The 113769-nt window shown below is 63.1% G+C and carries 95 protein-coding genes and 14 pseudogenes (1 of these 109 running past the window's edge); 38 read left to right on the forward strand and 71 right to left on the reverse strand.

The features are described from left to right. Positions 1-116 (reverse strand): annotated as a pseudogene (locus ACOCG7_RS22305) (SDR family oxidoreductase); its annotated part reaches 70 nt to the left of the window's first position; the annotation flags it as partial. A gap of 198 nt (positions 117-314) precedes the next feature. Here ACOCG7_RS22305 and ACOCG7_RS22310 point away from each other — a divergent pair. Beyond that, entirely contained in the window at positions 315-1505 is a 1191-nt protein-coding gene (locus ACOCG7_RS22310; protein WP_083083564.1) for a porin, read from the forward strand. Between the two features lie 200 nt (positions 1506-1705). Next, positions 1706-2169, forward strand: a pseudogene (locus tag ACOCG7_RS22315) (ABC transporter substrate-binding protein); the annotation flags it as partial. A 100-nt stretch (positions 2170-2269) separates the two neighbouring features. Here the strand turns inward: ACOCG7_RS22315 and ACOCG7_RS22320 are convergent. From ACOCG7_RS22320 to ACOCG7_RS22355, 8 genes are read right to left on the reverse strand one after another with little or no spacing between them, the layout of a single operon-like run. Continuing rightward, a complete protein-coding gene (locus ACOCG7_RS22320; protein WP_421380011.1) occupies positions 2270-3811 on the reverse strand; it encodes a class I adenylate-forming enzyme family protein in 1542 nt (513 codons plus the stop codon). Further along, positions 3808-4575: a VOC family protein gene (locus ACOCG7_RS22325; RefSeq protein ID WP_421380014.1), complete on the reverse strand. Its 768-nt coding sequence runs from the start codon at positions 4573-4575 to the stop codon at positions 3808-3810. The genes ACOCG7_RS22320 and ACOCG7_RS22325 overlap by 4 nt, the downstream gene beginning before the upstream one ends. Next, entirely contained in the window at positions 4572-5024 is a 453-nt protein-coding gene (locus ACOCG7_RS22330) for a PaaI family thioesterase (protein ID WP_083083561.1), read from the reverse strand. Before ACOCG7_RS22330 ends, ACOCG7_RS22325 begins: the two co-directional genes overlap by 4 nt. 9 nt (positions 5025-5033) lie before the next feature. Then, positions 5034-6038, reverse strand: coding sequence for a zinc-binding dehydrogenase (locus ACOCG7_RS22335; protein ID WP_193615262.1), 1005 nt, complete (start codon positions 6036-6038; stop codon positions 5034-5036). Positions 6039-6084: 46 nt separating this feature from the next. Continuing rightward, positions 6085-7089: an ABC transporter substrate-binding protein gene (locus ACOCG7_RS22340; protein ID WP_083083559.1), complete on the reverse strand. Its 1005-nt coding sequence runs from the start codon at positions 7087-7089 to the stop codon at positions 6085-6087. Between the two features lie 25 nt (positions 7090-7114). After that, on the reverse strand, positions 7115-7957 hold the full coding sequence (locus ACOCG7_RS22345; RefSeq protein WP_421380018.1) for an ABC transporter permease: 843 nt from the start codon (positions 7955-7957) through the stop codon (positions 7115-7117). Next, positions 7954-8697 carry an ABC transporter ATP-binding protein gene (locus ACOCG7_RS22350; RefSeq protein WP_347143064.1) on the reverse strand — a complete coding sequence of 248 codons (744 nt, stop codon included), beginning with the start codon at positions 8695-8697 and terminating at the stop codon, positions 7954-7956. Before ACOCG7_RS22350 ends, ACOCG7_RS22345 begins: the two co-directional genes overlap by 4 nt. Beyond that, positions 8694-9437 (reverse strand): GntR family transcriptional regulator, encoded by a 744-nt coding sequence (locus tag ACOCG7_RS22355; protein WP_347143065.1) that lies wholly within the window; start codon positions 9435-9437, stop codon positions 8694-8696. Before ACOCG7_RS22355 ends, ACOCG7_RS22350 begins: the two co-directional genes overlap by 4 nt. Positions 9438-9666: 229 nt before the next feature. Here ACOCG7_RS22355 and ACOCG7_RS22360 point away from each other — a divergent pair, with 229 nt between their 5' ends. From ACOCG7_RS22360 to ACOCG7_RS22380, 5 genes and pseudogenes are all read left to right on the forward strand, one after another. Continuing rightward, entirely contained in the window at positions 9667-10437 is a 771-nt protein-coding gene (locus ACOCG7_RS22360; protein ID WP_421380531.1) for an ABC transporter ATP-binding protein, read from the forward strand. Beyond that, the gene (locus ACOCG7_RS22365) at positions 10434-11219 is read left to right on the forward strand and encodes an ABC transporter permease (RefSeq protein ID WP_083083557.1); all 786 of its coding nucleotides are present in this window, start codon (positions 10434-10436) and stop codon (positions 11217-11219) included. The genes ACOCG7_RS22360 and ACOCG7_RS22365 overlap by 4 nt, the downstream gene beginning before the upstream one ends. Beyond that, entirely contained in the window at positions 11216-12340 is a 1125-nt protein-coding gene (locus ACOCG7_RS22370) for an ABC transporter substrate-binding protein (RefSeq protein ID WP_227470700.1), read from the forward strand. Before ACOCG7_RS22365 ends, ACOCG7_RS22370 begins: the two co-directional genes overlap by 4 nt. A 25-nt stretch (positions 12341-12365) precedes the next feature. Continuing rightward, positions 12366-13679 carry an acyl-CoA thioester hydrolase/BAAT C-terminal domain-containing protein gene (locus ACOCG7_RS22375; protein ID WP_421380024.1) on the forward strand — a complete coding sequence of 438 codons (1314 nt, stop codon included), beginning with the start codon at positions 12366-12368 and terminating at the stop codon, positions 13677-13679. Between the two features lie 120 nt (positions 13680-13799). After that, positions 13800-13996, forward strand: a pseudogene (locus ACOCG7_RS22380) (DDE-type integrase/transposase/recombinase); the annotation flags it as partial. A gap of 309 nt (positions 13997-14305) precedes the next feature. Here ACOCG7_RS22380 and ACOCG7_RS22385 read toward each other — a convergent pair. Both ACOCG7_RS22385 and ACOCG7_RS22390 read right to left on the reverse strand, forming a co-directional pair. After that, entirely contained in the window at positions 14306-15361 is a 1056-nt protein-coding gene (locus ACOCG7_RS22385) for an alpha/beta fold hydrolase (RefSeq protein ID WP_083083555.1), read from the reverse strand. Positions 15362-15872: 511 nt separating this feature from the next. Continuing rightward, on the reverse strand, positions 15873-17216 hold the full coding sequence (locus tag ACOCG7_RS22390; protein WP_083083554.1) for an LLM class flavin-dependent oxidoreductase: 1344 nt from the start codon (positions 17214-17216) through the stop codon (positions 15873-15875). A 393-nt stretch (positions 17217-17609) separates the two neighbouring features. Between ACOCG7_RS22390 and ACOCG7_RS22395 the strand changes: the two genes are divergently transcribed. Then, positions 17610-18437 carry a class II glutamine amidotransferase gene (locus tag ACOCG7_RS22395; protein ID WP_083083553.1) on the forward strand — a complete coding sequence of 276 codons (828 nt, stop codon included), beginning with the start codon at positions 17610-17612 and terminating at the stop codon, positions 18435-18437. Positions 18438-18456: 19 nt separating this feature from the next. Here the strand turns inward: ACOCG7_RS22395 and ACOCG7_RS22400 are convergent, their stop codons facing one another. Beyond that, entirely contained in the window at positions 18457-20118 is a 1662-nt protein-coding gene (locus ACOCG7_RS22400; RefSeq protein ID WP_083083552.1) for an ABC transporter substrate-binding protein, read from the reverse strand. Between the two features lie 381 nt (positions 20119-20499). Between ACOCG7_RS22400 and ACOCG7_RS22405 the strand changes: the two are divergent. Beyond that, a pseudogene (locus ACOCG7_RS22405) lies at positions 20500-20801 on the forward strand (LLM class flavin-dependent oxidoreductase); the annotation flags it as partial. Here the strand turns inward: ACOCG7_RS22405 and ACOCG7_RS22410 are convergent. The 14 genes and pseudogenes from ACOCG7_RS22410 to ACOCG7_RS22475 all read right to left on the reverse strand — a co-directional run. Then, positions 20795-21250, reverse strand: a pseudogene (locus ACOCG7_RS22410) (ABC transporter substrate-binding protein); the annotation flags it as partial. The pseudogenes ACOCG7_RS22405 and ACOCG7_RS22410 sit on opposite strands and share 7 nt — an antisense overlap. Before the next feature lie 458 nt (positions 21251-21708). After that, on the reverse strand, positions 21709-23124 hold the full coding sequence (locus ACOCG7_RS22415) for a YeiH family protein (protein ID WP_083083551.1): 1416 nt from the start codon (positions 23122-23124) through the stop codon (positions 21709-21711). Positions 23125-23353: 229 nt separating this feature from the next. Continuing rightward, on the reverse strand, positions 23354-23818 hold the full coding sequence (locus ACOCG7_RS22420; protein ID WP_083083550.1) for a RidA family protein: 465 nt from the start codon (positions 23816-23818) through the stop codon (positions 23354-23356). A 142-nt stretch (positions 23819-23960) separates the two neighbouring features. Continuing rightward, positions 23961-24284, reverse strand: coding sequence for a 4Fe-4S dicluster domain-containing protein (locus ACOCG7_RS22425; protein WP_083083549.1), 324 nt, complete (start codon positions 24282-24284; stop codon positions 23961-23963). Next, positions 24281-25897, reverse strand: coding sequence for an FAD-binding protein (locus ACOCG7_RS22430; RefSeq protein ID WP_347143070.1), 1617 nt, complete (start codon positions 25895-25897; stop codon positions 24281-24283). The genes ACOCG7_RS22425 and ACOCG7_RS22430 overlap by 4 nt, the downstream gene beginning before the upstream one ends. Continuing rightward, positions 25894-26691, reverse strand: a complete 798-nt coding sequence (locus ACOCG7_RS22435) for an ABC transporter permease (RefSeq protein WP_421380033.1) — start codon at positions 26689-26691, stop codon at positions 25894-25896. Before ACOCG7_RS22435 ends, ACOCG7_RS22430 begins: the two co-directional genes overlap by 4 nt. A 21-nt stretch (positions 26692-26712) precedes the next feature. Beyond that, complete coding sequence (locus ACOCG7_RS22440) at positions 26713-27513, reverse strand: ABC transporter ATP-binding protein (RefSeq protein ID WP_083083546.1); 801 nt, start codon at positions 27511-27513, stop codon at positions 26713-26715. A gap of 19 nt (positions 27514-27532) precedes the next feature. After that, positions 27533-28546, reverse strand: coding sequence for an ABC transporter substrate-binding protein (locus ACOCG7_RS22445; RefSeq protein ID WP_227470698.1), 1014 nt, complete (start codon positions 28544-28546; stop codon positions 27533-27535). Positions 28547-28560: 14 nt separating this feature from the next. Beyond that, a complete protein-coding gene (locus tag ACOCG7_RS22450) occupies positions 28561-29502 on the reverse strand; it encodes a TauD/TfdA dioxygenase family protein (RefSeq protein ID WP_421380038.1) in 942 nt (313 codons plus the stop codon). 577 nt (positions 29503-30079) lie between these two features. Continuing rightward, entirely contained in the window at positions 30080-31117 is a 1038-nt protein-coding gene (locus tag ACOCG7_RS22455) for an ABC transporter substrate-binding protein (RefSeq protein WP_227470695.1), read from the reverse strand. Positions 31118-31154: 37 nt separating this feature from the next. After that, on the reverse strand, positions 31155-31910 hold the full coding sequence (locus tag ACOCG7_RS22460) for an ABC transporter ATP-binding protein (protein WP_083083542.1): 756 nt from the start codon (positions 31908-31910) through the stop codon (positions 31155-31157). Beyond that, entirely contained in the window at positions 31903-32730 is an 828-nt protein-coding gene (locus ACOCG7_RS22465; RefSeq protein ID WP_421380043.1) for an ABC transporter permease, read from the reverse strand. Before ACOCG7_RS22465 ends, ACOCG7_RS22460 begins: the two co-directional genes overlap by 8 nt. 64 nt (positions 32731-32794) lie before the next feature. Then, positions 32795-34159: an LLM class flavin-dependent oxidoreductase gene (locus tag ACOCG7_RS22470; RefSeq protein WP_421380046.1), complete on the reverse strand. Its 1365-nt coding sequence runs from the start codon at positions 34157-34159 to the stop codon at positions 32795-32797. Beyond that, positions 34156-35310, reverse strand: coding sequence for an LLM class flavin-dependent oxidoreductase (locus ACOCG7_RS22475; protein ID WP_083083539.1), 1155 nt, complete (start codon positions 35308-35310; stop codon positions 34156-34158). The genes ACOCG7_RS22470 and ACOCG7_RS22475 overlap by 4 nt, the downstream gene beginning before the upstream one ends. A gap of 538 nt (positions 35311-35848) precedes the next feature. On the opposite strand from ACOCG7_RS22475, the gene ACOCG7_RS22480 reads away from it, so the two are divergent. From ACOCG7_RS22480 to ACOCG7_RS22490, 3 genes are all read left to right on the forward strand, one after another. After that, on the forward strand, positions 35849-37177 hold the full coding sequence (locus ACOCG7_RS22480) for an LLM class flavin-dependent oxidoreductase (protein ID WP_421380049.1): 1329 nt from the start codon (positions 35849-35851) through the stop codon (positions 37175-37177). A 42-nt stretch (positions 37178-37219) separates the two neighbouring features. Then, positions 37220-38182, forward strand: a complete 963-nt coding sequence (locus ACOCG7_RS22485; protein ID WP_083083537.1) for an aliphatic sulfonate ABC transporter substrate-binding protein — start codon at positions 37220-37222, stop codon at positions 38180-38182. A 90-nt stretch (positions 38183-38272) separates the two neighbouring features. Continuing rightward, complete coding sequence (locus ACOCG7_RS22490) at positions 38273-38845, forward strand: helix-turn-helix domain-containing protein (RefSeq protein WP_421380053.1); 573 nt, start codon at positions 38273-38275, stop codon at positions 38843-38845. A gap of 135 nt (positions 38846-38980) precedes the next feature. Here the strand turns inward: ACOCG7_RS22490 and ACOCG7_RS22495 are convergent, their stop codons facing one another. Further along, positions 38981-40381, reverse strand: a complete 1401-nt coding sequence (locus ACOCG7_RS22495) for an ISNCY family transposase (RefSeq protein ID WP_421380534.1) — start codon at positions 40379-40381, stop codon at positions 38981-38983. Positions 40382-40714: 333 nt separating this feature from the next. Then, a complete protein-coding gene (locus tag ACOCG7_RS22500; RefSeq protein ID WP_073432975.1) occupies positions 40715-41725 on the reverse strand; it encodes an IS110 family transposase in 1011 nt (336 codons plus the stop codon). A 134-nt stretch (positions 41726-41859) separates the two neighbouring features. Here ACOCG7_RS22500 and ACOCG7_RS22505 point away from each other — a divergent pair, with 134 nt between their 5' ends. From ACOCG7_RS22505 to ACOCG7_RS22515, 3 genes are all read left to right on the forward strand, one after another. Beyond that, on the forward strand, positions 41860-42327 hold the full coding sequence (locus ACOCG7_RS22505) for an IclR family transcriptional regulator domain-containing protein (protein WP_421380056.1): 468 nt from the start codon (positions 41860-41862) through the stop codon (positions 42325-42327). A 217-nt stretch (positions 42328-42544) separates the two neighbouring features. Continuing rightward, the gene (locus ACOCG7_RS22510) at positions 42545-44224 is read left to right on the forward strand and encodes a rhodanese-like domain-containing protein (RefSeq protein WP_421380059.1); all 1680 of its coding nucleotides are present in this window, start codon (positions 42545-42547) and stop codon (positions 44222-44224) included. Next, entirely contained in the window at positions 44221-44898 is a 678-nt protein-coding gene (locus tag ACOCG7_RS22515) for a tripartite tricarboxylate transporter substrate-binding protein (protein WP_421380062.1), read from the forward strand. Before ACOCG7_RS22510 ends, ACOCG7_RS22515 begins: the two co-directional genes overlap by 4 nt. Here ACOCG7_RS22515 and ACOCG7_RS22520 read toward each other — a convergent pair. The 7 genes from ACOCG7_RS22520 to ACOCG7_RS22550 all read right to left on the reverse strand — a co-directional run bounded on the left by ACOCG7_RS22520 (position 44888) and on the right by ACOCG7_RS22550 (position 52891). Continuing rightward, positions 44888-46321: an NAD(P)-binding domain-containing protein gene (locus ACOCG7_RS22520; protein WP_083083533.1), complete on the reverse strand. Its 1434-nt coding sequence runs from the start codon at positions 46319-46321 to the stop codon at positions 44888-44890. The genes ACOCG7_RS22515 and ACOCG7_RS22520 overlap by 11 nt on opposite strands. Positions 46322-46324: 3 nt before the next feature. After that, positions 46325-47176 carry a transporter substrate-binding domain-containing protein gene (locus tag ACOCG7_RS22525; protein WP_083083532.1) on the reverse strand — a complete coding sequence of 284 codons (852 nt, stop codon included), beginning with the start codon at positions 47174-47176 and terminating at the stop codon, positions 46325-46327. Positions 47177-47188: 12 nt separating this feature from the next. Further along, positions 47189-48838 (reverse strand): rhodanese-like domain-containing protein, encoded by a 1650-nt coding sequence (locus ACOCG7_RS22530; protein WP_083083531.1) that lies wholly within the window; start codon positions 48836-48838, stop codon positions 47189-47191. A gap of 61 nt (positions 48839-48899) precedes the next feature. Further along, the gene (gene metC / locus ACOCG7_RS22535; RefSeq protein ID WP_347143076.1) at positions 48900-50090 is read right to left on the reverse strand and encodes a cystathionine beta-lyase; all 1191 of its coding nucleotides are present in this window, start codon (positions 50088-50090) and stop codon (positions 48900-48902) included. Then, positions 50090-50725, reverse strand: a complete 636-nt coding sequence (locus ACOCG7_RS22540; protein WP_421380068.1) for a cysteine dioxygenase — start codon at positions 50723-50725, stop codon at positions 50090-50092. The genes metC and ACOCG7_RS22540 overlap by 1 nt, the downstream gene beginning before the upstream one ends. Positions 50726-50768: 43 nt before the next feature. After that, positions 50769-51635, reverse strand: coding sequence for an amino acid ABC transporter ATP-binding protein (locus ACOCG7_RS22545; protein ID WP_421380070.1), 867 nt, complete (start codon positions 51633-51635; stop codon positions 50769-50771). Further along, complete coding sequence (locus ACOCG7_RS22550; protein ID WP_083083528.1) at positions 51632-52891, reverse strand: aminotransferase class I/II-fold pyridoxal phosphate-dependent enzyme; 1260 nt, start codon at positions 52889-52891, stop codon at positions 51632-51634. Before ACOCG7_RS22550 ends, ACOCG7_RS22545 begins: the two co-directional genes overlap by 4 nt. 332 nt (positions 52892-53223) lie before the next feature. Here ACOCG7_RS22550 and ACOCG7_RS22555 point away from each other — a divergent pair, with 332 nt between their 5' ends. From ACOCG7_RS22555 to ACOCG7_RS22565, 3 genes are read left to right on the forward strand one after another with little or no spacing between them, the layout of a single operon-like run. Further along, positions 53224-54075: a transporter substrate-binding domain-containing protein gene (locus tag ACOCG7_RS22555; protein WP_421380075.1), complete on the forward strand. Its 852-nt coding sequence runs from the start codon at positions 53224-53226 to the stop codon at positions 54073-54075. Continuing rightward, a complete protein-coding gene (locus ACOCG7_RS22560; protein ID WP_347143080.1) occupies positions 54072-54821 on the forward strand; it encodes an amino acid ABC transporter permease in 750 nt (249 codons plus the stop codon). The genes ACOCG7_RS22555 and ACOCG7_RS22560 overlap by 4 nt, the downstream gene beginning before the upstream one ends. Continuing rightward, a complete protein-coding gene (locus tag ACOCG7_RS22565; protein ID WP_347143081.1) occupies positions 54811-55659 on the forward strand; it encodes an amino acid ABC transporter permease in 849 nt (282 codons plus the stop codon). Before ACOCG7_RS22560 ends, ACOCG7_RS22565 begins: the two co-directional genes overlap by 11 nt. Before the next feature lie 81 nt (positions 55660-55740). On the opposite strand, the gene ACOCG7_RS22570 is transcribed toward ACOCG7_RS22565, so the two are convergent. Further along, positions 55741-56052 (reverse strand): hypothetical protein, encoded by a 312-nt coding sequence (locus tag ACOCG7_RS22570; RefSeq protein ID WP_223217537.1) that lies wholly within the window; start codon positions 56050-56052, stop codon positions 55741-55743. 357 nt (positions 56053-56409) lie between these two features. Between ACOCG7_RS22570 and ACOCG7_RS22575 the strand changes: the two genes are divergently transcribed. Then, positions 56410-57750 (forward strand): LLM class flavin-dependent oxidoreductase, encoded by a 1341-nt coding sequence (locus tag ACOCG7_RS22575; RefSeq protein ID WP_083083523.1) that lies wholly within the window; start codon positions 56410-56412, stop codon positions 57748-57750. Here ACOCG7_RS22575 and ACOCG7_RS22580 read toward each other — a convergent pair. From ACOCG7_RS22580 to ACOCG7_RS22600, 5 genes are all read right to left on the reverse strand, one after another. Beyond that, a complete protein-coding gene (locus ACOCG7_RS22580) occupies positions 57739-59838 on the reverse strand; it encodes a family 2A encapsulin nanocompartment cargo protein cysteine desulfurase (protein WP_083083522.1) in 2100 nt (699 codons plus the stop codon). The two genes, ACOCG7_RS22575 and ACOCG7_RS22580, sit on opposite strands and share 12 nt — an antisense overlap. Next, positions 59813-60745 carry a family 2A encapsulin nanocompartment shell protein gene (locus tag ACOCG7_RS22585; protein WP_083083521.1) on the reverse strand — a complete coding sequence of 311 codons (933 nt, stop codon included), beginning with the start codon at positions 60743-60745 and terminating at the stop codon, positions 59813-59815. The genes ACOCG7_RS22580 and ACOCG7_RS22585 overlap by 26 nt, the downstream gene beginning before the upstream one ends. Positions 60746-60853: 108 nt before the next feature. Further along, positions 60854-61129, reverse strand: coding sequence for a helix-turn-helix domain-containing protein (locus tag ACOCG7_RS22590; RefSeq protein WP_083083520.1), 276 nt, complete (start codon positions 61127-61129; stop codon positions 60854-60856). Continuing rightward, complete coding sequence (gene epsC, locus ACOCG7_RS22595) at positions 61129-62097, reverse strand: serine O-acetyltransferase EpsC (RefSeq protein ID WP_083083519.1); 969 nt, start codon at positions 62095-62097, stop codon at positions 61129-61131. Before epsC ends, ACOCG7_RS22590 begins: the two co-directional genes overlap by 1 nt. 41 nt (positions 62098-62138) lie before the next feature. Continuing rightward, the gene (locus ACOCG7_RS22600) at positions 62139-62606 is read right to left on the reverse strand and encodes a rhodanese-like domain-containing protein (RefSeq protein ID WP_083083518.1); all 468 of its coding nucleotides are present in this window, start codon (positions 62604-62606) and stop codon (positions 62139-62141) included. A gap of 430 nt (positions 62607-63036) precedes the next feature. On the opposite strand from ACOCG7_RS22600, the pseudogene ACOCG7_RS22605 reads away from it, so the two are divergent. Beyond that, positions 63037-63633, forward strand: a pseudogene (locus ACOCG7_RS22605) (nitroreductase family protein). Positions 63634-63702: 69 nt separating this feature from the next. Beyond that, positions 63703-64537, forward strand: a pseudogene (locus ACOCG7_RS22610) (VOC family protein). Between the two features lie 48 nt (positions 64538-64585). On the opposite strand, the gene ACOCG7_RS22615 reads toward ACOCG7_RS22610, so the two are convergent. The 4 genes from ACOCG7_RS22615 to ACOCG7_RS22630 are packed head-to-tail and all read right to left on the reverse strand — an operon-like array spanning position 64586 to position 69306. Continuing rightward, complete coding sequence (locus ACOCG7_RS22615; RefSeq protein ID WP_083083516.1) at positions 64586-65386, reverse strand: ATP-binding cassette domain-containing protein; 801 nt, start codon at positions 65384-65386, stop codon at positions 64586-64588. Next, positions 65383-66252, reverse strand: a complete 870-nt coding sequence (locus ACOCG7_RS22620; protein WP_083083515.1) for an ABC transporter ATP-binding protein — start codon at positions 66250-66252, stop codon at positions 65383-65385. Before ACOCG7_RS22620 ends, ACOCG7_RS22615 begins: the two co-directional genes overlap by 4 nt. An 11-nt stretch (positions 66253-66263) precedes the next feature. Next, positions 66264-68087, reverse strand: a complete 1824-nt coding sequence (locus ACOCG7_RS22625) for an ABC transporter permease (RefSeq protein ID WP_083083514.1) — start codon at positions 68085-68087, stop codon at positions 66264-66266. Between the two features lie 40 nt (positions 68088-68127). Continuing rightward, complete coding sequence (locus ACOCG7_RS22630) at positions 68128-69306, reverse strand: ABC transporter substrate-binding protein (protein WP_421380087.1); 1179 nt, start codon at positions 69304-69306, stop codon at positions 68128-68130. A gap of 337 nt (positions 69307-69643) precedes the next feature. Between ACOCG7_RS22630 and ACOCG7_RS22635 the strand changes: the two genes are divergently transcribed. From ACOCG7_RS22635 to ACOCG7_RS22655, 5 genes are all read left to right on the forward strand, one after another. Continuing rightward, on the forward strand, positions 69644-70681 hold the full coding sequence (locus ACOCG7_RS22635; protein ID WP_083083512.1) for a LysR family transcriptional regulator: 1038 nt from the start codon (positions 69644-69646) through the stop codon (positions 70679-70681). Next, on the forward strand, positions 70678-72219 hold the full coding sequence (locus ACOCG7_RS22640) for a SidA/IucD/PvdA family monooxygenase (RefSeq protein WP_083083511.1): 1542 nt from the start codon (positions 70678-70680) through the stop codon (positions 72217-72219). Before ACOCG7_RS22635 ends, ACOCG7_RS22640 begins: the two co-directional genes overlap by 4 nt. Positions 72220-72243: 24 nt before the next feature. Then, positions 72244-72819: a CMD domain protein gene (locus ACOCG7_RS22645; protein WP_083084253.1), complete on the forward strand. Its 576-nt coding sequence runs from the start codon at positions 72244-72246 to the stop codon at positions 72817-72819. Further along, entirely contained in the window at positions 72816-73391 is a 576-nt protein-coding gene (locus ACOCG7_RS22650; protein WP_421380092.1) for a peroxidase-related enzyme, read from the forward strand. The genes ACOCG7_RS22645 and ACOCG7_RS22650 overlap by 4 nt, the downstream gene beginning before the upstream one ends. Before the next feature lie 147 nt (positions 73392-73538). After that, positions 73539-74714, forward strand: a complete 1176-nt coding sequence (locus ACOCG7_RS22655; RefSeq protein ID WP_083083509.1) for an ABC transporter substrate-binding protein — start codon at positions 73539-73541, stop codon at positions 74712-74714. Between the two features lie 66 nt (positions 74715-74780). Here the strand turns inward: ACOCG7_RS22655 and ACOCG7_RS22660 are convergent, their stop codons facing one another. Both ACOCG7_RS22660 and ACOCG7_RS22665 read right to left on the reverse strand, forming a co-directional pair. Beyond that, a complete protein-coding gene (locus tag ACOCG7_RS22660) occupies positions 74781-76286 on the reverse strand; it encodes an ABC transporter substrate-binding protein (protein WP_227470807.1) in 1506 nt (501 codons plus the stop codon). Between the two features lie 185 nt (positions 76287-76471). Beyond that, complete coding sequence (locus tag ACOCG7_RS22665; RefSeq protein WP_083083507.1) at positions 76472-77017, reverse strand: OsmC family protein; 546 nt, start codon at positions 77015-77017, stop codon at positions 76472-76474. Positions 77018-77425: 408 nt separating this feature from the next. On the opposite strand from ACOCG7_RS22665, the gene ACOCG7_RS22670 reads away from it, so the two are divergent. From ACOCG7_RS22670 to ACOCG7_RS22700, 7 genes are all read left to right on the forward strand, one after another. Then, a complete protein-coding gene (locus ACOCG7_RS22670) occupies positions 77426-78646 on the forward strand; it encodes an LLM class flavin-dependent oxidoreductase (protein WP_083083506.1) in 1221 nt (406 codons plus the stop codon). Positions 78647-78717: 71 nt separating this feature from the next. Then, the gene (locus ACOCG7_RS22675) at positions 78718-79779 is read left to right on the forward strand and encodes an ABC transporter substrate-binding protein (protein WP_083083505.1); all 1062 of its coding nucleotides are present in this window, start codon (positions 78718-78720) and stop codon (positions 79777-79779) included. Between the two features lie 44 nt (positions 79780-79823). Next, the gene (locus ACOCG7_RS22680; protein ID WP_347143083.1) at positions 79824-81443 is read left to right on the forward strand and encodes an ABC transporter substrate-binding protein; all 1620 of its coding nucleotides are present in this window, start codon (positions 79824-79826) and stop codon (positions 81441-81443) included. 38 nt (positions 81444-81481) lie between these two features. Then, the gene (locus ACOCG7_RS22685; RefSeq protein WP_083083503.1) at positions 81482-82531 is read left to right on the forward strand and encodes an aldo/keto reductase; all 1050 of its coding nucleotides are present in this window, start codon (positions 81482-81484) and stop codon (positions 82529-82531) included. A gap of 2 nt (positions 82532-82533) precedes the next feature. Then, positions 82534-84168 (forward strand): ABC transporter substrate-binding protein, encoded by a 1635-nt coding sequence (locus ACOCG7_RS22690; RefSeq protein ID WP_421380100.1) that lies wholly within the window; start codon positions 82534-82536, stop codon positions 84166-84168. A gap of 26 nt (positions 84169-84194) precedes the next feature. Continuing rightward, on the forward strand, positions 84195-85721 hold the full coding sequence (locus ACOCG7_RS22695; protein WP_083083501.1) for an amidase: 1527 nt from the start codon (positions 84195-84197) through the stop codon (positions 85719-85721). 35 nt (positions 85722-85756) lie between these two features. Next, positions 85757-86629 (forward strand): MetQ/NlpA family ABC transporter substrate-binding protein, encoded by an 873-nt coding sequence (locus ACOCG7_RS22700; RefSeq protein ID WP_083083500.1) that lies wholly within the window; start codon positions 85757-85759, stop codon positions 86627-86629. An 84-nt stretch (positions 86630-86713) separates the two neighbouring features. On the opposite strand, the gene ACOCG7_RS22705 is transcribed toward ACOCG7_RS22700, so the two are convergent. The 5 genes from ACOCG7_RS22705 to ACOCG7_RS22725 all read right to left on the reverse strand — a co-directional run bounded on the left by ACOCG7_RS22705 (position 86714) and on the right by ACOCG7_RS22725 (position 93452). Beyond that, positions 86714-88441, reverse strand: a complete 1728-nt coding sequence (locus tag ACOCG7_RS22705) for an ABC transporter ATP-binding protein (RefSeq protein WP_083083499.1) — start codon at positions 88439-88441, stop codon at positions 86714-86716. A 73-nt stretch (positions 88442-88514) separates the two neighbouring features. Continuing rightward, the gene (locus ACOCG7_RS22710; RefSeq protein WP_083083498.1) at positions 88515-89480 is read right to left on the reverse strand and encodes an ABC transporter permease; all 966 of its coding nucleotides are present in this window, start codon (positions 89478-89480) and stop codon (positions 88515-88517) included. Between the two features lie 53 nt (positions 89481-89533). After that, positions 89534-90514, reverse strand: coding sequence for an ABC transporter permease (locus tag ACOCG7_RS22715; protein WP_083083497.1), 981 nt, complete (start codon positions 90512-90514; stop codon positions 89534-89536). 13 nt (positions 90515-90527) lie between these two features. Continuing rightward, positions 90528-92132, reverse strand: a complete 1605-nt coding sequence (locus ACOCG7_RS22720; RefSeq protein ID WP_083083496.1) for an ABC transporter substrate-binding protein — start codon at positions 92130-92132, stop codon at positions 90528-90530. 102 nt (positions 92133-92234) lie between these two features. Continuing rightward, positions 92235-93452 carry an acyl-CoA dehydrogenase family protein gene (locus ACOCG7_RS22725; protein WP_421380107.1) on the reverse strand — a complete coding sequence of 406 codons (1218 nt, stop codon included), beginning with the start codon at positions 93450-93452 and terminating at the stop codon, positions 92235-92237. Between the two features lie 290 nt (positions 93453-93742). On the opposite strand from ACOCG7_RS22725, the gene ACOCG7_RS22730 reads away from it, so the two are divergent. Both ACOCG7_RS22730 and groL read left to right on the forward strand, forming a co-directional pair. Further along, positions 93743-94033: a co-chaperone GroES gene (locus ACOCG7_RS22730; protein ID WP_007177123.1), complete on the forward strand. Its 291-nt coding sequence runs from the start codon at positions 93743-93745 to the stop codon at positions 94031-94033. Between the two features lie 18 nt (positions 94034-94051). Beyond that, complete coding sequence (groL, locus tag ACOCG7_RS22735) at positions 94052-95692, forward strand: chaperonin GroEL (RefSeq protein WP_083083494.1); 1641 nt, start codon at positions 94052-94054, stop codon at positions 95690-95692. Between the two features lie 197 nt (positions 95693-95889). On the opposite strand, the gene ACOCG7_RS22740 is transcribed toward groL, so the two are convergent. From ACOCG7_RS22740 to ACOCG7_RS22790, 11 genes and pseudogenes are all read right to left on the reverse strand, one after another. Further along, a complete protein-coding gene (locus tag ACOCG7_RS22740; protein WP_143326595.1) occupies positions 95890-97539 on the reverse strand; it encodes an ATP-binding cassette domain-containing protein in 1650 nt (549 codons plus the stop codon). Further along, on the reverse strand, positions 97443-98234 hold the full coding sequence (locus ACOCG7_RS22745; RefSeq protein WP_083083492.1) for an ABC transporter permease: 792 nt from the start codon (positions 98232-98234) through the stop codon (positions 97443-97445). The genes ACOCG7_RS22740 and ACOCG7_RS22745 overlap by 97 nt, the downstream gene beginning before the upstream one ends. Further along, entirely contained in the window at positions 98231-99238 is a 1008-nt protein-coding gene (locus ACOCG7_RS22750) for an ABC transporter permease (protein WP_421380114.1), read from the reverse strand. The genes ACOCG7_RS22745 and ACOCG7_RS22750 overlap by 4 nt, the downstream gene beginning before the upstream one ends. After that, entirely contained in the window at positions 99223-100800 is a 1578-nt protein-coding gene (locus ACOCG7_RS22755) for an ABC transporter substrate-binding protein (RefSeq protein ID WP_083083490.1), read from the reverse strand. The genes ACOCG7_RS22750 and ACOCG7_RS22755 overlap by 16 nt, the downstream gene beginning before the upstream one ends. Positions 100801-100843: 43 nt before the next feature. Beyond that, the gene (locus ACOCG7_RS22760; protein WP_083083489.1) at positions 100844-101767 is read right to left on the reverse strand and encodes a homocysteine S-methyltransferase family protein; all 924 of its coding nucleotides are present in this window, start codon (positions 101765-101767) and stop codon (positions 100844-100846) included. 183 nt (positions 101768-101950) lie between these two features. Further along, positions 101951-102130 (reverse strand): annotated as a pseudogene (locus tag ACOCG7_RS22765) (SDR family oxidoreductase); the annotation flags it as partial. Positions 102131-102188: 58 nt separating this feature from the next. Then, positions 102189-103028, reverse strand: a complete 840-nt coding sequence (locus ACOCG7_RS22770; protein WP_347143088.1) for a CmcJ/NvfI family oxidoreductase — start codon at positions 103026-103028, stop codon at positions 102189-102191. An 18-nt stretch (positions 103029-103046) separates the two neighbouring features. Beyond that, the gene (locus ACOCG7_RS22775; protein WP_083083487.1) at positions 103047-103802 is read right to left on the reverse strand and encodes an SDR family NAD(P)-dependent oxidoreductase; all 756 of its coding nucleotides are present in this window, start codon (positions 103800-103802) and stop codon (positions 103047-103049) included. 429 nt (positions 103803-104231) lie between these two features. Continuing rightward, positions 104232-104435, reverse strand: coding sequence for a cold-shock protein (locus ACOCG7_RS22780; protein ID WP_083083486.1), 204 nt, complete (start codon positions 104433-104435; stop codon positions 104232-104234). A 216-nt stretch (positions 104436-104651) separates the two neighbouring features. After that, complete coding sequence (locus tag ACOCG7_RS22785; RefSeq protein WP_421380624.1) at positions 104652-104966, reverse strand: hypothetical protein; 315 nt, start codon at positions 104964-104966, stop codon at positions 104652-104654. Then, positions 104959-105219: pseudogene (locus ACOCG7_RS22790) on the reverse strand (aminotransferase class V-fold PLP-dependent enzyme); the annotation flags it as partial. The pseudogene ACOCG7_RS22790 and the gene ACOCG7_RS22785, both read right to left, overlap by 8 nt. A gap of 316 nt (positions 105220-105535) precedes the next feature. On the opposite strand from ACOCG7_RS22790, the gene tauA reads away from it, so the two are divergent. From tauA to ACOCG7_RS22805, 3 genes and pseudogenes are all read left to right on the forward strand, one after another. Then, entirely contained in the window at positions 105536-106570 is a 1035-nt protein-coding gene (gene tauA, locus ACOCG7_RS22795; RefSeq protein ID WP_083083485.1) for a taurine ABC transporter substrate-binding protein, read from the forward strand. Then, a pseudogene (locus tag ACOCG7_RS22800) lies at positions 106567-107345 on the forward strand (taurine ABC transporter ATP-binding protein). The gene tauA and the pseudogene ACOCG7_RS22800 overlap by 4 nt, the downstream one beginning before the upstream one ends. Beyond that, positions 107342-108217, forward strand: coding sequence for an ABC transporter permease subunit (locus ACOCG7_RS22805; RefSeq protein ID WP_143326594.1), 876 nt, complete (start codon positions 107342-107344; stop codon positions 108215-108217). The pseudogene ACOCG7_RS22800 and the gene ACOCG7_RS22805 overlap by 4 nt, the downstream one beginning before the upstream one ends. A 15-nt stretch (positions 108218-108232) precedes the next feature. Here the strand turns inward: ACOCG7_RS22805 and ACOCG7_RS22810 are convergent. The 8 genes and pseudogenes from ACOCG7_RS22810 to ACOCG7_RS22845 form a co-directional block, all read right to left on the reverse strand. Further along, positions 108233-108591, reverse strand: a pseudogene (locus ACOCG7_RS22810) (alkanesulfonate monooxygenase); the annotation flags it as partial. Positions 108592-108645: 54 nt separating this feature from the next. Beyond that, entirely contained in the window at positions 108646-108906 is a 261-nt protein-coding gene (locus tag ACOCG7_RS22815) for a hypothetical protein (RefSeq protein ID WP_083083483.1), read from the reverse strand. A 53-nt stretch (positions 108907-108959) separates the two neighbouring features. After that, positions 108960-109691, reverse strand: coding sequence for an amino acid ABC transporter permease (locus tag ACOCG7_RS22820; protein WP_083083482.1), 732 nt, complete (start codon positions 109689-109691; stop codon positions 108960-108962). Beyond that, positions 109688-110419: an amino acid ABC transporter permease gene (locus ACOCG7_RS22825; RefSeq protein ID WP_347143090.1), complete on the reverse strand. Its 732-nt coding sequence runs from the start codon at positions 110417-110419 to the stop codon at positions 109688-109690. The genes ACOCG7_RS22820 and ACOCG7_RS22825 overlap by 4 nt, the downstream gene beginning before the upstream one ends. Positions 110420-110431: 12 nt before the next feature. Beyond that, entirely contained in the window at positions 110432-111253 is an 822-nt protein-coding gene (locus ACOCG7_RS22830) for an ABC transporter substrate-binding protein (RefSeq protein ID WP_347143091.1), read from the reverse strand. Between the two features lie 352 nt (positions 111254-111605). Beyond that, positions 111606-111902, reverse strand: a pseudogene (locus ACOCG7_RS22835) (alpha/beta hydrolase); the annotation flags it as partial. A 132-nt stretch (positions 111903-112034) separates the two neighbouring features. Next, positions 112035-113203 (reverse strand): annotated as a pseudogene (locus ACOCG7_RS22840) (acyl-CoA dehydrogenase). 142 nt (positions 113204-113345) lie between these two features. Further along, a pseudogene (locus tag ACOCG7_RS22845) lies at positions 113346-113611 on the reverse strand (Arm DNA-binding domain-containing protein); the annotation flags it as partial. Between the last annotated feature and the right edge of the window lie 158 nt (positions 113612-113769).

Genomic DNA, 113769 nt, shown 5'->3' on the forward strand with positions numbered 1-113769 from the left:
GCCACTGCCAGCGACTGGTGTGCTGGAACTCTCAGCGAATCCACAGCGTGATTCAGGGCATCCGCATTGACATCGGCAAGCGTCACGGACGCCCCCGCCTGCGCAAATGCCCCTGCCCGTCGCCAGCCCCAACAGTCACTCTGCTGCTATAGCACGTGTCGCAGGACAGATGATCTGCAATCCACTGCGCGGCTCCGTTGCAAATCGCAAGTGACACAAATAGCAAAGTAGAAATTATTCCTTCTGGTTAAGTGTTCTCCCTAATAGCATCGGGTTCCTTAATAACCACCTGACTTCAATAAAAAGGGAATCCAATGAAGCGTGTTGTTCTGGCCAGCGCCGCAAGTCTCGTCGCTGCATCGCCCGCATTCGTGCATGCGCAGAGTGCCGTGACGTTGTATGGACTCGTCGATGCGGGCATCACCTATACCAACAACCAGAAAGGCGCGAGCAATATCCAGCAGACGAGCGGCAAGCTGAGCGGCAGCCGCTGGGGCTTGCGTGGCGTCGAAGATCTCGGCGACGGACTGAAGACGGTCTTTACGCTCGAAAGCGGCTTTCGACCCAACGACGGCACGTCGGCACAAGGCGGCCGCCTGTTCGGCCGGCAGGCGTTCGTGGGCGTGCAGAAGACGGGCATCGGCACGGTGACGCTCGGCCGGCAATACGAGCCCGTGACGGATCTCGTCTCGCAGTATGCGGGCTCCGGCTTCTGGTCGCCGTCCACGCACATCGGCGATAACGACAATCTGAACCAGACGTTCCGCGTGAACAACGCCGTCAAGTTTCGCAGCGACACGATCGCCGGACTGACCGTCGACGGCCTCTATGCGTTCAGCAATCAGGCCAACAGCGGCAATGGAACGGGCTTCGGCAACAACCGCGCTTGGGGCGTGTCCGCGAACTACGTGAACGGAGCGTTCTCGATCGGCGGCGGCTATAACGTGCTGAATCATCCGAACGCGACATCGAACACGAGCGGCGCGATCGGCGGCACGTCGACGACATCGGGCGACGACTACAGCGGCGCGTTCTTCTATGGCCTGAACGGCGGGGTCGTGCGTCAGCAGATTGCCGCGGCGGGCACGAACTACTCGATCGGCGCGGCGACGCTCGGCTTCGCCTGGAGCCACACGCAGCTTGACTATAGCGACGGCTCGTCGCGCAAGTTCAACAACTACGACCTGAATGCGCGCTATCTGTTCACGTCCGCGCTGACGCTGATCGGCGTGTACGCGTACACCGACGGACGCGCGACCAATCTGCCCGGCACCAATGGCGCGAACCTGAAGCCGCGCTGGCATCAGTTCACGCTCGGCGTCGATTATGCGTTGTCCAAGCGCACCGAACTGTATCTGTCGGCGGCCTATCAGCTTGCGGCGGGCGATGCGTCGACGCGCGTCGGCTCGGGTTATCAAAAGATTGCCGCGATTGCCGATGCCGGCACGGCTTCATCGACGAACCGTCAGGTCGCTGTATTTTCGGGTCTGCGGGTGAAGTTCTAATAGAAAGTGCCACCCGCGACGATCTATTGATCGTGGCGGGTGATTTGCAGCTTGTCGCATGACGCCGCGAAGGCATCGTGCGGCCACTCGATATCAGGACGTTGCCACCCCCGCTCGCGTAGCGCGAAACGGGCTGACGCAACCCAAGGTTTGCGGCAGCGTGCTCCCTTCGTATTCGCCGCGGAAGGCCGCGCCTGCGCCCGTACAGGTTCACGGAATGGGCGCGGGGCGACCGCATCGTGCTCGACCGCGACGAGAAGTACTGGGCCCCCGGTCAACCGTATCTGGAGCGGATTACATGGAAGATCACGCCGGACGTCTCGGGCCGCGCCACCGCGCTCGAAACGGGCGCGGCACAATATGGCGGGCGCAACCCGCTGACGTTCGCCGATGCCGACCGCCTCGCGAAGCTGCCCAACCTCGTGGTCTCGCGTGAAGGTTATAACGGCTACACGGCGTGGCTGTGGCTTGAGCCCAATCTGCGCGACCCTCTCCTCGGCAAGCTCGAAGTACGTCAGGCTATCTCGCACGCGATCGATCGCGACGTACTGTCAAGACGGTCTGGGACGGGTATGCGGTGCCCGCGACGGGGGCCGAGTCGTCGCTCGTGAAGGCGTTCTATACGCCTGATACGCAGCAATACCCGTACGATCCCAAGCGCGCGTCGAGGTCCGCCACGAGTGTCACAACCCGCGCCGTATGACCATCGGTGTCACGAATACGTGCGGCAAAGCAATGTCAAAATGCGATTCGCCCTTGAGCCATCAGCTCGCCGTCCACTGCGCCGCCAGCTTCTTCAGCGTCGCCCGATCAACCTTGTTCGTCGGCGCAAGCGGCAAGGCATCGACAAACCACACCTGCCGCGGATGCTGATACGGCGGCGCATGTTCCAGCGCGAAAGCCTTCACATCGTCCGCGCTCAACGAACTGCCCGGTTTCAGTACGATGAACGCGGCAGGCTTGGTTCCCTTGATGGGATCGTCCACAGGCACCACGCACGCCTGCTGAATGGCGAAGTGGCGCTCGAGCATGGTTTCGACATCGCTTGGAAAGATGTTCTCGCCGCCCGAAACGAACATATCGTCCCGGCGACCGACGAACGTATAAAAGCCGTCGGCGTCGCGATAGAAGACATCGCCCGTCCGATAGAAGCCATCTGGCGAAATGGGTGACGGGAGATCCGGGCGGTTGTGATATCCGTTCATCAGACCCGGACTGCACAACTCGAGCTCACCTTCCGAAGCCTGCGCGCCGCTTTCATCGACGAGGCGCATGTCCACCAGCGGATGCGCTACTCCCACCGCGCGCGGCGGCGTTGGCAGACCATTGGGGTGCGGGCCGAACACGACCGGACCGCCCTCCGTCGTACCGTATGCGTTGATGACCTTCGCGTTTGGCAACAGTGAATGGATCTGCCCCAGCAGTGCGTCGCTGACCGGCGCTGAGCCCATACGCACATAACGCACCGACGACAGGTCGGCCTGCTCCAGCAGCTGGCGCTCCTGCAGCATCATGGCGATCATCGGCGGCACGGACGTCAGCCATGTGCAGTGCCATTCATTGATCGCGTTGATGTACTGGCGTGCATTGAACTGCGGCAGCAACACGGTTTCCACATGTGCCGCGAGTGCCAGAAACGTGAGCGCCAATGCATTCATATGAAACAGCGGCGCGGCGATCAACAGGCGCTCGCCACTCAGCGGCTGTCCTGCCAGCCGCGTCGCCACGACCCACAAGTGGCTCTGATGTGACAGCACGACGCCCTTCGGCCGGCCCGTCGAACCCGATGTATAGAGGATCAGCGCCGCCTCTCCCGCTTCAGGCACGTGCGGATCGAACGGCTTGCGTACTGGCGAATCGGCACGACGGGTATAAGCAGAAAACGTAACGATGTTCTCGGGCAGAGGCAACAGTCGCCACTGGTCGAATACCACGCATTGCAATTCGGGCGGCACATCCGCTCCGCGAGGAGGATCGCAGAACACAAGGCGCGCGCCGCTGTCGGCGATCACCTGCGCAATCAGCGCGCGCGGAAGCTTCCAGTTCACCGGCACTGCGACGAGCCCGGCACGCATGATGCCCAGCACCGTCGCGATGTATTGCGCAGAGTTGGCGGCCAGCACGGCGACACGATCGCCTGGCTGATACCTCGCACTCAGGCTATACGCGACGTCGTCGGCCATCGCATTCAGCTCGCCGAAGCTGTAGCGGGCCGCTTGCTGCCCTTCCCCGACGCTGATCAGCGCCAACGCGTCGGGGTTCCGATCGACGTCGATCAACGCGCCCAGATTGAACGGAAAGGTCATCGGATGAACTCCAGCACAGTATCGAAGGCCGGCAGCGCCACCAGCGTGCGGTCGTCTTCCTGCGCCGCCGGCAGCCCAGCCGCCGACGCCAGCATTGCTACCTCGGACCATCGTGGCGTGCGCACCGTCATCGCGGCGAAGCGCGGCGAACGCCGTGTTACGTGCGATGCGAGCGTGCCGAAATACGCGTCGAAACGCGCACGGTCCCAGAACGCGAGCCTGAATCCCTCAGACGCCTCGCCGAGACGCGCATAAGCGTCGCGGTCAGCATCGACGACGTGCAGCGCGTCGAGCGCATACGCACCGTTGCCATGCACTTTCCATTCGTCGCGGAACACGAATTCGGGCGTCAGGTGCTGACAGAAATACACGCGCCCGCCCCATGCCGGACCCGGCTTGAGCCGGACTGTAACGAAGCGCGCATCGCCCAGCCCCGTCACCGGCCGCGAGAAATGCTGCGGCGGCGTCGCGTCGAAACCCGCTGCGTGCAGCGCGTCGAACGTGCGCTGCGGATCGTTGCTGCGATACACGAGCCCGTCCGCACCGAGCGGACTCGCGGCGATTTCCTCGCGAATCGTCGCGCCGTCCAGAGGCAAGCCGATCAGTTCGAGATAGTGTCCGTCGAACATGATCGCGTGGTTGATCGAACCGAGCGTGTGGTAGCCGCGCGGCGTCAACGTGAAGCCGAGCTCCGCGAACAGCGTTTGTGCCGCATCGGTATCAAAACGCGTATTGATGACGAGGTGGTCGAGCGCGAGCGTCATGCTTTTTGCGCGGACGCGGCAGGCGTCGAGGTCGAATAGGCGCCGCGGCCGCTCGCGACGAGCTTGCCGTCCGCGTCGTACACATGCGCCTCGGCCGTCGCCACCTGCGCGCCGAAGCGGATCACCTTGCCCTTTACGCGCAGGTCGCCCGGGAACGCCGCGCGATGGTAATCGACGCGCAGGTCGATGGTCGGCACGCCCCGGCCGGTCTTCGACACAAGCGCCCAATCTGCCGCAAGGTCGACCAACGCCGCAAGAATGCCGCCGTGGGTGTAACGCTTGTCCGGATTCACGATCCATTCTTCGCGCCACGTCGCGGTCAGTTCAATCTCGCCTTCGCCGACCGACACGACTTTCAGACCCAGCCAGTCATGGAACGGCGCGCGCCTCAGGCGCGCTTCGACTTCTTCGGCAGCGGGCAACGCCGCCCTGTTTTCCGTTTCGCTCATTTCAACTCCTTAAGGATTAACAACGACCTTGCCCAGCACTTCGCGATCGCGGATCAGCCTCAGCCCTTCGGCGGCCTGTTCGAGCGGCACCGCGCGGTCAATGGCCGGCGTAAGTTCGCCGCGTTCGATCTGCCCGAGCAGCGCGCGCAGGTTGTCGTCATAGAAGCTGTTCGAACCGATCACGCGCAGCTCGAAACTCCAGATGTAGCGCAGGTCTTCCTGAGGGTCGTGGCCCGCGGTCGCGCCGCACACCAGCAGTGCACCGCCGCGCTTCAGACACTTCAACGACGGCACCCATGTATCCCCGCCGGTGAAGTTCACGACCACGTCGACGCCGCCCTCGTAATTGCGGCGCTGCGGCTTGCCATACCGCTCGATCGCCCACTTCGAGAAGTTAGTGGTCCGGTAGTTGACGACGTGGTCTGCGCCCAGCGCCTTCAGTTGCTCCGCCTTCTCGTCGCTGCCTGCGCACGCGATCACCTCCGCGCCGAGCTGCTTCGCCAGCAGCAGCGAAGCCGTACCCACGCCGCCGCTGGCGCCCAGAATGAGCACGCGGTCGCCGGTCTTGACGGTGGCGTGCGTCACCAGCATCCGGTGAGCCGTGCCGTACGCGACCGGCAGCGCGGACGCCGCATCGAATCCGACCGCGTCGGGCAGCGCGATCAGCTGGGCAGCGGACACCGCGCAGTATTCGGCCATGCCGCCGTCGAGCATCTCACCCATCAGCCCCTTCTCGCGATTGAGCGGATTCACCAGCACGCGGTCGCCGACATGCCACCCATCGACACTCTCGCCGACTTCGACGATCTCACCCGCCATGTCGAGGCCGATCACCACCGGCAGCGGCACCTTGATTCCCGGCATCCCCTTCACGGTGAACACGTCGTGATAGTTGAACGACGATGCACGCACGCGAATCACCACGCCATCTGGCGCGGCCCTCGGCACCGGCTTGTCGGTGACGACCTGCAACTGGTCGAGATCGCCATGGGCGCCGAGCACCAGTGCTTTCATCGTCGACGGAACGGAAACTGACATCAGAGAAACTCCAGAGGTTGATCTATCGGATCGATTTGGACGCGACATACGGGCCGGTGGTCAACAGCTCGGCCGGCAGCGAGCCTTGAATCACGCCGCCATCGACGAAGATCCTGTGCTCGCGCTTGAGCGTGTCCAGGTCGATCGGTTCGAACGTGACGCGGTTAATATCCGACCAACGCGCCGCATAGGCATCGGCATCGTCGGCGGGCAGGTTTGCGCTCTTTTGCAGAATCGCGGCGACTTCGCTGCGATGCGTTGCGCCCCATTGCAACGCATCGCGCATTGCGGCGATCGCTTTCGCGATGTCGTCCGGATGCTTCGACAGATAGTCCGCGCGCACGACGCTGACGCCGATGTACGGCGTCGCGTCCGACTTCGTCAGCTTCTTCCATTCCTCGCCGAAAGAGCCAAGGCGCTTAACTTTCAGCTCGCTGATCTGTGCGACCGTGACAGAGCGCAGCGCGGCGGCGTCCACCTGCTTCTGCACGAGAAATTGTGCGAGTCGCGCTTCGTTGCCGGGCACGAGAGAAAAGTCGTTGCTTTTGATGTTCTCGTTGCCTTGCAGCACCGCTGTCGCGATTGCGGCGACAGAGCTGCCGGCCGGCGACATGCCGACGCGCTTGCCGCGCAGATCGGCGAGCGAACGGATCGGCGAATCCTGCGGCGCGACGAATTCCACGTCGGCCGGCTGCGTGGCGAGCACGATGCGCAGTGGCACGCCTTCCGCGCTGGAACTGAACACCGCGGCAGCGGGCGCGGCGAACGCAAAGTCGATGGCGTTCGCGGCCAGCGCGCGGTTCGGCGCGTTGACGTCGGCGAAGCGCACAAACTGCACGTCGAGTCCGCGCTGCTGCAGGAACTTCTGGGCTTCGAGCACCGCGCCGAAGCCGAGGCTCACGCCGCTCGTCCAGTAGCCGACACGGATCGGCTCCGCACTGGCGGTATGCGCCACGCCCATCAGCGCGGCGGCCAGCGCAGCGACACGTACGGCATGCTTGCCGAATGCGAAAGTTGAAGAAATCATTCCTATGGTCCCCGTTAGCGTTCCGTCAAACTGTGTTTTTCCAGCGAAACAGACGCCGCTCCAGCGGCTTCAGCACGCCGGCTTCGATCAGCAGCATCAATACGACGAGCGTGACCGTCCATGCGAATACCTGATCGGTCTGCACCAGGTCCGCCGCCTGGCGCAGCCGGTAGCCGATGCCGTTCGACGAACCGATCGTCTCCGCCACCAGCGACACGCGCCACCCGAAGCCGAACGCGAGCCGCGCGCCTGAGAAGAAGTGCGGCAGGATGGTCGGCAGATAAATCTTGCGCATGATCTGCGGGCTGGACATGCGGAAGCTGCGCGCGAGCTCGACGTGCTGTCGCTCCACGGTCAACGCGCCGCGCCAGACGTTGGTGAGGATCAGCGGCATCGCCGTCATGAACACGACGAACACGGTGGTCGCATCGGAAATGCCGAACCAGATGATCGCGAACACGGCCCAGATCGCCGACGAGACGGTATTGACGATAGACAGCAGCGGCTCCAGGAAGCGCGCCGCGCGCGGATTCGCGCCAAGAAAAATGCCGAGCGGCGCACCAATCGCCGCGGCAAGAAGGAAGCCGGCCAGCACGCGATACAGCGTGATGCCAAGGTCGCTCGCGAAGGTGCCGGAATGCAGCAGCGTCGCGAGCGCGTGCGCAACCTTCAACGGGCCCGGCAGCACGAAGGCCGGCATACGCAGCGACGCGAGCCACCAGAGGGCCACCAGCAACGCGAGCAGCGCGATACGCTGCGCGACGAGCCACGCCCAACGGGCGGAACGCGAAGGCCGCGATACGTCGGCAACTAGCGGTGTTCCGCCGGGTCGCCAGGGCGTTCTGAACGATTCGGTCGCGCGCTTCATATCAGCATCCTCACTCGGCGGATGGTTCCAGCCACGGCTTCGTCGACCGCGCTGCGCGGCCGTGGCAAATCGACGGTGACGACCTCGCGCACCCGACCCGGCCGAGGCGCAAGCACGACGATGCGATCGGCCAGCACGACTGCCTCCTCAACGTCGTGCGTCACGAACAGCACGGTAAGCTGCCGCTCGGCCCGGATCCGCAGCAATTCGGCGTGCATCTGCTCGCGGGTCTGCGGATCGAGCTTCGAGAACGGCTCGTCCATCAGCAGAATTCGCGGCTCGCCGACCAGACTCCGAGCAAGCGCAACACGGCTACGCATGCCGCCGGACAGTTCGTGCGGATAGCGCTCAGCGAAGGCACCAAGGCCGACCATGTCGAGCGCCGCGTCGGCACGCTTGCGGCGCTCTCGTGCGGACAAGCGCGGATGTCCGGCTTCGAGACCGAACTCCGTATTGGACCGCGCGCTGCGCCACGGCAGCAACCGGTCTTCCTGGAACATATAGGCGAGAGCGGGCGGCCCCTCGCGCCGCGTCGTGCGCGCGCCGTCAAGGCGCACCTCGCCGCGGTCTGCCGCCAGCAGTCCAGCCACAATATTGAGTAGCGTGCTCTTGCCGCAGCCGGACGTGCCGAGCAACGCGACAACCTCACCATCTGCGACATCGAACTCGACGCCGTCGAGCACGGCCAAATCCCCGAAGCGTTTCCCGACCCCGCGCACGGCTACCGCGAGCGAGCTCATCGCCGCAACTCCGCGACACTGAATACCGGCAGCGACGCGCCCGCACTCGACAGGCTCGCGTACACCTTCTCCATCGTCATCGCGCGGAACGTTTCGATGTGCCGGCGCGCTATGGTTTCCGCGCGGCGGCCGTCGCTCGCCTCGAAGGCATCGATCAATGCGTTGTGGTCATGCCTGATTTCCGGCTTCGTGCCTTGCACGCCGAAGCCGAGCGCGACGAGCCGGGACATTTCATCCATCAAGTTTGCGAGCATCCGGTGCAGACGCTCGTTGCCGCTCGCCCGCGCGATCTCGAGATGAAATTCGCGATTCGCATCGAGGAACACGTCAATCTGGTCGGACAACTCACGCTCCGGATACGGGACCCGGCATTCGGCTTCCAGCCGCCGCAACAGCGCGACGTCGACGCGGCCACATGCAAGCCGGGCGGCGAGCGGTTCGAGCTGCGTGCGCAACTCGAAGACTTCTTCGACGTCGCGCAGCGTGATCGGCGCAACACGATAGCCCTGGCGCGGCATGGCGCGCACGAAACCCTCATGAACCAGCTTCACGAGCGCGACGCGACAGCTGCTTTTGCCGATCCCGTACGACTCCATCAGTTGACCTTCGGTCAGCGTCGAGCCCGGCATGAAGCGGCACGACAGCACGTCGCGGCGAATGCGCTGGTAAGCATCCTCGCCGCGTGCGCCAAGCGGCTCGCCTGGCGCGGCGGATTCAGTGGTAACGGACTCGTCGATCATGGCTTTCGGCTCGTGAGCGGCTCACAGAAGGCTGTTGAACAATCAGACGCCCATCGTAGTCGTCATACGCGCTGCGCCTAACCAATTATGTGGAACAACGATCTTAGATTTTTCGATACCGTGAGCAGCTCACGAATGTCCGATTTGTCACTTCCCTTATCGGTTTATCTTCGTAGGCGTGGCGCATTTCGTGCCTTTACAATCGGCAGCCTTGCGAAAGGGGGCTTCCATGACGCATGACGTACAGACCTTACCCGCCACGCTGCAACTGACCGACGTTTCCATGTCGTACCGCACGCGTGGCGCAGACATTCACGCGCTGCACGAGGTCAGTGTGAGCGTCGGCGCTGGCGAATTCGTATCGATCCTCGGGCCGTCTGGTTGCGGCAAGTCGACATTGCTGAAAGTTGCGGCCGGCCTGCTGCAGCCGACGAGAGGAGAGATAGCGTTTCATGACACGCGCGCGGCGCGCGCCGACGTGGGCGTCGCCTTTCAGAAGCCGCTGCTGCTTCCGTGGAAAAGCGTGCGGGAGAATGTATTGCTGCCCGTACGCGCGGCCGGCTTGCCGGTAGAGCGCTACCAGGCGCGCTGCAACCAGCTGCTCGACACCATGGGACTGGCCGCGTTCGCCGGCAACTACCCGCGCGAGCTTTCCGGCGGCATGCAGCAGCGTGTCGGACTCGCGCGGATGCTGATCGCAGATCCGTCAGTTTTGCTGATGGATGAGCCGTTCTCCGCGCTCGACGCGATGACGCGCGAAGCGCTTTCGCTTGAGCTGCAACGCATCTGGATTGCAGACCGCAAGTCGGTGCTATTCATCACGCACAGCATTGCCGAGGCGGTCTTCCTGTCGGACCGCGTGCTCGTCATGTCCGCGCGGCCGGGCCAGATCGTCGAATCGCTCGACATCGAACTGCCCCGGCCCCGCACGCTCGACACCATGACGGCGCCCGCTTTCGTCGACGCCTGCAACCACCTACGCCAGCGCTTCATCCAATGAGAACGCTCTCTTACCGTCTCGGCACTCGCTTCTGGTTGCCGCCGCTAATTACCCTCGCGATCGTAGTCGGCGGATGGCAGGCAGCCGTCGCCGCCCTGCACATTCCGCAATACATCCTGCCGTTGCCGTCCGACGTGCTCGCCGCGCTTGTCGACGGTTTCGCCGACGGCACATTGTGGCCGCACATCGGCTACACCCTGCTCGAGACCGCAGCCGGCTATGCGATCGGCTCGCTATTCGCGGTGCTATTCGGCGCCGTTCTCGCCGAGTCAGTCACGTTCGAGCGCTACGTGTATCCGCTTCTGACCGGCATTCAGGCCGTGCCGAAAGTCGCGCTTGCGCCTCTGATTCTCGTGTGGTTCGGTTTCGGCTTCGCCTCCAAGCTGGTGCTCGTGATCCTGATCTGCTTCTTTCCGTTGTTCATCAACATGCTGGTCGGCATCCGCCGCGTGGACCCGGAGCTGATCGACGCGTGCCGGGCATTCCATGCGTCGCGTGCGTTCATCTTCTTCCACGTCAAGCTGCCCTACGTGGCCGGCGATATCTTCGCTGGCCTGCAGATCGGCGTGTCGCTGGCGCTGATCGGCGCGGTGGTCGGCGAATTCGTGTCGTCGCAGCAAGGCCTTGGCTATCTCGTGCAATCGTCGGCCACCAACATGAGTATTCCGACGATGTATGCCGGTGTGGTGCTGCTCGCGGTCATCGGCATCGCCGGCTCGTTAGGAGTTCGAGCCATTCATCGACGAGTCGTGTTCTGGGAAACGTCTACAAACGAGGAATGAAATTGCAAACTCTCCATGCACGCGTTTCGCACGCCATGCGCTTCCTGCGCCGTCCGCTGTCCGCCGCTGCCGGCGTCGCGTTGACTGCCGCGTTACAGGCTTCACCCGCACACGCAGTCGATGCGGTGACAGTCGCGCTCGCGATCCCGCCGACGGTGACCGATGGTGGCATCTGGACCATCGGTAATGAACTCGGCATCTGGAAGAAAGAGAACCTCGCCGTCGAGACACTCACGTTCGAAGGCGCTGGCGCGCTGGTGCCGCAGGTGGCATCGGGTCACGCGACGATCGGCCTCCCGGTGGTCGATCCGATTCTTGCCGCGTATGCCGCTGGTCGCGGCGACCTGCCCGTGCGCTACTTCTATAACGCCACGCCCGTGTACACGATGGAATTCGCGGTGCCAGCCAGCTCGCCGATCAAGACGTTGGCCGACCTGAAGGGCAAGAAGATCGGTGTCGGCGCGCTAACGTGGGGCACGATTCCAAGCTCGCGCGCAGTCTTGAAGGAAGCGTCGCTCGCCAAAGGCGATTACGCCATCGTCCCCGTCGGCGTGCTTGGCTCCGGTTTCCATGCGCTCAACGTCGGCCAGATCGATGCGCTGAATTACAACAGCAGCTGGCACGACATGCTGGAACTGTCAGGCACGCCGCTGCGTCGGATTCAGTATCCGGCCCCGTTCGGGCAGATGGCCGGCAACGGTTTTATCGCCAACGCGCAGGCGCTGCAATCGAACCCCGATCTTTACGCGCGGTTCGGACGTGCGTACACCGAAGCGCAACTCGCGTGCTCGGCGAATGTGCAACTTTGCGTCGAGTCGTTCTGGAGAAAGCATCCCGAAACGCGCCCGAAGACCGGCGACGCAGCAGTGAACCTGAAAAACGCGGAGGAACTCGTGCGTCGCCGGCTCGCGCGCGTCACCCTGACCGCCGACGGCAAGCCGCGCACGCCGGGCGAATTCGATCTGACGATCATTCGACAGTTCGTGAAGCAGATGGCCGCCGACGGCGAATTCGCGTCCGCCAACGTGCCGGTCGACACGCTCTTTACCAATCAACTCGTGCCGCAGTTCAGCCGTTTTGACAAGGACGCGGTAGTGCGCGCTGCTCGCGCCGCGCATTGAACAGCGACAACAGGAAGACTTTGCCATGACGAATGCTCACTCCCCTTCGCTGCTCGTCGAGCCGCGCGATGCGTTGATCGACGTGCCGCGGCGCATCCGGCTCGCACATTTCGCGCAGGAGGAGACCGTGGAGATTCGCGCCTCGCTCACTCGCGCAGACGGTAGCGTGTGGCAGAGCCGCGCGCTCTTTACGGTCGACGCGAACGGCGCGCTCGATCTCAGCGAAGCGGTGCCGGCCGAAGGCAGCAGTTATCGACATGCATCGGCAAGCGGCCTGATCTGGTCGCTCGCGCTCATTAGCGGCAGCGAAGGTGTGCGTGCCGACGAAGCGATCGACGCGCGCACGATCGAACTGGAAGCGACCGGCGCGTCGGGCTCGCGTGCGAGCGCGACACTCATGCAGCAGATCGTCGGCGAAGGCGTGTCGCGCACGGAGATTCGCGAGGCAGGCCTCGCCGGAACCTTGTTCCGTCCGGCCGCTGCGGGCCCGCATCCCGTCGTGATCGTGTTGAACGGATCCGGCGGCGGCATCAACGAAGCGCGGGCCGCTGTGCTCGCAGCGCATGGATTCGCCGGGTTCGCGCTGGGTTATTTCCAGGCGCCCGGCAGACCCGACTATATCTCCGCGACCCCGCTCGAATACTTCGCCAAGGCGATCGAATGGGTGCAGAAGACGCTGGCGCCGACGCACGGCTTCGTCGCGTTGCTCGGGCAGTCGCGTGGCGCGGAACTCGCACTGCTGCTCGGCGCTACTTATGGCCGGGCGGTGTCGGCCGTGGTCGGTTACGTCCCGAGCTCGGTGGTGCACGGCGCATTGCGGGCGGGCCGCCCCGGCGAGCATCCGGATGCGCCAGCATGGACGCTCGACGGACAGCCGCTGCCCACGGTCTGGGACAACAATCGGAACGCCGACTGGTCCGTGTTCAACAGCACGGTATCGCCGGTACGCCAGGCACCGTCGTTCGTCTCCGCGCTGCAGGATCCGGATGCGGTCGAGCGCAGTCGCATTCGCGTAGAGGACATAGCGGGTCCGGTGCTGCTGCTTTCCGGCACCGACGACGGCTTTTGGCCTTCATCGGCGATGGCCGACAGCATTATTGAGCGGCTGCGGGAGGTAAAGCATCCCTATCCGGCCGCGCATTTGAAGTACGACGGCGCCGGGCATTCGATTCAGTTCCCGTTTGTACCGACCACGCGCATCGTCAAACCACACGCTGTGGCCAAGGTCGATCTCACTGCGGGGGGGACACCCGGGGCCAATGCGCATGCAAACGCGGACTCGTGGCCGAGGGTCGTGGAGTTTTTGCGAGCCGCCATATTGTTAAATGCGCCTTTGTGAGTTGTGCCGGCCATGTCCAGGACCGTAGTGGTTGATGTGCTGTCCCGTGCACCCCGGTGGGTTTTGTCGCGCCAAGGCGTCGGGCTAGAGTTCGAGCCCGACCAAAAAACGACGAATGAGATGGACAAGACGAAGAAGGTGCCTCGTGCAACGTCGCCATCGCCTATCGGAAAAGTCCTCAAGCGATTGCACTACCCATTGGCGGTGATCCTGCTGGACGAGACCCTACGTCAAGGTCAAAGGCCAATGGAAATACTTGTATCGAGCCGTCGACAAGGCGGGCAACACGGTGGATTTTCTGCTACGTGCCCATCGCGAAGGCCGCTGTTCGCCACTACTTCGGAAAGGCAATTGGACAGAACGGCGGGCCCGAGACCATTACCGTGGACACGAGTGGCGCTAATCTGGCCACGCTCACGACGCTCAACGCAGACCGGCGGACGCCAATCAAAATCCGGCAGAACAAGTATCTGAACAATGTCATCGAGCAGGACCATCGGCTTATTTCTGGGCCGCTGTTGAATTGCGAGTGGGCCAGCCGCAAGCCGAAGGCCAGTCAACAACTTGTGCGCCTCGTCGTCAATTAGCGGCAGGAAGAATGAATCCAGAACAGGCGCGATGGCGACCTATGCCTGCGCTGGCGTATCCGGCAGCTTTTCGCCTGTCGTCGACGTCTCGTCGACGGCGGCATCGCTATTGGTAAGCTCGTCTTCCGCCCCTTCGCTCATGCGTTGAATCGCATCGGCGATTTCAGCTGGGATCGCATAGTGCACCATGTGCCCCGCGCCGGGTGCAACGAGGAGCGTGCTTCCAGGGATCGCCCGATGCAGTCGGACAGAATGCGCTTTAGGGTCGACGACCTTGTCATCCGCTCCCGCGAAGATGCTGAGCGGCGTCTTGAGGCCCGAGTAATGGGCACCTAACTGTGCGGCGGCCGGGATCATGAACGCTGCATCCTCCGCCTCGGCTCTGATTTGCACTGGACGGAGCACCATTTCACGAGCCACGGATTCGAAGAAGTCATCCGGAATCGGTGCCGGGGCGAACATTGCTTGCACCGTGCGCTTGAACAGGAGGCGGCCGCTCAACGGCGAGACCGTGTACCGCAGCACGTCACCGAGGATGGGAAGTGCTGCTGGCGCAGCTAGCGCTACGTCAGCGCGGGCGGTCGGATAGTAATAACCGGAAACCAGCACGAGGCCACGCAGGTCTGCGGCGTCGCCGAGCGCCATGTTTAGTGCTACCAGGGTGCCCCAGGAATGCCCGAGTACGACCGGCTGCTGTACGCCGATCTGCCTGAGCGCCTGTTGTATGACCGTGCCTTGGGTCTGTGGGGTCCACAGCCGGTCGCGCGGCCGCCCGCTGTGTCCGTATCCCGGACGGTCAAAGGCGATCACGCGGTGTCGCTCTGATAAACGGTCGATCAACCCGCTGGCGACGAAGTCTTGCAGCAGCACGGCATTTCCATGCAGAAGCACGACTGCGGGCCCATCCCCCTTGTCAACATAATGAAGCGGCACACCGTCGACTTCCACAAAACGGCCGGCCGGCGGATTATCGCCTTCCGCTTTGCGGGCACGATGCCGCACCCACAGCGCACCGACGGCGGCGGCGGTCGCGGCGGCCGCGACGGCTCCGATTGTTTTAGGGGGTATAGGAAGATTGTTCAAAAAGCGGCCCATGACTTCTCCAGTAGTAGCCGCGGCGGAAGCGATCCGCTTCAGAAGAAGATCAGCTCGCTGCCGCAGCTTATGAGTGCTCGATGGCCTGGTCGGCTGAGGAGTGCGCCCAGGATCGCGTCCCCGACTTTTGCGCAATGCCCATGCCGCGACCGGCTTCCAGGTTGTCGCCGCATCCAAACGAGCCGAAACGCGCGGCGCCGTCGGCCATGAAGGACCTTCACTCGAAGCGTCACTGGGACGTCCACGAGACGCTGAAACCGGACAAACAGTCGTTCGTTACCATGCGCCGGCGTCGCCCGGTGTCCCGTGGCGACGCTCGACGGATGATCGAGCACTTTCCGAGCGACTTTTAAACGCCGATTGACGATCAGACTCGCTCGGCGATCCTTGACCTTGCCCCTGTTTGACGAATCCCACGCCTCGTTGAATTATGCTGGTTCCCCTTTCCGCCTTCCGTTACCGTAAACTGCCCCGATTCGGGAGCCACCTCTGTGCGGGCTGGGCCTTGTGGTTATCCAGCGGCAACGCGATGAGCGGGGTGACGCAAGCCGAGGTTCTCACGCAACGTACGCCCCTCGTATTCCTTTCTGAACAGGCCTCGCCGCCGCAATTCAGGAACGATCAGCTCGACAAAATCCGTGAGACCATCAGGCAATACCGGCGGCATCACATTGAAACCATCGGCGCCAAAATTTGCAAAGCGCTCTTCGAGTTGATCCACGATCTGTGTCGGCGTACCGACGAGTTGCCAGTGACCACGCGCGCCGGCCACACGCAGATACAATTGACGCAGCGTCAGATTCTCACGCCGAGCAAGTTCCAGCGTCAGCGCCTGACGGCTTTTGCTTGCGTTCGTCTCCGGAAGCTGAGGGATGGGACCATCGAGCGGATACGCCGAAAGATCAAATCCGCCGGTAAGCGTGGATATCAGCGCGAGACCGACCTTTGGATCGACAAGCGACTGCAATTCCTCAAACTTCTCTTTCGCTTCGCTTTCCGTGCGGCCGACAATTGGGAGCACGCCCGGCATGATCTTCAAATCGTCCGGGTGCCGTCCGTAGGCCTGCAAACGTCCTTTGACATCTGCATAGAAGTCGATCGCATCCTGTAAGGTCTGCTGCGCGGTAAAAATGACTTCCGCGGTTCTCGCGGCCAGATCGCGACCTGCCTCGGACGATCCCGCCTGCACGACGACTGGACGCCCTTGCGGCGAACGGGCAACATTGAGCGGCCCTCTCACCTGGAAGAATCGCCCTTTGTGATTCAATACGTGACGTTTGGCCGGATCGAAAAAACGCCCAGCCGTTTTGTCGCGAACGAATGCATCGTCTTCCCAACTGTCCCACAACGCGGTAGTGACTTCGGCGAACTCCGCTGCACGCTCATAACGCTCTGAGTGATCGAAATGCTTGTCGCGATTGAAGTTCTTCGCTTCATGCTCGCTTGACGACGTGACCAGATTCCAGCCCGCACGCCCCCCGCTGATGTGATCGAGCGACGCGAATTTGCGTGCGATATGAAACGGTTCATTGAAACTGGTCGAAGCCGTTGCCACCAGACCGACTCTCTCTGTCACTGCAGCGAGCGCCGACAGCAGCGTAATAGGCTCGAACTGCGCGACATAGCTGTGAGCGGTCCGACTAAGAAATTCGACGTTATCGCCACGCGTACCGGCACCGTCCGCGAGAAAGACGAGATCGAATTTTGCGGTCTCCGCTAACTTCGCGAGTTGCACATAATGGCGAAAATTGACGCCCGCATCCGCTTGCGCGTTCGGGTGGCGCCACGCGGCGATGTGATGACCCGCGGGATAGAGAAACGCGCCAAGGCGCAAATGACCGCTACGTCTGTTCATGAGATCTCGCTGACGAAAATGTGATGCCGGCTGCAGGCCAACTACTCACGCAGGGGCGCCGCCGAAGCATTTGCCATTTGTCTTTTTCACCCTCGCCTCCCGACGATAGGAATGCCCGTGTCTATATGAGAATCGAACGACGCATTACCTGCTCTTGCAGCGAACAGAATGAGTGAGCATCGTCTAACAATGGGGTAGCCATATGAGCAGAGAATCATAAAGGCAATCATTCCCGCAGCCATCGACGAAAAACTGATAACCATATGGAGCACAGACCTCTAAATAGTGCCGGATATATTCATTAAACTGCAGAACCCCGCGAATACAATTCACCAAGGTGCTCCTCGCCGGCACGCCCTCCCTACCTTCCTGCCGACCGCATTTCACAACGACATGTGTCAGCTATTCGCACTTAACGCAGCCGAACCCACCGACATCACTTTCTCTTTCACGGGCTTCACCGCGCGCGGTGGTCTGACGGACCATCACATCGACGGTTGGGGAATCGCGCTTTATGAGGGCAAAGCATGCCGCGTGCTTGCCGATGACCGTCCTGCCTGCTCATCACCGCTCGCAGCGCTGCTCAAAGCCAATCCATTGAAGTCACGCAATGTCGTCGCGCACATTCGCAAGGCGACGCAAGGTGATCCCAGTCTTGAGAATTGCCACCCGTTCGTGCGCGAATGGCGGGGGTCTCAATGGGTGTTTGCGCACAATGGAGATATGAAAGCCGTCGAGCCTTTGCAACCGGGTCTCTTTTCGCCGATTGGGACGACGGATAGTGAAGCCGTTTTCTGCCACATCATGAATGTTCTGGCAGACCGCTTTTCAGGCGTCAAGCTTCATTACGACGCGTTGTTCGACACACTGGTTCAGATCGTCGGCAAACTCACGCAGAACGGAATTTTCAATTTTCTTCTATCAAATGGCGAAGCGCAGTTTGCCTACTGCTCCACACGACTCGCGTACGTGACACGTGCCTGGCCGTTTCAGAGCGCAAAGCTCATCGACGCGGACCTGTCTATCGATTTTGCCGCTAGCGGCCAGCCGCACGATCGCAATACGGTAATCGCCACCACGCCGCTAACGGACGAAGCTTGGGTGATCTGCGAACCCGGCGATCTGTTGATGTTCTCGGATGGCAGTTTGCGCCAACAAGCGTTCGTACCCGTTCCGCAGCATGTCATCGAAGCGGCATCCTGCGCGGTGTACGCAGAATGACATGGGCTGCGCATTGCGCTCAGTCTATGGACACGCCATCGAACCGGTGGCTTCCAAGTGGGGAAAACACAAGGCCTTTCACGCGCTTCGAAGCCGGCAACGAAACGATTGAGTGCGCAATGGGTGTGTACGGCACTTCTTCTTTGAAGATTACCTGAGCCTGTTCGTACAGTTTCGAACGCTCCTGCACGTCCGAAGTGGAGCGCGCCTTAACGATCAATGCGTTGAACTCCGGATCGCACCATTTCGACAGATTGCTGCCATGCACTGCATCGCAGCCGAGCAATGTGCCGAGCCAGTTGTCCGGGTCGCCGTTGTCGCCTGACCAGCCATACAGAATCGCATCGTGTTCGCCGCCCTGCTTTGCGCGGCGATTGTATTCGCCCCACTCGTAGCTCACAATCTTCGCACGCACGCCGATGTTTGCCCAATCTTGCTGGACGAGTTGCGCCATCAGTTGCGCATTCGGATTGTAGGGACGTTGAACCGGCATTGCCCATAGCGAGAGTTCGAAGCCATTCGGAAACCCTGCTTTGGCCAGTAACGCCTTCGCTTTTTCCGGATCAAAAGGCGCGTCTTTCAACTGGTTGTTGTAAGACCACTGCGCAGGCGGCATCGGATTGTGCGCGACGGCCGCGTTGCCGGCGAATACGGCCTTGATGATCGACGGTTTGTCGATAGCCATATCCAGCGCACGCCGCACGTCAGTATTCCCAAGTGGTCCGTGCTGCGTGTTGTAGGCGACGAAGCCGACGTTAAAGCCCACACCGGACACGACCGAAAGGCCCGAATTGCGCTTCACAATCTCGAGATCGGCAGGACGCGGAAATACCGACACCTGGCATTCGCCGCTCTGAAGTTTCTGGACGCGCACCGCTGGATCCGGCGTAATGGCGAAAATCAGATGGGCCAGTTTCACATCGGCCGGACGCCAGTAGGTCGGGTTGCCGTCGTACCGGATCAGCGCGTCTTTCTGATAAGAGCGAAACACGAATGGACCAGTGCCCACTGGCAACTGGTTGATGTCCGCTTCACGATGCGCCGTATGCAGCTGCGCCGCATATTGCGCGGACAGAATAGAAGCGAAGTTCATCGCGAGATTTCGAACAAAGACGACATCAGGTAGTTTGAGCTGGAAACGCACCGTGTAAGCGTCGACCCGCTCAATACGTAAGAGATTCTTGTCGAAACCGAGATCGCTGAAGTACGGGAAGCTCGAAGGATAGGCTTTGCGAAAGGGATCCTCGGGGTCGAGCATGCGATTGAACGTGAACAGCACGTCGTCCGCATTGAAGTCACGTGTCGGTGTGAACCATGCTGTAGTCTGAAACTTGACGCCGCGCCGCAGATGAAACGTGTAGCTGCGCTGATCTGCGGAAACATCCCAACTCGTTGCAAGCGCGGGTTCGATATCCAACGTGCCGCGACGAAACTCCACGAGTTCGTTATAAACGGCATTGCTGCTCGCATCGAAATCCGTGCTTGTGGTGTGCTGACCCGGATCGAATCCTGCCGGACTGCCCTCGCTGCAGAACACCAGCGTCTTATTGCCCGCTGCAATAGCGGGCGTGGTAATCGTCGCGAAGGCGAGAAGTATGCACGCCCCTGCTAAAGACAGCGTGACGCGCAATGCGCGCAAACATGCCGGCGGGACGTTCTTATGGATTTTGCGGATTGTCATGAGGCACAGATGAAAAGCGTCGATACGGGACTGACATAAAAATGCCCCGTTACTGCACGATAACGGGGCGAATCCCTATTTGAGGAGTGTCGAGGAGACAACTCATCGTATCGTCGCAGCGACCTCGTTCCAACAGCCGATTCATCATATGCATATGACAAGGGCGTCATTAGCGGGCAAAGCGATTCTTCGCAACGCGGCGGCGTGCGATCTGGGTAGTCCCGGCCAACATGCGCGTTCCATATCTTTATCTGAATGTAGCTATTTAACCTTCGCATAACGCAGCGTTAGTCCCGACTTGCAATGCAGATAGGCCGATAGCAAGAAAATCTGCTCGAGGAATTTTTTATCCGCTGCAGCGGGTATTCACAGGGAGCTAACGTGAGCGTCGAATTCATCGGCATGAGCCAGCAACGCAAGGTGTCGGAAACGCACTTGCCTCAAGGGCCCGCTATCGATACGAATGACGTTCGTACCTTGCTCAGGCACACGAGACCGCCGGATTCGATCGGATTCTCGTTCCGCATAGCTCGACGAGTCCTGACGCAACTATCACCATTGCGTATGCCGCAAGCGTGACCTCGCGAGTGCATTTCATGCTCGCGCACCGGCCTGGATTCGTCGCGCCCACGCTCGCCGCGCGCCAGATCGCCACGCTCGATCACTTTTCGGGTGGAATGCTTCCACGTGCCGAAGAGACGAACACCGTTCGCCCTTTCAGATCGGCGACGCTTCGAATGGTGGAGCGCGGGCCGACGAGAATACCGAGTTGCGTGCCCGAGCCGACTCGCGTCGCGACGATTTTCAGCGAAGGATCGCCCACGGCCGCAGCAAGCACGGGCAAGTCGCCCGCCGGTGCGAGGTCCACCGCGCCCGCCCGTTGCGCTTCGAATAGCGGCGCAGCCCCCTGAAAGTTCGCCCAGCGATATGCATAAGGTGCGTCGTCCAGAACTTTCGCCGCTTCGACCAGCGCACGAGTACCGCCAGCCTGATCGCCTAATACCAGCGTCACGTTGCTCGTCTCCGCCGCGCTTTGCCCGCTGCGAATGGACATCGAAACAAGCGGCGCGACGGAAAGTGCACGCAATGCACGCCGCCGCGACAGGAATGACGTTGAAGCAGATCCGCTCATAGGGCCTCGCCGAAGTTAGTCAGCACAGCGTATCGGCGAAACACGAGCGTGTGAATTATTCACTTTCGATATATTTATAACGATCGAATATTTATGTTTTGCATGCGTTCCTATGTGTGTGTTTTTGCATTGGCTGCCGCGGTCATTGCGGGTTACCTCGCAATTCTGCGGCACCGGGCAAGACGGTACCCGGCACCGATGGTCTATGTGACGCGCAGGCGTCGCGAGGCGATACGAACCGGTCGAACAGGCTGCATAGCCGGCTATCGCCCAAGGTCGCGCCGTATGCCGAACTCAACGACGTGAGTCCAGGGATTTTCGCTTCGACTTCGTCGCGATCTCCTGAAAAATACGCGCAATCTTCACACGTGCTGCACCGCTGTTGCGTTCGCATATCGCCTCCCGATGTTCAACGCGCATTTCGCTTTACCCGCACTTCGCTTTAGCGGATGAACGCGTCACTGCCCGAAATTGGACCAGTACGGCGCGAAAACATGGACCGACAGCACGTAACCGATCGCCACGTTCACAACCACGCCCGCTGTGAAAGCGACCAACGGCTTCAGACCCGTGGCGGTCAGCGAAGCGAAGCGCGTCGTCAGCCCGATGCTAAGAAAGCAGAACGTGAATGCCCAGGTGCGCAGCGCAACGATCGGAGCAACGAATGCAGGGGTCACGACGCTCCGGTAATCGGCCAGTGTGTAGTGCGACGAAATCCACGTGACGAGCACCGACGCAATGACGAATCCGATCACGAACTTCGGAAAGCGCACCCAGATTTCCCTTGCGCGAGTTTCCGTGCGTAATTCTTCGCCGGCTTCACGATCCCAACGCGTAGTCGCGACGATGGCCAGCACGAATGCCCAGATACCGATCCAGATGTCACGCCCGACCACTTTCATGAGCACAAATGCCTGCAGGGAAGCTTCCGGAGCACCTGCCACTGCACCACCCGCGTGGCGCGCAAAATCGCCATATGCCTGAGCCGCGGCAATTCCCGCAGCATCGGCGAATTCGGACGTACCGATCCACGCGCCGGCAACGCCGGTGGGAAGTCCAAGCAGGCGCGACACACCCGGCAGTGCAAACACCATCACGATCGCCCATATCACGACTAGCGTGATAGCAACCGACGCCTGCTCGCGCCTGGCCCGCACCGCCCCAGCGATAGCGATGGCCGCCGACACACCGCACACGGCGCCGCCCACGCCGAGCACTGCCGCGAAGCGTTTGTCGATAGCAAGCGCGCGTGCCGCAAAGTAAATCACGAAGAATGTGACGAGCGACACGATCGTCGCCTGCCCGATCGCGACCGGGCCACCCCACGCAATCAGCGTGAGCGGCAGCGTGGCGCCGAGCAGCACGATCCCTACCTTGATATACAGTTCGACGCGAAGCGCCGGGGCGAGCCACTCCGGCACGCCAATCACGTTTGAAATGACCAGTCCGAGTGCAAGCGCGATAAGCGGCGGCTCGAGGTTATATGTGCTTGCCTGCGCCCACGCGCCTGCAGAGAAAATCAACGCCGAGAGAATGAATACGGCGACGAACCCGACCAGGAAGCGTCCGATCTGCTGACCCAGTGCGCCGATTGCGGCCGAAAACACAATTGCGAATGCGATGAACAGGGAGACATAGCCACTCGCATGTTTCGCAACGTCCACGCCAAGCTGCGCGGGCTGAGCCCATTTCGCCGGCGCGACGGTTAGCCACTTGATGCTCGTGCCCGATGCGAACAGCGCGTAAGCTACGACGATCGCAAAGAGACCGATTGCGACTGCCCACCAATCTTCGCTTCCGATCGACCTGCGCTTTTCATGCGAGCCCACGTTCGCATCCGTAGCCACGTTGCGCGCCGCTGAAGTATTGCTCATCACATTCCCCTATAGTTGCGGTTGATCGCGACCAACTGCGCGTATTTTTTGTCAGGCGACGTGCTTTTTGCGCGCAGCGATCCAGCTGACGCCAGCTTTTTCATGCAAACGTCAACAATCCAGTATGCGATCGCTATTTCTAAACGCGAAATGACGAATTGATCTTTGCATATTGCCTGCGAAAATGAACCCGTCGGAACGCGCCGAGCCAAAACATGGCGACCGGCAATCAGTCGCCCACGCCGACTACAGCGCGCAGAATCACCGGCTGCCCGCCGCGCAGCGACACGGCGCCGAACACCGAGCGCGCGTGCACGCCGGCATCGCCGAGAACCTCGACCAGCAGATCGGACGCGCCGTCGAGCACCCTGGCGTGGTCTTCGAAAGCGGCGTCTGCGTTGACGAAGCCCTGCACGTCGAGAACCTGCTTCACGCGATCGAGCGAGCCGAGTTCGTCGCGCAGCACGAGCAGCAGTTCCAGCGCCGCCTCGCGTGCGAACGCAATGCCGTCTTCGAGCGTGAGCGTGTCACCCAGCCTGCCTTTAGATGGCTTCCCGTCGATCGAAGCGCCTGCCGACTTGCCCGACACGAAAACGAGATCACCCCAGCGCGTGGCATTACGATAGTTCGCCTTCGGGTTGCTGGAAGCGCGATCGGAAGCGATCAGGCGGTTCAATCTTTCGTCGGCATTCATAGTGTTCCTGTCGATATGAAAGCGTGTAATTACGCGGATCAGCCCCCCCAGTTTATGAGGCGTCGATCAACGCGCTAAACAACGAAGCTTCATATCGATATGGCCAGCCAACGGGCGGCGCAGAAAGTTCGCCACGCGCCGCTCAATGCGCGCGGCTCAGTAGTTCATAGCTCGCATCGTCGGCCGCGCCCGATTGCTGACCGCGACGCCAGCCGATAGCTTGCCGATAACTGCCCCTGAGCGTCACCGCTGCCTCGACGCTCACGCCCGGCGTCGTCTGGGGTGCGACATATAGCGCGTCTTCCGGACAATACAATTCGCACATGAAGCAGGTCTGGCAATCGTCCTGCCGCGCAATGAGCGGCACGCCGTCTGTCGATGCCGACGCATCGAACACATTGGTCGGACATACGCGCACGCAGATGTCGCAGCCGGTGCAACGGTCCGGATCGACAATTTCGATCATGCGGCGATATCCTCATTCGCTTCATGGCGCATCGCGTGGCGCGCAACCCAGACTTCGTCCAGACCGCCGCTCAGCAGGCGATGCCGCTGTGCCGCATCGGCCTCCGGGTAATCCTGCCGACGCGCCATGCCGCGCGTCTCCGTGCGGGCGAGCGCACTGCGATACATCCACCGCGATACGGCAAGCATGGCGACGGCTTCGCGAGCGCGCACCGCCTGATTCCGATCCGATGCCGCCGCGCCTCGCACGCTATGCCAAAGGGCATCGAGGCGGCCCAGCGATGCTTCGAGCAGGTCGGCGCGACGGGTCCAGTTGCGCTGCGTCGGCAGCACTTCGTCCTGCACCGCGCGGATGAGCGCGGCGGAATCGATCGGCGCGTTGCCGCCGCCGTCGCGCAGGGTCGCGCGGGCCGCCTGGATCAGCGTTCGCGGCGTGTACAACGCGCGCGCCGCCCGGGCGTGTTCGGCTGCGCCGGCGCCGGCCCAGAAGCCGGAAGACATAGCCCATGCAGCATTGTGGCTGCCGCCGCCCGTGAAGCCGCCGCAGATTAGCTCGCGCGTGGCGGCGTCGCCAGCGGCATAGAGGCCCGGCACGGAGGTCGCGCAAGTTGCATCGGTCACGCGCAGGCCGCCCGTGCCCCGAACGGTGCCTTCGAGGCGCAACGTGACAGGGAAATGCTGAGTGAAGGGATCGATGTCCAGCCGGTCGAACGGTACGAAGAAGTTCGGCTGCGAACGGCGCATCCACGCACGGATGTCGGCATCCGTGCGATCGAGGCATGCAAACACCGGCTGCGATTCCAGCACCTTCGCGATAACCCCGCGCCCATGCGACGAACCCGCCCCGGGAATCGCCGTCCCGGTTGCATCGTAGAAAGTGGCCCAGTTATAGAACAGCGATTTCGTCACCGACGAAAATGCCGGACCCAAACCGTAGGCGTTCGAGAATTCCATGCCGGAGAATTGGGCGCCTGCTTCGGCGGCCATCAGATGGCCATCGCCCGTCAACACATTGCAGCCGAGCGCGGTGCTCAGAAACGCACAGCCGCCCGTCGCAATGACCACGCTGCCCGCCCGCGCGCTCCAGGTCTCGTCCGTCTGCCGGTGAATACCCGCCGCGCCCGCCACCACGCCGCGCTCATCGACCAGGAGTTCCAGCGCAGGACTGTGATCGAGAATGCGCACGCCCGCCTCTTTCACGCGCTTGCGCATCAGGCGCATGTATTCGGGGCCTTGCAAGGAGGTTCTGTGCGCGTTCCCCGCCTCGTCGATGGGAAACGGATAGCCCCATTCCGCGAGTCGCTCGCAGTTCACGTAAGTCTGTTCCAGCACGCGATCCATCCACGCGTGCTCGGCAAGTTCGCCGCCGAGCGTATAACGGCTCGCACGCGCGCGCTCGCGGGCGTCCTTGTCGCGCGGCACGTGCCAGACGCCCGTGCCCGACGGTGCCGTGGCGCCCGACGTGCCGCAGAAGCCCTTGTCCGCAAGCACCACACGAGCCCCCTTTGCCGCGGCGCTGATCGCAGCCCACGTGCCCGCCGGACCGCCGCCGACAACGAGCACGTCGACTTCGTAGTGACGTTGTGGACCAGTCACGCCTGCAATCTGCGTCATTCGTGTTCCTTCCATGCGGCGAGCCGCTTTTCGGCGAACAGCACGGTTTGGTTGAACGTGAGTCCGAGCAAAGCCAGCGCGATAATCCCTGCGTACATCTTCGGAATCTCGAAGGTGAACTGCGAATAGTTGACCAGATAGCCCAGACCCGCCTTCGCACCGACCATTTCCGCCGCAATCAGCACGAGAATTGAATAGGCTCCCGCGACGCGGATGCCCGTAAACACCGACGGCACAGACCCGGGCAAGACGACCTTCCCGAACAGCTGCAGCGGCCCAAGGCCCATAGACCGCGCGGAGCGGATCAGCAGTGGATCGACGTTGCGCACGCCGCTCACGGTGTTGAGCACGACAGGCCAGATGCACGAATAGACGACCATCGATACCTTGGACGTTTCGCCCATGCCGAGCACGAGCACGAACACCGGCAGCAGGGCCAGCGGCGCGGTATTGCGAAACAGTTCGAGGAGCGGATCGAGGACTTCTGCGAGCGTTCGATACCAGCCGATGAGCAAGCCCAGAGGCACGCCGAGCACGACCGCGATCGCAAAGCCGCTCAGCGCACGCGCCGCACTGGCAAAGACATGCACGCCAAGCTCCCCCGACAGCGCCATGTCGCACAGCGCGCGAAGCACGACGGAAAACGGCGGCAGGAAGGTCGCATCGACCCAGTTCAGCCGCGGCAGCGCTTCCCACAACGCCACGAACACGACGATAGCGATGCTCGACCGGACTGCGCGCACGAGGCCGCAGGCGGCGCCTGGCGGTGCGGTTGCGCCAATGACTGTACTCATGGAGGTTCCTTCCAGGGTGGATCAGGCCGCGTGCGCAACCTGCAGTTGCCCCGAGCCGCGACGTGAGCGAATGAGCTGCCAGACCTCGTGCCGAAGCCGGACGAATTCCGGCGTCGCGCGCACGTCCTCGCCGGCATCGTTCTTTGACACGTTGACCGGCAACACATGCGTGACGCGTCCGGGTGATGCCGCCATGACCAGCACGCGCTGACCGAGATAGATGGCTTCGTCGATCGAATGCGTGATGAAAACGACGGTCGTGCCGGTGCGCTTCCAGATGCGCAGCAACTCGTGCTGCAAGGTTTCGCGCGTCTGCGCATCGAGTGCGGCGAACGGCTCGTCCATCAGAAGGACGTCGGGTTCATAGGCGAGCGAACGCGCGATGGCGACGCGCTGCTTCATGCCGCCCGACAACTGATGCGGGTACCGGTCTGCGAATTCGCTCAATCCGACAAGTTCGAGAATGCGCCGCGCCCGTGCCAACCGCTCAGCTTTCGGAACACCTTTCGCCTCCAGCCCGAACGCGACATTGCCGAGCGCCGTCCGCCACGGAAACAGCGCGTATTGCTGGAACACAATCCCGCGATCCAATCCCGGCCCTTCGATCTTGCGTCCGCCGATCAGAATCTCGCCGGCATCCGGCAGCGTCAGCCCGCCGATGAGATCGAGCAGCGTGGTCTTGCCGCACCCGCTCGCACCAACGAGCGAGACGAATTCGCCCGCGGCTACGTGAAAGGAAACGCCGTCGAGCGCCGCGAACGGATTGCCCCGGTTCACGCGATAGCTCTTCGCGACATTACGCACATCGATCGATGCACTCATTACTGTGTCTCCCGATGCATCAGTGGCTGGCAACCGTCTGATCGAACGGATTGAACCGGTTGGAATACACCGCTTCCGGCTTGACCTGTCCCAGTTTGAGCACGCCGTTCTTCACATACCAGTCGATGTACGTCGTGAAATCCTCCGCTGCGATCACGCCGCCCTTGCCGCCCACGCCTGGCGACTTCCAGTAATTGACGATCGTCGTGTCCTCGTTGCGATGCCGCGCCTCCACGATCTTTTTCAGGCGTGCCACGACCTCATCTCGCGGCGTCGTACGCGTCCATTCGATCGCGCGGGCGGTGCCATCGACGAATTTGCGCACGGTGTTCGGGTTCTGCGCGATAAAGCGGTCCGTGAACAGATAGCTCGCGTAGCCGTAAGAGCCGAACTGCGCGTAGTCGGTGGTGAGCAGACGCGCGCCGCCGTCGGCAAGCAGCTTCTCCTTGATGATGTCTTCGAGAAAGATCGCGTCGAGCTGCTTCTGTTTGAGCAGTTGCGCGAGATTAACGGGCGGCGCGGGCACGAACGTCACGCGATCGATATCGGACTGGGACAAGCCCGACTTCTGCAGATATGCGGTCACGAGATATTGCTGGTAAGCACCTGGCGTATTGACGCCGATCTTCTTGCCGATGAGATCGCGCGGGCCCTTGATCGCACTGTCCTGCAAGACGAACAGACCGCCGTTGGTCTCCTTGTCCGTGCCGACATACGAAATCACCGCCTTGACCGGCGCATGCGCCGCAACGAGCTTGACGATGGAGCCGTTAAAGGCGCCGCCGAAATCGACATCGCCGGTCACGGCCGCCTGAATGTCCTGCGGCCCGCTGATCGTGTTGCCGACCCATTTCAGCTTGATCGGCGCGAGATAGCCCAATTCTTCGGCAAGCTCTGGATACAGGACCTTGCTCGCCCAACCCTGATAGCGCAGTTCGAGCTTTTCGGGCGTCTGCGCGAGAACAGCCGACGCGCTCGCGGCGAACGCGACGACCGGCAACGTTACATGAATGAAGCGCTTGATGACAGTCACGCGTTGTCCTCCAGTCAGAACACACCGTCGTGTTCGAGCGTGATCCGGTGAATGCGCCGTTTCGCCGCGCCGTAATCACGCGCCGCATAGTGCTGCACTTGCCGGTTGTCCCAGATGGCGACATCGCCCTGCTTCCATTCGAAGCGCGCCTGCACTTCCGGTGTCTTGATGAGATCGTAGAGATAGTTGAGCAGGCTCTGACTCTGCGTCTTCGATACGCCGAGAATATGGCTCGTATGCCCCTCGTTGACGAATACGAGTTTCCGCCCGTTCTCTGGGTGCGTCTTGATGACGGGGACTTCGATCGGCGGATACTTCTGTGCCGCATCACGCACTCGCGCTAGTCCGGCCTCGACGCTGTTCTCTTCCGTGCCCTCGGGAATCTCATAGCCGCTCAGAAGATCCGCGAGCGCGGCCTTCTTCGGCGAAGCGAGGAATGTATTCACCGCGGTCAGCTTCTCGAAGTAGCGGGCCAGATCGGCATCCAGCAAGTCGTAGACTGCCGCCGACGAGGCCCAGATCGTATCGCCACCGCCGCCTTCCGGAATGTCCTGCGCATGAAGGACGGTGGCCCTTGGCGGCTGATGCTGCCACGAAACATCGACATGCCAGTTGTCCGTACCGCCAGATCGTGTCTTGTCGCCGCCGTGCGCAATGACCTCGATCTCGGGAAAGCCGGAGACGGCCGGGAGATACACGTTCTTGCGGATCGGGTTGCCGAAAATCTTCGCGAGCGCCACGTGCTGCTCCGGCGTGAGCGCCTGCTCACGAAAAAAGATCACGCCGTGATCGACCAACGCCTGACGCAACGTCCGGCGATTATCCTCGCTGAGCGGCGCAGCAAGATCAACGTTCTCGATGACCGCGCCGACGAGCGGCTTGTAGCGCCGCACGCGCAGATCCTGATGGCCTTCGGTTTGCGACTGCGCGTCTCGATGATCAAGCACCGTGCTCATAAGTTTCTCCGTCGTCGTTGAGTCGTTCAATCAGACCATCGGAGTGCGGTGCTTCGCAACGAACAAATCGATGCAAGCGTATGAGCGCATCGTCAATGACGCTTTTCACGTGAGCGCTAGAATGCTTCTTGCAATGCGTTACATACGCAATGCCTCAGGATGTCCTATATTGCAACGTTGCACTTGTTGCCGACGTACGATCATCGATCGCCGGATGGATCGACCATAATAAGCTCGGCACGCATGGGCTGATAACGATCGAATAGTCCATTCGTTTGCGCGAATAATCGACGGAAGTATGGTGTGATCGTGCCGCGAAACCGGATACGGTGGGCTGCGGGCCCGACAGCAACGGAGCATCGTTGATGCGCAACGCCTACGTCGAGGTCCGCTTCAACCAAAGGCAGGCGCGCGTCGCAATTCGATCCCACTGCGAGACGACGCCGGGCTTATCGCGGCCACCCGCACCCGGCAACTGGCCCTGTCGTGGCGAACGCCATCGATACTATTCGCAAGCAGCTCTTCGCGAACGCGATCATTCTGATCGACCTGCGCCCGCGGAGACTGCAATGGGGTGTCAGTCCTTGGTCCTGATCGGCCAGATCGCCTTTTGCGCGGCGTTGAACTGCGGATCGTATTCGACATCCACTTTCACCTTCTTCCGGATCGCGTGGCCGTCGTACAGAATGTCGGCGATCTTCTGCTCCTGACCGAGCAGGCCGGCGTCGAATTTCACGAAACTGCCGCTACGGACCTGATATTCGAACGCGGCGCGGTCGTCGGAGATTTTCAGCGTGTCCTTGAGTACGCCGACTACCTCGTCCTTGTGTGCGTCATGCCAGGCCCAGTAGCCGGACAAACGCGAGAAGAAATCCTGGAAGGCGGCGACCTTGTGCGGGTCTTTCAGGTCGGCGGATGTGGTCGTCCATACGTTGAGTGCGGGAATTTGCGTATCGCGATCGGCCAACAGAATATGTCCGGCGCCTGACTTGATGGTCGGCAGAATCGGCCCGAGCGCCCCCGAATAGACCTCCACTTCACCCGCATTGAAGCCGGCCGCGGAGGTCGCGCCGTCGGCGAATTTGATCGGCTGGATATCCTTTTCGGTCACGCCGGCCTTGACGAGCGTGGCGAGGTACTGCGAATGGTTGTAGCCGCCGTAGTTATAACCGACCTTACGCCCCTTGATTTCCTGCACGCTGTTGATGTTGGCACTCGTGCGCACGGCCGTCACGACCGGCGGATATTCCTTCGAATAGAAATTCCGCCAGCCTGCCACGATACGCAGCGGCGTGGAGTCCTTCGTCCATTCCGTGCGGGAATTGGCCTGCTCGATCGTAAGGGACGTATCGCCCATATGTCCGAGATCGATCTTGCCGGCATAGAGCGCGGAGAGATTGGCGGCGGGCCCTGTCAGCAGCACCCATTCGATCTGGTAGGGCGCACCATTGATCACGCCCGACTTACGGATCAACGCCGGGAAGGCCGGGTCCTGGTAGGCAATCACAAGCCTGGTGTCCTTCAGGTCGGGCTGGCTTTGCGCCGCGGCCGTGCCGCAGAGGCTGAGCGTGGCGGACGCCAGAAGTACGGACATGCCCGCATACAGGGATTTCATCAGCGACATAAATACCTTGAATGGATGATTGAAGAAATCAGGTCAGACTGAGCGAGAACTGCTTGAGCAGGTCCCGCTTGAGCGCGTTGAATTCCGGCGACGTCACATCGCGCTCCCGGGGGAGATCCACTCGCGTTTCGTGGCAGATGCGGCCTTTGGAGAGAATGACTATCCGGTCGGCAAGTATTAGCGCTTCGTCCAGATCGTGCGTCACGATAACGAGGCCGAATGTGTACTTGGCCCACAGTTTCAGCACCAGGCTCTGCGTGCTGCGGCGAGTGAAAGCGTCGAGTGCGCTGAAGGGTTCGTCCAGCAACATGAGGTCCGGGCGGCGGTAGAGTGCCCGCGCCACTGCAACACGCTGCGCCTGGCCGCCGGACAGACTGACGGGCCAGCTTTCGAGCTTGTCTTCGAGTCCCACGTCTTGCAGCGCCTCGCGCGCGCGGTCTTTTGCGCCGGGCTTGTGCGCCTCGTCCAGCAGAACGTTTTTCCAGACCCGCAGTGCCTGAATCAACCTCGGCTCCTGGAATACGACCGACGTGTTCTCCGAAACTTCGGTTCTGCCGCCTGAAACCGCTTCGAGGCCGGCGAGCAGCCGCAGCACTGTAGTCTTGCCCGTGCCGGACGGACCGACCAGTGCAACCGCTTCTCCCTTCCTTACCGCGAAGTCGACGTTGTCGAGCACGGTGTTGTCGCCGTAGCGTTTTTTCACACTGGATAGTCTCGCCACGACCGGCGCTGAATCGTGCTCGGGCTGAAGCAGTGCTTGCGGCTGATAAGCGATTTCAGACATGGGTGCCTCTCCAGACCAGAGCCTTGCGCTCGACAAGACGCAGGAACGCGTCCACGCCGATGCCGAGCACCGCATAGACGAGTATTCCGGCGATGATGATGTCGGCCCGCTGGAATTGATTCGCGTTGTTCAGAATGAAGCCGATACCTGCGCTTGCATTGATCTGCTCCGCGGCCACCAGAGCCAGCAGCGATATCGCCGCGGAATAACGGACGCCGACGAGAATGCCCGGCAGTGCCGTAGGCAGAATGATCAGCCGTATCTGATGGCCGCGAGTCAGACGGAACGTGCGGCCGAGTTCCAGCAGTTTTGGGTCGATACCGCGAATGGCGTGATAGGTGCTGAGATACATTGGCGAAATTGCCGCGCCCACGATCAGCGCGATCTTGGACAATTCGCCGATGCCGAACCAGACGACGAAAATCGGCACGAGCGCAATGAACGGGATGGTGCGCAGCATCTGCAACACGGTGTCGAAGCCACGCTCGGCCGATTTGCTCAGACCTGCGGCCACGCCCAACAGCAGGCCCGCGCCGCCACCGAGCAAAAGACCCAATGCTGCACGGGCGAGCGAAATTTTTAGCGCATCCTGCAGGTCGCCGGACTGCAAGAGTTCGCGGTAGGCCGACAGCACGGAGACAGGCGCCGGCAACACGAATTCGCTGACTACGCCCGTCGAAGAAGCCAATTGCCATAGCGCGATCAGCAGTACCGGGATCAAGGCGCGCAAAAACGGCTCCCGCAACGTCTCGAATCGCGAAGAGGCCGCGACGGGAGACGGCGCGGGCGTCGCCGCCAGGGTGGACTCTCTGGTAGACATACGATTCCCTGAAAGAATGAAATTGACTAGGTATCCGTATTAACTGGACTCGCCGGGCCGACCGTCAGACGACAGCGCCGGAAGACGTTGCCACGATGTCCTCGGGCGCCTCGGCATCGCCATAGCGGCTTGGAGGACGCGGAAGGCCGTAGTGCTCACGCAATGTCGTCCCTTCATAATCGCGCCGGAAGATGCCCTTGCGCTGCAGCAGCGGCACCACGTGGTCGACGAAGTCCGCAAGGCCGGCGGGAAACACGTCGGCATTGAGATTGAAGCCGTCCGCGGCGCGACCGGTGAACCAACGCTCGATGTCGTCGGCAATCGTCTCGGGCGTTCCCACGACCATCCGGTGTGCGCCGGGATTGCGGTCGAGCAGTTCGCGCACCGTCAGGTTTTCACTTCGAGCGAGCCGGACCGTCGAGTGGATAAATCCTTGCGAAACATCGGACCGGTTTCCCTTGTCGATCAGGTCGTATGGCAACTGCGCGTCCAGATTCAGGTCCTCCGCGTGGACGCCCAGCGCCCCGGCGAACTTCGCGAGTTCGGCGCCGCGATCGAGTAGCGCATCCATCTCCGCCTTGCGCTGACGTGCCTCACTCAGCGTCCCGCCGACCACCGGATAAAGCCCCGGCAACACCAGCAGATGATCGGGATTGCGTCCGTGCACGGCGGCACGCGCCTTGATGTCGCGGTAGAACTGCTGCGCGCCGTCGAATGTGGTCTGGGCCGTGAATACCGCATCGGCATGGCGAGCAGCCAGTGCTACGCCGGCGTCCGAGCCGCCCGCCTGCACGAGCACCGGCCGCCCTTGCGGGCTGCGCGGCAAATTCAACGGTCCGCGGACCTGAAAGTGACGGCCGTGATGAGCGATGGCGTGCACGCGTGCCGGATCGGCGTAACGTCCGCTAGCCTGGTCGGCGACGAGCGCGCCGTCTTCCCAGCTGTCCCAGAGCTTGAGCACGACATCGACGAACTCTTCCGCACGCGCATAGCGCTCCTGTTTGTCGGGCGATCTTGCAATGCTGAAATTGGCCGCTGCGTCCGGGTCGTAGGTCGTCACGGCGTTCCATGCGACCCGGCCCGCGCTCAGATGATCGACTGACGCGAAGCGGCGTGCGAGATTGAACGGGTCGTTGAACGTCGTCGATGCCGTACCAATGAGGCCAACGTGTCGTGTCACGCCCGCGAGCGCGGTGAGCAGAACGGTGGGCTCCAGCGACTGCGCGGGCCCGTGCGCGTGGCCGCGCAAAGCGAGCGCATCGGACAGAAACACCGCATCGAGCTTGCCGCGCTCTGCGATCTGCGCGATCTTGGCGAAGAAACCGAGATCGGTGATCGACTTCGGGTTGTCGAGCGTACGCCAGCCAGCCGGATGACGGCCCGTGCCGGTGACATTGGTGTTCAGATGGAAAGTCCGCGGCGCGCTCATGGCCGTGCTCCAGGCAGTCTGAGCCCCGCTTCTTCCATTAGCGGCAGCACGGCTTCACCGAAGTAGGCGAGATCTGGTTCGAAGTCGAAGAAGGTGAGTTGCACGCCGTCGATGCCCGCAGCCTTCAGGCGCAGCAGATCGTCCACCACGCGTTCCGGCGAACCGATGATCTGGATGTTGCCGCCAAGAACGCGCTGCTCGCGCTGATGCCCCTTCCAGGCTTTCGCGTCGCTGCGGCGGCCGGTAAAACCATCGACCGCACCGAAATCCGCCTTCGAGAGGATCGCATCGTGATAGGCCTGCGCCTCCCGCTCGGTCGGCCGGCAGACGATGGTCGGATTGATCAGCGTGCGTACCTGGCGGCCGTGAGCCGCGGCCCGTTCCCGCACCTGTGCGCTATGCGCCGGCAGGACCTCCAGCGCCGCGTCGATCTGCGCGCCAGCCGAGCTCGTAATGAAGATCAGATCGGAGTGCTGCGCCGCGTAGTCGATCCCAGCGGGCGAACTCGTGGCGTTGACCAGCACCGGCCGGCCGAAGCGCGGCTTCGGTGAAACGAATGCATTGCGGGCTCGATACCACTTGCCGTCGAACGTCAGGTTGTCGTCGAGCGACCAGAGTTGCTCCATGAGATCGACGAACTCGCCGGCCATCTCATAGCGCAGGTCGTGCTCGAAGTGTCCTTCGCGGCCAAACATCTCGGCCTCGTCGACAGAATGGCCGGTGACCATGTTCAGCCCCCAACGCCCGCCTGAAATATGGTCGAGCGTTGCACCGAACTTCGCGAGATGCAGCGGATGCAGATTGCCGTACAGGATATGCAGCGTCGAAATGAGCAGGATGCGGTGCGTGATGGCCGCCAGCGATCCGATCGCGATGAACGAATCGAGCGATTCGCGCCGGTAGCGCATCGCGCCGCCGTGGCCATCCTTGCCGAGCCACTGCGCAAGCCCGAACACGAGGTCGAAGCCGAGATCCTCCGCCTTGCGGGTGAGGCGCGCGTTGTAATCGAAGCTCCAGTCGGTCGTGCGCGGCAGTGTCGACATCGACCATCCGCCGCTCTGGATCGGCAGGAACAGACCCAGCATGAGTGGCTGAGCGAGCGCCCGCGAGAGTGGACTGTCGGGGAAACTGGCAGGAGACAAGGTCGACATGAAACACCGCGTTAAGGATGAGCGTGAAGAGACATTGGGCTTCGCGCATTGACGCGAGCGTCCTCAGTGATCGGCCCGTCGTTGCTCAGCACCGCGTGGGTCCGATCAGCGGGAGTCGGCGCCGCAACGGGCGCGTTATCGTCACGCGGCCGCTGCCGCCCGTCGCCCGCGCTGCGCTCAGCCGTTCTCCGCGTACAGGCCGCTCAAAGCGCGCAACTCCGCCGACATGCGCACCCTGAGCACAGGGCACGGAATCCTTTTCCCGCCAGCCGGATCTGCAGATTTTGGAAGAAAAATTCCGTTTTATTCTATGGGGCCTGTCGTGCTCCCCCAACCAAGCAATTCGTATATGCAATTCTGCGCAGCCATGTCGACATCCCTTCTCTTTCAACAAGCGCGGAATGCCAATCGCCGCTTCCCGCAAAAGCGGATATCCATATGACAGGTCGATGGTTAATCCACAGCCGTGCCCGACCTAGAATGACCTCCGCGCTGCGCCAGAGCCTGCTGGCGTCAATCCGTCATTCTGGTGATCTTCATGTCCCGATCTATCCATCTCAATCTGTTCGTTCACGGCCGCGGCCATCATGAGGCAGGTTGGCGTCATCCCGGTGCATCACGGCACGCGCTGACCGATATCGATTACTTTGGACAACTGGCCATGCAGGCCGAGAAGGGGCTGTTCGATTCGCTCTTTCTCGCCGATTCGCTCGCGCTCGGCGACGGCGCCCAATTCGTGGCCAGCGGCGCGCTGGAACCCATCACGACGCTGGCCGCGCTCGCCCACGTCACGCAGCGTATCGGCCTGATCGCCACCGCCTCCACCACCTACACGGAGCCATTCAACCTCGCCCGCCAGTTCGCTTCGCTCGATCACATCACGCGCGGGCGGGTCGGCTGGAACATCGTGACCTCATGGGTGCGGGGCGCCGGTCCGAATTTCGGTCAAGACCAGCAGATCGAACATGCGGAGCGCTACGCGAGAGCACATGAGTTCCTCGAAGTCGTCACGGGGCTGTGGGACAGTTGGGCCGACGACGCCGTCACCGACGACGTCGCGGCAGGACGCTACCTGGATCCGTCGCGCATTCGCGCAATCAACCACAAGGGCGAGTTCTTCAAGGTCGCGGGACCGCTCAACCTGCCGCGGCCGCCGCAAGGCTGGCCGGTGCTCGTGCAGGCGGGTTCGTCGGCGGCGGGCAAGCAGTTCGCCGCCAGATACGCCGAAGCTGTGTTCACCGCGCATCTGACCAAGGCATCCGCGATCGATTTCTACGCAGACCTGAAGACCGCCGCCGTTTCGCAAGGGCGCTCCGCGGATCAGCTCGTGATCCTGCCCGGCCTCAGCGCGGCGATTGCGTCGAGCGAGGCGCAGGCCCACGCGCTTCTTGAAGAACTGAATGGCCTCACGGAGATCAGCGTGGGACTGGAGCGTCTGTCCAACCGTTTTGGCGGCCACGACTTCTCTCGTCTGGACCTGGACCTACCGCTTTCGGCGGACGACTTCCCCGACCCCGCGACGGTTCAGGCGGCACAAAGCCGCGCGGCGGTCATCACGAGCCTCGTGGCGCGCGAGCGTCCAACCCTGCGAGCATTGCTGCACCAGCTCGCCGGCGCCCGTGGACATTTCACGCTCGCGGGCACGCCGGAACGCGTGGCCGACGTGATAGCGGACTGGGTCGAAAGCCGGGCGGCAGACGGCTTCAACCTCATGCCGCCGGTCCTGCCGGCGCAGCTCGACGTGTTCGTCGACCAGGTCGTGCCGATCCTGCAGAGACGCGGTCTGTTCCGTCGCGAGTACGAAGCGGACACCTTGCGCGGTCACTATGGGCTGACGCGTCCGCAGAATCAGCACTTTCCCGCCTGAGCGATCCGGCGTCTCACGATAATTTTGCAATCGGTTTCCTCGATGACTCTTTCATGGCATTACCTGCTGTTAGTCGTGACCACGCTCTGCGCCTTCGGCGCAACTCCGGCGGCATGGTCCGCGGATGCTTATCCGAAGGAAATCCGCATCGGCGTCCAGAAAGGCGACGGGCTAGTGGCGTTGCGCTTTTCCGGTAACCTGGAGAAGGCGTTCGCCGCACATCACGTCGCGGTGAAATGGATCGAGTTCGTCTACGGCGCGCCGCTCGTCGAAGCGATCAACAGCGGCGATGTCGATGTCGGCACCGTCGGCTCCACGCCGCCCATTCTCGCGCAGTCCGGCAGTGCGCCGTCCGTGGTCTATGCCGCGTACTCGCCGCCATTGCAGAACAGTTACGGCATCATCGTTGCAAAAAATTCGCCGATCAAAACGGTCCGCGATCTGCCGGGCAAGAAGATCGCGTTCGCAAAAGGATCGCAAGGGCATCTGTTCGTGCTGAAAGCGCTGACCGACGCCGGGATCGATCCGGCTTCCACCCGCTTCGTTTATCTGGCCTACAGCGACGCGCGCGCCGCCTTCGAGCGCGGCGACGTCGACGCGTGGGCGGTGCCCGATCCGCGCTACGCCGACACGCAATTGAGCACGGGCGCACGGACCATCCTGAGGATTGGCGAGCTTTCCGTTCCCCAGTACGGCTTTTATATTTCGACGCGGACTTTCGCCAGTACCTATCCAGCGGCGCTGCGCCTGCTGTTCGATCAGTTGGACCAGCAGACGAAGTACAGCCTCGCGCATCCTGCCCAGACCGTCGATCTGCTCAGCACGAACACGGGCGTACCGCGTGCGGTTTGGGAGAAAGCCCTGCCGCGTCTCGAATGGGGTGCGACCTACCCGCTTGACGACCAGGTCATCAAGGCGCAGCAGGATGCAGCAGATCTGGCGTTCCGCAACAAGGTGATTCCGCGCGCCGTGGACGTGCGGCAAGCGGTGGTCGATATCAGGTGAGACGGGTTCATCCGGCGAGACGTCGCGTGAACGAAGTCTTCGCAGTCACGCGATTTACAATGCACGTTCGCATCACCGCGATGGCGTAGCATGCCGATGTCCCCCGCCCGCCCGGCCTCGCCTCGACCGGGAGTCGAGGCCACCTCGCCACGCCGCCCGAACCTGGCGCGCCGACTTCTTCCACGATCGATGAAAGCAATCAGAACAACCCAGGCAGCCAAACCGGCCAAGGCCCGCGGCAACGGCGCGCCACGCAGCCGTACCGCTGACAACGTCACCGAACTGCCGGTCGCCGAGCGTCCCGGCGCGGACAAATCGACCGAGAGCGGCGCGCTCACGCGCGGTCTGACGATCCTCTCGGCGGTCATTGGAGCGGCTCGCCCGCTTACGCTGATCGAGATCGGCGAGACAGTCGGCCTGTCGTCGAGCACCTGCCACCGGTTGCTGCAAACGCTGACGCAGGCCGGCTACATCTACCGCGACACGAGCAATCGCTACTACCCGACGCCGCGCGCGGTGTGCCCGCTCGCGATCGACCATCCGCTGAACCTTCTAAGGCGCGATACAGGGGACACCCTCAAAACGCTGCAGCACGAATACGGCGCATCCGCCGGCCTGATCGTTTTTGTCGAGGCCATTTCAAGATGTCGTGGCGGCGGCTAAATACAAATGTCGTGTTTTCAGGGTTAAAAGGTCGGTCTTTCATCGGTTACTGATCACCCAGTGTCGAAGGATCCGCCGTGAATGGGCAGGGCGCCGACGTCTGTTTCGACTGACCCTGCAGACCACCGGCCAGGTTTACGGGTTGCGGGTTATCTGTCTTTGCTGGGCAAGATCCACGATCACATGCTCGATGTCAGTCTGGGTGAATTCGCGTTCTTTCTTCTTGCCCGGCGAGCTGCCCTCAGCCCTGGTTGCAACCCCCAGATGCGTTCGTGAAGGCGCCTTGCCGATCCGGCTGTTATCGCGTTGAGCCTGAATCACCTGCGCGACCTGCAGCACGTGGCTCAAACGTTTATGCTCGACGATCGCGCCCTGATCGATTTCTGTCAGCCGGTCATACTGCCTGCACGACAATGCACCGCCATCTGCCCGAAGTTCGATTCGCCCATCCGGATACTCCCAGACCTCGATATACCGGTCGATCAGCTTGCGATGCGCCGGCGTATCGTCCAGCAGATACATGACGCGGTCGTACTGCACGGTCAGCGCCTTCGTCACCTTGCGCGGCTCGCGCCACGTGAGCACGAGTTCAAGGTTCTCGTCAGCCCTCGGCGGACGGTGTGCGTCAAAGTCGCTCTTCGGAGGCTTTGCGAAACGCGCGTTGTAGGCCGCCATGAAGGAGGGCACCCAGGCATTGGCCGCAGCGATCGTGCGGATGTCGCGCAAGCGCATTTCCTTCACCATCCGGTCCTGCAGCGTCAGGTGCGCGCGCTCGACACGGCCCTTGGCCGCGCTACTGTTTGCACAGATCGTGTCGATGTTCAGCTCGTACATCGCGCGACCAAACTGCGTCACGCTATTGCCGGTCCTGCTTGCGGCCGTGTTCCGGAACACGCTCGCCTTGTCGCTGTAGAACGCCACCGGCTTGCCGTGACGCTCGATGTACGCACGCGTCGCCTCGAAGTAGCTGAAGGTCGATTCCGTGGCCGTGAAAAGCACGTGCATCAGCCGGCTCGTTGCGTCGTCGACGTACACCAGCAGCGTGCACTGCGGCGCCCGGTCCTCGAACCAGGGATGCTCGCTGCCGTCGATCTGGATCAGCTCGCCCAGGCACGACCGCCGCGCGCGCGGCTGGTAGACCTTCGGCGGCCGCTGCCGGCGCGGCACCCATAGGCCCGCGTCCGTCATCAGCCTGCGGACCGTTTCCTTCGCCAGACGTGTGCCGTGGCATTCGTGCAGCTTCTCGCAGGCCAGCGTTGGGCCGAAATCGGCGTAGTACTCGCGGATAATCGCCAGGGCGCGCTGGGCCTCGTCGTCGTCCAGCCGCCGGTTACCCGGTCGGCTGCGTTTGCGTGAGACCAGGCCCGCTGCGCCTGATTCACGATACCGGATTACCAGCCGCTCGATCTGCCGCACCGTCAGGCCCAGCCGGTCGGCAGCACGTCCAGGTTTCAGACCGGTGTCCACCACAGCCTGGATCACCTTCAGTCGGTCGAGTTCGCGCATGTTCAATGTCACCAGTGTCGCTGGATGCATGGCCGGCTCCGTAATCCCGCGGGGAACCGGCAAGCATACCCAGAGCAGAACACGACATCTCTAAATGGCTAGAACGCGACATTTCTTATATGGTCGCCTCCCATTTGCAAGGTAATTGTTCGTAGCGAGAAGGGTGGTTGCGGACTTATATCCGGACTCGATTGCGGAACGTACCCGCCGGCCCCGATGGATTTCGCCGCAAAGGTCCTAATCTAAATAACGGACTCGAAGTCCGAGAAATGTCTCAGGCTTGCCTTCACGCGGTCCAACCTGTCTTGCCATCGTTCAATACACCTGTGCAACCGTGGATGGGTTAAAGGCTACGGTTCGTGCTTACTGCGCTGGTGCTGCCTGATACGTTCGACCATACGCGAGCAGCGCCCAGATTGTTCGCGCCATCTTGTTGGCGAGCGCAACGGCAACGACATTCGTTGGACGCCGGGTCAGCATCTGGCGCAAGCGCTCCGGCAAATACCTTGAACTTGAGATGACCGATCGCGCGCCGTGGATCAGTAGCGTTCGCAAGTACACGTCCCCGCGTTTGCTGATCCCGCCAAGCTTTACCTTGCCCCCAGAGCCGTTCTGTCGCGGCACGAGGCCCAAATAGGCAGCGAACTCCCGGCCGGAGCGAAAGGTCTTCGCCTGTCCAATTACCGATACTGCAGCAGTGGCCGTGAGTACTCCCACGCCGGGGATTTCGGAAATGCGTCTGCATGCATCGTTGTTGCGTCGCCACTCGAGAATGCGCTGTTCGATCCGGGCAATCTGCTCGTCGAGTCCACGTAGCCGCGAGATCTGGTCCTGCAGGCTGTCTGCCAGCATAGTGGGCAACTGCTCAGCCATCGACGCCAGCGCGACTTTGGCTGCCTCTATCGATGCACGGCGACCTGCCGGCAGTATCACGCCAAATTCGTAGAGCAATCCGCGAAGCTGGTTGACCTGCATGACACGGATCCTGACGAGTTGCTGGCGTATGCGGTGCATCGCAAGCATGGCCTGCTGGTCTTCCGTCTTGACAGCTACGAAACGCATGCCGGGACGTTGGGCCGCTTCCCAGATCGCCGCGGCATCCGCGGCATCGTTCTTGTTCGACTTCACGAACGGTCGGACGAACTGGGCTGCGATGAGCCGCACGTCGTGGCCAAGCCGCGCCAGGACACGGGCCCAGTGATGGGCGCTGCCGCAGGCCTCCATAACGACACAAGTCGCAGGCCGGTTGGCGAAGAACGGCACGAGCTGGGCGCGTTTGAGCACCTTGCTGCGAATCGCGCCGGTCACAGGCTCGACGTAGTGAATCTGGAAAACGCGCTTGGCCAGGTCGATGGCAATAGTCGTGGGTTCCATCAGCTTTCTCCTTAACGGGATATCCCAACGGAGACGATACTCGGGCTCGACATCGTCGCCGGGGTTGCTGCGGCGTCGGTTGGCCCGTTAAGGCGGGAGGCGACCATTCCATCTATAAAGCTACTACAGTTTTCATGGGCACGACGCGGCTTTATGTCGACATCGTGCTGGGCCGCGATAACGTAGCGCCCTACTACGAGACCCAGCATCTGACGCCGTTCCATTGCACGGTCTCCGGCAAACTGCTGCTCAGCGAGCTGCCGGTGGCCGAACGCGACGCGCTGCTCGGCGCGGCGCCGTACGCGTCGCGCACGCCGCAGACCATCACCGAGCGCGGCACGTTGATGCTCGATCTCGACCAGATTGCCGCGACCGGCATCTCGACCAACTTCAACGAGAACATTCTCGGCATCTCCGCAGTGGGCGCGCGACTCGCTTTGCCGGATCAGCGAGCCATCGGCGTAATCGTATTGACCGGTCCGAGCAAGTACTTCACCAAACCCCGCGTCGCCGCGATGCGCCGCGATCTGCTCGAGGCGACCGCGATTCTGTCGAACACGTCGCTTGCGGTACGGGCCGTCGCCCGCTTTCTGGATATCTGATCGCCAGACCCAAACCCGCCCCTCGCAGCTTTTTCCTCGCCACGCCGCCCGGCCGGCGTCGCCGCGCGCATTCCCTTATTTCTCGGAAGCTCACGCCGATTTCTTGGTTAGAGCGTTGCAGCCTCCCTCGCATAATCGAAAAGTAGAAAAAATTTCCCATTTTCGATGAGGAAGCGCGTGGCCCGCCAGCGCGCCCTGCAACAAGGACCCTGCAACAATGAGTGCCCAACCCGGTCGTACGGTGTCGCCCAAGGAACTCAAAGCGCTGCTCGCCGGCAACAGCGAAATCGCCCTGCTCGACGTGCGCGAAGAAGGTGTGGCCGCGCGCCGGCGCCTGTTCCACTCGTCGGTCGCGCCGGTTGGCCGCCTGGGCTACGTAGTCGCGCGTCTCGTGCCGAGAGCGGACACGCCGGTCGTGTTGATCGACGAACACGGTGAATACGCGCGGCGCGCCGCGACGTTGCTCGACGAGTTCGGCTACACCAACGTGTCGATTCTCGACGGCGGCGTCGACGGCTGGGCGCGCGCCGGCTATGAAGTGTTCAGCGGCACCAACGTCCCGGGCAAGGCCTTCGGCGAAATCATCGAAACGCGCCTGCACACGCCGAATATCGATGCGATGACGCTCAAGGCACGTCAGGACGCGGGCGACGATCTGATCGTGCTCGACAGCCGCCCATTCGGCGAATATCACATGATGAACATCCCGGGCGGGATCGAATGCGCGGGCGCGGAACTGGTCTATCGCGCGCTCGCGGCGGCGCCGTCGCCGGATACGCTGATCGTGGTGAACTGCGCAGGACGCACGCGCAGCATTCTCGGCGCACAGTCGTTGATCAACGCCGGCATTCCCAATCCGGTTGCAGCGCTCACGGGCGGCTCAATGGCGTGGCTTCTGTCCGGCCTCGCACTGGAACACGGACAGACACGCACCGCGCCGCGCCCCGATGCCGAGGCCTTAGCCGCCGCGCGCCGCCTCGCGCAAGCAGCGGCGGAAAGAGCGGGCGTGCGCGTGATCGACGCCGACGCACTGACGGCATTTGAAAAGCAAACGTCGACGCACACGCTGTACCGCTTCGACGTGCGCCACCCGCTCGAATACGAAGCGGGGCATCCGGCGAACTGGCGCTCGGCGCCGGGCGGACAGCTGGTTCAGGCCACCGACGAATACGTCGCTACGCTGCACGCGCGCGTCGTGCTTCGCGACGACGACGGCGTGCGCGCGCGCATGACGGCGTCATGGCTGATCCAGCTCGGTTATCTCGATGTCTACGTGCTCGACGACGAAGCCAGCGCGCAACTCGCCGCATCGCACCTGGAAGCCGGACCTGAACGGCGCCGCCTGCTCGGCGCCACGGGCCGCGTGCAGTGGATCGAAGCGGACCACGTCGAGCGAGGCGAGTATCAGGTGATCGATATCGACCGAAGCCTTGCGTTTCGCGAAAGTCATATCCGCGGCGCGCGTTTCATTGCCGCCAGCGCGCTCGACGATCACCTCGAACAACTCGGCGGCAGCGGCCCGATCGTCCTGACATCGGAAGACGGCACGCTTGCGGGCCTCGTTGCTGCTCGGCTTGCTGTCCGGCTTGCCGGTCGTGGACCGGACATCGCGGCGCTGCTCGGCGGCACGCGCCGCTGGCGCTCGCTCGGCCTGCCCCTCGAACAAGGCGACACCGGCAACCTCACCGGCGACGACGACGCATGGTACAGCCCGTACCATGCCGCGCCCGATCAGGTCGCCGCGCAGATGAACGCGTACCTCGCCTGGGAGTTGCAACTGGTCGAACAGGTGGAGCGTGACGGCATTGCCGCGATCGAGCCGCTGGATTTCGGCACCTCCACGGCACACCGTAGCCACGAGCGACTGGCTGTCCTTCACACCGGGGAGCCGCAATGAAACGCCTTCGCGACACCCACGCGCGCGCACTGCATTCACGCCGCGACGTACTGAAGACAGCGCTATACGCAGCCTTCGCGGCGGCCGCGCCAATCACGCGCGCGGTCGAGGCCGATTATCCGCAGAAGCCGATCCACTATGTTTCGCCATATCCGCCGGGCGGCACCAATGACCTGGTCGCGCGGATCGTCAGCAAGCATCTTGCGGGACTGCTGGGTACGTCGATCATCGTCGAGAACCGGGGCGGCGCAGGCGGCACCAACGGCACCGGCTACGCGGCGCATGCGAACGCGGACGGCTATACGGTCCTGAACGCGTCGAGCGGCAATCTGACCTCGGCGCCGCAGGTGATCGGCGCGCCCTACCATCCGCTTGCCGATTTAGTGCCCGTCGGCTTCCTCGGCAATATCCGCTTCGTGTTCGCGTCGCTCGATGCTGCTCGCGCGCGGCAGTCTGGCCTCGCTGTTCGAAAGCCCGATCAGTGCGACGGTGCTCGCGGCGTGTCTGTTACTGGTGGCCGTGCAGCTGTTTTTCCGGGTCCGCGGCGCGGTCCGCGGCAGCGCCGGCAAACCCTCCTCGGACACCACGCGGCTTGCCTCTGCACAAGAACCGCAGCCCTGACGGCGGCGATGCGGGAGCCACGCGCGCCCGCATCCTGTCGTATCACGCGTTGAACGCCTCACGCTGCCAGACACTCGACGCATAGGCGGTTTCGTCGAAATCGGCCGGAATATCCGCGGCAAGCCGCGTGGCGTGCGAATCGAGATCGGCGAGAAACAGGTCGCGGCTGATGCGCCGAACCACTGCCGGAATATCGCGCTTCATGCTCGGCACGTCGCCGACCGGCACACCGGCGCTGACGAAGCCCGCCGGGTTGTAGACGTGAATGTCTTTCAGATACGGCGCCTGTCCTGGCGATTTCTCCAGATACTCCAGTGCCGCGCCGAGATAGGGATGCGCGCCGAGGCCTTCGTCGGCATCGCCGGCAGGCGGCGTGTATTGATCGCGCCACAGCCGGATGTGCGAAGCGAAATCCGCCAGCTCCGGCCGTGCCGATGGATCGATGAAATAGCCCGTGCCCGCAATCGCGAAGTCGAACTCGAACGTTTCGCCCGCGACCTGCGCCGCAATTCGCCCTTCTGCTTCACGCGCGGACTCCCATTGCGCGCCGGTATGCAGGTGGAAATCCGGAACGCGCGTAACGCGCTGAATCGAGTCCAGCGGCGCGGTCGATCCCGAGCGCTTGAAGCGCAGCGCCTGTGCCCAGCGCAATGCGTCGGGCAGATCGAAGTAGTTGTCATAGGCGCCGGGGTAGGCGCGCGCACGCGAAACCGGCACGGCCGCCGGCGTCGCGCGGCGCACGAACAGATGCACATTGGCCGCGCCCGCTTCGAGCGCGGTCGCCGCGGCATCGAACGCGGAGGCCGCACCGCCGAGCACTGCCACCGACTTGCCGCGCAGCGCGGCGAAGTCGATCTCGTGCGACGTATGCGCGACAAGTGCTGCCGGCAATTGCGCCAGCACGTGCGGCACGAAAGCGCCGCCATTACCGGCCACGCCGTTGCACAGCAGCACCTTGCGGGCCGTTTCGACACGCGCCTCGCCATTCACTTCGAGATGCAGGCGGAAATGCGCGTCAAGTGGTTCGATTCTCACGAGCCGCGTGGCGTAACGAACCGGAATGTCGAGAAACTCCCGATACCACGCCAGATATTCCGCCCACTGCTCACGGGCAATACGATCGATCTCGCGATACGACGCCGCGCCGAAACGCGCCTCGTGCCACGCCTGGAAGCTGAGGCCCGGCAGACCGCCTTCCGGCCCGACCAGCGACTTCGGCGTGCGCAGCTTGTTCATGCGCGCGCGCGTCAGCCAGACGCCGGCCTTCGACGCGTCGTGGGCGGCATCGATCACGCTGACCCGGCCTATGCCGGCCCGCCGAAGCGCGAACGCAAACGCACAGCCGGTCTGCCCGCCGCCGACGATGAAGACGTTGTGATCGATACCCGGCCGGTCCGGGACCCAGTTTTCCGGTGCGGGGCCGAGCAGTTCAAGGGTGCGGCGCGCTTCGTCGTCAGGATGAGCGGTAAGTGTCATCGATCAGTTTTCCTTGTTCGCGGCATACTGCCGATGCAGTTCGAGCAACCGTTGCGAAGGCGGCATGTGCCACTTGTTGCCTTCGTCGATCAAAAAGCCGGTGTGGTGCCAGTCCTTGACGATTCCGTCGAAGGCGGCCACGGTGTCGGTCTGCCCCTTGCGCACCCAGATCACCGAAGGAGACGGAATCAGTTGCGTCGGCATCGGCGACTCGTAGTCCTTCCATTCGCCCGAGGTATTCGCGAGCCGTGCCTGAATGCCGGGCGTCACATGCACCGACGCGACGCAGCTGCCGCCGCGCAGCGCGAGCAGCGCTTCGGGCATGCCCTTGAACGCCTTGACCTGCGCGCCGTACTCCTCGATCAGCGGCTTCGTGTAGTTGCTGCCCTGCGACACGCATACGGGCTTGTCGCGCAGATCCTTCCAGTCGTGAATGCCCGAGCCTTTGTGGACCATCGCGGAGCCGCCGATCTCTTCGAACGGCGTCGGCACGTAACTCAGAATTTCATCGCGCTCCTTCGTGTATTGCATGCTGGCGATCAGCGCGTCCACCTTGCCCTGCTGAAGAAATTGCACGCGATTGGGCGGCGTCACTTCAACCGCCTCGAACTTTACGCCGAGGTGCCGCGCGAGACTCTCGCCCAGTTCGACGTTGTAGCCGACCGGCTTGCGCGTCACCGGATCCAGCGAGCCATAGGTGCCGTCGAGCACCACGCCGACCACCAGCGTGCCGCGCGCCTTGATGCGATCGAGCGTGGCGTCGGCATGCGCCGCGTTCGCCCACGCACCGCCAGTCAGCGCGATCGACAGAAGCGCGCAAGCGCGCCACGTACGTTTGAAAAAACCGAATGTCATAAATGGACGATGTCAGTGAGAAAGGGCCGCGTCGGACGTCTGTGCGGTCTGTGCATCAAGGCGGAAGTGGTCGAGCTCGTCCGGCGCGCACTGCGCGATCAGCCCCGTTTCCCACGCGAGATAGGCGCGCGCTGCGTCGAGGTTGCCTTCGTGACGGTCATGCACGAAGAACAGATAATCGATTCGTTCGTTGTCCGCGGGCCTATCCGGCGAGGATTCCAGCGGCAGGCCCGCGTCGACCCAGCTTGCAAGGCCGCGCGCCGCGATAGACACCGACTTGAACCCTGCCTCACGCAGATCGATTGCCGCCAGTGCGGCGAGCGCGGTCGAGTCGGCGAACAGCACGACGGGATCGGCAGGGTCGGCAGTTGAGAGCTCGTCGAGCAGCCGCGGGCGGATCGACCAGCGCGCGCCTGCCGCATGTTGTTTGCGGTACGCGCCGCTCGATCGCAGATCGATCAGATGCAGCGGATTGGCGCCGTTCAGTTCGCGCAGGCGAGGCGCGTCGATCAAAGCCGACTGCTCCGCCGGCGATGCCTGCGGGGCCGCACGCTCCGACGACGCAACGCGGCGCAAAGTCACGGCATCGCGCGAGGCCACCAGTGCGGTCTCGATGCCCAATTGCTTGAGCCAGGTCGCAATCACCGGTGCCCGGACCTGGTCGTGATCGACCAGCAGCACGCGCGCGCGGCGCACGCCGATCGTCTGATCGGTGGCCTGCAGCAATTGGCCGCCTGGCGCGTGCACGGCAGCCGGCACGCCGTCGCGCTCGTACTCCGCAGCGCTGCGCACATCGAGCAGATACGTGGTGCGATCAGGGGCATCGAGCCACGACTGTGCGGTCTCGCGATCAAGCGTCGCGAGCGCGAAGCGCTCAGCGAGTTCCGTTGCGTGGCGTTGCGCGCCGCTAACTGCACGTGCGTCGATCTCATCCGGATAGCGGCGTACGCTGCCGTGTTCCAGCTTCAGACCGGCGAGCGCCCAACCTTGTGTGCCGTTCTCCAGCGCCGCCACGGGATTCGGCACGCCGAAACTGCGCAGCAATTGCGCGCCGATGATGCTGCGCGTGCGCCCCGCGCAGTGGATCACGACGGGCGTTTGCGAATCCGCCACCAGCGCGCCGAAGCGGTACGCCAACTCACCGTTCGGGCAACTCACCGCGCCGGGGATCGTCATCTTCGTATGCTCTTCGACCGTGCGTCCATCGAGCAGAACGAGCGGCACGCCCTCGGCCTGCTGTTTCGCCAGTTCGGCGGCCGAGATACGCGGCGTGCCATACGCATGCTCGACGAGTTCGCCGAACGTTTTCGACGGCACGTTGACACCTTTGAAAAGCGTATAGCCCGCCGCCGCCCAGCCGCGCGCCCCGCCTTCGAGAATCCACACGTGCGTGTAGCCGAGTGTCCGGAGCCGGCGCGCGGCACGGCGCGCTATCGCTTCACGATCTGTGCCGCCGTCGAGCAGGACGATGCGTACGTCGCGCCGCGGCGCGAGCCGCTCGACGTCGAGTTCCAGGCGGCTGTACGGCAACGGGATCGCGAAGAACGGGTGAGCTTCGCCGAATTCGCCGGCTTCGCGCACATCGAACAGCGCGATTTCGTCCTCGTCGTTCAACCATTCGCGCACGGTCGTCGCGGGGATCAGCGGAAAAGTGTCTGCCATGAGGGTTCGTAGAAGAACGGTAATGAAAGGTATTAAGGCGCCGGTCGAGCGAAAGCGTGCTTCACTTGAGCACGCGGCGAAACGCCTGGCCGAGATCGGCGATCAGATCGGCGGGATCTTCGAGGCCGACATGCAGCCGAACGATCGCTTCGGCGCCGCGCCAGTAGCTGTGCTCGCGAATCCGCGACGGCGGCGCGACGAGCGCGAGGCTTTCAAAGCCGCCCCACGAAGCTCCGATCCCGAAGAGCCGCAACGCATCCACGAACGCGCTCGCTTGCGCCGCTTGTGCATGCCGGAACGCGAAAGAAACGAGTCCGTTGGCGCCCTTGAAATCGCGCTTCCACAACGCGTGGCCTGGATCGTCGGGTAGCGCGGGATGGAACACGCGCGCGACCACATCGCCCTCCGTTTGCAGATAACGGGCGACCTCCAGCGCATTGCGGCCATGCTGAGCGAGCCTCACCGCGAGCGAGCGAATGCCGCGCAGCGCGAGATACGCATCGTCGGCGCTCACGCTGAGGCCGAGCGCGTCGTGCGTGTCGAGCAAACGGCGTCCGAGCTCCGCGTTCGCCGTCGACACCGCGCCCTGCATCAGATCGGAATGGCCGCCGAGATACTTGGTGACCGCCTGCACCGATATGTCGGCGCCCAGCGCCAATGGCCGATACAACAGCCCCGCGCCCCACGTGTTGTCCGCCGCGAGCAGCACGCCGTGCTCATGCGCGAAAGCGGCGAGCGCCGGCAGATCGATCACTTCGTAGAGAAAAGACGACGGCGACTCCGCGTAGATGAGCCGGGTAGTCGGCTGTAACAACGCAGCGGGCAAGCCGGCGCTCGCATCGAAATAGGTGAACGACACGCCGAGCCGCGTGAGCAGCGGTTCGATGCGTTCGCGTACCGGGCCGTAAACGCTGTCCTGCACCAGCACGTGATCGCCCGGCGACAGCAACGCGATGAACACCAGCGAAACGGCGGACAGTCCCGACGGTGCAAGCAGCACGTTGCTCGCGCCTTCGAGTTCGCCAATCGCCGCTTCGAGCGCGCGATGCGTCGCCATGCCATGCCGGCCATAGGTGCTGACGGCCTCACCTGCTTCGCGGCGCTGATGCAATGCAACCCGATCCGCGTTCTGCTCGAAACGAACCGTGCTGGTGCGCACCACTGGAACGTTGACCGGCGCCGAGCCGCTTTCAAACGGCGGCGAACCCGCGTGCAGAACGCGCGTCAGCAAACCATCGTCACGCGCCGACATCAGCCGACCGCCTGGGTGCCGCGTTGCATGTGCGTCGCGTTGTAACGCACCACGAGACCCGTGTCCGTTTCAAAGCCGAGCCGCCCCGTCAAGGTTTCGAGCGGCCGGCCGTACAGATGGAAATGCAGCGTCGGCTCCGCGCCGCCAACGTGAATGCTGTGGATGTCGTCGGGCAGAAACGCGATCGGCACGCCGGGGCGCACCACCACTTCCTGGACCAGTTCCAGTCGCGCGCAATCCGGGTCGCGGCGGTCGTCCAGACGCCGGTAGAGACGGTTCAGTTCCGCGCCGTCGATGGCCGCGATCACGGCCCATGTATCGTGGTTATGCGGGATCGTCGTCTTGCCCGGCAGAAGCGAGTTCAGGTAGAGCGCGAAGCCGTCTTCACCGGGATTGAGCCTGTAGCGGGTCGACGTATCGCCGCTTCCAGGTTGCGGCGGCGGAAAGTCGGCGGCATCGAACAGCGCGCGCTGGGTCGCGAGTTCGAGCAGCCGTTCGCTCAGCGCCTTGAGCGCTTGGCGCGTCACGCCTTTTTCGCCGATGATGCGGCGGGCGTCCGCGAGCAGCGCCTGCACGGCCTCTTTGCGTTGAGTGGAGACGTCGTTGCGGGTGTCGTGAGTCGTGGCGGTTGTCATGGTCGAGAGAAATGGGACGAATGGTGCAAGGAATCGGGCGTTCTCAGGCGCGGCGCCGCGGACGGACAGCACGGTCCTCACCGCGCGCGCGTTGCAGGAAGAGCCGCGTTCTGTCGTTGGCGGGGTTGCCAAATATTGCGGCGGCGCTGCCGTGCTCGACGATCACGCCGCCTTCGGTGAAGAACACCTCGTCGCTAATGTCCTCCGCAAAGCGCATTTCATGCGTGACCAGCACGCAGGTCTGTCCTTCGTCGGCGAGTTCGCCGATCACGTTCAGCACTTCGCCTACCGTTTCCGGGTCGAGTGCCGAAGTGACTTCGTCGAACAGGATCAGATCGGGCCGCATTGCCAGCGTGCGGGCTATCGCCACGCGTTGCTGCTGGCCGCCGGACAATGCACCCGGATACGCACGGGCTTTGTCCGCGAGACGCACCTTGGCGAGCAGCGCGTGCGCGTCGCTTTCGGCTTCGGCACGCCTTCGCCCGAGCACGCGCATTGGCGCGATGGTCAGGTTATCGAGCACGCTCAGATGCGGAAACAGGTTGTACTGCTGGAACACGAAGCCGATGCGCTTGCGCAGCGCAATGCGTTGGGCGTCGGTCTTCTGCGCGCGCACGTCGATCCCGTCGACGTGAATGTCGCCGCTTTGCGGCGCGATCAGTCCGTTGATACAGCGCAGAATCGTCGACTTGCCCGAGCCGGACGGTCCAATGATCGACACGGCCTGTCCGCGTTGAACGGACAGATCGATACCTTTGAGCACCGCTGTGCTGCCGTAGGAGAGATGCACGTCGCGCAGCGCAAGTAAAGCGCCGCCGCCTTGCCGGGCGGCTTGCAGCGCGTCGCTACCGGCAACGGCCGGCGGCACCGCCGCGAGCACCGCGTGTTCTTCCAGTGCGATACGGTTCATAGCGCCTCCGTGAGTGGTGTTTCCGAACTGCGTGCGACGGCGTTGCGACGCGTGAGTGCAGCGACCGCCGCCGCGAGTCTCCGCGCGCCCTCCACGAGCGCGCCGCGCTCAGCGACGAACGACAGCCGGAAGTGATCGGGCACGCCGAACGACGTGCCGTCGACGACTGCGAGACCATGGTCGTACAGCAGGTACTCGACGAAATCCGCATCGCTGAGGATCTGGCGACCACTTGCGGTTGTCGAGCCGATCAGCGCACTGCAATCCACGAACGCGAAAAACGCCCCTTGCGGCGCGACGCAACTCAGTCCTTCGATGTTCGCCAGCGCGTCGAGCAGCAGATCGCGCCGCTCGCGATACGCCCCGACCGACTCGCGCACGAACCTCTGATCGCCTCGCAACGCGGCGGCGAGCGCGGCCTGGCCAACCGACGAAGGCGCCGACGTGGATTGAGACTGGACGATCGTCATCGCGCGGATCAATTCGACAGGACCGGCGCCGTAGCCAATACGCCAGCCTGTCATCGCAAAAGGTTTCGAGCCGCCGTTGACGATCAGCGTGCGATCCGCCAGATCGGGCGCAAGCGTCAGCCAATGTTCGCGCGAGCCGTCGTCGAAACGAATGTGCTCGTAGATTTCGTCGAGCAGAATCCACACATGCGGATGACGGCGCAGCACGGCTGCAAGCCCGCTCAATTCATCCGCGCCATACACCGCGCCCGACGGATTCGACGGCGAATTCAGGATCAGCCAGCGCGTGCGCGGCGTGATCGCCGCCTCGAGACGCGCGGGGGTCAGCTTGTAACCGTCTTCTCGCAGCCCGGCGATCTGCACCGGCGTGCCGTCGTTGATCGACACCATCGCGGGGAACGATTGCCAGAAAGGCGCGGGAACGATCACTTCGTCGCCGCTCCGAAGCGTCGCCGCGAACGCGTTGTAGATCACATGCTTGCCGCCACTGCTCGCGATGATCTGCTCCGCGGGGTACGTCAGGCCATTTTCGCGCGCAAGCTTGTCTCTGATCGCGTTGCGCAGATCCAGCGTGCCCGCCTGCGCGGTGTATTTCGTTTCTCCGGCGGCCAGCGCGGCGATGGCCGCCTGCTTGATCCACTCCGGCGTGTCGAAATCAGGCTCACCCGAGGTCAGCTCGACAACCGTGCGGCCGCTTGCGGCCAGCGCCTGCGCGCGTGCCTTGGCCGCAGCGTTGGGCGCGATGCCGATGCGCGCCGCGCGCTCGGAGAGAATCAGTTTCGTCATTCGTTCGGTGTCCTGTCGTGAATGCGAGTCGGTAATGGCAGCGTCCAGACGGGGCGCCCGGGCGCCGTTGCACCGGACCAGCAGCAGACGATTTTAGGAACACAAAAGACATTCGCGAACCAACGAATGTGCGAAACCTTATCAAGCGATCTGCTATGTGAGCGAAACAACCGCGGCAGCGCTCGTAGCCATGCTTTAGCGTCCGCGCGCTTTGCTTAGCAGATTCATTTCGTTTGTTTCGCGCCAATCTTGCTCTAGGGTATGCGACTGCAATGGCGCGTTCGCTGTAGCGTGCGTGCGCGCCCGACCCCACACCATTCATCCGATCGCTCATGACATTACTGAAAGCGGCAAGACTCAAACGCTTCTCGCGCCCGGCGCTGATCGCTGCTACTCTCGCGGCAGCCGTCGGCTCACCGGCTCACGCGGACCAGACGCTGGACAAGATCAACGCCCGGCACGAAATTGCCGTCGGCGTGCTGATCGCCGGCAGCCCGTTCGGCTCACTCGATCCGCAAACCCAGCAGCCGCGCGGCATCAACGTGGATCTCGCGAACGACATCGGCAAACGGCTTGGCGTGAAAGTCCAGTTGGTGTCGGTACAACCTTCGACCCGTGTGCAGTTCCTGCAGCAGGGCAAGGTCGACATTCTGATCGCCAACATGGAATACAACCCGCAACGCGGCGAAATTCTCGATCACGTGCCCACGCCCTACTATCGCGTTGGCGGCACGGCGATCACGCCTAACTTGAGCGGCATTACGAAATGGGAAGATCTGCGCGGCAAACCGGTGTGCATCTCGCAGGGCAGCAGCTATATCCGGCCGGTCGTCGAGAAATACGGCGCGATTCCGCGCGCCTTCCCCGGCGCGTCGCAATCGTTGCTCGCTTTACGCGGCGGCAGTTGTGTCGCGGCAGTGCATGACGCTGCACCGCTGCTTTATCCGCTACAACAGCATGATCCCGAGTGGCGCGATTACCGGACCCTTCAACCGGAGCTCGAACCCGCTCCGTCCGTGATCTGGGTGCGGCAAGGCGAAAAGGACACGGCGGCCAGACTCGATGCGATTGTCCGCGACTGGCATAAGAGCGGCTGGCTGATCGAAGAGGAAGCGAAAAACGAGCTTACGCCGGCTTCGCCCGCGCTGGCTGAATGGCATCATCAGTTGCCTGCGGAGCAATGAGCGTGGCGACATCGTTTCGTGCACTGATCGACGCCACCGCACACGCCGGGCTCGACTTCCGCTTCCTGCTCGACGCTTATGAGCGCGTGCCGTTTCTGCAGGGCATCGTGGTGAGCATCGAGATCGTCGTATCCACCATGCTCGGCAGCGCGCTCGCCGGCGTTGTTCTGCTGCTCGCCTTGCGCGGCGGCAACCGCTGGCTCGCGGGCGGCGCGCGCGCGTTCGTCGAACTCACGCGCAACACGCCGACGCTCGTGCAGTTGTACTGTGCGTTTCTCGTGCTGAACATGCTGATCACGCAATGGCTGCGCGAGAGCCATGTCGACAATCCGTTCAAGCCGTTCTTCTGGGTCGTGCTGGTGCTGTCGCTGCATAAGGGCGCGTTCCATGCGGAAGCGCTGCGGGCCGGTTTCGACGCGCTGCCGTCGCAGACGCTCGAAGGCGCCGCATCGCTCGGCTTCGACCGCGCCACGCGCTTCTGGCGCATCGAGTTTCCGCTTGCGTTGCGCACGGCGTTGCCGGCGCTCGTGAATAATTTCGTCGAACTGGTGAAGGCCTCGGCGCTCGCGTCGGCCATCGCGGTAGGCGACATCACCTATCAGTCGATCATGATCTGGACGCAGCGGGATAACGTGCTCGCGCTGATGATTCTGATCCTCCTGTTCTTTGGCGTGCTGACCTGGCTGGTCAGCCTCGCGGGCCGCTGGCTCGAACGACGTCTATGGATTCCCGGCTATGGCGCCTAAAGCAATCGTCACTTCCACGCTGCCTGAAATCATTGCGAATCGCGAAGATGCGGCTCGCGGCAACTCCCTCACACGCGGCTTGACCTCGGGTGCAGCCGCAGCGCTCGGTGTGCTGATCGTCGGCGCGTTGCTGTGGGCTGCCGCGCCCGAATCCGGCTCGCGCAGCGAAACCATCGCACGGTTCGTCGAATGGACGCCCGCTCTCGCGCACGGTTTTGCATTGAATGTGCTGATCAGTCTGGGCGCGATTGCCATCGGCTCGATCATTGGTCTTCTGATCGGTGCACTCGCGCTGTCCCACTCGTTCGTTGGGCGCACCGCGAGACTGTGGGTGCAGGCGTTTCGCAACGCGCCGTGGCTGGTGCTCATCTACTTCACCACTTACGTGTTTCCATTCGAGTTCACCGTATTCGGCACGACCCTGCCCTTCCCCGATTGGCTCAAGGTAACACTCGCGCTCGCGTTGCCGGCGAGTGCGAACATTGCGGAGGTATTTCGCGGTGCGGTGGCGTCTATTCCGACTACCCAGTGGGAAGCCGCCAGTTCTCTCGCATTCTCGCGCAGCCAGATCCTGCTACATGTCGTGCTGCCGCAATGCGTCAGGCGGATGCTGCCGCCGTGGATGAACGTCTACGCGATCATTACCATGGGTACGGCGCTGTCTTCGCTCGTCGGCATTCACGATCTGATCGACACCGCGCAGATAGCGAGCAGCACGGTGGCTCGTTCGAGTTTCACCGTGCTCACGTATGTCGCCACGCTGGTGATTTTCTTTGGCTACTGCTATCCGATTTCGCAGCTCACGCGTTGGCTTGAGAAGCGGCTCATCTCCGCGTGACGCATGAACGGCGTACCAACGGCGCGCCACACCGACGAAGCCTTCAACGCACGAAAGCGTGAAGGCGCGATTTCTGAAAACTCAGCGGCGCACGAGCATGGCGAGCGAGCGGTGCGCCTCGAGTTGCCTGTCGTAGCCCGCCAGCGCGCCGTCCACGCGGCGCGTCAAAGGCGGCGTGGCCACGGTGGTCGCGTCGGATGGAAGCCGCGACGCGGAGACCGGCGTCGCGCCTCCCAGACAGTAGCCGACATTTCGCCGGGCGTTGATGCAGGTGCGCACTTTGCCGCTTTCGATCAGCGTGGCGAGCGCGGCTTCGACCGCTTTCTCCGACACGCCGAACAGACGGGCGAACGTCACAGCCGTATAGACGCGGCTGTGCCTCATTTTCAACATCAGACTCTCGATCAAAGGATCCATACTCGATAGCGTTCGGTCACTGCGGTTATGAAATGTGCGCCGCGGGCCGAAGCCGCGCACCGCCTGAATCAAAGCATGGCAGTGTTGGCGCGAATTTGGAAAGACCGAGTTCCGATATGGTTATGAAGCGCGCCGCACGTCGCAAATCATCGTTACGGGCGAAACGCAGTCTGGCAGCGTTTGCGGCTTGCGAGTTCGCGAATCTAAGTCATTGCCGACATATCGATGCCAGAATTCGTTAGTGGTCTCGAATGCACGGTCAATCGACAATGGAAAAGTCGGCCACGCGCTCTTGCTCCTTCGTTGCTGGCCCTTCCGCATTCGACCAGACCCATGAGAAACGATCCACCGCGCCAGTTGCATCTGAACGTCAACATCCTCCACTCGGGCTTCGTGCCCTCCGCCTGGCGAACCAGCGACGCGGATCCTCGCGCTTTCATCGATATCGACCACTACGTCCGCGTCGCGCGGATCGCGGAGGCGGCGAAGTTCGATGCGGTGTTTCTGGCCGACAATGCATCGATCGCCGACCAGATCGACTTCCGGCCGATCACGGCGCTGGAGCCGACCGTGCTGCTCGCCGGCATTGCGTCGGCCACGACGCATATCGGCGTGATCGGCACGGCGTCGACGAGTTATAACGAGCCGTATAACATCGCGCGGCGCTTCGCCACGCTCGATCATCTCAGCGCGGGGCGCGCAGGCTGGAACATCGTGACGACGGCCGATCTCGGCTCGGCGCGCAACTTCGGCCGTGAGGCGGTGCCCAATCATGCCGAGCGCTACGAACGGGCCGCCGAATTTACCGAGGTCGTGAAGGCGCTGTGGGATAGCTGGGAAGACGACGCGTTTATCGGCGACAAGGCGAACGGTCGTTTCGTCGATGCGGCGAAAGTGCATCGCATCGAGCATCGCGGCAAATACTTCAATGTGGACGGCCCGCTCAATCTGCCACGCAGTGCCCAAGGGCATCCTGTGCTGATTCAGGCAGGCGGCTCGGCGGATGGGCGTGAACTCGCTGCTCGCCACGCGGAAGCGGTATTCTCCGCGTCGCAGTCGTTCGACGAGGCGGCCGCTTACGCGCGAGAACTCAAATCGCGCGCCGCGGCATATGGGCGGGGCGACGACGCGATCCGCGTGCTGCCCGGACTCACCACCATCGTCGGCGCGACCGAAGCGCAAGCGCTGCGCCGTCGCGATGAACTGGTGGACCTGATCCCGTGGACGTACAGCCTCACCCGGCTCGCGGGCATTCTGGGCGTAAGCGCCGATCGCCTGAAACTCGACGAACCTCTGCCGGACGATCTTTCACTGCCCGGTGGCGGCAACGGCAATCACACGTTCTTTCATGCCACGCTCGCGCAAGCGCGCTCGAACGGCTACACGGCGCGCCAGTTGATCCGCGCGCTGGCCGGCGGTGGCGGGCACCGGGTGATAGTCGGCACGCCGGAGCAGATCGCCGACGACATCGAACACTGGTTCAAAGGTGGCGCCGCCGATGGTTTCAACCTCATGCCCGATGTGCTGCCGGGCGGCTTGCAGGATTTCACCGACGGCGTGGTGCCGCTTCTGCAACAGCGCGGCATTTTCCGCACCGAGTATGAAGGCCGCACGTTGCGTGAGCATTTCGGATTGCGGCGGCCCGTGAGCCGCCGCCTTTCTTTAGCGTCGTGAGGACAACCGTCGTACCACAGACACCAGCGCATCCACTTCATCGCAGGTGTTGTAGAACGCGAGGGACGGCCGCACGGTCGCTTCGACCCCGAAGCGTCGCAAGATCGGCTGCGCGCAGTGATGCCCCGAGCGGACCGCGATGCCCTCTTCGTTGAGCGCCTGACCGACTTCCTCGGTCTCGTAGCCTTTCAACACGAAGGACAACACACTCGCCTTGTCGCGCGCAGTGCCGATCAGACGCACACCCGGAACCGGTTGCAACACGCTCGTCGCATACGCCAGCAGATCATGCTCATAGCGCGCGATATTCTCGATGCCGACGCGCTGAACATAGTCGATGGCCGCGCCGAGACCCACTGCATCGGCGATATTGCCCGTGCCCGCTTCGAAACGATTCGGCGGCCGCTGGAACACCGTGCGCTCGAACGTCACGTCGGCGATCATGTTGCCGCCCCCCTGCCACGGCGGCATGTCTTCGAGGATCGCGCGCTTGCCGTAGACCACGCCGATGCCGGTCGGACCGAACACCTTGTGACCCGAGAACACGAAGAAATCCGCGTCGATGGCCTGCACGTCCACCCGCATGTGCGACACAGACTGCGCACCGTCGACCAACGCCTTCGCGCCGGCCCGATGCGCGAGCTCGACGATCTCCTTGACCGGCACCACCGTTCCGAGCGCATTGGACACCTGCGTGACGGAGACGATTTTCGTGCGGTCGTTGAGCAGCTTCCGGTATTCGTCGAGCAGCACCTGGCCACTGTCGTCGACTGGAATCACGCGCAGCTTCGCACCGGTTTGCGCGGCAAGCTGCTGCCACGGCACGATGTTCGCGTGATGCTCGAGATGCGACACGATGATCTCGTCACCCTCACCCACATGCTGCACGCCCCACGTTTTCGCGATCAGATTGATCGCTTCGGTGGTGCCGCGCACGAAGATGATTTCATCCGGCGAAGCAGCGCCGATAAAACGCTGCACCTTGCTACGCGCGGCTTCGTACGCGTCTGTCGCGCGGCCGGCCAGTGCATGAGCCGCCCGATGGATATTCGAGTTCTCATGCGCGTAGAAATACGCCAGCCGGTCGATCACCGCCTGCGGCTTGTGCGTGGTCGCGGCATTGTCGAACCACACCAGTTGACGGCCGTTCACGCGTTCCTGCAGGATCGGGAAGTCGCGACGGATGGCATTCACGTCGAACGGCGGATGGGCCGACGCTCCGGCATGCGGCACACCGTGCGGCTGTGCCGCGGAGCGTGACGAATCGTGAAGATCCAGAAAATAGTGCGAGCCGGCTGTGTGATCCGCCAGCGTCGGCGCCGGTGCCGTATGCGTGGCGGCCGAACGGTCGTAGGGGAAACGTTGCTCGGCAAGCGGTTCGTCGACACCGGGCAGACCGAAAGATTGCGCATTCACCTCGCTCCAGACCGGCACGACGATGTCGGGCGATGCCTTTGTCCCGGTGTGCGGCTGGCCGGTTTCGCCCAGGAAATAAAACGGTGACGCGGATGCCGGCGGGTTCGCAGAGCGAGGCAGACCATGCGACCCCGGCAGCCCCGGCGAAGCCGCCCCGCCGGCTGACGGCCGCTGCGCGCCATGCCCCTCGGGCACGCCTAGCGCGGCTCCGCCAAAGCGCGGATCGAGTGCGGGTGCAACGGTCACCACGCTATCGGGCAAACCGTTCGAGGCCGTTGCGTGAGGCGCCAACGCCGGCGCGCGGTTGCCCAGCGAGAGCACATGCGTCGGCGACGAGGGCAGCAGGTTGCTGCCGGGCACATGCCCTTGCGGCACCGCTGCGCCGGGTATCCCCGTGCCCGTGCCGCCGGGACCGGCGAGCGGCGAACCGGCGGGCGCCGGATTGCTGATCTCGCTCGTCAGCGGCGCGGTGAAAGGTAGCGTGCCGGCGACGCCGGGCGTCGCGCCCGATTGCGGCGCATATCCCGGCAACGCCGAGAAGAACGAATTCGCAAGAGACGCCAACGTGGCAGGATCGGGAAGACCCGCAGGCAAGCCGCCGGGCGGAGCGCTCGGCACATCGTGCGGCAGGACGCTATCCATGGGCTTACTTGTAGGTATCTGGGTAGTCATGGTACTTGCCGATCTCCACGTCATCGAGAACCGCCAGCGCGTCCGGCGAATGCACGGCGAGCGAGCAATAGAGCGAGATCAGATACGACGCGATCGCGTGATTGTTGATACCCATGAAGCGAACCGACAGACCCGGACCCTGCTCGCCGGCTACGCCCGGCTGGAACAGGCCGACCACGCCTTGGCGCTTGTCGCCCACACGCAGCAGCAGAATCTTGGTCTTGCCGTCGGCAACCGGCACCTTGTCCGACGGGATCAGCGGAATGCCACGCCATGTGAGGAATTGCGAGCCGAACAGGCTGACCGTCGGCGGCGGCACACCGCGACGCGTGCATTCGCGGCCGAAGGCGGCAATCGCGAGCGGATGCGTCAGGAAGAACGCCGGCTCTTTCCAGACCTTGGTCAGCAGTTCATCGAGGTCGTCGGGCGTCGGCGCGCCGGTCAACGGGAATACGCGCTGCTCTTCGGCCACATTCGCAAGCAGGCCGTAGTCCGGGTTGTTGATCAGCTGGCTTTCCTGCAATTCCTTGATCGTCTCGATCGTGAGGCGCAGTTGTTCCTTGATCTGGTCGTGCGGGCTGCTATACAGGTCCGAGATGCGCGTATGAACATCTAGGACCGTGCTGACGGCATTCAGGAAGTACTCGCGCGGCTGCTCTTCGTAAGGCACGAACGTGCGCGGCAGGATGCTTTCATCCTCGCGCGCGGTGCAGGCAGCGACCACCGCTTCGGGATTCTTCACCTGATTCAGGCGATAGATGCCTGCCTCGACCGGCAGCCATTGCAACAGATGGGTGAGCCAACGCGGCGTGATCGTGGAAAGCTGCGGAACAGTTTTGGTGGCATTGGCTAGTTGCCGTGCTGCGTTATCGCCGAGCGCCGTCAGGCCGCCCACTGTTGCTGTCATCTGAAGCTCCGGGGTTTGATAGAAGAAAAACAGAAAAGCTTATGAGCGGAACAGATTATCGAGAGGACGCCCCGGACCTTCAACATGCTATAGACGGCAAGCCAGGATCTAGCTCGCGGATGCGGGATCGACGAACGCCGCGGGCGCGAAGCCGGGAACGTTCGTCACGTCGGAAGACGGATTGAGCAGGTGCTCGATCGGCACCTGGAATGCGCGAGCCAGCTTGTCGACGGTGACGATCGATGCGATCGCCGAGCCGCGTTCCACTTCGCCGACATATGAGCGGTTGAGTCCGGCGTATTCGGCCAGTTGCTCCTGCGACCACCCGCGGGTCTCGCGAAGCCGCCGCACGGCGGCACCGAACTCACGTACGAGTCCGCTCATTACGCGGCTCCTGTCGCGATGGGAAGCGCCTCGGCATGATCGCGCGGCGCGTGCCCGGTGTTCACTGCGGTGCCCTCGTTGCGCGACACGGCCTGCGTGACGTGCGAACCGGGCGCGACGTCCTGCGTCAGCCAGACATTGCCGCCGATCACCGAGCCGCGGCCGAGCGTGACACGCCCGAGAATGGTAGCGCCCGCGTAGATCACCACGTCGTCCTCGACAATCGGATGACGCGCATGGCCTTTTTCGAGGTGGCCTTGCGCGTCGCGTGGAAAGCGTTTTGCGCCCAACGTGACGGCCTGATAAAGGCGCACGCGTTCGCCGATCACCGCGGTTTCGCCGATCACCACGCCCGTACCGTGATCGATAAAGAATCCCGCGCCGATCTTCGCGCCCGGATGGATGTCGATGCCCGTTTGCGCATGCGCGAGTTCCGCGACGATGCGGGCTAGCAGCGGCAGGCCCAGACCATAAAGCTCGTGCGCCAGCCGGTGATGGATCATCGCCAGCACGCCCGGATAACAGAGCAGCACTTCGTCTACGCTGCCGGCCGCGGGGTCGCCGTGAAACGCCGCCAGCACGTCGCTGTCGAGCAGACTGCGGATCGCCGGCAAACGCGCCGCGAACGCGCGCACCGCAATGCCCGCCTGCTCCTCGATCGTGGCAGCGGGCGGCGGCTGATGCCGGCTGCGGTAATGCAACTCGAGGCGTGCCTGGCTCAACAGCGCGTGCAGCGCGGCATCGAGCGCGTGCCCGACATAGAAGTTTTCGCTTTCCTGACGCAGATCGGGCGGACCCAGCCGCATCGGAAACAGCACGCCCTTGAGCGTATCGATAATCTGCGCGAGTGCTTCGCGTCCCGGCAATTCGCGCCCGCCCGGTTCGAGCGAGCGCTTCTGCACTTCCCGCCATTGCTGGCGAACGGTCTGAAGCGCCTCGACAATCTCATCGACATCAAACACAGCCACAGCGGTCACTCCTTAAAGTGCAGGGTGAACGATCCGGCGCGTCAATCCTGGATCCACGGCAGTCCGTGAAAGCGCCAACCGTTGCTGGCGCCACGCCGTTGCGCGGCGTCAAGCTCGCCTTCAAACCCTTCCAGAACGTTGAAAACCTGCGTGAAGCCTGCCTTCGCGGCGGCTTCCGCAGCCAGCGCGGAACGGTTGCCGCTGCGGCACAGCAGCAGCACGACGGCGTCCTTGCCCGTCTTGGCCTCCAGTTCGCGCACGAAGCGCGGATTGCGCGTCAGACTCGTCCCGGTCGCCCAGGCGACATGGAGGCTGTCGGGTACGAACCCGACGAACTTGCGTTCCTCATTGGTACGCACATCGACCAGCACGGCCTCGCCGCTCTGCACGAGTGCCCATGCATCCTGCGGCGACACGCCACCGGCGTAAGGCAGGCCGGCTTCTTCGGCACGGGAGCGGGCGGCTTCGAGCAGCGCGTGGGTGGGTCGTTCTACGAGTTCAAGCGTCATGACGTCTCCTTCGATATCGCGCGCATCCTTACGCGCCGGTTTCAAGGCAACGGCGAAAGCAACCGCCTATAGCCATCAGGAGACACTATGAAATATCCGGGGCCGAAGCCGAACCAACAAATTGTGCTTTCTAAAGAAGCATCGGTTTAGTCGCTCCCGCTCGCGGCCACGCCCGCTTCATGCCATGCGAATGAATCTAGCGGCGGAAAAAAGTAAGCGCAAGCGAGCTTTTGTGGATTGTTTTTCGCGGAGTGAATCACACACAAATGACGTCGCGCGTCCACAGGCAAAGGAATATGTTTGCGAGAATAAATCGATTCAGTTGCGCGGCGCGGGCGGCTAAAGTGGCTCGGTATAGCGTGAGGCGCCTGACGGGCGTTCCACCTTATTCAGCCTCTCAAGTCGAATTCTCTTCATACTGGAGCAACCCATGACCACCTCGAACCTGCGCAGTGCGGAACACGCGATCGACAGGCACTTTCTGGATCGCTGGTCTCCGCGCGCCTTCCGTTCGGATCAGATCCCGGAAGCCGCCTTGCTGACGTTGCTGGAAGCGGCACGCTGGGCGCCTTCGTCCTACAACTCACAACCCTGGCGATTCGTCTACGCAAGACGCGATACGCCGCATTGGGAACAGTTCCTCGGCTTCCTCAACGAATTCAACCGCAGCTGGGCAAAACACGCTTCGGCCATTGTGATCGTGCTGTCGAAGAGCACGTTCACGCCGCCCGGCGGCGCAGCGGAAGTGCCCGCGCCCACCCATTCGTTCGATACCGGCGCCGCGTGGGGCTATCTGGCACTTCAGGCCAGCCTTTCCTGATGGCATGCGCATGGTCTCGCCGGGATTGAACGCGAGACGATTCGCCGCGAGCTTGCCGTTCCACACGTCTACTCGATCGAAGCCGGTATCGCCATTGGCCGCGCGGGCGACAAGGCGTCGTTGCCTGAGAGCCTGCAGGCGCGCGAAGCACAAAGCCAGCGCAATCCGCTCGCCTCCATTGCGGCAGAAGGACGCTTCACGTTCTGACGCGCGGACACAGCCCGCGGACAATGCGGGCGTTTGCCCGCCGCTTACCTCCTGATGAGTCAAACCGGCATGTCCCTTTCACTCGACCATATCGTGATCCGCGTACAGGATCTCGAAGCGACCATCGCTCATTTCAGCTCGCTAGGTTTTACCGTGCAGCGCGGCGGTACGCATGCCGACGGCGCCACGCACAATGCGCTGATCGGTTTCGCGGACGGCAGCTATTTCGAACTGATCGCCTTCTTGCGCGACGCGCCGGAGCATCGCTGGTGGGACGCCGGCAATCGCGTCGGCGACGGCTTTGTCGATTTCGCGCTGCTGCCGCCATCGGTTGCGGCAACGATCGATGCGGCGCACGGGCGCGGACTGAACTACGACGGTCGCCGGCGGACGCGTGCGGCCTGACGGCGAACGGCTCGAATGGCAGATCGGCAAGCCGCGCAGCGTGGACCTGCCGTTTTTGTGCGGAGATCTGACGCCGCGTCAGTTACGCGTTGCCGAAGGTGACGTGCGTCGCCACGCCAATGGTGCAGACGGTGTGGCAAATATCACGCTCGCCGTGCACGATCTGGACGCGAGTCTCGCACGCTATCGCGCGCTGCTCGGCGAATTCAATGCGCAGCGCGCGCCGCTGCCTGGCTACGGCGTCAGGTTAGCCATCCTGCCGATCGGCCCGACCACGTTGACGCTCGTGAGTCCGTCAAGTTCATCCGGGCCAGCAAGTCCGTCGAACGCGGTGGAGGAGCCCGCTGAAGGCCTGGCATCGGACATCAGGAAACACCTCGCCACACGAGGTGAAGGTGTGTTCGCCGTCGCATTGGGAACGCAAACGGGCGGGTCGCCGCGCGCATTCGCACGCGAGCTCACGCACGGGGCGATCCTCGAACTCGTGGCAGCGTCCTGATCCCAGACTGTCGCAGGGCCGGTCGTCAATTGACTGCCGACTGGGCGCTCAAGACGCGGTCTCCGCTGCAAGCGAGCCGCCAAGATAAGCGTCGCGAATCCGTTGATCGCCGAGCAGATCGCTTGCGGTGCCCGACAACACCACGCGGCCGGTCTGCAACACATAGCCGCGATGCGCGATCTGCAACGCAAGGCTCGCATTCTGCTCGACCATGAAGAACGTGATGCCCTGCTGGTTGATGGTCCGAATCAGTTCAAGCACCTTGTCGACATATAGCGGCGAGAGGCCCATGGTCGGTTCGTCCATGCAAACCAGCGACGGTCGGCTCATCAGCGCACGCGCCATGGCCAGCATCTGCTGCTCGCCGCCCGAGAGCGTGCCGGCGCGTTGCGTCAGCCGCTCCTTCACGCGTGGGAACAGTTCGAGCATGCGCTCGTAGTCCTCCGCGATGCCGGCGCGGTCGTTGCGCGTAAACGCGCCCATCAGCAGGTTTTCGCGCACCGTCATGTCGCCAAAGAGTCGCCGTGCTTCCGGCACGGAGGCGATCCCACGCCGTACGATCTGCGAGGTCGGCAGCCCGTTCAACGGTTTGCCGTCGAAGCTCACCGTGCCGGTTCGCGGTTTGTGCAGGCCGAGGATCACTTTCATCGCCGTCGACTTGCCGCTGGCGTTGCCGCCCAGAAGGCTCACGATCTCACCGCGTCCAATGCTGAGATTCAGGCCGAAGTGGACCTGGATCTGCCCGTAGAAAGTGTCGATCTGGTCGAGTTTCAGCAACGGCTCAGTCATGGCAAATTGGGCAGAGGGTAATTCGGTCGACGACACCAGGTGCAGGCCGGACGTGCTCATGCGGCGGCCGTTTCGTTGCTGCCGACCTGGGCGCCGACCTGTCGATGTCCGAGGTAGGCTTCGATCACGGCGGGATCGCTGCGCACCTCGTCCGGCAGACCCGACGCAATCTTGCGGCCGTCGTCGAGGACCAGCACGCGATCGGACAGACGCATCACGAGGTCGAGCTTGTGCTCGATCAGCAGGATGGTGAGACCGTCGCGTTTCAGTTCGAGAATCAGTTCGAGCATTTCCGCGGTCTCGGACTCGTTCATGCCGGCGGTCGGCTCGTCGAGCAGCAGAATGCGCGGCCGCAGCGCTAGTGCGCGTGCAATTTCCACTCGCCTGCGGTTTGCGTAGGACAGGCTGTGCGCGGGCTCGTCGATGCGAGGCGCGAGGCGTGTGCCGAAACGCGCGAGCAGTGTTTTGACCTGATCGCGCAGTTCGGCTTCCTCGCGGCGCACCGCCGCCGGCCCGATCAACGCGCGCAGCACTTCGGCGAACGCGCCGACGACGGGCCAGCCGCGCCGCGTCATCGCGAGGCGCGCGTGTGCACCAATCAGAACGTTGTCCAGCACGCTCAGGTTGCCGAACACGCGCCCATGCTGGAACGTACGGGCGACGCCGCGCGCCGCAAGCCGTTCAGGCGCCATGCCGGTCACGTCTTCGCCGCCAAAGCGCACCGAGCCCGAGTCCGGCGTATCGATTCCCGTCAGCAGATTGAACAGCGTGGATTTCCCCGCGCCGTTCGGCCCGATCACGCTCACACATTCGCCGCGCGCCACGGAGAGATTCACTTCGTCGACGGCGACGAGGCCGCCAAAACGGCGCGTCACGCGCCGGACATCAAACAGAATGTCCGTGGCACTGGTGGAAGAAGAAGTCATGGTCGTCTCCGTCATACCGCGCCGAACAGGCCCTGCGGCCGGAAGCGCACCAGCAGAAGCAGGATCACGCCGTAGATCAGCATCCGGTAATCGGCGGCGAAGCGAAACAGTTCAGGCAGGCTGATAAGCGCCAGCGCGCCCGCCACCGCGCCGACCACGCTGCCCAGACCGCCGAGAATCACCATGGTCAGCGCGAGGATCGACACCTGCGAGTCGAAGGTCTGATAGTTGATGTAGCTGTAAAGATGCGCCGCAATGCCGCCGCCGATGCCCGCCGCGAGTCCGCCGCACGCGAAGGCAATGGCCTTGTAGCGGTTGGGCTGAACGCCATACGCGCGCGCCGCGACATCGTCTTCACGGATCGCGCGCCAGGTGCGGCCAAGATGCGAGCGCAGCAGCCGCACTTGTAGAAGCGCAAGCAGCACGAGTACCGCGAGCGTGAACCAGTACACCGCGCGCACGCCGGTCAACTGCCAGCCGAACAGCGACAACGGCGGAATGCCGGTGATGCCGATCGGCCCGCGCGTCAGGCTGTCCCAGTTCAACACCACGAGGCCGATGATCTCGCCGATACCCAGCGTCGCAATCGACACGTAATGGCCGCGCAGCCGGAACGACGGATACACCAGCAGCGTACCGATCGCCGCGGTGATGAGCCCGGCAAGCGGAATCGTCACGGCCGGCGACCAGCTCAGATTCACCGACAGCAGCGCCGATGCATAAGCGCCGATCAACAGCAGTGCCGCGTGGCCGAGCGAAATCTGTCCGACGGTCCCCGCGACGAGTGTCAGGCTGAGCGCCAGCAGCCCGTAGATCCAGCCGTTGGTCAGCGTCTGCAGCACGTAAGCCGAAGGCGTCACGAACGGCACGACGAAAGCGAGCACCACCACCGCGACGATCACGCGGCGCGGAATGCTGACTGCCTTGCGGTTCGACAGGAACGTGCCCGTAAGCGGCTCGGGCGGCAGACGGCGGCTCGAACTGAACAGCCCGTTCGGCCGCCAGACGAGAAACGCCAGCAACAGCACGAACGCGAACAGGTCGCGATAGCTGGTGCCGAAGAGTGCCACGCCGTAGCTCTCGACCAGACCCAGCAGCAGGCTGCCGGCAATCGCGCCAGGCACGTTGCCCAGCCCGCCGATCAGCAGCGCGACGACGCCTTTCAGCGTGGCCTGAAAGCCCATCGCCGGATCGATGCTGTTGTAGTACATGCCCACGAGCAAACCGCTCAGGCCGCCGAGTCCGCAGGCAATCGCGAACACGGCCTGATTCACGGCATTCACGTTGACGCCCATCTGCTGCGCGGCGTCGCGATCCTGCGCGGTGGCGCGCACGGCCCAGCCGAGCCGCGTGAAGCGCAGAAACACGTACAGCACCGCCGCGGCGCTGATGCCGATTGCCGCGATCAGCAGGTCGAGCGAGCCGAGGGTCGCCCCGCCGAGCGAGAGCGTCCAGTCCGGCAACGAACTCGGCACCGGACGCGGATCGGGACCGAAGACGATTTGCGCCAGCTGGTCGAGCACGAAGCTGATGCCGATCGTGGCGAGCAACGGCGCGATCCGCGCCGCGCCCTGAAGCGGCCGCAAACCGATCCGCTCGATGACGATGCCAAGCACCGCGCAACCCGCGATGGTCGCGACGAGCGCGACCGGCAACGGCAAGCCGAGCCGCGTCAGGCACAGCCAGCCGATGAAACCGCCGACCATATACACCGAGCCGTGCGCGAAATTGATCAGATGCGATACGCCGAAGATCAGCGCGAGGCCGACCGCCAGCAGCGCATAGATATTGCCGACGATCAATCCGTTGATCGTGTAGTCGAACCAGGCCGTCATAGCGTGTAAGTCCAATAGCCCGTGTTTGTCCTGGGTTCGATCATTGCGCGTGCACGGGGCTCACGCCGTCCCACAACGCGAATTTGCCGTCCTTGACCATCAGATCAAGATTCTTTGCACCGGCCACGCGGCGCGTCTGCGGATCGAATTTGAACTTGCCGAAGATCACGCTCGGCACGTCGTTGATTTTCGCGAATCCGTCATGTACCGCTATGCGGTCCGCGCCGTAACGGCGGATGACTTCGCTTGCGAGAATCATCGCGTCGTAGGCGCGCGCGGCGAAGGTGTCCGGCTCCGCGCCGTATCTGGCGCGGTAGCGCTGCACGAAGCTCTGCACTTCCGGTCGCGGGTCGCCGGGGAAGAAGTTCGACTCCGTATAAACGCCATTCACCGCGGGGCCGCCCAGATCGAGAAACTTGGGGGAATACACCGAGCCCACTGCAGCGATCGGCGCATGCACGCCGGCCGCACGCGCCTGGCGAACAATCTGCGCACCGTCCGAGTAGTAGGAAATGAGTACGATCGAGTCCGGGTCCGCGCTGCGCACGCGCGTAAGCGTCGCGCGAAAATCTTTTTCGGTCGGCTGATAGGCTTCGGCCGCAACGACTTGAGCGCCGTTCGCCGTAGCGGCCTTCGCGAAGATGTCTTTACTCGTGCGTCCCCAGTCGGTATTCAGGTACAGCACGGCGATCTTTTTGAAGCCGAGCCCTTTGGTCACGTAGTGCGCGAGCATCGGCTGTTCCTCCGCCTGGCTGATCGCCGTGCTCCACATGTAATCGCCGCCTTTGGTGAAGTCCGGATGCGAGTTGGTGAAGCCGAACTGCACGAGGCCCGCGCGCTGGTAGACCGGCGACGCGGCCATCGACGCGCCGCTCGACAGATCGCCCAGCTCGAGAAGAATGCGCTTGTCGTCGACGAACTTCTGCGCAATGGCTACCGCCTGGCGCGGATCGCTGCGGCTGTCTTCGAAGTCGTAGCTAAGCGGATGGCCGTTGATGCCGCCGTTGCCGTTGATCTGTTCGAGCGCGAGATCGAAACCGCGTTTCCACTGCTCGCCGTATTGCGCATCCTGGCCGCTCAGCGGTCCCGTCACGCCGACCCAGTAAGGATCTGCCGCGTTGGCCGCCGACATCGTGCCGCCGAAGGCAATGGTCAGTGCGCCGGCCAGTTGAAGCAGCGTGCGGGCTGCACCGCGCTTGTTGTTCCACAGAATCGACATGCTTTGCTCACGCCATGAAATAGAGTGAGACGATGTAACCATGTAGCCTGAAAGCCGGCCAACGAAGATAAGTGTCAAAGCTTATTCCCGTTTAACCGCTATGCTTATGAGCCGGTTCGATTACGCGTTGCGCCGGGCTTGAGCGAGGTCACGGTTTATCCAGAAACCCCCTGTTTCATGGGCTTTTCCGCGTCTTCATGGCATGCGAGGTCAGCGTCCGGCACTCGATCGCGTGCTGGCGGACCGCAACTTTCTTCAGATACATAGCCGAATTTATTATAAGAATCGAGCATGCAACGGCCTCTAGAATGCACGCATCACATGGATGAGGCGTCGCATGGAGTTGCATCAACTCGAAGCGTTCTCAGCCGTCATGTCGACGGGCAGCATCACCGGTGCGGCGCGTTTGCTGCGCCGTTCGCAGCCCGGCGTGACGAGAACGATCCAGGATCTCGAACAGGAGATCGGCTACGCGCTGTTCGAGCGGAAAGGACCGCGCGTGTCGCCGACGAGTCGTGCATTCCTGCTCTATGACGAAGTGGAGCGCTCGCTGATCGGTCTCGACGCGATCCGTGCCAGTGCGCGCGCCATTGGCCGCAACGAGCCCCTGCCGCTGCGCATCGTCGCGACGCCCGCGCTTGCCGCGGCATTGGCGCCGCGCGCCATCGCAAAGCTGGGGCACGCTCATCCTGAAGAACACACTCGCGGCGACACGCAACTGCGCAGTGCGTCGGCCGAACAGGTGGTGCAGGCGCTGCTTTCGCGTGCCGCCGATATCGGCATCGCCACGCTACCGCTGGATCACGCTGCACTCGACGTGCACTACATCATCGAAGCGCCGTGCGTGGCCGTGCTGCATCGCGACGACCCGCTGACGCACGAAGCCGTATTGCCGATTGCGCGCCTGGCCGCACAGCCGGTCGCTACGCTTGCCAATCGCTATCGGCTGCGCAACCGCATCGATCGAGCGTTCGGTCAGGCCGGCGTTGCACTTCACGTCGCGCTGGAAACCAACGCGTCGCTGAACGCCATGATGGCGGCACAGCAAAAACTCGGGGTCGCCATTGTCGATCCAGTGACGGCGTTCGGCCTGCGCCTGGCCGATCTCGAAGTGCGTCCGCTCGACGTCTCGATTGCGTTTCTGTACGGCGTAGTCACGCTGTCGGGCCGTCCGCGCAGCGGCGCCGTGGACGCAATGATCGAGACGCTTGCCGATGTGTCGCACGCTTTGCTGCCAGGCGCGGTCCGTCACGAGGCGTCGCAGCACGGCGCACTGGTCGCCCACGATCGTGCGGATAGTACGGACCACGCAGACAGCGCCGGCGAGCACACCCGTTCTTCCTCCACTCACCGCGACCCTGGAGTTTCGGCATGACCGCATTGAACCGTCCGCCCGCGTCCGCTCCGTTGGCCGCGCTTGAAGCCCGGCTCCGCGAAGACCTCGGCTGGCTGGAACTTCCCGCGCCGTCCTGGGTGCCGCCGCGCAACGTCGACGCGCAACGCGTGCTCGACGTCGCCATTATCGGCGCGGGCATGGCGGGACTCGCGGCAAGTGCGGAGTTGAGTTTGCTGGGCGTCGACAACCAGCGGCTTTTCGATCAGGCGCCAGAAGGCCAGGAAGGTCCGTGGGTGACCTACGCGCGTATGCAGACCCTGCGCTCGCCGAAGCAACTCACCGGACCGGCGCTGCGCCTGCCGGCGCTGACGTTCCGCGCCTGGTACGAAGCCCAGTTTGGTCGCGAGCAATGGAATGCGCTCTACAAGATTCCGCGTACGCAATGGATGGACTATTTGCGCTGGTATCGCAAGGTGCTCGATTTGCCGGTGCGCAACAATACGCGCGTCGAGTTGCTGCGCCCGCGAAGCGACGGCCTGATCGAACTCGACCTCGTGCACGGGCCGGCCAACTCTCCGGCAAACTCTCCGGCAAACCACACGTCGAACCCGACCGGGCAAGCGCAACACGTGCAGCGCGAAACCGTGCTGGCCCGACATGTCGTGCTGGCAACCGGACGTGAAGGCCTTGGCGGCCCGTTCATTCCCGAAGTGGCACGCGATCTTCCGTTGCACCTGCGCGCCCATTCGTCCGATGCGATCGACTTCGACGCGTTGCGCGGCAAGCGGGTCGGCGTGGTGGGCGCAAGCGCATCGGCGTTCGACAACGCGGCGACCGCGCTCGAAGCCGGCGCGGCGCAAGTCGATCTATTCGTGCGCCGCGATGCGTTGCCTCGCATCAACAAGCTGACCGGCATCGGCAGTCCCGGACTCGTGCATGGTTTCGCCAACCTGCCTGATGAATGGAAATGGCGCTTCCTGCATTACTCCGCGTTGACGCAAGCGCCGCCGCCGCGTGACAGCGTGCTGCGCGTCGCGAAGTACCCGCACGCGAAATTGCATCTGTCCAGCCCGCTCACACGCGTGAGCCACGAGGGCCAAACGGTAATCGTCGATACGCCGAGGGGCCGCTACGCGCTCGATTATTTGATCTTCGCGACGGGTTTTCACTCAGAGATCGACACACGCGACGAGTTCGCGTTGATCGCGCCGCATGTGCGCCGCTGGCGCGACCGCTTCGAGCCCACGCCCGAATTGTGGAGCGACGACCTCGCCAGCTCGCCGGACCTCGACCGCAACTTCGCGTTGCAGGAACGGATTGCGGGTACCTGTCCGGCGCTTTCGCACATTCACAGCTTCAATCACGGCGCGAGTCTGACGCATGGCAAGGTCGCCGGCGATATCCCCGCGATCAGCGACGGCGCGCAACGTCTGGCACGCACAATCGCCGCAATGCTGTTCGACGCCGATCGGGACGCGCACTACGCCGCACTGCAAGCGTTCGACACTGCCGAACTCGCCGGAGACGAATGGGCCGACGCCGACGTCGACATTCGCGCGATCGACACCACCGCCTGACTTTTTTTGACGGACCTCTATCTCATGCCCGCATTAACGGAACCCACCTCCGCCGCCGCAACCGATGACTTCGTTGCCACACTGGCCGGACTTGCGCCCAATGGCCCTGTCGCCGCGCTGCGCGCCTTCCGCGCCGATGCGACCCGCTACACGCAAGGCAGCCACGATGCGCTGTTTTCGCACGAGCTCGCCGATCTGAAGCTGCGTGAGCGCCTCTACGCCGCCTGGTATGCCGCGCTGCTCTCGCGCTCCCAACGTACCGCACAAGCGTATCGCGAACGTTTGCTGGCTCTCGATGCGCAGGCTGGAAACGAAGCGGATGCAACGGGCTCATTGCTCGATGCTATCGCGCAACATCGCACGGCGCCCGCCGGCACCGTGGGGACGCTTATTAGCGCCGACCCGCGGCTTGCGGCGATCCTCGTGCATACCGAAGACCTCGTGCTTCACCCTGCAGATACGGGCAAGTCCGCCCTCGCCCAGTTAAAGGCGGCCGGCCTGACAACCGGTGCGATCGTCGCACTCGCGCAACTGGTCGCGTTCGTTACCTATCAGTTGCGGGTCGTTGCCGCATTGCGCGCACTGGAGGCACAGGCATGAGCGCGGATCACGGATTCACCTCGCAGACGCTCGGCTGGCGCGCATGGCTCGATACGGTCCCGCTCGCGCAGGCATCGCCCGCGCAGACCGCTGTGCTGGAGACGAGTCACCCGCAAGCGAAGACGTCCGACTATTACCTGCTGCTCGTGCACGGAGCGGAAATTCTGCGGCAGCGTTCCGGCGCGTTCAACAGCATCATGTATGCGACCGGCGGCCTGTCGCGCGCGGAGCGCGAACTGGCGAGCACCGTCGTGTCGCGCGTCAACGGCTGCGTGTACTGCGCTTCGGTGCATGCGCAGCGTTTCCAGCAACTCGCCAAACGCGACGACGTGATCCAGCAGATTTTCTCGGACCCTGAAAGTGCCGGCACGACGGAACGCGAACGCGCCATTGTCAGGTACGCGATCGATCTCACGCTGGATCCCGAAACGATCAGCCCGGCTTCGCTCGACGCGCTTCGCGGCGTCGGGCTCGACGATACGCAGATTCTCGATCTGAGCCATGCGATTGCGATCTTCGCGTGGGCAAACCGGCTGATGCTGACTTTAGGCGAGCCGGTGTTTCCAGCCTGACGCTCGCTTCGCGTTGCAGCGACGCCGCAGCGGGGCGCAGTGGGCCGCGCTACTGCGGTCACCGAATATGGATATGCCCATCGCTTCGTTGCCGCGCTATGGGATGCGGCGGAGACTCGTAATCCAAATCATTTCGGGGGAACCGCCATGTCTGCCTCGCGTCCGCTTTCGTTGTCCCGGCGCGTTTTTACGCTTGCCGGGGTCGCGCTTGCCCTCTCCTTCCACGGAGTTTCGTTCGCGGCGCCCGCAAGCGGCGAGCCGCTTTTCTTCGGCGTGAGCGGACCCTTGACCGGTCCGAACGCGCAATATGGCGCCCAATGGAAAGCTGGCTTCGACCTCGCGCTCGACGAGATCAACAGTCAGGGCGGCGTCAACGGCCGGCCGTTGCAGTACGTGTTCGAAGACAGCCAGAGCGATCCGCGCCAGGCGGTGGGCATCGCGCAGAAATTCGTCGATGACAAGCGCATTCTGATCGAACTCGGCGACTTCTCGAGCCCCGCTTCGATGGCCGCCTCGCCGATCTACCAGCGCGCCGGTCTCGTGCAATTGGGTTTCACCAACTCGCATCCTGACTTCACCAAGGGCGGCGACTTTATCTGGAGCCCTTCGGTCAGCCAGGCGGATGCCCAGCCTCTGCTCGCGGACCTCGCTGTCAAGCAGGGCTTCAGGCATGTCGCCGTGTTGTTCCAGAATACCGACTGGGGTCGCGCGAGCAAGGATGTGTTCGTGAAGGCAGCGGCCGCGCGCGGCGCAACCGTTGTGGCCGCCGAAGGTTATCAGCCCACGGACAAGGATTTTCGCGCGACGCTGTTGCGCGTGCGCGATACGAAACCCGATGCACTGGTGCTGATTTCGTACTACTCGGACGGCGCGCAAATCGTGCGTCAGGCGCGTGCGAGCGGCATCGGCCTGCCGATCGTGGCGGCCAGCTCAGTGTACTCGCCGAAGTTCATGGAGTTGGGCGGCGAGGCCGTCAATGGCGTGACCACCAATACCAGCTTTTTCCCGGGCGATCCAAACCCCGAGGTTCAGCATTTCGTGCGCAGCTTCGAGGCAAAGTACCATCATCAACCGGATGCCTTCAACGCGTTTGCGTACGACGCTACGATCATCGCTGCTTATGCGCTGCGTTCAGGCGGGCTCGATCGGCGCGGCGTGCGTGACGCGCTGCCGAAGTTGCACGACGTGCCGAGCGTGGTGTTCGGAAAGGCGACATTCGATCCGGTAACGCGTCGCGTGATCGGCGTGAAAAGCGTGAATCTCGTTGTCGAGAATGGGGAATGGGCGCTGCTCGGAAGCAAGGCGGCGGTGGCGGCAAAGTGAAGGTGGAGAGATACGGCATGCCTCGATGACGAAGCGCGAGACCGCACTCACTCTGCCGCCAGCCCATTACGGCTGAATATACAGATCAGCAAAATTCCCGCGCAGGCCTTCCCCGGTCGGCGCATAGTCCTTCACCTTCTTCGATACGACCGTAATGCTCGGGTTCGCCCCGAATTCGATCGACGGAATATCGTCGTGAACGATTTGCTGGAACTTGAAGAATAGCTGGCGGCGCTTGCCTTCGTCGGTCTCCACCGAAGCGGCTTCCAGCAAACGGTCGACTTCCGGATTCGAATAGTGCGCCGCGTTGGAGAACGGCAGTCCAATCTTGAAGTTCTTCGACCAGAACACGCGCTGCACGCCCACCGTTGGGTCGAATACATTGGAAAGCGCTTCGAGCGTGATATCGAACGCGCGATCGGTATATGCCTTCTTCACATAAGTCGCAAAGTCATAACTTTCGATCTCGCCGTCAATCCCGATCCGCGCCAGCGACTGCCGCACGAAGTCTGCAGCACGCGGGTCCTGGAACGGGTTGAACAGCAGGCGCAATTTGAAGCGCTTCCCGTCCGCACCACGCGTGAAGCCGGCAGCATCTAGTGCGGCGTTGGCTTGGGCCACGTCATACGGAAAGTAATGAATGTCGGCGTCGTGATACTTCGTGTTGGCCGCGCCGATGGCCGCAGCGGAAACCTGTCCATATCCATACCAGACTACGCGATTCAATGCATTGACATCCACCGCCTGGGAAATCGCCTTACGCACCGCCTTGTCTTTGAGAACCGGCGTATCTAGATTGAAGATCAACTGCTGATGGTTGCTGACGTACGGCCAGTTGGTCGTATCCACCGTGAAGCCGGGAAGCGTCGTGAAGCGCTTGACGTCGGATAACGGGATTGCCTGATCGCCGAGATTGGCGGCGCCTGATTCAAGCGCGGCGGCGCGGGCTGCGCCGTCCGGAAGAAAGCGCACGATGATCTTGTCGACATACGGCTTGGGCTTGTCCCAGTAGTCCGGATTGCGTTCGAGAAGAATATAGCTGCCGTGCACGAACGATTTGTAAATGAACGGCCCCGTGCCGACCGGCGCGCTGTTGTGCGGGTTGGTTGCGATATCGGTGCCTTCGTACAGGTGCTTCGGGATGATCGGCGACTCGGAACCGGAAAGCGCGGTCAGCAGAAATGGCGCAGGTTTCGACAGTTCGATGATCGCTGTGAAGGGGTCCGGCGTTTTGACATCGACCACGTTTGCGAAGGTGCTCCGTCCACGCGGGTGCACCTGCTTGAGCGTCAGAATCGAAAAAGCGACGTCGGCGGAAGTGAACGGCTTGCCGTCGTGCCACTTCACGCCACGACGCAATGTGAAGCGATATTGAAGGCCGTCCTTACTGACCGACCATGCGGTAGCCAGCAGCGGTTGAGGATTGAGGTCCTTGTCGTAGGTCAGCAATCCTTCGACCACCTTGGGTCCAATCTCCGCGTTGCCTCCGGCAGTCGTGGTTAGAGGAACGATCGACGCGGGTTCGGGCGTGACGAGCCACGTGAGTGTCCCGCCATGATTGGGCGCCGCCATAGCGGGCGCCAGATAGGCGCCAGTCAATGCGAAAGCAAACGCCGCGGCGGAAAGGGTTCGGCGTATCCCGTTTTGCAAGCTCATACGTATCCTCTTTCTTATTGGAATGACGGATAGTAAGGTGCGTCGAAAGGAACCAAAAGCAAGCAAAAGTCATTAGCTTTGCAGTGTATATCCGGCCCGTTTCAGAAGGTTGGCGCCACAGCACTCACATGCGTCAACTCACCGACGATAGTCTGCGGATTCTTGAGCAGATTGAAGATCGGGCACACGGCTTCAACCGCATCATGCAGCGCGCGAATCGCTTCGGACGACTCGGGCGAGACGATGTCGAGCGTGTAACGAATGTTGTGCGGATAGATCGGCACGTTTTCAAAGCCGGGTTGCTGTGCGAGCGGATGCTGCTCGCCGGTCACTTCGACATCGATCGAATCGATCCGCAGTTGCCGCTCCGCCGCCTGAATCAGCGTGATATGCGTGATACAGCTTCCGAGCACACCGAGTTGCAATTCGGGCGAAGCGGGGCCAAGGTTGTAGCCCGCAAAATCCGTTGGACTGTCGCTGATCACCTGAAAATCGCGGATGCGAATTTCACGCACTCCGCTTCGCCCCAACGCGCGCACGGTGGCTTTCAACCTGTTGGCCTTGATATCCGGATCTTTGCGCGCCGCCTCGCGCTTCGCAATCCAGGCTGCACGCTTTTCTACGAGATACTCGTTCAGGGTTGTCATGATTCGGGGTTAGTTGGTCTGTCTAACGGCAAAATGAAAGAGGGGAAGTAACGCTAACCGCAGCCAGCCATCCTCGCTGCGCAAGACAAGATAGCGACCCGATCCCCCGAAGCGAACCAAGCGATTCTGCTTTGCTTACACCGCTGCTTCGTTTCTTTCCGCAAAATTCTGCGTCCGCGCGTTCTCGCCGCGACTCACGATATCTCCGCTATAGCAGCACGGCCGCGCAGCATCGGCCGCCTCAATTGAAAAGCAGAATTCGTTGGTTTGCATTCCAAAACTTGCATGATCTACTTCATTCACGCGAGCGTTGGCGTCGTGCCGCGAATGTCGTCCGCCACAAATGGCGTGAGATGTGAGCTGCCCGAACGAACACGCTCTTCACGCCAAACGGCACGGACCATCACAGTGACTCAACCCATCCTCGCTGCTCAACTTAAGGCTTCGACATCGCCCGCTGAAGAACCGCGCACCGCCACGCCCTTTGTTCCCGTCCGTTCGCCTGCCACGTTCGCCGGGAGCCCGGTCACGCGCGCTCTCGAACAACCGCTGCTGCTAGGGCTGTTTCTGCCGATTCAGGCCGGCGGCTGGAGTGCATCGACGCTGCCCCGAACGACGGACTGGAACTTCGACTACAACCTGGCGCTGGTGCAAAAAGCCGAGGCGCTGGGCTTCGATCTTGTCTTCGCGCTATCGCAATGGCTGCCGAAAGGCGGTTACGGCGGCGTATTCAACGGTGAAGCGCTCGACTCGTTCATGTCGCTCGCGGCGATGACGGCACGCACCCAACGCATCATTCTGGTCGCCACCTGTCACGTGCTGTACGGCCCGTGGCATCCGCTTCACTTCGCCAAATTCAGCGCGACGCTCGATCACATTTCAAAGGGGCGATGGGGCATCAATGTGGTCACCGGCCATCGCGCGATCGAACATGAAATGTTCGGCTGGCAGCGTATCGAGCATGACCGGCGCTACGAGCTTGCTGCGGAGTTTCTCGACGCCGTGCAGCAGCTTTGGGCGCAGCCCGACAATTTCAGCTACGCGCCCGCGCGCTCCACCTGGAAGCTCGACAAGGCGTTCGTGACGCCCAAACCGCAGTACGGCCGTCCTCTGCTCGTGAATGCCACCGGTTCGGACGCGGGTATCGACTTCGCCGCGCGTTACTCGGATGTGGTGTTCATCACGAGTCCGGCCGGCTCAGAAATCGAAGGCGCGTTGGCGGCACTGCCCGCGCATACGGCGCGCGTGAAAGCCGCCGCTGCGAAACACGGCCGCAAGATCCGCACCTTGATCAATCCCATGGTGATTTGCCGCGAGACCGAGGCCGAAGCGCTTTCGTATCGCGACGCAATCGTGGCGCATGGCGACGAAGGCAGTTTCCATCGTTTCGACAGCGACGCGCACGCGTGGCGTGGCAACGCCGAGCAGCGCAATCAGGCAGCCGCACGTGCGGTGGGGGGCAACATCTCGATCGTCGGCTCGCCGCAGCAGATCGCCGATTACATCGTGCGCCTTCACGCGGCCGGTATCGACGGCGTGCAGTTGAGCTTCTTCGATTTTCAGCCGGACCTCGATTTCTTCGGCGAGCGCGTATTGCCGTTGTTGCGCGAAGCAGGGCTCAGGTTCTGATAACACGCGCTTGTTCGAAGGCGTACGCCGTATCGCGATCGCCAGCTTCTCTTCAACCATAAGGTCACTGTATGAGCCGCCTCTGGTACACGCGTTGCCCCGCCCCTACCCCGTTCGGCATTGCCGTGCAGAAAGGCTGGCTCGAAGCAGAACTCGCGGCTGACGGAATCGACGTTCAGGCGCTGCAGGACGCCGACGACGTGAACATTCGCCGCTCGCATTTCACTCATGCGCAGCCCTGGTCGTTCCGCCAGGGCGGCAATATTCCCGCGCTCTGGGCGCGCGCTCGCGGCAGCGATACGCGCCTGATCGGCCTGAGCTGGGTGGACGAGTTCCAGGCGTTGATCACGCTCGACCGGCATCTGGAAGCGAGTCCGGATGCGCTGGTCGGGCGCCGCTTCGGATTTCCGCTCAATACGCGCGCCGGTGTGGTCGACTTTCATCGGGCGACTGCATTGCGCGGTTTTTCTTCGTTGCTGAGCGTGCTGGGAGTGCAGCTCGAAGATATCGATCTGGTGGATCTGCTGCATACGCCGCTCAGTCTCGAAGACGCCAAACCCGCCGCCGATGCGCCGCTTGCCGAATGGCTCGACGCGCAGCGTTCGCACGAATTCGCCCGCGAGGCCGAAGCGCTGTTGCGCGGCGAAGCCGATGTCGTATTCGTCAAAGGCGCGACCGGGCTAGATATCGCGAACCTGCTCAATGCACGGATTCTCGTGGACATTAGCGCGCAGCCTAATCGCACGCTGCATGCGAATAACGGCACGCCGCGCCCGCTGACGGTGGACGCGCGACTGCTGCGTGAACGCCCCGATCTGGTCGAACGGGTACTGGCGCGCACGTTGGACACCGGCGCATGGGCGGAGCGTCATGCGGGCGATGTAGCGCACTACGTGGCCCGTGAAACGCGCAGCGCCGAGCACTGGGTGGAGCGCGCCTATCCCGGTGGACTGCATCGGCAGTTGACGATCGGGCTCGATCCGCAGGCGCTCGCGGCTCTCGCCGACTTCAAGCAATTTCTGTTCAAGTGGGGCTTCATTGCGTCGGATTTCGATTTCGACACGTGGGTCGACCCCGCACCTCTGCGCGCCGCACTCGCGCGCCGCTCTGAACCAGCTGCGTCCACCAGCTGATCCCGCAACACCTCTCCCTTTTTCTTCTCTTACATCACCCCACGATGGCTTATGTCACAACGCAGGCGGCGCGAGGCCGCCGCGCCGCACGTCTGTTCAAACGCGTGATCGGCCTGGCGGCCACCCTGATCGTCGCACTGACTGCTGCGCAGTCGCACGCACAAACCCGCGGCGGCACACTTACTTTCGTCGTCACACCGGAGCCGACGGCGCTGGTCGATCTCGCCACCACGGCGACCAACGTGCTGAAGGTCAGCCCTAAAGTCGTCGAAGGCCTGCTGGAATACGACTTCAAGTTTCAACCGAAGGCTTCGCTCGCCACCTCCTGGGAAGTGAGCGACGACAGCCGTAAATACGTGTTTCACTTGCGCCACGGCGTGAAATGGCACGACGGCAAACCCTTCACGTCTGCCGATGTCGCGTATTCGATCCAGACGCTCAGACAGGTGCACCCGCGCGCCAAAACGACCTTCGCCAACGTCACCGACGTCACGACGCCGGACCCTTATACGGTTGTGATTACGCTGTCGAAACCGGCGCCCTATCTGATCAAGGCGTTTTCCTCGTCGGAAACGCCAATCGTGCCGAAACATATCTACGAAGGCACGGACGTGCAGACCAATCCCGCGAACAACGCGCCGATCGGCACCGGTCCGTTTCGCTTCGTCAAATGGGTGCGCGGCAGTTATGTCGAATACGTGCGCAACGACGACTACTGGGACAAAGGCAAGCCGTGGCTCGATCGCATTGTGGTGAAGGTGATCAACGATCCGGCCGCTCGCACCGTCGCATTCGAAGATGGTTCAGTGGACCTGAGCGGCGATTCGCCGGTACCCCTGTCGGATGTCGAGCGCCTCAAGGCCAACCCGAAACTCGCTGTCGAGACTCGCGGCTATGAATTCCAGGCGGGCGTGGCACGCATCGAATTCAACCTGGACAACCCGGTGCTGAAGAATCCGAAAGTGCGGCAGGCGATCGCCTCGTCGCTCGATCGTGAGGTCATCCGCAAGGTCATCTACTACGGCTATGCGACGCCGCTCGCGAGTCCGATCATTCCGTCGAGCCCTTACTACGACCCCGCGCCCACGCCATATCCGTTCAACGTGGAGCACGCCAACGCGCTTCTCGACGAAGCCGGCTATCCGCGTAAAGCCGACGGCACGCGTTTTGCCCTCACCGTCGACCCGCTGCCGATCGGCGATTTGCCCGCGCGCACCGCCGCGTACGTGAAGTCGGCACTGGCTCGCGTAGGCATTGCCGTCACCGTGCGCAGTCAGGATCTGCCCGCTTATCTGAAGCGAATCTACACGGATCGCGATTTCGATTTTTCGATCAACGGCATGAGCAATCTGTTCGATCCGGTGGTCGGCGTGGCGCGTCTTTACACGACCAACAATTTCCGGCGCGGCGTGCCCTTCACCAACGGTTCCCATTACAGCAATCCGGAAATCGATCAACTGTTCGCACAGGTCGCCGAGGAAACCGACGAAACGAAGCGCAAGCAACTCTTCTCGCAGATTCAACGCATTCTCGAACGCGATCTGCCGGACATCAATCTGGTTTCGCCGCAATACCTGACCGTCTACTCGCGTGCGGTGCACAACCATACGATCTCGCCGGACGGCCTATCGGCCAGCTTCGCCGACGTGTGGCTACAACGCTGAAACTCTCCCGACTCACTCTCTCACGGAATCCGACTCACATGGAATACAGACAACTCGGCCGCAGCGGCATCAAGGTCTCGACGCTGACGCTCGGCACGATGATGTTCGGCGGCCCCACCGACGAAGCAAGCGCCGCGCGCATCATCGATCAGGCGCAGGAACACGGCGTGAATTCGATCGATACGGCGGACGTCTATGCCAAAGGCGAATCCGAGCGCGTGGTGGGCCGCAGTATCGCCGCGCAGCGCGAGCGCTGGGTGCTCGCGACCAAGTTCGCCAATCCGCTGCAGGACGGAGACGTCAATGCGCGGGGCGCTTCTCGCAAGCACATCGTGCGCGCCGTCGACGCCAGCCTGAAACGCGTCAATACCGACTACATCGACCTGCTCTATATCCATCGCGAAGATCACGCAACGCCGGTCGAGGAAACTGTGCGGGCGCTGAACGATCTGATTCAGGCGGGCAAGCTGCGGTACTACGGACTGTCGAATCATCGCGCGTGGAAAATCGCCGAATTCAGCCACACGGCGCAGGCACTCGGACTCGATGCGCCGGTGGCAAGCCAGCCGCTCTACAACATCGCCAACCGCCAGGCCGAGGCGGAGCAACTGACGGCCGCGTACCGCTACGGGCTTGGCGTGATTTCCTATAGCCCACTCGCACGCGGCGTCCTGACGGGCAAGTACGAACCGGGCGCGACACCAGGAGCCGATACGCGCGCGGGCCGCAGCGACCGGCGTCTTCAGCAGACCGAATGGCGCGCGGAATCGCTCGAACTGGCGCGACGCGTGCACGAGCATGCCGAAGCACGGGGGCTCTCAGCCGGGCAGTTCGCGCTCGCCTGGGTGCTCAACAGTCGCTATATCACGTCGACGATAGGCGGCCCGCGGACGGAAGCACAGTGGCTCGACTATCTGCCGGCGCTGCGCTACCGCCTCACGGCCGAAGACGAAGCGTTCGTCGATTCGCTGGTGGCGAGCGGGCATCCGTCCACGCCGGGCTTCAACGATCCGGGGCATCCCTTCTTCGGACGAATCCCGCGTCACGGCGCGGCCGAAGATGGGCAAGCGTCCAATCAGCGGGGGTGAGCATGAGCTTCGACCGTCGCCACTTCATGCAGACTTCGCTGGCATTCCTGTCCGCCGGCGCGGCGGGCAGTTGGCCGGCCCTCGCGAAAGCAGCAGCGGCTGCGAGCGCGCCGGCCGCCCAAAGCGCCACACCGACATCAGGCGGCACACTCACTTATGCCGTGCAACAGGAGCCGCCGTCGCTCGTGTCCCTGCTCGACACCAACACGGTAATCCGCAACATCAGCGCCAAGATCACCGAGGGCCTGCTGCGCTACGACGCGCAGTTCAGACCGCAGCCGTTGCTCGCGATCGCATGGAACGTCAGCCCGGACGGTCTGCGGTACACCTTCCGGCTCAGGCCGGGCGTGAAGTGGCACGACGGCGAGAGCTTCACGTCGGCGGACGTCCGCTACTCGATCCTCACGCAAAAGCGCCTCGGCCCGCGCGGACGCATCACGCTCGCCAACGTCGAGCGGGTCGAGACGCCCGATCCGCTCACGGCGATCGTGGTGCTCGGCAAGCCCACACCGTATCTGATCAAGGCGCTCTCCTCGGCGGAATTGCCGATCGTGCCGCAGCACCGCTACGGCGACGGCGATCCGCTCGCGAGTCCAAATCTCACCTCTCCGGTGGGTACAGGCCCGTTCATCTTCGACAAATGGGTGCGCGGCAGTTATGTGAGTCTGCGCAAGAATCCGAACTACTGGCGCCCGGGCGTGCCGCATCTCGACCGCGTGATCTATCGGATCGTGCCCGATCAGGCAGCCATTTCGGCTGCGCTGGAAACGGGCGAAGTGGATGCGGCGACGAATGTCGGCCTGGCGGACCTGGGCCGGCTCGCGACACTGCCGCAACTGAAAATCGACGACAGTTACGACGCGTATCTGAACAACGCAGCCTTCCTCGAATTCAACCTGGAAAATCCGGTACTCGCGAAGCCGGAGGTACGCAAGGCCATTGCTCATGCGGTGGACCGCAACTTCATCCGGGACAATGTTTTCTACAAGCGTTCGAGCCTGGTCGACTCGCCGGTGCCGGCTGTGCTGGCGAACTACTACGACGACAGCACGTTTCATTATCCGTTCGACCTGAGCGCCGCGAACCGTCTGCTCGACGAAGCGGGTTATCCGAAACAGGCCGACGGTCAACGTTTCGCGCTGAAGATCAATTACATCAGCGGAGCGGATTTCCGGCGTGCGGCCGACTATCTGCGCGCCGCGCTGTCGCGCATTGGTGTGAAAGCGACGATTCTCGACGGCGACCTGCCGACCTATTTGCGCCGTGCCTATACGGCACGCGAATTCGATCTGAACCTGAACGGGCTCGGCCGGCTATATGACCCGACCGTCGGCGTGCAGCGCATCTACTGGTCGGATGGGGTCAAGCATCCGCTCATCTGGATCAACGCGTCGCACTATCAAAACCCGCAGGTCGACGACCTGTTTCGCGCGGCGGCCATCGAAACGGATGAAGTCCGGCGCGCGGCGGCGTTCCGGCAGATCCAGCAGATCGTCGGGCGCGACCTGCCGGTGCTGCCGCTCGTCACGGTGCCCTCCGCATTGCAGGTCTATCACGCGAGAGTCCACAACCTGAACAACAGCATCGATCTCACCGCCGGCGACTTCTCCGACACGTGGATCGAGGCGAAAACCTGAGCACTTCGACACGAGGCATTCCGATCATGAGCTCACCTCAACTGGACGAACCGAAGTCCGCCATTCTCGACGCACTGACTTTCGCGAGTGCGCGCGAACAGGCGCAGGCGCTGGCCGAGGGCCGCGTGTCGGCCGTCGATCTGCTGGAACATAGCCTTGCGCGCATCGCCCGTTTCGACGGGGCCTTGAATGCCGTCGTCGCGCACGATCACGAAGCGGCGCGCGCCGCGGCCCGCGAGGCGGATGCCGCACTGGCGCAAGGCGATCGGCGCCCATTGCTCGGCGTGCCGGTTACCGTGAAAGAGTCGTTCGATGTCGCCGGACTCGTCACCAGCGTCGGCAATCCCGCCTTCGCGACCAATCGCGCCGAGGGCGATTCGCTTGCCGTCGCCGCGTTGCGTGAAGCCGGTGCGGTGATCGTCGGCAAGACCAATGTGCCGCTAGGTCTCGCGGACCTTCAAAGCTACAACGAAGTCTACGGACTGACGCGCAATCCGTGGGACCTGGAGCGCACGCCCGGCGGCTCGTCGGGAGGATCTTCGGCAGCGCTGGCGGCAGGCTACGTGGCGCTGGAACTGGGCTCGGACATCGGCGGCTCGATTCGCATTCCCGCGCATTTTGCCGGCGCCTACGGCCACAAGCCCAGTTATGGGCTGGTGCCGCTGCGCGGCGCAGGGGCGCCGCCGGGCCGCTTTTCCGCTCGCGACCTGAGCGTGGCCGGACCGCTCGCGCGCAGCGCCGGCGACCTCGAACTCGCGCTCGATCTGCTGCTCAACCGCGATCCGCTGACCTCGAAAGCGTGGCGAGTCACGTTGCCGGAAGCACGCCACACCCGGCTGGCCGATTTTCGCGTGCTGGTGATCGACACGTGGCCGGGCACCGAACGCAGTCTGTCGGAGCGCCTCGTGACCGAGCGCGTGGTCGAGCGTTTGCGCACGCAAGGCGCGCGGATCAGCCGCCCCGCCGATCTTCATGAAGGCCTGCTGCCCGATCTGGCGCGCGCGCATCCGCTGTACAGAACGCTGCTGGGTTCGTCGCTCGTCGAGCCGCCTGTCCCTGGCGAAGCGGCCCGGCAACGGCTCGCCGCGCTCGCAGCCGACGACGACAGCGCCGACGCCGCGTGGCTGCGCGCCCCCACGCTCGCGCACCGTGACTGGCTCAAAGCCGATGAAAAGCGCCATGCATTGCGCCACCAATGGGAGCGCTTTTTCGAATCGTTCGATGTCGTCGTGACGCCGGTGGCGCCGACAGCCGCATTCCGGCACAACCGCGAGGAGCCGAAAGACGCGCGCACCTATCCGGTGGCTTACGAAGACGGCATCCGTGAAGTGCGCTTCCTCGACTTCTTCTATTGGGCCGGCTTGCCCGTGCTGCCGGGCCTGCCCGCCACCAGTTTCCCATTGGGTCTCGACGACGATGGTCTACCGGTCAGTGCGCAAGCCGTCGGTCCCTGGCTCGAAGACCGTACGCCGATCGCATTTGCGCGCCTGCTGGAAGACGCCTATGGCGGCTTTCTCGTCCCTCCCGGTTATGAGGCGGGCACTGCCCGATAACCGTTCAGTCACCCATTCCCTGCACGCCGACCATCATGTCCCGACCTATTGCAGCACCCTCATCTGCCCGACGGCGCGTCACAGGCGCGTTTCTGCTAGCCGTCACGCTTGCCGGCTTCTCCGCGCTGATCCCTTACCTCGCCTACTCAGCCGACGGCGACGCCTCTGCACAGGAACTGCGCGTCGGTTTCGTGCCCGGCCCCTATGCCGACGAATTCAAGGCGGGTGTCGAACCGCAACTGCGCAAGAAAGGCTACGCGATCAAATACGTGGAGTTCAGCACCGGCCTCGAAGCGAACCAGGCCGTCTACCGCGGCGAGATCATCGCCGACGTGATGCAGCACGAGGTCTATCTGAAGTCGTATAACGATCGCAACGGGACCGATCTGGTCGGGGTGGTGCAAGTACCCACGCCGCCGATGGGACTCTATTCGAGCAAGCACCATTCGCTCGCGGAGGTCAAACCCGGCAGCCGCGTCGCGGTGCCGAACGATCCGGTCAATCTGGAACGCGCGCTGAAGATACTGCAGCGCATCGGCTGGATCAGAATCAAGCCGAACCCGAATCCCGTCGATGTCACCGAACGCGATGTGATCGCCAATCCCGCCGGCATCAAGATCGTCCCGCTCGAATCGGCACAGGCGCCACGCGCGCTCGAAGACGTGGATTACGCCGCGATTCAGGGCAATTTCGCGATCTTCAGTGGTCACAAACTGACAGATGCACTCGCGCTCGAAGAGATGACGCCGCCGTATATCAACCAGGTCGTCGTAAAGGCCGCGAACCGCAACGCCCGCGCGACGCAGGATATCGTGCAGGCGTATCAATCCGCGGACTTCCAGCGCGCGATTCGGGGCAATCGTTTCTACGACGGCTTTCGCCTGCCGGCATACTTCGGCACCGAGTAAGAACGGTTGAAACACGGCGAGGGCGTCTGCCGCCCTCGCCGTGAGGCCACGAAGTCACACGGTCACGCGGCCTCGCTTCGCGAACTAGGCGGCCTGCGCGTCGAACGTCCGGCCCGGAATCGCCTCGAGCAGCGTGCGCGTGTAAGGGTGCTGCGGCGCGCGCCAGATGTCCCGCTGATGCCCGCTCTCGACAATGCGGCCAGCCTGCATCACATGCACGCGATCGGCGATATAGCGCACCACCGAAAGATCGTGTGAGATGAACAGATACGCCAGCCCGAGATCGCGTTTAAGGTCCACCAGCAGATTGAGAATCTGTGCCTGAATCGACACGTCCAGCGCGGACACCGGTTCGTCGCAGATCAGCAGGTCCGGTTCGAGCACCAGCGCCCGCGCAATGCCGATGCGTTGCCGCTGGCCACCCGAGAATTCATGCGGAAAGCGGCCGAGCGCCGAGCTGGGCAAGCCGACCCGATCGAGCATGGTGGCGATTCGCGTGCGGCGCTGCTGGGCGTTGCCGATACCGTTCACCACCAGCACGGTATCGAGAATATCCGCGATCGTGCGGCGCGGATTGAGTGACGCGTACGGATCCTGAAACACCATCTGCACATGTCGGCGCAGCGGCCGCAACTCGCGCTCGCCCAGCGGCACGAGATCAGTGCCGCGCAAGCGAATGGCGCCGCCCGCGGCGGGCACGAGCCGCATGATCGCTTTGGAGAGCGTGGATTTCCCGCAGCCGGATTCGCCGACGAGCCCGACAGTCTCACCGCGAGCGATTTGCAGCGACACGCCGTCCACGGCGCGCAGCGTGGTTTTGCCGTGCCGTTGCGGGTAGTCGATCCGCACGTCCTGCAGTTCGAGCAACAGCGCATCTTCGGCTGCGGCGTTGGGGCCGCCGGCATGCGCATTCGTCTCTTTATCCGCGACGTATTGCCCGTTGCGCACCGAACGCGGCACCACGGCAAAGGTCGGCTTGCCGTCCTCGCCGATACCGTGGCGGATTTCGGGCAGCTTCCAGCCGCGATAGTGCAGATCGTCAGCGAGATTGAGCGACGCCCCGAGCAAACCCCGCGTATAGGGGTGCTGCGGTTGCGTGAAGAGCCGCGCGACCGGCGCCTCCTCGACCTTCTCGCCCGCGAGCATGACCGCGACGCGGTCCGCATGCTGCGCGACGATGCCGAGATCGTGCGTGATCAGCAGCAGCGACATCGACAGTTCGCGCCGCAGGCCGTCGAGCAGTTCCAGAATATGCGCCTGAATCGTAACGTCGAGCGCCGTGGTCGGCTCGTCCGCAATCAGCAGGCGCGGCCGGCAGGCCACTGCCATCGCGATCATCACCCGTTGACGCTGGCCACCGGAAAGCTCGTGCGGATAATCGAACACGCGCCGCTGCGGATCGGGGATCTGCACCAGTTCGAGCAACTCGACCGCGCGCTTGAGTGCCGCCGCTTTCGAGAGGCTCTCATGCTGGCGCAATGTCTCGACGATTTGCGCGCCGATCGACAGCACCGGATTGAGCGACGTCATCGGCTCCTGGAAGATCATTGAGATCTGCCGGCCGCGAATGTCGCGAATCTCGCGCGGCGGCACATCGAGCAGCTCGCGGCCGTCGAAACACAGGCTGCCCGTCACCCGTCCCGGTGTGGGCACGAGCCGCATCAGCGAAAGCGCCGTCGCCGATTTACCGCAACCCGACTCACCGACCAGCGCCAGTGTCTCGCCTTGCGCGATATCGAAACTCAGGCCGCGCACGGCCTGATGCGCGCCGAAACTTACGCGAAGGTCGCGCACTTCAAGCAGGTTTGCCACTGTTCATCCCCGGATACGTTGTCGGCCGGGCGGCAGGCCGCGTGCTGCGCCCGCCGTCTCAGCCGGATAGAACTCAGGCGCGTTCGCGCAGACGCGGATTGAGCGCGTCGTTCAGGCCGTCGCCCAGCAGGTTCAGCGCCAGCACCGAAAGCACGATCGCCGCGCCCGGAATCGCGGTCAGATACCAGGCGGTGCGCAGCGAATCGCGCCCGGCGCCGATCATGCCGCCCCAACTGACCACGTTCGGGTCGCCCATGCCGAGAAACGACAGCGACGACTCGATCAGAATCGCGCTCGCCACCATCACCGAAGCGGTGACGATCACGGGCGGCAAGGCGTTCGGCAAAATCTCGCCAAAGATGATCCGCGCGTTGCTGAACCCCTGGCTGCGCGCGGCGAGCACGAAGTCCGCCCGGCGCAGCGAGCGGAATTCCGCGCGCACGATCCGCGCAACGGTCGGCCATGACGCGATGCCGATGGCAAGCGCAATGACCGTCACACTCGGCCGGCCGATCGCGACGATCACGATCACCAGCAGAAAGGACGGCACGGTTTGAAAGAGTTCCGTGATACGCACCAGCACATCGTCGATCACGCCGCCGAAGAAACCACCCGTCGCGCCGACCAGTGTGCCGATCACGAGCCCGATCCCGGCCGACACCGCGCCGATCAGCAGCGACACGCGCGTGCCGTGCGCAATGCCCGCCGCCACGTCGCGTCCGAGCGAATCGGTGCCGAACCGGTATTGCGCGTCCGTGCCAGGCCATTCGAACGGCGCCGCCACCATGTCGAGCGGATCGCCGGGAAACAGATGCCCCGCGCTCAGCGCGAGCGCGATGAAAGCGGCGAGCAGCACGAGACCGGCGAGCGCCGACGGATTGCGCAGCAGTGCGCGCCAGACGCCGTGCCCGGCCACTCCACGCTCGACGGGCGGGTTGCCGCGGCGAAGCCCGAACAGCGTGCCAGCCAACTGGCGCCGCCACGGCGACGCCGCCGGTTCGGGCGGCGGGGAAATCAGATTGGAAGAGTCGGAAGGCATGTCATCCCTTTGGAAAAAAGCGCGAGTTCGATCCGGGTTGTCGACGCGATCCTTCACGCGACGCGGGGGTCGAGCCATGCCTGCAGCAGATCGACCAGCACATTGGCGATGATCACGAGCAGCGACGACAGCAGCAGCACGCCGAGCAGCACGCTGAAATCGCGCGCCATTACGGCGTCGAGTGCGAGCCGACCGAGTCCGGGCCAGCTGAACACCGTCTCGGTCACGGCAGCGCCACCCAGCAAGGTGCCGAAATGAATCCCGACGATGGTCGTGAGCGGCATCAGCGCATTGCGCAGCACATGGCGCACCGTGACACGCCACGGGTGCAGCCCCTTGGCCTGCGCGGTGCGCACGAAGTCCTGGCGCTGCACCTCCAGCATCGCGGCCCGCGTGAGCCGTGCGTAGATCGCGACGAAGAAGGTGGCCAGCGTCGCGGCCGGCAGCAGCACGTGGCGGGCCACATCGGCGAAATAGGCAAAGCCGTGCAGCTGTACCCCGAGCGTGAGGTTGCCGCCGCTCGGCAGCCAGCCCAGATGCACCGAAAACAGCACGATGGCGAGCAGCCCGATCCAGAAGCCCGGCGTCGAATAGAACAGCAGGGCCAGCACCGAGAGCACACGGTCCGGCCACTTGCCGGCCCAATGCGCCATCACCGCGCCGAGCACCAGGCCGGTCACGATCGCGAACGACAACGCCACGCCCATCAGCAGCAACGTATTGGGCAAGCGCGACAGGATCAACTGCATCACCGGCATGTCGTAGCGCGGCGAATAGCCCAGGCTGAAGTGCGACAGATGCGTCAGATACGACCACAACTGATGCAGCACCGGCTGGTCGAGCCCGAACTTCGCGCGCAGCACCTGCATGGTTTCCACGGTCGCCGAACCGGACTCGCCGGCGAGCACGTCGGCGGCGTCGCCCGGCATCAGCTTGAGCAGAAAGAAGTTCAGGATCACGATGCCGATCACCGTCGGCAACGCCTGCCACGCGGTTCGCCGGAGAAGCGCACCAAAACGCAGACCTCGACTCATCGTGCGGCTCCTGTCATGCGCTCAGATAGACGTCCGCGAGATTGCCTTCGAGGCCTTGCGCGGACACCGTGTGGTTATGAACCCGCCGGTTCGCCAGCGTGATCATGCGCGGCGCGACCAGGTTGAGAATCGGCAGATCGCGATAGACGATCTGCTGGAACTGCTGATACAGCACCACGCGTTTGCTCTCGTCGGTTTCGACCGCGGCGCTTTCGAGCAGACGATCGACCTCGGGATTGCTGTAATGCGGCGCATTCGAAAACGGCACACCTGGACGGATATTCTTTGACCAGTAGAGACGCTGAACGCCCACGCTCGGATCGAACAGCGTATTCACGCCGATGCTGGTGAAATCGAACTGGCGATCCGCGTACACGCGCTTCAAAAACGCGGGCAGATCCTGCGAACGCACCGTGACGTCGATGCCGACACGCGCCAGAGCGGATTTGACGTAATCGGCCTGGCGCCGGTACATGTCGCCGTAAGGCAGGAAGTCGTGCGTCAAACGGAAGCGCACGCCGCCGTCTTTGCGCGGATAGCCGGCCGCGTCGAGCAGTTTCTCCGCGTCGCCGATATCGAACGCATACGGCGCGAGCCCGGCGTCGTGATACGGCGAGCCCGGCGTGATCGGCGTGGGCGACAGATCGGCATAGCCGTAGGCCACCGTGCGCTGCACGACCTGCGGATTGATCGCATGCGCGATGGCCTGGCGCACGCGCAGGTCTTTGAGGATCGGATGATCGAGGTTGAAGTCGATCTCGGCGAGCGGCTCCAGAAAGCGATAGCCGCGTGTTTCGACCACCAGTCGCGGCAATTGCGTGAGGCGCGGCAGATCCGTGAGGGGCACCGGATTTTCGCCGCCCAGATCGAGCGCGCCGGTTTCGAACGCCGCCGAACGCGCGGCGGCGTCGGGAATCACCTTGAACACGAGGCCGTCTATGTACGGTTTGCCCGCATCCCAGTAGTCCGGATTGCGCTCATAGACGATGTTCGAGCCGCGCGTCCACGATTTGAAACGGAACGGTCCGGTACCGATCGGCGCGTTGTTGTGCGGATTCGACAGCGGATCGCCCTGCGCATACAGATGCTTGGGCACGATAGGCGATTCGCCGGCGGAGAGCGCTTTCAACAGATACGGCGCCGGCTTCGACAGTTCGATCACCGCGGTGCGCGCATCGGGCGTGGCCACGCTCGTCACGTTCGCGAAGGTGCTGCGGCCGCGCGGATGCACCGATTTGAGCAGATCGATCGAGAAAGCGACGTCGGCCGACGTGAACGGTTGACCGTCATGCCATTTCACGTTCTGCCGCAGCGTGAAGGTGTACTTCAGTCCGTCCGGGCTGACGGACCACGCCGTGGCCAATTGCGGCTTCGGGCGCAGGTCGAAGTCGTAGGCCAGCAAACCTTCCAGCACCTTGGAACTCGCGACGAGCGCGGGCCCGGTGGTCTGAAAGATCGACACGAGTACCGGCGGTTCGGGATTGATCAACATGTTCAGCGTACCGCCCCGCTTTGGTGTGGCGGCCTCGCCCTGGGCAAGCGCCAGCACCGGGAGGCCCGCCGCTGCGAGCGCCGCGCCGGATGAAACAAGAAATTTGCGTCGATTCAACCGTGCCATGTAATCCAGATCCTTTTACCGATATCGCGGGCCGTGCCGGCCGAATGGAATGCTGAAGAAAGTTGCAATGCGCTAAACAGCGTGTGGATGAATGCAAGCGCGTTAGAACACCCGACCCTCGGTCAGGTGGGTCGTCACGCCGTTCAGCTCGTAGTCGCCAATCACGCGCGCCTTGTGCAGCAATGGGTTGTGACTGAAGATCGTGCGCAGATTGCGCCAATGGCGATCGAAGTTGTGCGCGCGGCCGGTGGCCGATGCGCCGCCAATCTCGAACAGACGCTCGCCCGCATAAAGCGCTAGCTTGCTGACCACGAGTTGTGTCTTGGCGGTGGCGAGCGCGCCTTCCAGCACCAGCTCTTCAGCATTCGCCGCGCCGCTGTGGATCGCATTCGCCGAGCGGTCGAGCGTGCGCGCGTTGGCCGCGACCAGCGCGTCGATCGCCAGGCTGTGCGCCGCGAGATCGCCCACCACCTGTTGCACGAAGCCGTCTTCGCGTGCCGAGGGCGCCGGGCTATGCAGCACCGGGCGGCCGAATTGCGTCACGTAGCGGCGCGCATCGGCGACGATGTTGCGCACGATCCCCGCCGCCACAGTCACCAGATGCAACTGCCGAACCGCGCTGCCATGCCGGCCGGCGAGCGTCGTATAGCCGCGCGTCGCAATCTCGTCGGAGTGCACCTGCACGTTGTCGAGCACGAGACTGCCGCTCGCCGTCATGCGCTGGCCCATGCCGTCCCAGTCGTCGACCACCTGCAACCCTTCGCGCGACACGGGAACCACGATCGACACCTTCTCGTCGTTCTGGTCCTGCACGTTGATGCGTGCATAGTCGGCAAACGCGGTGCCGGTCGAGTAATACTTTTTGCCCGTCACGCGAAAATGCTCGCCATCGCGCACGAGCTTCGTCACGATTTCGCCTGGCCTCGACGTACCCAGTTCCGTAGACGCCCCGCCGAAGATTGCCCCCTGCCGTATGCGCTCTATCTGCGTGTCGTTGAAAGCAGAACGTGGCGACAGCAGTAATTGCTCGGTCTGATCGAAGTGAATTCGCAACGCGTGGGCGACATTCGATTCATGCGCAGCCAGCGTAGCGATCACATGAAAGAGATCTTCCAGCGATCCGCCCAGGCCGCCCCACTCCACGGGGAAACGGAGCACACCCAGTCCGGATTCACGAAACAGCCTGAATCCGTGGAAAGGCAACTCGCGCCGCACCTCGCGCTGCGCCGCGTCTTCGCCAATCGCCTGCGCCAACGCCGGCAACCCGGCAAGTGCGGCATCGAGCCGTGCGCGCGCGGTGGCGTCCTGAGAAACCTGCATGCGTTGATTCCTTGTAAAAGCACACGGATCGATTTCGATCCGACTATTTGAGGTGGGTGAACAATGCGGCGTCTCGAAAGGACGTGCCGATTCGACGGACCAGTATAGGGATGCGGCCCTCCGCGCAAAACCAGCGAATTGAGCTATGGATACACGCTATTGTGAAATGCAAATTGTGGATAAGGATCGATGAATCCGTTATTGGAGCAACGGCCGCCACATTTCTATACTCGCTTCCGGTCAGCACTCACCAACGACGAGTGCCAGAATTTAACCGTGGAAATAGAACCATGAGCCTACGTCCCTTGCATGACCGTCTGATCGTCAAGCGTCTCGACCAGGAAACCAAAACTGCTTCGGGCATCGTCATTCCGGAAAGCGCCGCGGAAAAACCCGACCAGGGCGAAGTGATCGCCATCGGGCCGGGCAAACGCGACAGCGACGGCAAGCGCATCGAACCCGATCTGAAAGTGGGCGAACGCGTACTGTTCGGCAAATACGCCGGGCAGTCGGTCAAAGTCGACGGCAATGAACTGCTGGTACTGCGCGAAGAAGATGTCGTCGCAGTCGTCACTCAATAACGAACAGAGCGTCTAACCATGGCAGCAAAAGAAATCATTTTTAGCGACATCGCCCGCTCGCGGCTGGTTGAAGGCGTGAACATCCTCGCGAATGCGGTGAAAGTCACCTTGGGCCCGAAAGGCCGTAACGTGGTACTCGAACGCAGCTTCGGCGCGCCCATCGTCACCAAGGACGGTGTGTCGGTCGCGAAGGAAATCGAATTGTCGGATCGCGTGCAGAACATCGGCGCACAGCTGGTTAAAGAAGTCGCCTCGCGCACCAGCGACGCGGCCGGCGACGGCACGACGACGGCGACCGTGCTTGCTCAGGCGATCGTGCGCGAAGGCCAGAAATACGTGGCGGCGGGCCTCAATCCGTTGGATCTGAAGCGCGGTATCGACAAGGCGGTGATCGCCGCGATCGACGAGCTGAAGAAGATCAGCAAGCCGACCACCACCAGCAAGGAAATCGCTCAGGTCGCGACCATTTCGGCCAACGGCGAAGAGTCGATCGGTCAGCGTATCGCGGAAGCGATCGACCGTGTCGGCAAGGAAGGCGTCATCACGGTAGAAGACGGCAAGTCGCTCGACGACGAGCTCGACGTGGTGGAAGGTCTGCAGTTCGATCGCGGCTACCTGTCGCCGTATTTCATCAACGATCAGGACAAACAGGTTGCGGTGCTCGATAACCCGTTCGTGCTGCTGCACGACAAGAAAGTGTCGAATATCCGCGATCTGCTGCCGATTCTCGAACAGGTCGCCAAAGCCGGCCGCCCGCTACTGATCATCGCAGAAGACGTGGAAGGCGAAGCGCTGGCCACGCTGGTGGTGAACAACATTCGCGGCATTCTCAAGACGGTCGCGGTCAAGGCGCCGGGCTTCGGCGATCGTCGCAAGGCGCTGCTGGAAGACATCGCGATCCTGACCGGCGGTCAGGTGATCGCGGAAGAAACCGGCCTGTCGCTCGATAAAGCGACGCTCGCCGAACTGGGTCAGGCCAAGCGCATCGAAGTCGGGAAGGAAAACACCACTGTCATCGACGGCGCTGGCGACAGCAAGAATATCGAAGCGCGCGTCAAGCAGATCCGTGTGCAGATCGAGGAAGCGACTTCCGACTACGACCGCGAAAAGCTGCAGGAACGCGTAGCGAAGCTGGCTGGCGGCGTCGCGGTCATCAAGGTGGGCGGCGCAACCGAAATCGAGGTCAAGGAAAAGAAAGACCGTGTCGACGACGCACTGCATGCCACGCGCGCAGCCGTCGAAGAAGGCATCGTGCCTGGCGGCGGCGTGGCACTGATTCGCGTGAAGCAGGCGATTAGCGGCCTGAAGGGCGTGAATGCCGATCAGGACGCGGGTATCAAGATCGTGTTGCGCGCGCTCGAAGAACCGCTGCGCCAGATCGTCACGAATGCCGGCGAAGAAGCGAGCGTGGTCGTCGCGAAGGTCGCGGAAGGCACGGGTAATTTCGGCTACAACGCACAGACCGGCGAATACGGCGATCTGGTCGAGTCGGGCGTGCTCGATCCGACCAAGGTCACGCGCACCGCACTGCAGAACGCGGCCTCCGTTGCCGGGCTGCTGCTGACCACCGACGCAACAGTTCACGAAGCACCGAAGGATACGCCGGTCGCGGGTCAGCCGGGCGGTCCTGGCGCCGGTGGCCCGGGACTCGATTTCTAATCATTCGACCCAGCGCCTCACGCCAGGCGGTTAAGCAGAAGCGCGGGGCCGGCGTCCGCTTCACAGCGCGCCGGCCCGCCAGCGTGGCAATCTGCCCTAAGCCCTTCCAGGCGGACGGACGGACCCGGCAGCGCAGCCAGACCGAATGCGCCCTTCGAGCGCACGTACCCGTCCCTTCAGACTAGCAATGCGTCAGTTCAATTCTTCGCCGCAATCCTGAACTCAGTCTCGTCGAAGAACCCTTGCTGTGAAAACGGATCGACATAGCTCGCCACCCCCTTCTCGATCGACAGGACAGCATCCGCCACCGCCCGCACATTCTCCAGGTCGTGGGTGATGAACAGCATCGCAATCCCCGACTCGCGTTGCAGTCGCACGAATAAGCCCAGCACGCTCTGTGCAACCAGTGGGTCGAGAGCCGAGGTAGGTTCGTCACAGACCAGAATTTTTGGCTCAGCCGCAAATGCACGGGCAATGCAGACACGCTGTTTTTGCCCGCCGGACAGTTGATGCGGATAACGCTCGAGCAGGTCAGCAGACAATTCCACCTGTTCGGCGAGTTCCGCGATCCGGCGCTCGCGCTTCACACCACGCATACCGAAATAGAAATTCAACGGACGGCCGATCGTCTCCCGGACCGTGTGGGCCGGATTCAGCGCAAGATCGGGCAGTTGATGTATGAGTTGCACGGCACGCAACTGCTCCCGGCTGCGTGCGCGGACATCCGGCGGCATCGGCGCGCCGTCGACCCACACGCGCCCCTGGTCGGGCCTCAGCAAGCCGGTGACCACGCGTGCGAGACTGGACTTTCCCGAGCCGGAGCGGCCCACGACCGCCAGTGTGCGACCCGCTTGCACTTCGAACGAAACATCGCGCAGCACCTGTGCGCCGTCACGATAACGCGCCGAGATCGCCTCGACCGCCAACGCGGGTCTAACGTGGGGCACCGTGGCGTCAGGCTCGCGAGCCAGCATGGACGCGTTCAATAACCGCTTGGTGTACGGATCGCGGGGTGCATCGACGATAGTTCGCTTCGGTCCATATTCGACTGTGCGTCCGTCGCGTAACACCAGTAGCTGATCGGCGACTCTTGCCACAACAGGCAAATCGTGGCTGATATAAACCGCCGAGGTGCCGGTGGCGCGCAGCGCGTGAGAGATGGTCGCCAGCACCTGATCGCGGGTCGCGGCGTCGAGCGCGGTGGTCGGCTCGTCGAACACGATCACTTCTGGCGAAGCACACAGCGCCATCGCCGTCATTGCGCGTTGTAACTGGCCGCCCGACACCTGATGCGGATAACGCTCACCGAATCGCTCAGGTTCGGGCAGCCCCAGCAGCGCGAACAGCTCGATTGCGCGCTTCACCGCGTCACGTTTTGTCAGCAGCCGCCGGACGAGCGCGGTTTCGATCACCTGATCGATCAGCTTGCCCGACGGCGTGAAAGCGGACGCCGCCGCCTGCGCGACATATGCTATTCGCGCGCCGCGCAGCTCTCGCGTGCGCCGTTCGGACAGCGTCAGCATATCGACTCCGCCCAACAGGAGCCGCCCGGCCGACGGCCGCAGGCCGTTGCGGAAATGACCGAGTGCGGCGAGCCCGAGCGTCGACTTGCCCGCGCCCGATTCGCCGATCACACCCAGCACGCTGTTACGCGGGAGCGCAAATGACACGTTATCGAGCACGCGCCGCAACTGGCCATCCGCGCCATGCGCATCGACCGACAGTTGCACGGCTTCCAGAACGATATCGCTCATAGCGGCTTTCTCCGCTGTGCCATCCAGTCGAGTACGGCATTGATGCTCAGGCTCAGGAGGCCAATTGCCGCACCAGGAATCAATGCGGCCCACACGCCGAACAGCACCCCGTCCTTGTTCTCCTTCGCAAGACTTCCCCAATCGGTTGCGGGTGGCTGCAAACCGAGTCCAAGAAACGACAGCGTCGAAATCAGCAACACGGCGAACACAATGCGCAAACCGAACTCGGCGATGAGCGGACGCGCGATGTTCGGCAACACCTCGCGAAAGATCAGTGCAACCACGCCCTCACCGCGCAGCCGCGCCACTTCGACATAATCCAGCGCGGCGGCGCCTGCGGCCAGCGAGCGTGTCACGCGGAAGATCCGCATTGCTTCCAGCACGGCAACCACCAGACACACGGTCGCCGCGCCCGGCGGCACGACGGACAACACCACCAGCGCGAAGATCAGTGTGGGAATTGACATCAATACATCGTTGCCGCGCGACAGGACGGCGTCCAGCCAGCCGCCCAGCACCCCCGCGAGCAACCCGAGAACGCCGCCGCTGGCGAACGCCAGCGCCGTCGACACGGCCGCCAGCGCGAGTGTGGTCCGGGTGCCGTAGACCAGCCGCGACCACGCGTCGCGACCGAGATTGTCGGTGCCGAGCCATGCCTGCGACGACGGACCGTCCCAATTGCCGCCCACGATATCGTTGAGCCCGTGGCGCGCGGCCCACGGCGCGGCAACCACCAGCAATGCGCACAGCAGCAGAAACGCGAGCGACGAATAAGGCCTGCGTTTCATCGTGGATGTCTCAGACGAGGATTGGCGCCGATCGCCACGAGATCGGCAAACAGGTTGAGCCCGACGTACAAGGCGCCGAAGATCACGCCGCAAGCCTGGACGGCCGGGACGTCGCGTTTCACGACGCTGTCGACCATGTATTGTCCGAGTCCGGGATAGACGAAGATGGTCTCCACCACCACGGCGCCCACCGTCAGATACGCGAGGTTCAGCGCGATGATGCTGACAATCGGCGCGATCGCATTCGGCAGCGCATGCCGGAGGATCACGCGGCCGTGGGGCAGGCCCTTGAGTCGCGCCATTTCGACGAACGGCTGTGCCATCACGTCGATTAGCGCCGCGCGCGTCATGCTGGTCATATGGCCGAGAATGGCAAGCACGAGTGCCGCGCAAGGCAGCGCGAGGCTCGTCAGCCACGCGCTCGCCGTGCCGCTTGCCGCGTCGGCCGCGCTGCTCGGCAGCCATTGCAGCGAGACGGAAAAAAGCGCGATCAGCAGATAGCCGACGAAAAATTCCGGCAGCGCGACCGACAACCGCATTCCGGCGACGATACAGCGGTCTATCCAGCCACCCTGCCTCAGCACGGCCAGCATGCCGAGAACGAGCGAAAGCGGCACCGCAATCAGCGCAGCGGCGGCAGCCAGCACCAGCGTGTAGACGAGGCGCGGCTCGATAGCCTCGGCAACCGGCACGCGCGTCGTATAGCTGTTGCCAAAGTCGCCGCGCGCGATGCCGCCGAGCCAGCGGCCGTAACGCACCAGCACGGGCTGATCGAGGCCGAGTTCACGCTCCATCGCGTGAACGGCCGAAGGCGTCGCGCTCTGCCCGAGCATCGTCGCCGCGATATTCCCCGGCAGCAGGTTCGTCCCCGCGAAGATCAGCGTGACTGCGGCAAACAAGGTCACGATGCCCTGCACGACGCGTTGCACGAATAGACGCAGCAGCGGCGAACGGCTGCCGAAAGCCGTCCGCCTGGGCAGTGCTGCGCTCAGCTGGCGAACCATACTTTTTCCGCTGCGCGCGATCCCACTTCGCCGGGAATGTCGGCATAGCCTTTCAGGTTTGAACGCGAGGCGCGCAACGAGTCCTGGTAAAGCGGAATCACCGAGGCGCCCTGTTGCGCGTACAACACCTGAATGTCGTGATAGATCTGCTTGCGGCGGGCGTCATTGCTTTCTGAACGGGCCGCGGCGACCAGTTTGTCGAACGCCGGATCTTTCCAGCGCGACTCGTTCCAGGGCGCGCCGGATACGCAGATCATCGACAGATAAGCGTCGGCGGTCGGGCGGTTGGCCCACGACGACGCGCAAAAGGGTTGCTTCATCCAGACCTGGGTCCAGTAGCCGTCGGCGGGAACACGGTTGACCTTGAACGGAATTTGCGCCTTGCTGGCAGAGCTCTGATACAACTCGGCGGCCGACACAGCACCCGCGAACGTTGCGCCGTCGGCGGCCGAAAGGACGACCGGCTGCGTGACGCCGGACTTGTTCCAGTAGAACTTCGCCTTGTCGGGATCGTACGTATGTTTCGGAACGTCGGTCGTATAGAAGCGATTCGACGGGAACAGCGGATTGTCGTTCGCGACCGAGCCATAGCCGCCCAGCAGCGACGTACGCAGTTGCTCGCGATCAATCGCATATTTCAGCGCCGTACGCACGTCGTTATTGCTGAACGGCGACTGGTCCGCGAGCATGGGAAACAGAATGTTGTTGGTATCGCGCGCGCGATAGAGACGGATGGCCGAGACAGATTCAAGACGTTTTGCGAGACGCGGCTCGACCCGGTTGATCAGATGGACCGAACCGCTCATCAGCGCAGCCACACGCGCGGCGCTATCGTTGTAGGCGACGGTTTCGACCGAGTCCACGAAGCCTCGACCCGAGTCCCAGTAGTTCGGGTTGCGCCGCGTCAGCACCCGCACGCCCGGCTGGAATTTTTCGAGAATATAGGCACCGGTGCCAATGCCCTTGTCGAAATCCGCGCCCTTGGGCGTGATGCCGAAATGGACGTCGCCTAGCAGGTAGGGAAAGTCGACATTGGGAGAATCGAGCTTGAACGTGAGCTCCAACGGACCGGTAATCGCGATTTCCTTGACCGGGTCCAGATACGCCTTGGCCGCCGATTGCGAATCCTTGCCGCGGTGGTGATCGAGCGAGTACACGACATCGGCGGGCTCGAGTGTTTTGCCGTTATGAAACTGCACGCCGCTACGCAGCTTGATGATCCATGTCTGCGCGTTGGCCCGGCTTTCCCAGCTTTGCGCAAGTCCTGCGCGCAACGAACCGTCGTCGTTCAGATCGGTCAGCGTGTTGAACACCTGACGCCCGACGTTGTACATGAATTCTTCGAAATAGAATGCCGGGTCGAGGCGGTCGCTGCTCGACGCGGTGTCGATACCGAGTATCAGATGACCGCCGCGTTTGGGCGTTTCGGCCGCATACGCCCGCGAGCCAAACAATGCAGAGCCGGAAAGCGACGCAGCGGTGCTACCCGCCAATTGCAGGAAACGGCGACGTGTCAAGCCTTCATGAGGCGAGGAGATCTCATCGGAATGATCGAATGGCATGGTGATCCAGACAGGAAATGAAGGAGAGAGGCCGCGATGGATATCAGTGGAATTCCGCGCGAAGCGCGTGCGAGAGAAGCGCGATGTGCTCAGGCCCAATCCCGCAGCAGCCACCGATGATCGATGCGCCAGCATCGGCCCAGCGTCGCGCGAATGCGGCGTAGCCTTCCGGTTGCAGATCTTCGCGAAGTGCACTCAGCCCGGAGTTGGCGGGGCCACGCTGCCGTTCCGGCACGAACGTGTTCGCATACACACCCAACGCGATGTCACGCGGCGAGGCGTCCCGAATTGCACGCGCGCGGCGTACCGCGGCTTCCATGATCTCGGCCTGGCTGCAGTTGAAGAGAAAAGCCTGCACGCCAAGCGAAGCCGCCACGGCAAACGCCGTCTCGATGGTTTCTCCCGAGCGCAAGGTAGGTGTTGCATCGCCACGGACAATGGCGTCGATATCCGCCGTGTCGTCGAGAGTGAACGACAGCCACAAAGGGCGCGAGTCGCCATTCAACGCCGCATGGATTGCTTTGGCCTCGGCGGTGGAGCTCAGTGTCTCGCCGAGCCAGATATCCACATACGGTGCGAGGCCTTCAACCAGCGTGTCGAGCAGCGGAGCCGCCTTCGCCGCATCGAACAGGTCAGGACGGTAAGAGCCGAACACCGGTGGCAACGAGCCGGCTACCTGGACGGGCTGACTGCCGGCATCGGCGGCCTCGCGGGCCAATTTCCCCGCAAGCGCAGCCAGCCTCAGACCGTCCTTGCTGAAGCGCTCCTCGCCGATGTGAAACGGTACGACCGCATAGGAGTTGGTCGTGATGAGGTCGGCACCTGCCCGGACGAACGAATCGTGTGCGGTGCGTACGAATCCGGGTGCCTGAATCAAGGCTAGCGCCGACCATTCGGGTTGCTGGAACGGGGCGCCAATCCGTAAGAGCTCACGCCCCATGCCGCCATCCAGAATACGTATTCCCATCGAGGCTCTCCACAAAGCAAGCGATGTTATCGAGTGGATGCCATACGGGGAACCAACTGTTTGCGCTATGAATATGCCAAAGCGCAAACGGGTACTTTTTCGGTATTCGGAATGACGTTAGGGACGTTTATGGGGAAGTGAGACCACACCGGCGGTCAAGCGCGATTGCGTGCGGCATGGCGCTCACTTCGCGCCGGTGACATCGAGAAACGTACCTGTGATGAAAGAAGCCTCGGCGCTCGCCAGCCAGAGGATCGCCCGCGCAACCTCTTCAGGCTGACCGCCTCGTCCCATGGGAATCGAGTCCCTGACGCGATCCACCCGTCCCGGCTCGCCGCCGCTCGCATGCATCTCGGTGCAGGCTGGCGGCGCGACGCATGCCACGACTGCGCGAAGCCGCCATGTTCAGCGACCCCTAACCTCAGAAGAACAGCAGCGCACGCAACTCGATACTGCGGCGCGGGAGCGCATCGACCGGCGACATCGGATCGTCGAATGCCGTATGCGCGCTTAAGCGCGCGATGCCATCGCCCGCCGAATCGTAGATCTTGAGCAGCAGGAATTCCTCGGGCGTCATATGGGGAAAGTAGTACCAACGGTGACGCGGATTGAAGACGAGCGCATACGTCTCGCCCACTTTGTCGGGATAGACGAGGTCTGACGCCACCAGGTCGTTGAGCGCGATACTGCGCGAATCGCACAAAGCGAGCGGCGACGACTGCACGGTCTCGCCGATCGGCCGCCACAGGTTGACGATCGCCACGCGCCCTTGCAGCAACTGCTCGGCTTCGCCTGGCGGCAAATGGTCGCGAACGCGACGGGGTCCCGACACGAAAGTCTGGTCGTTATGGATGTACTTGACCGGCTCCCTCACCCCTTCGGCGCGTGCGGTATTGCCGTCGCGCAACGTGTGATCGAACACGACTACCCGGCGGGCGCCGGTGGCCTGCTTGAGCAGCTGTTCGCTTTCCGGGTAGTACACGGAGGCGATCCTCGCCGGGTCGGAAAAGTCGCGCAATCCACTCGCCTGCCGGTGCAGTTCGAAGCCGTTTCCATCGAGCGACAACGCACCCGGCGGCGGCGCGACTCGGGCATTCGAAACCGTCACCCGATGCGGCCGGTACACGCCGCTGCGTTTGGGCACGCCGGGCGGCGGTTCGTATTGATACGAGACCGGTTTTTCGCCGGTGAACTCGAGATAATTCAGCTCCGCCTCGACCGAAGTGGCTGAGACCGGTGCGTCGATGACGATATCGCTCATGGTCGCGTCCTCATCACGTTAGAACGTTTCGTTGAAGGGCCGCAGATCGATCTCCTGCGACCAGGCTGTACGTCCCTGCTGATGCAGATGCCAATACGCGTCGGCGATCTCCTCGGGATCGAGCAGACCGTCCGGGCCGCGTTCAGCCACCCGCTGCGGCGCCGAGGTGCGCAGGCGCTCACCGTCGATGCCGCCATCCACCACCACATGCGCAACATGGATATTCCGTGGCCCGAACTCGCGCGCGAGGCTCTGCGCGAGCGAGCGCAGGCCGGCCTTGGCCGAGGCGAACGCGGCAAACGGCGGCCGGCCGCGCAAAGACGCAGTCGCGCCGGTGAACAGCAGCGAACCACGCCCGGCTGCCAGCAGCGGCCCCAACGCCGCACGGGCGAACAGGAAGCCGCCCAACGTCGTGACCCGCCATGCCGCCTCGAACTGCTCGGCGGTGAGTTCGAGCGTCGGCGCACGCGTGCCGCCTGCGGCGTTGAAAATCGCCACTGCCAGCGTGCCGTGTTCGGCGAGTTGCCGCACAATGGCCGCAAGCTCGCTCTCGCTCGTCACGTCGCCGGGCAGAGCGACGGCATGCCCGCCTGCCCGCGCGATTTCGGCGACGACCGTTTCGAGCCGCTCGCGCGAGCGCCCCGTCACGGCGACGCTCACACCCTCGCGGGCGAAACGGCGCGCCAGCGCCGCGCCCAGTCCGGCGCTGGCGCCTACCCCGGCAATCCACGCAAGTCGCGTATTGGCTTGCGCTTTCTTAACGGCATCGGTCATTAAGCTCTCCATTGCATGGCTGCCGCAGGTCGCGAAACCGCGACACGACGTGTGTCAGCGACGGGCGCATGCGTCGATATCATGAGCGTAGGCGAGCGTTGCTGCCGTTAGAAATAACGAATTGTGGAAAGTTAAGCGGCATCGCCTGGCGCCGGCGTAAGACGGGTGAAATTCAAATTCGCAACGCACTTCTTGAAAGGCTGATTCTGCTCGCGACGCACACGCGCCCACTGGTGCCGTTTCCTGAATAGCGAGTCCGGCCGACACATCGGCCAGGGAACTCAGGCGCCAGCTTCTCCGCAAAAAGCGGCTAACCAACGAACAAGAAATTGTTCACCTATCGTTGTCAGCCGATTACTTCATCTGACGGGATGGGGACAGCGTGCATCACGATCTCGTCGACCATCGCGGAAGTCGCCTGCCTGCGACCTACAGCGGCTTGATGTCGGCAGCCTGCTTGCCTTTAGGTCCCTGCTTGACCTCGAAACTCACCTTCTGATTCTCCTGCAGCGACTTGAAACCTTCCGTACGCACTTCGGAGAAGTGTGCGAACAGATCGTCGCCGCCGTCATCTGGCTTGATGAAGCCAAATCCTTTTGCGTCGTTGAACCACTTGACCGTACCTGTTGCCATGATGCATTCCTGACTGAATATTGGGCTGGATCGCGGCAAAGGCGTTTCGCGCGTGACGCGCTCCGTTGCTGCCGGGTCCAGGCTGCGTGACGAGATGTTTCGTCCGTGCGGCGTAATAAACAATACGGCAAGCGTGAAGCACTCGAAACGAATCTATTCTTCGATGTTTATCACGCGCGCGAGCCCTATCGCTTTGCGCCGGTCAAAACTCAGGCGCTACACGAGGTAATCAAGTTCCGACGGACCTTGCTCGACCTGCAAGCGCCCCGCGCAGTGCGGACAGGCGTTGCTCGCACGGAGTTGCGCGCAGGCGTAACGAACAGCGCGTACCGTCGCCGACCACGTTTCATCTTCTTCTGGGAAAGACCGGTCTGCCGGATACCATCTGGTAAAACGCAGATTGCCGAGCACCTGGCGCAGCGTCACCGCCGGGACCACTGAAGCTGCGCTGAGCGCCACGGCTTTCAGGTTGACGGGATCGCCCTGCATAAGCGTTGACGAGAGCCCGTACAGCACATGCTGGTGACGCATTCAGGAAGCGCCGCACCGTTCCGCGCGCGCCTTCGTAGGCATCGGTCGCGCGCCCCCGATGGTATGCGCGGCGCGATGGATGTTCGACTTCTCGTGCGCTCAGAAGTACGCGAGCCGGTCGATGACGGCCTGCGGCTTCTGCGTGGTCGCCGCGTTGTCGAACCACACGAGCTGGCTGCCGTTCACGCGCTCCTGAAGAATCGGAAAGTCGCGGCGGATCGCGTTTGATATCGAACGGCGGATGCGCCGAGCGCGCAGACGGCGTCCCGTTGCGCTCGTCCGTGGCGGACGTAATACGGCGTCGTCGTGCCAAGGCGCTGGACGGCGAGCGAGCGCAGCAAAATCGTCGCCGGGCAAGCCGAACGATTTCCTGTGACGCCCTGCCTGCCGAGCGCCAGCACATGCAGCGGCGATGACTGTCATTTGCAAATGAAGGTTCGCATCGAACCGTTTGCCAAGCGGCATGTTTAAAGTGCGTTTCGCGTCATTTGCTACGCACAAATCATTCGTAGCCGCGGCACGCAAAGTGCCTATAGTTGAAAGCTTCACCACACCGTCCAGCACGCTCCATGAAACACACGATCCATCGCCGCAAACTGATTGCAGGTATCGCTTCCTTCCTGTTCGCCGCCGCCACACTGGCCCCCGTGCATGCTCAGGCCGAAACACGCGAAGTGGTCATCGGCTATCAGGACATGGTCGTGCCTTGGCGATATGCGCAGGCGACGGGCGCCGTCGAGAAAGCCACGGGCTATAAGGTCACGTATCGCAAGCTCGGCAGCGGCGCGGACGTGATCCGTGCGCTCGCATCCGGCTCCATTCAGCTCGGCGAAGCAGGTTCCAGCCCGATCGCGGCGGGCCTTTCGCAAGGCGTCGATCTTTCGCTCTTCTGGATTCTCGACAACATCAACGACGCCGAAGCACTCGTCGCGCGCAACGGCTCTGGCGTCACGAAGCTCACCGATCTGAAGGGCAAGACGCTTGGCGTGCCGTATGTGTCCACATCGCACTTCCATGCGCTCGTCGCGTTGCAGCAGGCGGGCGTCGATCCGTCGAGCGTGAAGATCGTCAATCTGCGTCCGCCAGAAGTCGCCGCCGCGTGGGAACGCGGCAACATCGACGCGACGTACATCTGGGATCCCGTGCTCGCCAAGGTCAAGCAGAGCGGCCGTGTGCTGATCACGTCGGGGCAGGTCGCGACCGAATCGGGCAAGGCGACCTTCGACGGCTTCGTCGCCTCACGCAAGTTCGCACAGGACAATACTGCGTTTTTGAACGGCTTCGTCAAGGTGCTCGCCGACACCGACGCGCAATACCGCGATCACAAAGGCGACTGGAACGCCGGATCGAAGCAGGTTCAGGCCGTGGCGCAGGAGTCCGGCGCGAACGCAGCCGACGTGCCCGCGAGCCTCGCGCTCTATGCATTCCCGAACGCGAGCGAGCAGGCATCGCCGGCATGGCTCGGCGGCGGCCAGCAATCCGGCGCGGCGAAATCGCTCGCCGCGACGGCGCAGTTCCTCAAGCAGCAGGGCACGATCCAGAACGTGCTCGCGGATTACTCCACGGGCGTCGATCCGCGCTACGCGCAGCAGGCCGCGAAGTGACCGCGCTTTCCATCCGGAATCTTGGCGTCACGTACGACGGCACGGACAGGCCTGCGTTGCAGGGCGTCGATCTGCAGATCGGCAGCGGCGAGTTCGTGGTGGCGCTCGGCGCGTCGGGCTGCGGCAAGACCACGCTGCTCAATTGCCTTGCCGGCTTTCTCGAACCGACCGAAGGCGAGGCATCGCTCAACGGCGAGCCGATCGTCGGACCCGGGGCGGAGCGCGGCGTGGTGTTTCAGAAATACGCGCTCATGCCCTGGCTCGACGTGCTCGACAACGTATCGCTCGGCCTGCGCTTTCGCGGCGTGAAGCGCGACGAGCGGCACGCGATCGCGCGCCGCACGCTCGCGCTCGTGGGCCTCGCGCAGCACGAGCATGCGAAGGTCTATACGCTCTCGGGCGGCATGCAGCAGCGCGTGGGCATCGCGCGCGCGCTCGCGAGCGATCCCGAAGTGCTACTGATGGACGAGCCGATGGGCGCGCTCGACGCGCTCACGCGCGAAAGCGTGCAGGAACTTGTGCTCGACGTGTGGGCCCGCACGGGCAAGACGGTGTTCTTCATCACGCATAGCGTGGAGGAGGCGCTCTTCCTCGCGACGCGGCTCGTCCTGATGACGCCGGGCCAGGACGCATCGAGGAAGTGCACGAACTGCCGTTCTCGCGCGAGTTCATACGCAACCGCGCTGCGCGCGCCGTCAAGTCGTCGCCCGCGTTCATCGAGTGGCGCGAGCGGCTGACGCACCGCCTGCATCGCACCGAAACGGAAGTCGCATGACCCATCCCGCCCATGACGCGCGCCTGCCGCGCGCGGCAACAGCGCCGCGCATCCCACGACGCACCGCGCCCGCCAGACGGGGCGCGCGCTATCGCGGGATGCCGGGCGCAGGCCCGACGGCCGTGCCCAGCGTGCTGTGTGTCGCGACGCTCGCGGCGCTCTGGTGGGCGGCCACGCATTTCCACTGGCTGCCGCCGCTCTTCCTGCCCTCGCCCGAAGCCGTGTGGCGGGCGTTCGTCGATGCCATGCACGGGCGACTGCAGGGCGGACTGCCATTGTCCGAGCATCTGCTGTGGAGCACGGTCCGCGTGTTCGGCGCGTTCGCGCTGGCCGTAGTCACGGCGGTGCCGACCGGCATTCTGATGGGCGTGAGCCGCATTGCACGCGGCGTGCTCGACCCGCCGCTGGAGTTCTATCGGCCGCTGCCGCCGCTCGCCTATCTGCCGCTCGTCGTGATCTGGTTCGGCATCGACGAAACCGCGAAGATCGTCGTGATCTGGCTCGCGTGTTTCGCGCCGATCGCGATGGCCGCGCGCGCCGGTGTCAGGAGCGCGAGCGCCGAACAGGTCAACGCGGCGTGGTCGCTCGGCGCGAACTTCAGGCAGGTGGTGTGGCATGTGGTGCTGCCCGCCGCCCTGCCCGAAATCCTGACGGGTCTGCGCATCGCGGTCGGCTTCGGGTGGACCACGCTCGTTGCCGCCGAGATGGTCGCCGCGACCGCCGGGCTCGGGCAGATGGTGCTCAATGCATCGAGCTTCCTGCGCACCGACGTGGTCGTGATGGGCATCATCCTGATCGGCGCGATCGCGTGGATTTTCGACTTCGGCATGCGCGCGCTGGAACGGCGGCTCGTGCCGTGGAAGGGACGGTGATCGCGCCGCGAGACCTTACCGCGCGGCCTGACTCGCGCGGATGTCGAATGCGCCGCCCGTCTGCCGCACGCCACGCGGCCCTTGCCGGGCAGCAGCGGGAACACAGGCTCCGCGAAGCGGAACGCCTCTTCCAGATGCGGATAGCCCGACAGCTCGAAGCCGTTCGCGCCGGCATCGACATATTCCTGCAGGCGCGCGGCCAACGTCCGCCCATCGCCGACGAGCGCCGTTCCCACGCCGCCGCGCACCAGTCCGACGCCGGCCCACAGGTTCGGGCTGATCTCCAGCCGGTCGCGCCGTCCGCCGTGCAGTTCGGCCATGCGGCGCTGCCCGACCGAATCGAACCTCGCGAAGTTCTGCTGCGATTGGGCAATGTCGCGTCGTCGCTATCGATGTGCCTGGTGTTGCCAAGACGCGCGCCGGCGCTTTCAGAACGGCGGCGGCTCGACGGGCGGCTGAAACAGATCGACCGCATTGCCCATGTTGAAGTAGCCCGCTTGCGCGAACAATGCGATGTGTTCGAGCTTTTCCGCGCGGCTCGCCTCCTCGTTGCCGCTCGGGGAGGCACGCGGTGCATCGCACGCGCAGGCGTTCATCGCACGTCTCGCTTCACGCATAAAGCGGCGCTCGCGAGACCGTTCAAAGCTGTTGGACAGCACGTGCCAGTAATGCGTCAGGATCTGCGCCATGACTCGCTACCTTCGGAAGACAATGACATCAATCTAAGCTCGCGCGACGCGTTTCACAAACGAGCTTTTCTGCGATGCATTGCAGGCATTGTGCGGACCTTGCCGCTCTTCTCGAAGCGGCGCGAGAGCAACACGTTGGCGGCTCCCTGCAGCGCGCCGCACAGGATCAGATAGACGAAGCCGACGAACAGAAAAATCTGTGCTGGATAGACCATCAGCCGGTTATTGAGCTGATTCGCAAGGAACGTGAATTCCGGCACGCCCACGATATACGCAAGCGACGTGTCCTTGACGAGCGACACCAATTGATTGATGAACGACGGCATGATCACGCGCACGGCCTGCGGCAGCACGACTTCGCGCAGCGCCTGCCAGCGCGTGAGCCCGAGCGACATCGCCGCCTGCCACTGCCCGTTGCCGATCGACATGATGCCCGCATGGACCGAATGCGACAGATACGCACCGCCGATCAGCGCAAGCGCGCTCACAACGGTCGCGAGGCCCGGCACGTTCACGTGCAGCAGAATCGGCATCAAAAAGAAGGTCCAGAAGATCAGCATCAGCACGGGAATCGCGCGAAAGAACGCAACGAGCGCAGTGAGAAGGATGTGCGCGACGCCGCGTGTCATCGCGAGCGCGATGCCGCCCGCGAGCCCGGCGATCGCCGCAAGCGAAGCGGAGGCGATGGAGAGCGCAAGCGTCAGCGCAACGCCGCCGAGCGGCCCAGATGGAAACGCGCCCAGCAGCAGATAGCGCAGCGAAGCGAGCCAGTCGACCTCGTTCATGCGTGGACTCGCCGCAACGCGCGCGTGCCGGTTCGCTGCCACACGACCAGCGCCGCTTCGATGACCGCGATGGTCAGCACATAGAACACCGTGGCCGTGCCGAATGCCTGAAACGTTCTGAAGGATTCGGTATCGACCTGACGCGACATGTACGACAGTTCCGCAACGCCTATCGCCATTGTCAGCGACGAGTTCTTCACCACGTTCATGTATTGCCCGGCGAGCGGCGGCGTCGCGATGCGAACCGCCTGCGGCAGGATCACGTAACGCAGCGCGGCGTAGCGGCTCATGCCGAGCGCAGCGGCCGCCTGCTCCTGCGCGATGCTCACGCCACGCATGCCGGCACGGAACTCCTCGCCGATAAACGCCGTCGAGTAGCAGGTCAATCCGATCCAGCCCGCGAACACCTCGAAACTCGGCCAACGCAAAGCGAATGGCCCGAGCATCGCGGCACGCGGCGTGTTGAGCCATGCCATCCATTCGGATGGCAGCAACGCGGCCGCCCCGAAATACCAGAACAGCAACTGCACGAGCAGCGGCGAATTGCGAAAGACGAAGACATACGATGCCGCCACGCGTGCGAGCGCGCCATTGCCCGACGTGCGCGCGACGGCCAGCACAAAGCCGAGCAGCGTCGCGCAGATCGCCGCACATGCGGACAGCGCCAGCGTGACGGCGAAGCCCTGCTCCAGCCACGCGAGATACTTCGGATCGAGCCAGCTATGCATGACCGACGTCGGTCAACCGTTCTTTTGCGGATCGCCGATCTTGAAGAGGCGCGGCAGCGGCGCCGCGCTCTTCGGGCCGAACCACTTGTCGTAGATGCGTGCAGCATCGCCGTCCGCTTCGAGTTTCGTGAGCGTGCTGTTCACGGCGTCGAGCAGACGCGTCTCGCCCTTCGGCACGCCCACGCCTTCGTAGTCGTTGGAGATGGTGAAGGCGGGAATCTCGTAGCTGGCCTTGTCCGGCACGCGCGCAAGCAACGCCACGAGCTTGGGACCGTCCTGCGTGATCGCCTGCACGTTGCCCGTGCGCAGCGCGGCGAATGCGAACGGCGTGTCGTCGTACGCGACGATGGTCGCGCTCGGGAATTTCGCGCGCACCTGCTGTTCGTTGGTCGTTCCCTTGTCCGCACCGATGCGCAGGCTGTTGAGCTGATCGGGCGACTTCAGCACGCCCTTCTTCGCGATGAACTGCGTGCCTGATGCAAAGTACGGCGTGCTGAAATCGACTTCCTTTCTGCGCTCGTCGGTGATCGTGAAGTTGGCGAAGACGAGATCGACCTTGCCCGACTTCAGGAACGCGATGCGGTTGGCCGGATTGGTCGGTTGCACTTCGAGCTTGACGCCCAAGCTCTTCGCCACCGCTCGCGCGTAGTCGACATCGAGACCGACGATCTGATTGTCCTTCGGGTCGACAAAACCGAACGGCGGATTGCTGTCGAACGCCGCGACGCGCAGCACGCCGGCTTTTTTGATGTCGTCGAGCCGATCCGCATGCGCGGCGTTCGAAGCCACTACCAGCAGTGCTGCAAGCACCGCGCCCCAAGTCCTGATCTTCATTGTTGAGTTCCTTGTTCGTTGCGCCGGTGCGCGTCGCTGGGCGTCGGCACGATGGCGAGGCTGGCACTCTATCGGCACGGCCGCGAGGAGGGAACGAAGTTTTTGTCACGAAGAAAGCAGGCGCGGAGATTTGGCGCGACGCCCGGAGTGAATCCATCACACATCGACGTGCTGAGGGACGCGCCGCCCGGTTTCGCCTGACCGCCCGCGTCGTCTCAGGCGCTGCCGCCCTCGAAACCGCCGTGCCGGCCGAGCACGTCAACCGCACGCGCGGCAAGGCGCTGCATTCTTCATCGTCACGCGCGTGCACGCGCTGCGCGAGCGTCTCGGTAAAGTGCCGGGTCAGCGGCCACGGGCCGAAACCCGCCGAGACGTCGACATGCCCCGCGTCGCGAAGATTGACGAATGCGCTTTTCCAGCGCTGCGCCGACGTGCGTGCTTCGTCGATCGGCAGCCATGGATCCGTGGTGCTGCCGACGACGAACGATGGCACGCCGAGTCTGGATGCATCGAAAGCACCGGCGAAGCGGAACCGCGCCGGGCTCTCCGACGCGACCAGCAGCACGCCGAGCACTTCGACATCGAGCGGCAAAACGTGCCATGCCCCGGATGATCGGAGTGGCCAAGTGCATACGCGGCCGCGAGACATCCGAAGCCGTACGTGGCGAGCACGACTGCACCCTCACGTCCGCGGGGGTGCCGCGCGCGGAGCCGTTCCAGGGGTCGAGACGCGCGCATCCCCGTCCCGCTGCTCGACGCGCCGCGCGCCGGGCATCTGACGCTAGAGCCAGCTCTGCCAATGCGCGCCCTCGCGCCCTTCGGCCAGATGCGTGGTCACGCCGTTGAGCGCGTAGTCGCCGATCAAGCGTGCCTTGTGCAGCAGCGGATTGTGGCTGAAGATCGTGCGCAGATTGCACCAGTGACGATCGATGTTATGCGCGCGCGACTTCGCCGATGCGCACCCCCGCCTCGAACATACGCTCCGCTGCGCTCAACGCGAGCTTGCTGACGACGATCTGCGTGCGCTCCGTCCCGAGCGCGCTTTCGAGCACGCGCGCGTTGTCGCGCACGAGCACGTCGATCGCGTGACTGTTCGCGCTCAGCTCGCCGACGACCTGTTGAATGAGCGCATCTTCGCGGGCGGACGGCGCCGCACTGTGCAGCACAGGCCGCCCGTGCTTCAGCACATAGCGCTGGTGCATGCGCGACGACGTTGCGGACGATGCCCGCGGCCACCGCCACCAGATGCGACTGATGCAACGCGCCGCCGTGACGGTCCGTGAGCGTCGTCTGCACGCGCGGCGTGACTTCGTCGGCATACACGATGAGGTCGTCGAATTCGAGGCTGCCGCTCGCGGTCATGCGCTGCCCCATGCCGTCCCAGTCGTCGATCACCCGAAGTCCCTCGCGCCGGACCGGCACGACCGCTATCGCGGCTTCGCCGTGTTCGTCCTGCACGTTCAGGCACGGGTAGCTGGAGAACGCGGTGCCCGTCGAATAAAATTTGCGGTCGCTGAGACGGAAGTGATCGCCTTCGCGCCGCAATTGCGTCTTGATTTCCCGGGACGCGACGTACCCGCTTCCGCGGAAGCGCCGCCGAAGATCGCGCCTTCGACCAAGCGCTTGATCTGCAATTCGTTGAACGCCATACGCGGCGAAAGCAGCAGCGCATCGGTCTGATCGAAGTGAATGCGCAGCGCATGCGCGACGTTGCTTCCGTCTGCAGCAAGCGTTGCGGTTACTTCGAGCACGTCTTCGAGCGAGCCGCCGAGCCCGCCCCACTCAAGCGGAAAGCGCAAGGTGCTCAAGCCTCACTGGCGAAACAGCGTGAAAGCCTCGAACGCCAAGTTCACGGCGCGCCTCGCGTGCGGCAGCATCTTCGCCGACGGCCTTCTCCAGTTCCGGCAACGCGGCGAGCGCGGCTTCGAGTTTCTGATTTTTGTTCGACATGTAACGTGACACTCCTATGGTCCTGGTGCGCACCCTACGCGGCGTGCGCCTTGAATCGTTTGCCGGGCTCTGTCAAGTTGACGTGCGTGGACTACGTGGGCAGTAAAAAAGTTATCGTTATTAACGGATGCCATTGACTACGCTGCCGCTTCTGCCGTTGCTTTTCCACAGCGGGTGACTTGCCTTCACGGACGGCGCGACGGGCGTCCAGCAGTTTTTCCCGCGCCAACGCCAGCGAGATGCCCCCTCGACCATAACGGCCGATTGTCAGCGTTTCTCGCCGCCCGTTAATGCGATAGTCGTATCGAAAGGAGATGGTGCCCGCCGGAGATACTGCGACGTACATGCCTTCGCGGTCGGCGATCTTGTGCGGGGCTTAAGGTTGCGTAGTGCAAATTCGGTGAGCATCGTTTCTCGTTTTCGTGGTTGGTACACCTTTTACCGTCACCAACCACGAGCCCTTGATGTGCCCGCAAACCCGCACCACGCCTAGCTTTTTGGAAAGAATTTTACCGTCGAGGCCGAATCGTGCTGCCGGTAAATTATCGAGTCGTAACCGTGCATTC

The sequence above is a fragment of the Paraburkholderia sp. DD10 genome (assembly GCF_049177125.1).
GTDB classification, from domain to species: domain Bacteria; phylum Pseudomonadota; class Gammaproteobacteria; order Burkholderiales; family Burkholderiaceae; genus Paraburkholderia; species Paraburkholderia terricola.

What these genes read in the sequence shown, in the direction of transcription:
- ACOCG7_RS22310 (WP_083083564.1), top strand. Translation starts at nt 315, where the DNA reads ATGAAGCGTGTTGTTCTGGCCAGCGCCGCAAGTCTCGTCGCTGCATCG.
- ACOCG7_RS22320 (WP_421380011.1), bottom strand. Translation starts at nt 3,811, where the DNA reads ATGACCTTTCCGTTCAATCTGGGCGCGTTGATCGACGTCGATCGGAAC.
- ACOCG7_RS22325 (WP_421380014.1), bottom strand. Translation starts at nt 4,575, where the DNA reads ATGACGCTCGCGCTCGACCACCTCGTCATCAATACGCGTTTTGATACC.
- ACOCG7_RS22330 (WP_083083561.1), bottom strand. Translation starts at nt 5,024, where the DNA reads ATGAGCGAAACGGAAAACAGGGCGGCGTTGCCCGCTGCCGAAGAAGTC.
- ACOCG7_RS22335 (WP_193615262.1), bottom strand. Translation starts at nt 6,038, where the DNA reads ATGAAAGCACTGGTGCTCGGCGCCCATGGCGATCTCGACCAGTTGCAG.
- ACOCG7_RS22340 (WP_083083559.1), bottom strand. Translation starts at nt 7,089, where the DNA reads ATGATTTCTTCAACTTTCGCATTCGGCAAGCATGCCGTACGTGTCGCT.
- ACOCG7_RS22345 (WP_421380018.1), bottom strand. Translation starts at nt 7,957, where the DNA reads ATGAAGCGCGCGACCGAATCGTTCAGAACGCCCTGGCGACCCGGCGGA.
- ACOCG7_RS22350 (WP_347143064.1), bottom strand. Translation starts at nt 8,697, where the DNA reads ATGAGCTCGCTCGCGGTAGCCGTGCGCGGGGTCGGGAAACGCTTCGGG.
- ACOCG7_RS22355 (WP_347143065.1), bottom strand. Translation starts at nt 9,437, where the DNA reads ATGATCGACGAGTCCGTTACCACTGAATCCGCCGCGCCAGGCGAGCCG.
- ACOCG7_RS22360 (WP_421380531.1), top strand. Translation starts at nt 9,667, where the DNA reads ATGACGCATGACGTACAGACCTTACCCGCCACGCTGCAACTGACCGAC.
- ACOCG7_RS22365 (WP_083083557.1), top strand. Translation starts at nt 10,434, where the DNA reads ATGAGAACGCTCTCTTACCGTCTCGGCACTCGCTTCTGGTTGCCGCCG.
- ACOCG7_RS22370 (WP_227470700.1), top strand. Translation starts at nt 11,216, where the DNA reads ATGAAATTGCAAACTCTCCATGCACGCGTTTCGCACGCCATGCGCTTC.
- ACOCG7_RS22375 (WP_421380024.1), top strand. Translation starts at nt 12,366, where the DNA reads ATGACGAATGCTCACTCCCCTTCGCTGCTCGTCGAGCCGCGCGATGCG.
- ACOCG7_RS22385 (WP_083083555.1), bottom strand. Translation starts at nt 15,361, where the DNA reads ATGGGCCGCTTTTTGAACAATCTTCCTATACCCCCTAAAACAATCGGA.
- ACOCG7_RS22390 (WP_083083554.1), bottom strand. Translation starts at nt 17,216, where the DNA reads ATGAACAGACGTAGCGGTCATTTGCGCCTTGGCGCGTTTCTCTATCCC.
- ACOCG7_RS22395 (WP_083083553.1), top strand. Translation starts at nt 17,610, where the DNA reads ATGTGTCAGCTATTCGCACTTAACGCAGCCGAACCCACCGACATCACT.
- ACOCG7_RS22400 (WP_083083552.1), bottom strand. Translation starts at nt 20,118, where the DNA reads ATGACAATCCGCAAAATCCATAAGAACGTCCCGCCGGCATGTTTGCGC.
- ACOCG7_RS22415 (WP_083083551.1), bottom strand. Translation starts at nt 23,124, where the DNA reads ATGAGCAATACTTCAGCGGCGCGCAACGTGGCTACGGATGCGAACGTG.
- ACOCG7_RS22420 (WP_083083550.1), bottom strand. Translation starts at nt 23,818, where the DNA reads ATGAATGCCGACGAAAGATTGAACCGCCTGATCGCTTCCGATCGCGCT.
- ACOCG7_RS22425 (WP_083083549.1), bottom strand. Translation starts at nt 24,284, where the DNA reads ATGATCGAAATTGTCGATCCGGACCGTTGCACCGGCTGCGACATCTGC.
- ACOCG7_RS22430 (WP_347143070.1), bottom strand. Translation starts at nt 25,897, where the DNA reads ATGACGCAGATTGCAGGCGTGACTGGTCCACAACGTCACTACGAAGTC.
- ACOCG7_RS22435 (WP_421380033.1), bottom strand. Translation starts at nt 26,691, where the DNA reads ATGAGTACAGTCATTGGCGCAACCGCACCGCCAGGCGCCGCCTGCGGC.
- ACOCG7_RS22440 (WP_083083546.1), bottom strand. Translation starts at nt 27,513, where the DNA reads ATGAGTGCATCGATCGATGTGCGTAATGTCGCGAAGAGCTATCGCGTG.
- ACOCG7_RS22450 (WP_421380038.1), bottom strand. Translation starts at nt 29,502, where the DNA reads ATGAGCACGGTGCTTGATCATCGAGACGCGCAGTCGCAAACCGAAGGC.
- ACOCG7_RS22455 (WP_227470695.1), bottom strand. Translation starts at nt 31,117, where the DNA reads ATGAAATCCCTGTATGCGGGCATGTCCGTACTTCTGGCGTCCGCCACG.
- ACOCG7_RS22460 (WP_083083542.1), bottom strand. Translation starts at nt 31,910, where the DNA reads ATGTCTGAAATCGCTTATCAGCCGCAAGCACTGCTTCAGCCCGAGCAC.
- ACOCG7_RS22465 (WP_421380043.1), bottom strand. Translation starts at nt 32,730, where the DNA reads ATGTCTACCAGAGAGTCCACCCTGGCGGCGACGCCCGCGCCGTCTCCC.
- ACOCG7_RS22470 (WP_421380046.1), bottom strand. Translation starts at nt 34,159, where the DNA reads ATGAGCGCGCCGCGGACTTTCCATCTGAACACCAATGTCACCGGCACG.
- ACOCG7_RS22475 (WP_083083539.1), bottom strand. Translation starts at nt 35,310, where the DNA reads ATGTCGACCTTGTCTCCTGCCAGTTTCCCCGACAGTCCACTCTCGCGG.
- ACOCG7_RS22480 (WP_421380049.1), top strand. Translation starts at nt 35,849, where the DNA reads ATGTCCCGATCTATCCATCTCAATCTGTTCGTTCACGGCCGCGGCCAT.
- ACOCG7_RS22485 (WP_083083537.1), top strand. Translation starts at nt 37,220, where the DNA reads ATGACTCTTTCATGGCATTACCTGCTGTTAGTCGTGACCACGCTCTGC.
- ACOCG7_RS22490 (WP_421380053.1), top strand. Translation starts at nt 38,273, where the DNA reads ATGCCGATGTCCCCCGCCCGCCCGGCCTCGCCTCGACCGGGAGTCGAG.
- ACOCG7_RS22495 (WP_421380534.1), bottom strand. Translation starts at nt 40,381, where the DNA reads ATGCATCCAGCGACACTGGTGACATTGAACATGCGCGAACTCGACCGA.
- ACOCG7_RS22500 (WP_073432975.1), bottom strand. Translation starts at nt 41,725, where the DNA reads ATGGAACCCACGACTATTGCCATCGACCTGGCCAAGCGCGTTTTCCAG.
- ACOCG7_RS22505 (WP_421380056.1), top strand. Translation starts at nt 41,860, where the DNA reads ATGGGCACGACGCGGCTTTATGTCGACATCGTGCTGGGCCGCGATAAC.
- ACOCG7_RS22510 (WP_421380059.1), top strand. Translation starts at nt 42,545, where the DNA reads ATGAGTGCCCAACCCGGTCGTACGGTGTCGCCCAAGGAACTCAAAGCG.
- ACOCG7_RS22515 (WP_421380062.1), top strand. Translation starts at nt 44,221, where the DNA reads ATGAAACGCCTTCGCGACACCCACGCGCGCGCACTGCATTCACGCCGC.
- ACOCG7_RS22520 (WP_083083533.1), bottom strand. Translation starts at nt 46,321, where the DNA reads ATGACACTTACCGCTCATCCTGACGACGAAGCGCGCCGCACCCTTGAA.
- ACOCG7_RS22525 (WP_083083532.1), bottom strand. Translation starts at nt 47,176, where the DNA reads ATGACATTCGGTTTTTTCAAACGTACGTGGCGCGCTTGCGCGCTTCTG.
- ACOCG7_RS22530 (WP_083083531.1), bottom strand. Translation starts at nt 48,838, where the DNA reads ATGGCAGACACTTTTCCGCTGATCCCCGCGACGACCGTGCGCGAATGG.
- metC (WP_347143076.1), bottom strand. Translation starts at nt 50,090, where the DNA reads ATGTCGGCGCGTGACGATGGTTTGCTGACGCGCGTTCTGCACGCGGGT.
- ACOCG7_RS22540 (WP_421380068.1), bottom strand. Translation starts at nt 50,725, where the DNA reads ATGACAACCGCCACGACTCACGACACCCGCAACGACGTCTCCACTCAA.
- ACOCG7_RS22545 (WP_421380070.1), bottom strand. Translation starts at nt 51,635, where the DNA reads ATGAACCGTATCGCACTGGAAGAACACGCGGTGCTCGCGGCGGTGCCG.
- ACOCG7_RS22550 (WP_083083528.1), bottom strand. Translation starts at nt 52,891, where the DNA reads ATGACGAAACTGATTCTCTCCGAGCGCGCGGCGCGCATCGGCATCGCG.
- ACOCG7_RS22555 (WP_421380075.1), top strand. Translation starts at nt 53,224, where the DNA reads ATGACATTACTGAAAGCGGCAAGACTCAAACGCTTCTCGCGCCCGGCG.
- ACOCG7_RS22560 (WP_347143080.1), top strand. Translation starts at nt 54,072, where the DNA reads ATGAGCGTGGCGACATCGTTTCGTGCACTGATCGACGCCACCGCACAC.
- ACOCG7_RS22565 (WP_347143081.1), top strand. Translation starts at nt 54,811, where the DNA reads ATGGCGCCTAAAGCAATCGTCACTTCCACGCTGCCTGAAATCATTGCG.
- ACOCG7_RS22570 (WP_223217537.1), bottom strand. Translation starts at nt 56,052, where the DNA reads ATGTTGAAAATGAGGCACAGCCGCGTCTATACGGCTGTGACGTTCGCC.
- ACOCG7_RS22575 (WP_083083523.1), top strand. Translation starts at nt 56,410, where the DNA reads ATGAGAAACGATCCACCGCGCCAGTTGCATCTGAACGTCAACATCCTC.
- ACOCG7_RS22580 (WP_083083522.1), bottom strand. Translation starts at nt 59,838, where the DNA reads ATGACTACCCAGATACCTACAAGTAAGCCCATGGATAGCGTCCTGCCG.
- ACOCG7_RS22585 (WP_083083521.1), bottom strand. Translation starts at nt 60,745, where the DNA reads ATGACAGCAACAGTGGGCGGCCTGACGGCGCTCGGCGATAACGCAGCA.
- ACOCG7_RS22590 (WP_083083520.1), bottom strand. Translation starts at nt 61,129, where the DNA reads ATGAGCGGACTCGTACGTGAGTTCGGTGCCGCCGTGCGGCGGCTTCGC.
- ACOCG7_RS22600 (WP_083083518.1), bottom strand. Translation starts at nt 62,606, where the DNA reads ATGACGCTTGAACTCGTAGAACGACCCACCCACGCGCTGCTCGAAGCC.
- ACOCG7_RS22615 (WP_083083516.1), bottom strand. Translation starts at nt 65,386, where the DNA reads ATGAGCACGTCCGGCCTGCACCTGGTGTCGTCGACCGAATTACCCTCT.
- ACOCG7_RS22620 (WP_083083515.1), bottom strand. Translation starts at nt 66,252, where the DNA reads ATGACTTCTTCTTCCACCAGTGCCACGGACATTCTGTTTGATGTCCGG.
- ACOCG7_RS22625 (WP_083083514.1), bottom strand. Translation starts at nt 68,087, where the DNA reads ATGACGGCCTGGTTCGACTACACGATCAACGGATTGATCGTCGGCAAT.
- ACOCG7_RS22630 (WP_421380087.1), bottom strand. Translation starts at nt 69,306, where the DNA reads ATGTCGATTCTGTGGAACAACAAGCGCGGTGCAGCCCGCACGCTGCTT.
- ACOCG7_RS22635 (WP_083083512.1), top strand. Translation starts at nt 69,644, where the DNA reads ATGGAGTTGCATCAACTCGAAGCGTTCTCAGCCGTCATGTCGACGGGC.
- ACOCG7_RS22640 (WP_083083511.1), top strand. Translation starts at nt 70,678, where the DNA reads ATGACCGCATTGAACCGTCCGCCCGCGTCCGCTCCGTTGGCCGCGCTT.
- ACOCG7_RS22645 (WP_083084253.1), top strand. Translation starts at nt 72,244, where the DNA reads ATGCCCGCATTAACGGAACCCACCTCCGCCGCCGCAACCGATGACTTC.
- ACOCG7_RS22650 (WP_421380092.1), top strand. Translation starts at nt 72,816, where the DNA reads ATGAGCGCGGATCACGGATTCACCTCGCAGACGCTCGGCTGGCGCGCA.
- ACOCG7_RS22655 (WP_083083509.1), top strand. Translation starts at nt 73,539, where the DNA reads ATGTCTGCCTCGCGTCCGCTTTCGTTGTCCCGGCGCGTTTTTACGCTT.
- ACOCG7_RS22660 (WP_227470807.1), bottom strand. Translation starts at nt 76,286, where the DNA reads ATGGCGGCGCCCAATCATGGCGGGACACTCACGTGGCTCGTCACGCCC.
- ACOCG7_RS22665 (WP_083083507.1), bottom strand. Translation starts at nt 77,017, where the DNA reads ATGACAACCCTGAACGAGTATCTCGTAGAAAAGCGTGCAGCCTGGATT.
- ACOCG7_RS22675 (WP_083083505.1), top strand. Translation starts at nt 78,718, where the DNA reads ATGAGCCGCCTCTGGTACACGCGTTGCCCCGCCCCTACCCCGTTCGGC.
- ACOCG7_RS22680 (WP_347143083.1), top strand. Translation starts at nt 79,824, where the DNA reads ATGGCTTATGTCACAACGCAGGCGGCGCGAGGCCGCCGCGCCGCACGT.
- ACOCG7_RS22685 (WP_083083503.1), top strand. Translation starts at nt 81,482, where the DNA reads ATGGAATACAGACAACTCGGCCGCAGCGGCATCAAGGTCTCGACGCTG.
- ACOCG7_RS22690 (WP_421380100.1), top strand. Translation starts at nt 82,534, where the DNA reads ATGAGCTTCGACCGTCGCCACTTCATGCAGACTTCGCTGGCATTCCTG.
- ACOCG7_RS22695 (WP_083083501.1), top strand. Translation starts at nt 84,195, where the DNA reads ATGAGCTCACCTCAACTGGACGAACCGAAGTCCGCCATTCTCGACGCA.
- ACOCG7_RS22700 (WP_083083500.1), top strand. Translation starts at nt 85,757, where the DNA reads ATGTCCCGACCTATTGCAGCACCCTCATCTGCCCGACGGCGCGTCACA.
- ACOCG7_RS22710 (WP_083083498.1), bottom strand. Translation starts at nt 89,480, where the DNA reads ATGCCTTCCGACTCTTCCAATCTGATTTCCCCGCCGCCCGAACCGGCG.
- ACOCG7_RS22715 (WP_083083497.1), bottom strand. Translation starts at nt 90,514, where the DNA reads ATGAGTCGAGGTCTGCGTTTTGGTGCGCTTCTCCGGCGAACCGCGTGG.
- ACOCG7_RS22720 (WP_083083496.1), bottom strand. Translation starts at nt 92,132, where the DNA reads ATGGCACGGTTGAATCGACGCAAATTTCTTGTTTCATCCGGCGCGGCG.
- ACOCG7_RS22725 (WP_421380107.1), bottom strand. Translation starts at nt 93,452, where the DNA reads ATGCAGGTTTCTCAGGACGCCACCGCGCGCGCACGGCTCGATGCCGCA.
- ACOCG7_RS22730 (WP_007177123.1), top strand. Translation starts at nt 93,743, where the DNA reads ATGAGCCTACGTCCCTTGCATGACCGTCTGATCGTCAAGCGTCTCGAC.
- groL (WP_083083494.1), top strand. Translation starts at nt 94,052, where the DNA reads ATGGCAGCAAAAGAAATCATTTTTAGCGACATCGCCCGCTCGCGGCTG.
- ACOCG7_RS22745 (WP_083083492.1), bottom strand. Translation starts at nt 98,234, where the DNA reads ATGAAACGCAGGCCTTATTCGTCGCTCGCGTTTCTGCTGCTGTGCGCA.
- ACOCG7_RS22750 (WP_421380114.1), bottom strand. Translation starts at nt 99,238, where the DNA reads ATGGTTCGCCAGCTGAGCGCAGCACTGCCCAGGCGGACGGCTTTCGGC.
- ACOCG7_RS22755 (WP_083083490.1), bottom strand. Translation starts at nt 100,800, where the DNA reads ATGCCATTCGATCATTCCGATGAGATCTCCTCGCCTCATGAAGGCTTG.
- ACOCG7_RS22760 (WP_083083489.1), bottom strand. Translation starts at nt 101,767, where the DNA reads ATGGGAATACGTATTCTGGATGGCGGCATGGGGCGTGAGCTCTTACGG.
- ACOCG7_RS22770 (WP_347143088.1), bottom strand. Translation starts at nt 103,028, where the DNA reads ATGAGCGATATCGTCATCGACGCACCGGTCTCAGCCACTTCGGTCGAG.
- ACOCG7_RS22775 (WP_083083487.1), bottom strand. Translation starts at nt 103,802, where the DNA reads ATGACCGATGCCGTTAAGAAAGCGCAAGCCAATACGCGACTTGCGTGG.
- ACOCG7_RS22780 (WP_083083486.1), bottom strand. Translation starts at nt 104,435, where the DNA reads ATGGCAACAGGTACGGTCAAGTGGTTCAACGACGCAAAAGGATTTGGC.
- ACOCG7_RS22785 (WP_421380624.1), bottom strand. Translation starts at nt 104,966, where the DNA reads ATGCGTCACCAGCATGTGCTGTACGGGCTCTCGTCAACGCTTATGCAG.
- tauA (WP_083083485.1), top strand. Translation starts at nt 105,536, where the DNA reads ATGAAACACACGATCCATCGCCGCAAACTGATTGCAGGTATCGCTTCC.
- ACOCG7_RS22805 (WP_143326594.1), top strand. Translation starts at nt 107,342, where the DNA reads ATGACCCATCCCGCCCATGACGCGCGCCTGCCGCGCGCGGCAACAGCG.
- ACOCG7_RS22815 (WP_083083483.1), bottom strand. Translation starts at nt 108,906, where the DNA reads ATGGCGCAGATCCTGACGCATTACTGGCACGTGCTGTCCAACAGCTTT.
- ACOCG7_RS22820 (WP_083083482.1), bottom strand. Translation starts at nt 109,691, where the DNA reads ATGAACGAGGTCGACTGGCTCGCTTCGCTGCGCTATCTGCTGCTGGGC.
- ACOCG7_RS22825 (WP_347143090.1), bottom strand. Translation starts at nt 110,419, where the DNA reads ATGCATAGCTGGCTCGATCCGAAGTATCTCGCGTGGCTGGAGCAGGGC.
- ACOCG7_RS22830 (WP_347143091.1), bottom strand. Translation starts at nt 111,253, where the DNA reads ATGAAGATCAGGACTTGGGGCGCGGTGCTTGCAGCACTGCTGGTAGTG.